Below are 112,738 nucleotides of genomic sequence, written 5' to 3' on the forward strand. Positions count from 1 at the left end.
GAGATCGCGGCCCAGACCAATCTGCTCGCGCTCAATGCCACGATAGAGGCGGCACGCGCAGGAGAATCCGGACGCGGCTTTGCCGTCGTCGCCGGCGAGGTCAAGCTGCTCGCGAGCCGCACCGCGCAGGCGACCGATGAGATCGCCGAGCGCATCGCGGCCTTCGAGAGCGAGACGCAAGGTGCTGTCGCGGCGATCGAGACCATCGCCAGCGTCATGGGCGAGGTGGCGCAGCACACGCTGGTCATCGCGGGTGCGACGAGCCAGCAGATGGTGGCGACCTCCGAGATCGCCAGCAGCGCGCAGGCGACGGCGTGCGGCACCGCCGGCGTCGCCTGCCAGATGGAGGGCGTGACCTCGACATCGCAGGCGGCGATGCTGTCGGCGAGCCAGGCGCTGTCGACCGCGGAGAACCTCGCGCGCGAAGCCCAGATCCTGCGCGGGGCCGTCGGGACATTCTTCGCCGAGATGAAGGCGGCCTGAGGCCGGTTGGGGCCTCAGTTCTTGAGGCGATAGCCGGTCCTGAAAATCCAGCCGACGATGGCGGTGCAGATGAACAGGAAGACGAGGGTCATGCCCAGGCTGATGCCGACGCCGACATCGGCGATGCCGAAGAAGCTCCAGCGGAAGCCGCTGATCAGGTAGACGACGGGGTTGAAGAGCGCGATCGTCCGCCAGATTCCCGGCAGCATGTCGATCGAGTAGAAGGAGCCGCCGAGGAAGGCGAGCGGGGTCACGACCAGCAGAGGGATGACCTGCAGCTTCTCGAAGCCATCGGCCCAGATGCCAATGATGAAGCCGAAGAGGCTGAAGGTCGCGGCCGTCAGCACCAGGAACAGCAGCATCCAGAGGGGATGCTCAATCCTGAGCGGCACGAAGAAGGTCGCCGTCAGCAGGATGATCAGGCCGAGCACGATCGATTTCGTCGCGGCTGCCCCGACATAGCCGATAACGACTTCCCACCAGGCGACAGGCGCCGAGAGCAGTTCGTAGATCGTGCCGGTGAACTTCGGGAAATAGATCGCGAAGGAGGCGTTGGCGATGCTCTGCGTCAGCAGGGTCAGCATGATCAGGCCCGGCACGATGAAGGCGCCGTAGACCACCCCGTCGATCGCCTGCATGCGCGAGCCGATCGCTGCGCCGAAGACGATGAAATAGAGCGACGTCGAAAGCACCGGCGAGACGACGCTCTGCAGCGGCGTGCGCAGCGTGCGGGCCATCTCGAATTTGTAGATCGCGCGGATCGCGTGCCAGTTGATGCCAGTCGTGCTCATCTGCGATCCTTCACCAGGCTGACGAAGATGTCCTCGAGCGAACTTTGGCTCGTCTGCAGGTCGTTGAAGCGGATGCCGGCCTCGCCGAGCGCGTGGAGCAGGGCGGTGATGCCGGTGCGCTCCGCCTTGGTGTCGTAGGTGTAGACGAGCTCCTCGCCGCCTGCGGCCAGTTCGAGACCATAGCCGGAGAGCGCTGCCGGCAGGTCTGTCAGCGGCTGCTGCAGGGTCAGGGTGAGCTGCTTGCGGCCGAGCTTGCGCATCAGCTCGACTTTGTCCTCGACCAGAATGATCTCCCCCTTGCTGATCACGCCGACGCGGTCGGCCATCTCCTCGGCCTCCTCGATGTAATGCGTGGTCAGGATGATGGTGACGCCGCTGTCGCGCAGGCGGCGCACGAGCTGCCACATGTCCTGCCGCAGTTCGACATCGACGCCGGCTGTCGGCTCGTCGAGGAAGAGGATGCGCGGTTCGTGGGCGAGCGCCTTGGCGATCATGACGCGGCGCTTCATGCCGCCCGAGAGCATGCGGATCTGGCTGTCACGCTTGTCCCAGAGCGAGAGGTCCTTCAGGAGCTGCTCGACCAGAGACGGGTCCTTGCGCTTGCCGAAAAGGCCGCGGCTGAAGGCGACGGTGGCGCGCACGGTCTCGAAGGCGTCGGTGGTCAACTCCTGCGGCACCAGACCGATGGTGGCGCGGGCGGCGCGGTAGTCGGCGACGATGTCGTGGCCATCGGCCTTCACCGCTCCCGTGTTCGGATTGACCAGCCCGCAGATGATGCTGATCAGTGTCGTCTTGCCGGCCCCGTTGGGGCCGAGCAGGGCGAAGATCTCGCCCTTATGGATGTCGAGATCGACCGACTTCAGCGCCTGGAAGCCGGAAGCATAGGTCTTGGAAAGGCCGGAAACGGAAATGATCGCTGGCATAGGCGGCATATAGGGCAGTTCCGGTGACGATGCGATGGTGGGCTGGCGCAATGCCGCGATGCGCGCCCGTCTGACAGATGGTGCTGTCAGGCCATGGCGGCAAGGTCGCGCCGCCCGGAAACGAAGATGGCCGGGACGAGCCCGGCCATGTCGATCCAGTCGATGAGCGAAGGCTCAGCGCATGAAGAACCAGAGCAGAATGATGATCGGGATCGGAACGCCGAGCAGCCAGAGAGCAATCGAACGCATTGGAGCACCCCCAAGGTGGTTGTGACGATGTATGCGGGGGAAACGCCGTTTCGCTGCCAAAAGTTCCTTACTCGCGAAGGCTCAGAACCGCCGTTATTCTTGCGATGCAATGCGAGACTCAATCGGCTCATGGCGATGATCTTGCCGCCCGTCCTGCGCTCGGATGCCAGAGTGGCTGGAAGCCATGGACGAGCGCCGCCAGGGATGCAGGCGGGGTGAGTACGGAGACGATTCCGTTCGGGCGGGGCAGGCGGGCGCCATAGCCGCCGGGATGCCACAGCAGTGCATCGCCATCGCGCAGGGCGAGCCAGCGCGTGCCGTCGGCGATCATCGCCCCGTCGGGCAGATCATCGGCAGGCAGGTGATGGACGAGTTTGTTCCGCCCCAAGCGCCGCTGCCCGTCCAGGAGCCGATCAATCTCAGGGAAGGATGGCGGGACGACCAACCCCGTTCCGCGCATGAGCGCGGTGCGATAGGCGAGAGCGTCGCCGCGGCGGCATTCCATGCAGGGCCGGTGGCCGGCGGCGAGCGCGGTGACCTCGTCGCAGAAGAACAGCTCCGTATAACCGCGCGACCAGACCTGCCTGCGCCTGCCCTTGAAAGATAGCCGGCAACAGATCCATTGCCGGCTGGCATCGATCCGGTGCGGCAAGGCGCGACTCTGCGGATCGTGGAAGCGCCCGCCACGATTGCCGAAGAGCAGGCAGCGGGCCGGGTCGGCAAAGAGGCTACCGTCAGGGGCGACGCGGTTGGGCAGCGGCGTGTCGGGTGGGGTCATGGCGGAAACCTCGGGAGTCACGGAAACCCTGCGCACCCCTGACGCGTTCCGGCAGGCGACGCGCTGCAGATCGATGAACTGGCGCTACCGATTCCCGCGCCGTGAGGGAGACGATCATGCTGACCTTCTATCATGCCCCGCAGTCACGTTCCTTCAGCATCCTGTGGCTGCTGGAGGAACTGGGTGAACCCTATGCGATGGAACTGATCGATATTCGCGGCGAGGGCGGCGCGCCGGAATCCTATCGCGCGATCCAGCCGCACAAGAAGGTGCCGGCGATCGCGCATGACGGCGTAATCGTGACGGAGCGCGCCGCGATCTCGCTTTATCTCGGCGACGCCTTTCCGCGCGCCGGGCTCGCGCCTGCGATCGGGGACCCGGCGCGCGCCTCCTATCTGACGGCGTTGGTCTACACCGATGCCGTGCTCGATCCGGTGATCGCGGCGAAGGCGCTCGACATCGTCTATCAGCCGCGCAGCGTTTCCTTCGGCTCGCTCGACGACGCCGTCGCCCATCTCGAGAAGCTGCTGGCGAACGGCCATGCCGCGGGCGGGCGCTTCACGGCGGCCGACACGCAGCTCGGGACCGCGATCCATTACGGTATGAACATTGTCGGTGCGCTGCCGAAGCGGCCGGTCTTCGAGGCCTATATGGAGCGCATGCTGGCGCGCCCGGCCCTGCAGCGGACGCTGGCGAAAGAGCAGGAGATGGCGAAGGGCGATTGAGGCCGCACGCCATGCCGTCGTGACGCCATTCGCGATTGCCTCGGAGGGTTTCCGCGATCCCGTCAGTCTTATCTTAACGTTACGTCGAGGTAAGAGCCGCAGCGTAAGGCATTTGAAGTATTTTCCGCGCCATCCAGAGGCCCGACGACAGCCGAAGCCCGAAGACTTCCTGACGGCAAAGACTTGCGGAAAAGCCCCAGCGCCGATGAATGCCTATATTCCCCTGATCCTGTTCACCGTGCTGACCAATGCTGCGGCCCAGCTCATGTTGAAGCGCGGCATGACCGGGGTGGGCACGCTCGACGTTGCCGGCGACGGCCTGATCTGGACGATCTTTCGGGTGGTCTTCAACCCGTTCGTCTTCGCGGGGCTGTGCACCTTCGTCGTCAGCATGGCCTCGCATCTCGTCGTGCTCTCGAAGGTGCAGATCTCCTACGCCTACCCCTTCCTGAGCCTCGCCTATGTCGTGGTCGCGGCTTACGCTTACTTCGTCTTCAACGAGGATCTGAGCGCGGCGCGGATCGCGGGCATCGGCTTCATCGTGCTCGGCACCATCTTCATCGCACAAAGCTGAGGGACATCATGGATTTGATCGTTCGCCTGTTCCTGCGCCTTGGCGCCCTGCTCGAGCCGAAAGCCGCGCTGACCCCCATTCCCGTGCCGGTGCGCAACCAGCGCCCGCGCCTGCCTCGTTGAGCCGGAGAGACCGCACGTGAAGCACATCATCATCGGCGGCGACGGCTTCGTCGGATCGCATCTGGCGGCAGACCTCTCGGCCATGGGCGAGGAGGTGCTGGTCGCCGACATCGCCCGGAGCAGCCACGCCCATTACGCCACCGTGCCGTTTCACAAGATCGATGTCACCGATGCGGAGAGCGTTGCCTCGATCCCGCTGGACAAGGACGACCTCGTTTACAACCTCTCGGCCAAGATGCTGTCGCCGATCGTGACCCGGGCGGAGCGGCACGATTTCTTCTGGCCGGTGAACTATCATGGCACCCAGAACATCCTGAACTGGATGGAGAAGGGCGGCGCCAGCAGGCTCGTCCACTTCACCACGGACATGATCTACGGCCATTCGGTGACGGTGCCGCAGGACGAGGACCATCCGGCCCGGCCGCTGGGCGAATATGGCGAGAGCAAGCTCGCGACCGAGACGCTGGCCCAAAGCTATCGCGACAAGGGTTTCCAGATCCCGATCTTCCGGCCGCGCCTGATCATCGGGCCTGGCCGCCTCGGCATCCTGGTCAAGCTGTTCAAGCTGATCGACCTGAACCTGCCGGTGCCGATGATCGGCTCGGGCAAGAACCCCTACCAGTTCATCTCGGTATTCGACTGCGCCAGCGCCTGCGTCGCGGCCTGGAAGGCGGGCTTCCCGAACAGCGCCTATAATCTCGGCTCCGACGATCCGCCGCCGGTCAGGAAGCTGCTCGGCGACCTGATCAGGCATGCCGGCTCGAAGTCGATCCTGCTGCCGACGCCGGCGCCACTGGTCAAGCTGGTACTGAACGCCCTCGATGCGGTCAACATGCCGATCATGGATCCCGAGCAGTATATGATTGCGGACGAGATCTGTATTCTCGATACTTCCAAGGCCAAGCGCGAACTCGGCTGGACGCCGAAGCACCGCGACGAAGACATGCTGCTCGCTGCCTATACGGAATATCGCAAAGCCAAGGACGCTGCTGTCCAGCAAAGGGATCTCGCCGCATGAGTACGCCCGCTTTCGATTACAAGGACATGGCCGCCGGCGAGACGATCGTCCGGCCGAAACTCTATAGCGTCGAAGACGCCAAGCAACTCGATGCCCAGACGGTGAAGGAACTCTTCACCAACCATATCAATCCGGGCCAGGTGCACTTCCTGAAGCTGCTCGGCTTCGACAAGATCATCGTCGACCGCGCCGAGGGTATGCACTACATCACCAGGGACGGCCGCAAGATCCTCGATTTCTTTGGCGGTTTCTGCTCGGTCGCCTTCGGCCACAACCATCCGCGCATCGTCGCGGCCCGGAAGAAATTCCAGGACGAGAACCGCCATGAGATCTGCATGGCGTTCATGTCGCAATATGCCTCGGCGCTGGCCGCCAACCTCGCCGCGATCGCGCCCGGCGATCTCGACATGGTCTTCCTCGGCTCGACCGGATCGGAGGCGATGGAGGCGGCGCTGAAGGTCGCCGAGCAGGCGCAGGGGCCGGGCAGGTCGAAGATCCTGCACGCGGCGAACTCGTTCCACGGCAAGACCAAGGGCGTGCTCTCGGTCACGGATTCGACGCTCTACCAGTCGCAATTCAAGCTGGTGGAGAACCGGGTCAAGGTGCCGTTCGGCGACATCGAGGCCGTGCGCGCTGCGCTGGAAAGCGATCCCGCCATCGGCATCGTGGTGATGGAGACCGTGCAGGGCGGCGGCGGCATCGTCGAGGCGCCGCTCGGGTTCTGGCGCGAATTGCGCGCGCTCTGCGACAAGCATGGCGTGCTCTGGGTGGCGGACGAGGTGCAGTGCGGGCTCGGGCGCACCGGCCAGTTCTTCGCCTTCGAGCGCGACGGCGTGGTGCCGGACGTGACGGCGCTCGCCAAGGCGCTCGGCGGCTCCAAGGCTGCGATTGGCGCAATGATTGCGCGCCGCGAGATCTACATGAAAGCCTATGGCAAGCCGAAGACCGCGCTGATCCATGCCCAGGCCACCTTCGGCGGCATGGGCGAGGCCTGCATCTCGGCGATCGAGGGGCTGAACGTGCTCTATGAGGAAGACCTCATGGGCAATGCACAGCGCCAGGGCGACTACCTGATCGCGCGGCTCAACGAGTTGCGGGTCAAGCATCCGAGCCTGCTCAAGGAAATCCGCGGGCGCGGCCTGATGATCGGCGTCGAGTTCCAGGACATCAGCGAGACCATGCCCTTCGGGCTCAAGCACATGGTCGCGCTGCTCGACGACAAGCTGAAGGGCTCGCTCTGCGGCTTCGTCGGGGCGCTGCTCCTGAAGGACTACGACGTGCTCGTCGCCTTCACAGAGTACAACCGCAACGTCATCCGGCTCGAGCCGCCGCTGATCGCGACGCGCGAGGATTGCGACACCTTCATCAACGCGCTGGACGATCTGCTCTCGCGCGGCATCACCCGCATCGTGACGGACTATCTGCGCAAGGTCGCGGTGTCGAAAGCCTGAGCTGGCTCCACAAACGTCCGCTTGGCAAAGGGCTGGTTCGCCGGCCCTTTTTCGTTGGCTCCAACGGCAAAGCGGCCTCCCGGGAGGATCGGGAAGCCGCTTGCGAACAGGGTCTGCGAAATTCGTTGGTGCTTGGTCGCGGCCCTGCGGGTTCCTGGCCCCGGGCCGCCTGCACCATGGTTCTCAGTAGTAACCGCAGACGCGGCGGTAGCCGACGATCTCGCCGTAGCGGTTGATGCGCTCGACCATGTCGCAGCGGCGGACGGGGCCGTAGGCGTAGTAGCCGCCATAGGCCGGGCGGGTGGCACTGGCGATGATGGCGCCCGCGGCGAGCGCGCCGACGACACCGGCTCCGACGCCCCAGCCATATCCACGGCGACCCCAGTACCCGGCTTCGGCGGAGGTCGCGGTCAAGGTGGAGGCCAGCGCGAGAGCGGCAAGGGTGGCGGTCGCGATCTTCTTGAAGCGGGTCATCGTCTCGGTCTCCCTGAATTCGTTCGGGGCGAACCATTCGCCCTCCATGCCCGTTGGTCGCGGCGGATGGCGGGGAGGTTCAAGGCGATGCGAAGATTTTTTACGGCCAGCGGATGAGGCCGGTTCAGCCGGCCGTGACGCGCCGCCAGAAGCTAGAGGAGAAGCCCGGGTCGATATGTTCCGCGAAATTGCGCCAGTGCGGGAAAGAGGCCTCGAAGGTGGCCGGCGACATGCGGGCGTCCTTGTAGGGGTTCACACGGCCTCCGGCCGCGAGCGTGACGCGGTCGAGCTCGTCGAGCAGCCTTTCCGTACACTCGCCGCGATTGGGGAAATCGAGCGTCAATGTCGCGCCGGCGATGGGAAAGGACATCATGCCGGGCGAGGGCACGTCGCCGAAGAGCTTGAGAACGGTCAGGAAGGAGGCTTCGCCGGCGGCGAGCGTCCGCCTCAGCATCTCCTCGACGGCATCGCGCGCATGGGCCATCGGTACCGCGCATTGGAACTGGCGCAGGCCGCCCGGCCCATAGGCGCGGTTCCAGTTGCGGACCCGGTCGAGCGGATAGAAGAACGGGCGATAGGCGATGCGCCTCGGCTCGGGCGAGCGTGGCTGCGCGGCGCGGTAGAGCAGGTTGAAGGCGCGCAGCGTCAGGCTGTTGATCAAAGGGACCGGCGGCCTGATCGGAAAGGGCAGGCTGCGCCGGGGGCGGCTCGGCGGCTGGTGCGAGGCCGGAGCATGGTTGGCGCGGAAGAACACGCCACGTCCGAAGCCGGAGCCGCTGGCCAGGGCATCGATCCAGGCGACGGTGTAGTCATGCGTCGCATCGGAGTCCGCGGCGATGGCGAAGAAGCGGTCGAGCCCGCCGAAATGGATGGTTTCCTGCTGCATCTCGGCGGAAGCCACCGGCATGAGCTGCAGCGTGACCTGCGTGATCAGGCCGGTGAGGCCCATGCCGCCGATGGTGGCGGCGAACAGCGCGCCATTCAGGTCGGGCGCGCAGGTCAGCCGGCGCCCGTCCGAGCGCACCAGTTCGAACGCGCGGACATGGCGGCCGAAGGTGCCGGCCCGGTGGTGGTTCTTGCCGTGGACGTCGTTGGCCATCGCGCCGCCGATGGTGACGAGGCAGGTTCCGGGTGTCACCGGGGGAAACCAGCCGGCCGGCACCACGAGCTTCAGCAAATCGTCGAGGAGGACGCCGGCCTCGCAGGTGACGAGCCCGCTGATGCGGTCGAAGGCGAGGATGCGGTCCATGCTGCGCGCCATGATCAGCCGTCCGCCATCGTTCAGGCAGGAATCGCCATAGGAGCGGCCATTGCCGTGGGCCAGGACGGATCCACGCTGTGGCGACGGGTCTGCGAGCCAATCTTCGGGGCTAAGCAATTGGCTGTCCCGCGCGGCCAATCCGCCCCAGGAGCGAATCTCCGAAGGCGCGTCGCTCACGGCAGCAGCGTCGCAGCGACCATGATCACGAGCACCGTCGCGCCGGTGACCTGGCTGCGCCAGTCACGGATCATGAAGACGAGCGGATCGTCGGGCATGAATCCTCGCCTTGCGAGGAACCAGATTCGCGCCATCTGATAGAGGATGATCGGACAGACCAGCCAGATCAGCTCCGGGTGGCGATAGAGTTCCTTGACGGCGGCGCTGTCGACATAGAGCGCCATGATCAGCGCGCAGGTGCAGCCCGAAGCCATGCCGAGCTGCGAGAGCGCCTCGATATCCTCGGCCTGATAGCCGCGCCCTGCCTTCTTCAGGCCGGACTGGTCCTGGGTGATGCGCAGTTCCGCATAGCGCTTCACCAGCGCCAGGCTGAAGAAGAGGAAGATCGAGAAGGCCAGGAGCCAGGAGGAGATGGGGACGTCGGCCGCCATGTTGCCGGCGATGATGCGCAGCGTATGCAGCGCCGCGAGGGAAAGCACATCGACCAGCAGCTTGCGCTTGAGCACGAAGAGATAGGCCAAGGCCAGCACGAGATAGGCGCCGAGCACCAGCAGGAAGAGCCGCGGCTTGGGCAGCAGCCAGGACAGTGCAAAGGATGTGGCGAGCAGGATCGGGACGGCCGCATAGGCCTGCCGCTCCGAGATTTCGCCTGCGGCCAGCGGGCGCTTGCATTTGGTCGGGTGGCGCCTGTCGGCGTCGACATCGACGATGTCGTTGAGGAGATAGATCGAGGACGCCATCAGGCTGAAGGCCATGAAGGCGACGACGCCATGACCGATCGCCGCGATGTCGAAAACGTTATGGTTGAGCAAGATCGGAACGAACACGAGTCCGTTCTTGAGCCAATGATGCGGGCGCATCGCTCTGATCATCGCAGGCAAAGACATATTCCTGTCTCTTCTTCCCTTGCGCCGTTATTGCGTCCGGGGCCCGATGATATGGTCCGGCGAGCGTCTTTCGACGGTGGGCCATTCTGGCTCCGGTCTTCCTCGCTGACAAATCCTAAGCTTGAGTGGATGCTGTGGAGCAAGGGGCGGCCATTCGGCTGCTATGATTAACAGCCGGCTGCGACCTCGCCTCGATTACCGTCGAATGGACAAGCCTTCCGGGGCGCCGCACTGCCCCGCGATGCTCGCGCGGGCGACGCCTTCACCACACCGGGAGTGTGGTTAATGATGCGAGTGCGCGTCAGAGGTCGGTGTGCGTCAGACCTTGGCCGCGCTGGCGGCGGCGTCGATGTTCGCGACGAGCTCGGCGTCGAGACCGAGCGAGGCCGCGAGGCCGGCGAGAAAGTCCTTCTCCTTCGGCGTGTCCGGATTGATGGCGATACGTGCGGCCGTGTAGATCTGCGCCGCGAGTTCAGGGCTTTCCGCTCCTTCGACCAGCGTCTCGACCGAGGCAGGGCTGGCCATTTCCTGAGCCAGCCATTCATTCGCTTCCGGGTCGAAGCCGGCCTCGCGCAGTCCGCCGAGGATCGCGGCCCGCTCGTCGGCATCGATCGACCCATCGGCCGCGGCGGCGGCGATCATGGCGCGGATGAAGACGAGGGCCGTCGCTTCGCTCGCGGCCTCCGGCTCGAAGCCGGTGCCTGACGGGGCGGGAAGAACTTCCGGGCTGCCGATATCGAGCATCGGCTTGCCGGACTGGTAGTTCTGATAGGCCTTGTAGGCGAGGCCGCCGATCAGGGCCATGCCACCGAGCCGGGCGGCGGAGCCGACGATGGCGCGGCCCGTGGAGGAGCCGAACACCAGCGCGCCAAGGCCGCCGAGCACAGCGGTCGCCATCGCAGGGTTCTTGTCGAACATCGCCTTGGCCTGGGCCAGCACGTCCTGTGTCGAGCGGCCGCCGGTGACCTGGCCCAGCGCCTCGCCGGCCTTCTGCTGCACGCCGGTCTGGCGCGCGGCGTCACCGAGCCCTTGCGTCGCCTGGGTCAGAATCTGGCCCGCCATGCCGGCGAGCCCGCCAACACCGCCGCTCTTCTGCACCTGCTCGGTGAGCCCGCCCAGAATCGAGCCGAGCGTACCCGTCTGTCCCTGGCCGCCAGGCTTGCCGGCCTGGGTGCCCGCGCTGACGAGGGCATCGAGAAGCGATTTGGCGTTGAACATCGGGAAGTCCTCTTCGCACGGTCGGGAACGATACCGGCCGCAACTAAGTACGGGATTGCCCAATCGCTAGGCTTGATCCGCGACTCTTCGATGACGCTCAAATTGGTGGCAATGCGGGAAGCCGGTTGAGGCTCGTGGTCAGTTCCGCGATGGCGTCGCGGCTACGGTATTTCGTCAAGGTGCCAGCCTGCGCAGCAACAGCGGCGCCCCGACCGCGGGGTCCTTGCGCCACTGGCCATTCTCGAAGACGAGTTCGACGCTGTGGCCTTTCCGTGCGACGAGGGCGAGCCGGCCTGCCGCATAGCGCCAGCCGACGGGGTCGAAGATCGCCAGCCCGGTATCCCCGCAGTTGCCCTCGAACGCCGCCGGAGCACGGGCCTGCGCGCCTCCGGAAGCCGGGCTCAGGACGATGCGGCAAGCTTCGCGATTGGCCTGGCGCATCACGGCGTAGCGGCCGGGCAGGCTTTCGGGCGCAGGCGCGCTGGCGGGGTCGACGACCGTCGCGCGCTGGGCCGCGGTGGCCGCCGCCTCCGCTCGGCTGACGGCGGGGCGTCGCGCGGCGCGCGGATGGCTCTTGGGATCGAGCCAGTAGTCCTTGCCGTCCGGTCCCTTGCCCTGAAGGCCGGCATCGCCGTTCTCGCGGAAGGCGATCACTGCCTTGCCGAGCGCATCGTTGAGGCGCGGCGACCCGTCGGCCCCGACGTTCCAGGAGACGATGCTGTCGAGGATCGGCAAGGCGCGACGGCAGGTCGCGGGATAGCGGAGCTGGCGGCCATGCACGGCTTCCTCCACTCCGAGCGTGATCGTGCATTTGCGCGAGGCGCCGATCTGCTCGAGATCCCAGGCGCCGACCAAGGGAGCAATTGCAGGCGGCGCCTTGTCCGCGCCGCGCGGGGCTGGCGCGGTCTGCGCCGATGCCGCTGCCTGGCAGGCGAGCAGGATGCCCGCCGCAAGCAGCTGTGATCGATGCGCTGCCGCGCCGGGCAAGGCGCTCAGGCCTTCTTCCAAGGGGTCTCGGGCACCGGGGTCAGCGGCCCCTTCCCATCGAACCAGGAGGCGAGGTTGTCGACGACGAGCTGGCCCATCGCCTCGCGGGTGTGGACCGAGGCCGAGCCGACATGGGGCAGCAACACGGCATGCTCGATCGCGATCAGCTCGGCCGGGACGCGCGGCTCGTCCTCAAAGACGTCGAGGCCGGCCGACAGGATCGTCTTGTTCTGCAGCGCCTCGATCAGCGCCTTCTCGTCGATCACGGTGCCGCGCCCGACATTGATGACGATGCCATTGGGGCCAAGGGCCTTGAGCACCTCGGCATTAATGATGTGATGGGTCGAGGCGCCGCCGGGCGCGACCGAGATCAGCGTGTCGACATCCTGGGCCATTTCGACCAGCGAGGGATAGTAGCGATAGGGCACATCGGCCTGGCGCGAGCGGCCGTGATAGACGACCGGCAAGCCGAAGGCCTCGATGCGGCTCGCCACCGCCTTGCCGATGCGGCCGAGGCCGACGATGCCGACCGTGCGCCCGCGCAACGACGACGTCAGCGGATAGGCGGCCTTCAGCCACTTGCCCTCGCGGAGATAGCGGTCGACCTGCGGCAACTGCCGGACGGTCGAGATCAGCAGGCCGAGCGCGAGGTCGGCGACCTCGTCGGTCAGGACGTCGGGCGTGTTGGTGACGACGAGGCCGCGCTTTCCGGCCTCGCCGGCATCGACATGGTCGTAGCCGACGCCGAAGCTCGAGATGACCTCGAGGTTGGGAAGCGCGTCGAACAGCGCGCCGTCGACCCGGTTATGGCCGCCACCGGCCGCGACGCCGCGCACGCGGCCGGAGATTTCGCGCAGGAAGGCCGCCTTGTCCTCGGCCTTCCACAGCTCGTGGACGGTGTACCGCGCCTTCAACTGGTCGGCGGCATAGGCCATCAGCGGGCCGGTCATCAGGATTTCGGTGGCGTTGGGCCGTGTCATGGGGGACGGTTCCGTAGGCTTCGGGTGATGGTCGGGCAGCTTGATCAGGCGAATATGAATCGATTAAATGACGGATATGACGGCTGGATGGAAGCCGCCGGCTCGCTGGGATCGATCGCCGGGCATCCCACCACGCCGCGCGCCGCGGGAAAAGCGCCGCTGGCGCATATATAATATGACTTAATCACGCGGTTTTGTGGATCGTCGCCGACGCAGCCGGGGTCAAGAAGGCGAGCGTCGTGTTCAGGCTGTCGATCACCAGCGTCGTCATCCGCGCCGCCGCGAGGTCGCCGTCACGCTGGATGATCGCGTCCAGAACGCGCTCGTGATCGACCAGAGAGGCGATGAAGAAGTCGCGATCATCGACCGATTTGAGCAGCAGGGACCATTGCACCGTGGCGGCGACAGCGCTCGCCAGACACATCAGCGTGGCGTTGTGCGAGGCGATGAAGACGGCTTCGTGGAAGGCGAGATCGGCGCGGATCGTCGCGTCGGCATAGGGCTGGTTGTCCGACATGCCGCGATAGGCGGCCTCGATGCGCGCGATGTCGGCAGGTGTTCGCCGCTGCGCCGCCAGTCCTGCGGCGGCAGGCTCGGCGAAGCGGCGCAATTCGAAGAGATCACGGATGAATTTCTCGTTTGGATCAGCCTCGAAATGCCAGGAGAGAACATCGGGATCGAGCAGGTTCCAGCTGTCGCGCGGCGCCGCCCGGGTGCCGCTTTTGGGCCTGGCTTCGACCAGGCCCTTGGCGGTGAGCACCTTCACCGCCTCGCGATAGGCGGTGCGCGAAACCGAGATGTCGGAGCGCAGATCGTCCTCGTTGGGCAGCAACTCGCCGGCCTTGACGGAGCCTGTTATGATGGCAACGGCGAGCTTCTGGGCGACCTGGCCGAAGAGGCGGTCGGGATTGAGCGTCGTTGGCCGCGAATAGTCGCGCACCCGCATCGTCTGGCGCCTCCTCCGTTGCAGCCGGCGTGGGATGGGAGCCGCTCCCCGCCTAGCGTCCGGCGCTTGACACGCCTGTCTATATCGTATGACTTTATCGCAGATGAACTCCGGCGCAAGGGACCGTCGCTCCTGAACGAGGCGCGGTTCTTAGCCAACGGCAACCTTCATCGATCGGTCGCAACAGGCCGGTATGCGATGCGACTTGGACTCCGCCGGAAGCGGCGGACCACCGGGTCCACGGGGAAACGAATTTTAGGAGAGGGCCCAGATGGCCTCAGTCCAGATTGCCGACGTGCGCAAGGCTTATGGCGCGACTCAGGTCATCCATGGTGTCGACATCGACATCGATGACGGCGAGTTCGTGATACTGGTCGGGCCGTCCGGCTGCGGGAAATCGACGCTTCTGCGCATGATCGCCGGGCTGGAGAACATCTCCGGCGGCGAGATTCGCATCGGCCCGCGCGTCGTCAACGACGTGCCGCCGAAGGAACGCGACATCGCGATGGTGTTCCAGAACTATGCGCTCTATCCGCATATGACGGTCGCCGACAACATGGCCTTCTCGATGAAGCTCAGGAAGGCGCCGAAGGCCGAGATCGACGAGCGCGTCGGCAAGGCCGCGGGCATCCTGGGTCTCGACAAGCTGCTCGACCGCTATCCGCGCCAACTCTCCGGCGGCCAGCGCCAGCGCGTCGCCATGGGCCGCGCCATCGTGCGCGATCCGCAGGTCTTCCTGTTCGACGAGCCGCTCTCCAATCTCGACGCCAAGCTGCGCGTGCAGATGCGCACCGAGATCAAGGAATTGCACCAGCGCCTCAAGACCACGACGGTCTATGTCACCCACGACCAGATCGAGGCCATGACGATGGCCGACAAGATCGTCGTGATGCATGACGGCATCGTCGAGCAGATGGGCGCACCGCTCGAGCTCTATGACCGGCCAGCCAACCTGTTCGTGGCGGCCTTCATCGGCTCACCCTCGATGAATCTGCTGAAGGGCACGATCACCGCGGCCGGCTTCGAGACCGAAGGCGGTACGCTCTGGCCGATCGGCAGCCATCCGGCCGATTCCAACGGCAAGGCCGCCGTGCTGGGCATCCGCCCCGAGCACATCAAGCTCGATCCGAACGGTCTCCAGGCCGAGGTGGTGGTGGTCGAGCCGATGGGTTCGGAGACGCAGGTGGTGGTTCGCTGCGGCGGCCAGAGCCTGACCTGCGTGTTCCGCGAGCGCATTACCGCCGGGCCCGGCGAGAACCTCGGCATCACGCCCGATATCCATGTGACACATCTCTTCGACGCCGGCACGGGGAAGAGAATCGTGACCTGAAACGGCCGGACAACCCGGTTCAAGGCGGCCGCTCAAAAGAGCCGTCGGACCATATCCAGGGAGGATGAACATGCATTTCGATCGCAGATCACTGCTCAAGGGCGGTGCCGCCCTCGGCCTGGGCGGCAGTACGAACCTGCTCGCCTATGCCAAGGCCTGGGCGCAGGCCTCGCCCTTCAAGGTCGAGCCCAACGCCAAGATCAACCTGATGCGCTGGAAGCGCTTCGTCGAGGCGGAAGACGCCGAGTTCATGAAGCTCGTCGCCGCCTTCGAGGCCGCCACGGGCGCCAAGATCACCGTCACCAACGAATCCTATGACGACCTGCAGCCGAAGGCCTCCGTGGTCGCCAATACCGGGCAGGGGCTCGACCTCGTCTGGGGCCTGTACTCGCTGCCGCATCTGTTCCCGCAGAAGTGTCTCGATCTCACCGACGTCTCGAAATATCTCGGCGAGAAGCATGGCGGCTGGTTCCCGTCGGCTGAGGCTTACGGCAAGCTCGGCAACAAGTGGATCGGCATTCCGATCGCCGCCAGCGGCGGCCTGATGAACTATCGCATCGGCGCGATGAACAAGGCCGGCTTCAAGGAATTCCCGAAGGATACCGCTGGCTTCCTCGAGCTGTGCAAGGCGCTGAAGGCGAACAACACCCCGGCAGGCATGGCCTTCGGCCACGCCTCGGGCGACGCTAACACCTGGATGCACTGGCTGCTCTGGAGCCATGGCGGCTACCTCGTCGACAAGAACGACAAGGTCATCATCAATTCGCCGGAGACCGCCAAGGCGCTCGAATACGGCAAGGCGCTCTACGACACCTTCATCCCCGGTACGGCCTCGTGGAACGATTCCTCGAACAACAAGGCCTTCCTCGCCGGCGAACTGCACACCACCGTCAACGGCATCTCGGTCTATGTCACCGCCAAGCGTGAGAAGCCCGAGATCGCGGCCGATATGGACCATGCCTATCTGCCGATCGGCCCGGTCGGCAAGCCGACCGAACTGCACCTGCCCTTCACGATGCTGGCCTTCCAGTTCACCAAGGTGCCGAACGCCTGCAAGGCCTTCATCGCCTTCATGCTGGATACGCAGCAGTACAATCCGTGGATCACGGCGGCGGGCGGCTATCTCTCGCACTTCCTTGGCGAGTACGACAAGAACCCGGTCTGGACGGCCGATCCCAAGACGACGCCCTATCGCGACGTCGCCAAGCGGACGCTGACGCCGGCGGGCCTGGGCACGCTCGGCGAAAAGGCGGCCTCGGCGATCGCGGACTTCATCGTGGTCGACATGTTCGCCAACTACGTCACCGGCCGTGACGATCTCAAGGGCGCCATCGCCGGCGCCGAGCGGCAGGCGAAGCGCATCTATCGCTGAGCCGCGACAGCTGACGGGGGCGGCCCGTTCGGACGGGTCGCCCTTCGCATCCAACGCGACACGACACCACAGTCCGGCCGCGAGGCCGGACCGATTTACCGCATCACATCGGAACCGCGATGGCCAATTCCGCATTCGAGATGCCGACCCGCCTGTCGCCCGCCAGAAGCGAGCGCACGGCTTGGCAGAAGCTCCAGGCCAGCCGCAACTGGCTCGGCTTCTGGTACATGTTGCCGGCCATGGGCATCCTGATCCTGTTCCTGGCCTATCCGCTGGGGCTTGGTGTCTGGCTGTCCTTCACCGACACCAAGATCGGCCGCGCGGGCGAGTTCATCGGGTTCGAAAACTACGAGTGGCTCTGGGATGACGGCGTGTTCTGGACCTCGGTGTTCAACACCCTGCTCTACACGAGCGTTGCCAGCGCCGCGAAATTCGTGATCGGGCTCTATCTGGCACTGCTGCTGAACAAGCATCTGCCGTTCAAGGCGTTGATCCGCGCGGCCGTGCTGATCCCCTTCATCGTGCCCACGGTGCTGTCGGCGATCGCCTTCTGGTGGATCTACGATTCGCAATTCTCGATCATCTCCTGGTCGCTGCGGCAGCTCGGCTGGATCGACCACAACATCAATTTCCTGGGCGATCCCTGGAATGCGCGCTGGTCGACGATCTTCGCCAATGTCTGGCGCGGCGTGCCCTTCATCGCGATCACGCTGCTGGCAGGCCTGCAGACGGTCTCGCCCTCGCTCTACGAGGCGGCGACACTCGACGGGGCGACGAACTGGCAGCGCTTCCGGCACATCACCTATCCGCTGCTGACGCCGATCATCGCGGTGGTGATGACTTTCTCGGTGCTCTTCACCTTCACCGATTTCCAGCTGATCTGGGCGCTGACCCGCGGCGGGCCGGTCAACGCGACGCATCTGATGGCGACGCTCTCCTATCAGCGCGCCATCATCGCCGGGCAGCTCGGCGAGGGGGCGGCGATCTCGACGGCGATGATCCCCTTCCTGCTCGCGGCGATAGGCATCGCCTGGTACGGGCTCCAGACGCGCAAATGGCAGCAGGGTGGCAGCAATGACTAGCATCGATGCCGGCCAGCGGCCGCACACCGCCGACCACAGCGAGGGCATGGCCTATCTGGAGACGCTGCCGCGGCGCGTCGTCACGACCTATATCCCGCTGGTCCTGATCCTGATCGTCCTGCTCTTCCCGTTTTACTGGATGGCGCTGACGGCGGTGAAACCCGACCATCAGCTCATCGAGATGGACAAGGTCAGCCCGTTCTGGACCTGGGAGCCGACCTTCAAGCACATTCACAAGCTGCTGTTCGAGAGCGAGTATCCGCGCTGGCTCTGGAACACGATGCTGATCGCGACCTGCGCCACCTTCATCTCGCTGGTCGCCAGCGTGCTCGCCGCCTATGCGATCGTTCGCCTGCGCTTCAAGGGCGCCGTCACGGTCGGCGCGCTGATCTTCCTGGCCTATCTCGTGCCGCCCTCGATCCTGTTCATCCCGCTCGCGACGGTGATCTACAAGGTCGGCCTGTTCGACACGCCGCTGGCGTTGATCCTGGTCTATCCGACCATCCTGATCCCATTCTCGACCTGGCTCCTGATGGGCTATTTCAAGACCATCCCCTACGAGCTGGAGGAGTGCGCGCTGATCGACGGCGCGACGCGGGCGCAGATTCTGATCAAGATCATCCTGCCGCTGGCGGTGCCTGGCCTGATCTCGGCCTTCATCTTCTCCTTCACCCTGTGCTGGAACGAGTTCATCTACGCGCTGACCTTCCTGTCCTCGACGCAGAACAAGACCGTGCCGGTGGCGATCGTGAACGAGTTCGTCGATGGCGACATCTATCGCTGGGGCTCGCTGATGGCGGGCGCGCTGGCGGGCTCGCTGCCGCTGGTCATCCTCTACGCCTTCTTCGTCGAGCACTACGTGTCGGCGATGACCGGGGCGGTGAAGGAATAACGAGCCAACAGCGCGGCAGGCCATGCTGGCAGCCGCGCCACCATCCGAGCCGAAGCAGGGGTGCCACGCAGTGCCGGGGGGGCCATTCCGGAATGTCGCTCGGATAGGCTCAGGCATGGATCCCGAGGCTGCGCTTCGCTGCCACCGGGATGACTGAGCAGAGGATAGAGCGAGCAGATGCCGACCACCCCGAAATCCATCGCCTTCATCGGGCTCGGCGCCATGGGCGCGCCGATGGCCGAGAACCTGGTCAAGCGCCAGTTCCGCGTCACCGGCTTCGACATGCGGGCCAGCGCGCGCGAGGCGCTGGTCGCAGCCGGCGGGCATGATGCAGGCAGTGCGGCGGAGGCCGCGGCCGGTGCCGAGGCGCTCGTGCTGATGGTCGTCAATGCCGCACAGGCGCGCTCCGTGCTGTTCGAGGCCGGTGCGCTCGAGGCGCTCGCGCCCGGCGCCGTCGTCATGCTGATGGCGACATGCCCCCCCGGCGAGGTCGAGGCGATCGCGGCCGAGGTCGAGAAGAGCGGCCGGCGCTTCGTCGATTCACCCGTATCGGGCGGCGTGGTCGGAGCGAGGGCGGCGACCCTGACGATCATGGTCGGCACGCCGGACGAAAGCTTCGCTCTGGCGCGGCCCGTGCTCGCGGCGATGGGCGACAAGGTCTTCCATGTCGGGCAGAAGGCCGGGCAGGGCGCCGTGGTCAAGACGGTCAACCAGCTCCTCTGCGGCGTGCACATCGCCGTCGCTGCCGAGGCGCTGTCGCTGGCCGAGAAGGCCGGGGTTGATGGCAGGCTGCTGTTCGAGATCATGGGCGGGTCTGCCGCCTCGTCCTGGATGCTGAAAGACCGCGGTCCGCGCATGCATGAGCCGGATCCGGCGGTGACGAGCGCGGTCGACATCTTCGTCAAGGATCTCGGCATCGTGCTCGATGCGGGCCGGGCCGCCCGGACGGCGCTGCCGCTGGCGGCCGCTGCGCACCAGATGTTCCTGGCGACGTCGGGCCTCGGCCATGGCGGGCGCGACGATTCGCAGGTGGTGCGGGCCTATCGTGCGCTCAACGCCAAGCCCGCGAATGATGCCTGAAGCGCCGGCCGGTCGTTCACCCGCGCGGCGGCGTCGTCGTCCCGCGGATGACGAGGGCCGGCGTCAACAGCAGGCGGCGGGGCGGGGCGCCCGGCTCGGCGATGCGGCTGATCAGGAACTCGGCGGACTTCCTGCCCATCTCGTCCTGGAAATTCCGGATCGTCGTCAGGGCCGGATACCATTGCGCCGCTTCCTGGACGTCGTCGCAGCCGACAATGGAGAAGTCCATGCCGGCCTCGCGCCCGCGATGGCGCAGCCCAAGCATCGCCCCGAAGGCGGCGAGGTCGTTCATGCAGATGGCGGCCGTCGGTGGATCGGACGCATCGAGCACCGCCTGGATGCCCTTCGAGCCGTTTTCGCGCGTGCCGTAGCCGGAATAGACCAAGCTCGGATCGAGCGCGATGCCGTAGCGGGCCAACACCTCGCAATAGCCGAGATAGCGGTTGCGACCGGTCGAGATGCCCTGATTGGCGCAGATGAAGGCAATGCGGCGATGGCCGAGGCCGATCAGGTGCTCCATCGCCAGGATCGTGCCGTGGCGGTCGTCGGAGCCGACGAAATCGAGATCGCCGCTGATCTCGCGCGAGAGCTGCACGATCGGAACGCCGGCCGCGATCAAATGCGCGAAGGTCTCGGGCGTGCTGCCGCCGGCCGCGCAGAGGATCATGCCGTCGGGCCGATATTCCTTGAGCGTGCCCAGCACGCGGTCCTGCCGTTCCAGGTCCTCGCCATAGGTGCCGAGCAGGATCGAGCGGCCGTTCGCCGTGGTGGTCTCCTCGATCGCGGCGAGGAGTTCGGCGAAATAGGGGTTGGTGATGTCGTGGAAGCCGACCCCGAGGATGTTCGTGCGGTCGGTGCGCAGGGACGCCGCGCTGCGGTTATAGCTGTAGCCCATCTCGCGGGCCATCTGCTGGACGCGGGCACGCGTCGCCTCCGCCACCAGCGGCGAACCGCGGAGCGCCAGCGACACCGTCGCGGTCGAGACGGTCAGGCGATCGGCGATGATCTGCAGCGTAACCCGGCCACGCGCACCGGGAGCTGCTGTCGGCGGCTTGACGGGAGACCCTGCTCTGACGGGGCCGCTGCTGGTCATGACGCTGTTCTCCGGCGCCGGCAACACGACCTGGCGACCGGTTTCTGGTCAGGCGTTCCGTCACATCGACACGTCATTCTCATATAAACAGGAGAAATTGAAGATGACTGCAACCAAAGAATCGGTCGGCTTCATCGGCGTGGGGCTGATGGGGCAGGGGATGGCGCGAAACCTCGTCGATAAGGGCTTCCCGCTCACCGTGATGGGGCATCGCAACCGCAAGCCGGTGGAGGAACTGGTCGCCGCCGGGGCGAAGGAAGCGAAGACCCCGAAGGAACTGGCCTCGAACGCCACGATCATCTTTCTCTGCGTGACCGGCTCGGCCCAGGTCGAGGCGGTGGTCAACGGCCCCGACGGCATCGTCGCCGGAGCAAAGCCCGGGACCGTGATCGTCGATTGCTCGACCTCGGACCCGACCGTGACCGTCCGCATTGCTGCTGAACTCGAAGGCAAAGGGCTGCATCTGGCCGATGCGCCGCTCGGCGGCACGCCGGCGCAGGCTGCGCTGGGCCAGCTTTCGGCGATGGTCGGCACGACGCCGGAGGTCTTCGCCCGGATCAAGCCGGCGATCGAGGCCTGGGCCCAGAAGGTCGTCCATCTCGGCCCGGTCGGCGACGGCCACAAGATGAAGCTCCTGAACAACTTCCTCTCGATGGGCTATGCCGCGATCTATGCGGAGGCGCTGACATTGGCGTCGAAGATCGGCATCACCCCGCAGACCTTCGATAGCGTGCTGCGCGGTAGCCGCATGGATTGCGGCTTCTACCAGACCTTCATGCAGTATGTGCTCGAGCGCGACCGTGACGCCCACAAGTTCACGCTGGTCAACGGGCTGAAGGATGTCCGCTATCTCGAAAGCGTGGCCAATGCCGCCGGCGTCCCCAACCCAATCGGCAATGCCGTGAAGAACAGCTTCGCCTCCGCCGTCGCTGCCGGCCGGGGCGACGACTATGTGCCGATGCTCTCGGACTGGGTCGCTTCGCAGAACGGCATATCGCTGGCCAAGAAGGGCTGAGCAGGCTCGCTCAGGGGCGGGCGAGCAGCCGCATGAGGCTTTCCGTAAGGCCCGTGCTGTCGATCGGCGCCGGCAGGGAGAGATCGCCGCTGCCGGGCTTGGCCGGCGGCTCGCGCAGCGCCGACAGCACGGCCTGCATGCCGGCTTCGACCGAGCAGATCACGGGCACGTCGAGATGGGGCTGGATGCGGGCTGCCAGGCCGGCCAGCCCCGCTCCGCCGAGGATGACGGCGCCGGCACCGTCCCGCTCTGCCGTCAGCCTGCAGGCCTCGGCCAGGAGGGCGATAGCGCTACCGGGATCGCGCGCGATCTCGGCGCCGGTCGGAGCAACGGTTTCGATCGCAGCGAGACGGTTTCCCAGGCCCAGCGTCGTGACGAATTCTCGCAGCATTGGCTTCCAGCGCTCTCCGCCGGTGACGATCGAGAAGCGCTCCGTCCGGGCGGCCGCCGCGAGGCAACTGGCCTCGGCCATGCCGATCACAGGGATGCGGGCCAGTTCCTTGAGAGCGAGCAGGCCGGGATCGCCGAAGCAGGCGAGATACACGGCATCGCAATCGCGGCCATGCTCGGCATAGGCCTCGATCGCAGCATGGCCGGCAATGGTGGCAGCGGTCCGGCTGGCGATGTAGCGCGCGCCGAAGCGGCCTGTGACGGGAACGAGCGTGGTGCCGGCGGGCAGATGGGGCGCCAGCACCCGTGCCATCAGGGTGGTCACGTCGGCCGTCGTGTTCGGATTGATCAACAGGATGCGCAAGGCGGTCTCGGGGAGGGGCAGCGACTGATGGCCAAGGCTTGGAATTGGCGGCAAAGGCTCGCCCGCAGGCGACGTGCCAGTCTGCTCCCTGCGGGAGCGGCAAGGCAAGACCCGGACGATCAATGGCCATCAGATCAGTGAAAGCTGCCGTTCAATGACGGTTCGCGCAGCCGAGAAGCTTGCTTGCCCATGCGGGACGGCCGCCTGTTGCTGTTCCAGAAGCAGGAGGGCAGACTCATACACCTCTCGAATGTCGGCTGGTTGCAGTACGCCATTCTGAATGAGGCAGCGCAGCAACCCGGCCATCGTCGCCGAGGAGACCAGATTGCTGGCCGCCATCGTATCGGATGTGGTCATGTGCATTGCCTCACTGAGCCGGATGCGCCGGCTCCGGCACGTCGTAGCCATCGGCGGCGTAGGAGCCGATCTTGTTGCGCAAGGTGCGGATGGCGATGCCGAGCACATTGGCGGCATGGGTGCGATTACCACCCGTTTCCCGCAGGGTTGCCAGAATCAGCTCTCTTTCGACATCGGCGACAGGCTGGCCGACAAGCTGTTCCACGACGGTCTGCTCAGGGTTGAGCTCGTGCATGGTCACGGTCCTTTCCAAGCCCCCCAAGGCCCATTGGACAATGCAAGGGGACGCCCGGATGGTTAAGAAATAGTGAATCCACTAGCAACCGAGGATCTACCGGCGCATCTGCCGGTTAAGGTCGAGACCAGAACCAGTGATAAGGCCGCTGGCCGGCCAAGCCACTGCAGCCGATGGGGCGGCGCCGCAGTGAAAAATGGTGCCCCTGGCCGGGATCGAACCAGCACTCCTTGCGGAACTCGATTTTGAGTCGAGCGCGTCTACCAATTCCGCCACAGGGGCCCCTTGCGAGCGGCCGGACTATAGCGATCGGCGGTGCCCGGTCAATCTGTCGCGGCGCAGCAAAAATGCGTCGGGCGCGGATGGACGCGCCGATGCCCTGACGCTAGAGCAGCGCCATGATCAAGCGCCTCTATGAATGGACCATGTCGTTGGCCGCGCGGCCGAGGGCGGAACTCTGGCTCGCCATCGTCGCCTTCGTGGAAAGCTCGTTCTTCCTCATCCCGGCCGATGTGCTGTTCGTGCCGATGGCGTTGGCGCGGCCGTCGCGCGCCTATCGCTTTGCGCTGGTCGCAACAGTGTTCTCGACGCTGGGGGGCATCGCCGGCTACGCGCTCGGCTACTATGCCTTCGAGGCGCTGGCGCGTCCGGTGTTGGCCTTCTACGGCAAGCTCGGCGCCTTCGAGGCGTTGCGCGCCTGCGCGGGGCCCGACACCACGCTGATCCTGCTGACGACGTCGGGGCTGGCACATCTGCCGCCGATCAAGGTCGTCACGATCCTGGCAGGCGCGGTCCATATCGGGCTGGGCTTCTTCGTCGTGTCCTGCGTGCTGGCGCGTGGCTTCCGCTTCTTCGCGCTCGCCTTCCTGCTGCGGCGCTATGGCGCGACGATCCGGCACTTCATCGAACGTCGCCTGAAAGTGATCGCGGTGGTGGCTGCTGCCGTGCTGATCCTGCTGTATTTCGGCCTCAAGCTGGTCGCAGGATCGGGCCAGCTATTCTCCTGCTGAGCGCCGGCCCGATGACACCCGTCTCGACATCCGTTTCCGCTCCCGCCACCCCGGCGCGAGCCTTGATCGCCCCTTCCCGCCTGATCCTGCTGATTGGGCTCGGCTGCCTCGCCCTGATTGCCGGAGCGTGGTTCTTCGAAATCGTCTGGGGTCTTCGACCCTGCAAGCTCTGCCTGGAGCAGCGCGTGCCGCATTATGCCGCGATCGGGCTTGCCGCCGCGGCGCTCGTCCTGGCGCGGTCGGCGCGGCTGCAATGGCTCGTTCTGCTCGCACTCGCCGGGCTGATGGCCTGGAGCACCTGGCTCGGCGTCTATCATTCCGGCGTCGAATGGGGCTGGTTCGCCGGCCCCAATGATTGCGGCGGCGCGGCCGCGCCTGCGGCAGCCGGCATGCAGGACTTTATGAAGCAGCTCCAGACGACTCGCGTCGTCGCCTGCTCGGAGGCAGCCTGGCGTTTCCTGGGCCTGTCGCTGGCGGGCTGGAACGCGCTGGCCTCGCTCGGCCTGCTGGGACTGGCTTTGATGGGCCTGTCAGGCGGCCGCTCGGGTAGGGCTGCGGCTCACGGCTCCAGCTCGGAATCCCAGTAGAGATAGTCGAGCCAGCTTTCGTGCAGGTAGTTCGGCGGGAAGAGCTTGCCGTTGCGGTGCAGGTCGTTGACCGTCGGAGCGTAGGCCTTCTGCAGCGGGAACATGTCGACGGCGGCCGGCATCTTATCGCCCTTGCGCAGGTTGCAGGGCGAGCAGGCGGCGACGACGTTCTCCCAGGTCGTCAGGCCCCCCTTGGATCGCGGGATGACGTGGTCGAAGGTCAGCTCGTCACGCGTGCCGCAATACTGGCAGGAGAAGCGGTCGCGCAGGAAAACGTTGAAACGGGTGAAGGCGGGCGTGCGCGAGGGCTTGATATAGGTCTTGAGCGAGACGACCGAGGGCAGCCTCATGTCAAAGCTAGGGCTGCGTACCACCGTGTCGTATTCGGAGACGATGTTCACGCGGTCCATGAAGACCGCCTTTATGGCGTCCTGCCAACTCCAGAGGGAGAGAGGATAATAGCTCAGGGGCCGAAAATCGGCATTGAGGACCAGCGCCGGACAACCGTCCGGTGAGGCCATCGGATGCATTACATGCGCCGTCACCCGTATCGCGCCTCCGCTCCTGCAAGCCGCACGAATCCCGTGAGGATTAGTGTAAGCGCGAGACGACAGGAATGTGAAGGGGAAGCAGCGCTAGGTGCGGCACAGGACGTGCGACACGCTGGCCAGCGTCGCGGCGTCATCCCGGACAAGCCGCGTAAGCGGCGCCGATCCGGGATCCATCATAAAGCTCTGTCGCGTCTTACGATGGATTCCGGGTCTTCGCTTCGCTGCGCCCGGAATGACGGCGCGTGTGCTCGTCTGGGGTGAGCTGTTCGCTCAGCGCGTTGGAACCGGCTTCTCGCCACGGTAATCGTAGAAACCGCGTTTGGTCTTGCGGCCGAGCCAACCGGCTTCGACATATTTCACCAGCAGCGGGCAGGGGCGGTATTTCGAATCCGCGAGACCGTCATGGAGCACCTGCATTACGGACAGGCAGGTGTCGAGGCCGATGAAGTCGGCGAGCTGGAGCGGGCCCATGGGGTGGTTGGCACCAAGCTTCATCGCGGTGTCTATCGCCTCGACGGAGCCGACGCCCTCATAAAGCGTGTAGACCGCCTCGTTGATCATCGGCAGCAGGATGCGGTTGACGATGAAGGCGGGGAAATCCTCGGAGACCGATACCGTCTTGTGCAGCTTGCCGACGAAGTCCTTTGCGAGCTCGAAGGTCTCGTCGTCGGTGGCGATGCCGCGGATCAGCTCGACGAGCTGCATCAGCGGCACGGGGTTCATGAAATGGATGCCGATGAAGCGCTCGGGACGATCAGTCGCGGCGGCAAGGCGCGTGATCGAGATCGAGGAGGTGTTGGAGGCCAGGATCGCGTCGGGCTTGATGTGCTGGCAGGCGGCCGTGAAGATCTTGCGCTTGGTCTCTTCGCTCTCGGTGGCCGCCTCGATGACGAGGTCGCAATCGGCGAGGCCTTCCAGGCCCGGGGCCGCCGTGATCTTTGCCATGGCGTCACGGCGGATTTCGTCGCCGATCGCGCCCTTGGCGACCTGGCGGGCCATGTTGCCGTCGATCGTCGCCAGCGCCGCCTTGATGCGATCCTCGGCGAGGTCGTGGAGTTTGACGTCGAACCCGGCCACCGCCGCCACATGGGCGATGCCGTTGCCCATCTGGCCCGCGCCGATGATGCCGATCGTCCTGATCGCCTGAGCCGACATGGTCTGTTCCATCTCCGGTGTCATCGCTTCGCCTTCGGAAGCGATGCGGGCCGCCTTGCGTGGCAGCCCGGTTCTTGTTGCGAGGCCGTCTCCCGCGGGATGCGGGCTATGCGCCGATCTTGTTTGCCGATCTCACTTGCCGATCTTGGCGAGTTCGGCGTCGAGCTCCGGCAGGATTGTAAAGAGATCGCCGACCAGGCCGTAATCGGCGACCTGGAAGATCGGCGCCTCCTCGTCCTTGTTGATCGCGACGATGACCTTCGAGTCCTTCATGCCTGCCAGATGCTGGATCGCGCCGGAGATGCCGACGGCGATGTAGAGATCCGGCGCCACGACCTTGCCGGTCTGGCCGACCTGCCAATCGTTCGGGGCATAGCCGGCGTCGACCGCGGCGCGCGAGGCGCCCATCGCGGCGCCGAGCTTGTCGGCGACGGGCTCGATCACCTTGCCGAAGTTTTCCGCCGAAGCCAGCGCGCGGCCGCCCGAGATGATGATCTTGGCCGAGGCCAGCTCCGGACGGTCGGACTTGGCGACCTCCTCGCCCTTGAAGCTCGACAGACCGTCATTGCCGGCCGTCGCGACGGTCTCGATCGGCGCGCTGGCGCTACCGTCGCCTGTCGCCTGGAAGGAGGCGCCGCGTACGGTGAGGACCTTCTTGGCGTCGGTCGCCTGAACGGTCTGGATGGCGTTGCCGGCATAGATCGGACGCTCGAAGGTGTCGGGCGAGACGACCTTGGTGATCTCGGAAACCTGCATCACGTCGAGCAGGGCGGCGACGCGCGGCATCACGTTCTTGCCGGTGGTGGTGCCGGGGGCGACGAGGGCGTCATAGGCGCCGGCGAGGGCGACGATCAGCGCGGCGAGCGGCTCGGCCAGGCGATGCTCGTAAGACGCGTCCTCGGCCAGCAGCACCTTCTCGATGCCGTCGAGCTTGGCGGCGGCCTCGGCCACGGCCTTGGCGTTGTGGCCGGCGACGAGGACATGGACCGGCGCGCCGAGGGCCTTGGCGGCGGTCAGGGCCTTGCGGGTCGCCTCGTTGAGGCTCTTGTTGTCGTGCTTGGCGAGAAGCAGCGTCGTCATGATCAGAGAACTCCTGCTTCGTTCTTCAGCTTCGAGACCAGCTCGGCGACCGAGCCGACCTTGACGCCGGCCGAGCGGCCGGCGGGCTCGACGGTCTTCAGCACCTTCAGGCGCGGCGCGACATCGACGCCGAGCGCCTCGGCGGTGGTCTCGTCGAGCGGCTTCTTCTTGGCCTTCATGATGTTCGGCAGCGAGGCGTAGCGCGGCTCGTTCAGGCGCAGATCGGTGGTGACGATCGCCGGCAGCTTCAGGCCGACCGTCTGCAGGCCGCCATCGACCTCGCGGGTGACGTCGATCGCGCCGTCGCCGACCACGACCTTCGAGGCGAAGGTGCCCTGCGGCCAGCCGAGCAGCGCCGCCAGCATCTGGCCGGTCTGGTTCGAGTCGTCGTCGATGGCCTGCTTGCCGAGGATGACGAGCTGCGGGCTCTCCTGCTCGACGACCTTCTTCAGGAGCTTGGCGACGGCGAGCGGCTCGACGGTGCCGTCGACCTTGACCAGGATGCCGCGGTCGGCACCCATCGCCAGGCCGGTGCGGATCGTCTCGGCCGCCTGCGCCGGGCCGATCGAGACCACGACGACCTCGCTCGCCTTGCCGGCTTCCTTCAGCCGCAGCGCCTCCTCGACGGCGATCTCGTCGAAGGGATTCATCGACATCTTGACGTTGGCCAGCTCCACGCCCGAACCATCGCCCTTCACGCGGATCTTCACGTTGTAGTCGACAACCCGCTTAACGGGCACAAGGATCTTCATCGTCTTCATCACCGTTCAGAAAAGAGGCTGTCTTGGCCGGATCCCTCGCCCCCTCTTGGGCCGCGCCGTCTCCGGCGGCAGGATCACGGCATCGCGGCTCTCGGCTGGAATGCGGAGGGACCGTAACGACGCCCGTTTGCGCTTGTCAACGCCGCCATTTGCCCATGCGCGATGCCTCAACCGCACCGCTCAGCCCCGCGCCACGCGCCCAAACAGTGCGACGCCGCGATGGATGAAGAGCGGCGTCAGCGCCGCGCCGGTCCCGAGTCCGCCGAGATGCGCCCACCAGCCGACATGGCCCTGCGGGTCCAGCAGCGCCTGGACGAGCTGGAACAGGATCCAGGCAGCGATGGCATAGAGCGCGGTGATGTGCAGCGGGATCCAATTGAAGGCGAGGCCCCAGATCCGGACGCGCGGATAGAGCATCAGATAGGCGGCGATCACGCCGGAGATCGCTCCGGAGGCGCCGATCAGCGGCTGGTCCGAGGCCGGATTCATCAGCGCATGGGCCAGCGAGCCGCCGAGCCCGCAGAGGAAGAAGAACAGCAGGAAGCGGGCATGGCCCATGGCATCCTCGACATTGTCGCCGAAGACCCAGAGAAACAGCATGTTGCCGAAGAGATGCGCCAGGCTGACATGCAGCAGGATATTGCTGAACAGCGTCACCCAGGGCGGAGCTTGCAGCAATTCGGCTGGCAGCTGCGCAGCGCCGAACAGCACGGAAGGGATTAGCCCGAAGCCGGCGGCGATCGCGATCTGGCCTTCGGCATTCTGGCGCAGCGTCACCAGCAGGTCGAGCGCGATGCAGGTCGAGACCAGCCCGTAAGTGACATAGGGCGCGCGCATGAAGCGAAGCGGGACGCCGTCATGCAGGGGAATGAACATGCGTCCCCCTAACGGTTCTGTCCGGGGACCCAGAGCACGTCGCCCTGCGTCCTGGCGTTGAGGAAGCGAGAGGCGACGAAGAGGAAGTCCGAGAGGCGGTTGATGTATTTCAGCGCCGCGTGGGAGACGATCTCACCCGGCATCTGGGCCAGTTCCGCCATTAGCCGCTCGGCGCGCCGGCTGACCGTGCGGGCGAGGTGCAGATGGGTGGCCGCCGGCGTGCCGCCCGGCAACACGAAAGAGCGCAGCGGCGCGAGATCGGCGTTCAACTGGTCGATCTCGCCCTCGATGCGGTCGACCTGGGCCTGGACGATGCGCAGCGGTTCGTAGCCGAGCGGCTTGCCGGTTTCCGGCGTCGAGAGGTCGGCGCCGAGATCGAAGAGGTCGTTGCTGATGCGAGCGAGCATGGCATCGACGTCTGCATCCTCGGTGGCGGCGTGAAGCCTTGCGATACCGATGCAGGCATTGGTCTCGTCGACCGTGCCGTAGGCGGCGACGCGCAGGTCGAATTTCGGTCGGCGCGGCCCGGCGGCCAGCCCCGTCGTGCCGTCGTCGCCCGTGCGCGTGTAGATTCGATTGAGCTTGACCATCATCGCGTTATAGCGCGGCGCGGGCCAGACGGAAGGCGTCTTCGCGCAGGGTCAGGCCGGGTCGAACGGTGCTAGCCTAGAAAGTGTAGCCGAGCCTTGCGCCGACATTGGCGGGACCGCGCGGGTTGCCACGGTCCGAGCAGCCGGTCGTGCTGAAATGCTCCAGCGTCGCGACCAGGCTCCAGCGGTCGTTGAGGCGCACGCCGAGCGCGGCGGCCTCGCGCGTGCCGGCATTGCAGCCGACATTCAAACGGTTCTCGGGGACGATCGCGCCGGTCTTGCCGTCGTTCAGGGCGCCGCCGAGGCTGGCCTCGACGAAGACCGTCTTGCTCAGGTCGACGGTCCAGGTGGCGCCGGCATAGGCGTAGCGCGTGCCGTTGAAATTCGCACTCGCGCCGAGATGGAAGCGCGGGACGAAGGCGTTGGCGAAGCGATCCGTCAGGGTGAACGGACGCGGCGTCGCGATCTCGCCGCTGAAGTTGAGCAGTCCGCTCTCACGCCCGCCGGGATTGGCGATGGCTGCGCCGACACGGGCTTCCCAGGACAGGGCGGGGGACGGTTCGGTGGCGGGAGCATAGCTCGACACTCCGGCCGGGAGACCCTGGGCCTGCGCCACCAAGGGCGAGGCTGCCAGACAACCAACGAGGAGCAGCAACGCGACGCGAACCATATGGAATTGTTCTTCTTGTCGGACAAGCGGAGGTTAAGAAAGCACAGAGAGTCGTGGCGGGAATAGGGCAAAATTGCGGCAAACGCCGCTTGGTTGTCGCCGCAAGCAATTATAAAATCATTTAAATCAATGGCTTGAGAGATTTTTGTGGATCGTCCGAGGCGCTTTCAGAGCCCCTGGGGATATTGGCTTTGCCTCAGCCGGAGCGCCACCACAGCACGCCCAGAATCACCAGGATCGCGACGAATTGCAGGATGACGCGCAGGCGCATCAGCCTCTGGGAGGTGTTGGCGCTGCCGCCGCGCAGCATGTTCGCCAGCCCGAGCAGGAGGACGACGGCAACGGCGCCGACGGCGAGCGGGACGAGTGAGCCGGAGAGTGTCATGCCTCAGCACATAAAGGGGGGCCGGCTGATTGACCAGAGACGCGGAGCCGCAGGCCCCGCGGCGCCGGATCAGCGGTAGCGGCGCTGGACGATCAGGTTTGCCGCGACAGTCAGGATGATCGTCGCCGTCATCAAGATGAAGGAGATCGCGCCGCCGAAGGGCCAGTTGTTCTGCTGGGCGAACTGGCCATAGACCAGCGGGCCCATCATCTGGAATTTCGGGCCGCCGAGCAGGACCGGCGTGGCATAGGCGTTCATCGCGAGGATGAAGGTCAGGATCGTGCCGGCGAGGATGCCGGGCAGGGCCAGCGGCCAGAGCACGCGGCGGAACATCGCGGCAGGCCCGGCGCCGAGGCTGAAGGCCGCTTCCTCGACATTGCGCGGAATGCCCTCGATCACACTCTGCAGCGTCAGCACCATGAAGGGCAGGTTGACCGCGATGATGCCGATCAGCACGGCGTTTTCGGTGAACATGATCTCGAACGGCTGGTCGATGACGCCCAGGCCCATCAGCGAGGCGTTGAGCGCCCCCTTGCTGCCGAAGGCGGTCATCCAGCCGGCGGCACGTACCGCGTTGCCGACGAAGAGCGGCAGGATCACGGAGATGATCAGCAGGTTCTTGAAGCGGCTCTGGGTGCGCGCCAGCACATAGGCCAGGGGGAAGCCCATGATCAGGCAGACGGCCGTGCAGATCACCGCGACGCGAACCGTGCGGATCAGCACGTTGAGATAATAGGCGTCGGTGAAGAACTTGACGTAGTTCTCGATCGTCAGCCCGTCGACCATGAACTGGCCGGGGATGAACTGGTTCAGCGAATAGCGGAACAGGATCGCGATCGGGCCGAGCAGCCCGATCGCGACGAAGAGCGTCGCCGGCACGACGAGCAGGCCGGCAAGGCCGGTGCGCGCGCCGGCGACGGGTTCGGGAGCGGTCGTGCTCATGGCAGGGCCTCAGCGCCATGGTCGGGCTTGTCCCGACCATCCACGTCTTGAACGCCTGCCGTGACAGGCTGTGATGCCTGGAGCGACCGGGTCCAGCCACGAGACGCGACCCATTCTCCATCCGCGTCGCAAGACGTGGATGGTCGGGACAAGCCCGACCATGACGGGAGAGAGGAAATGCTCATGACGCCAGCGCCCGATCGCAGTCGCATCAGGACTTGAAGACCTTGTCCCACCACTCCTTCATCGCCGAGTCGTTCTTGGCGAGGAAGCCGTAGTCGAGATCGCGAAGCTTCTTCTCCTCCTCCGGCGTGAAGCCGATGCGCTTCTGCAGGTCGGGCGCGACGTTGAGGCCGGTGACGGTGCCGTTATAGCCCATGTCGACAGCGAAGGCCTCCTGCGGCGCCTTCTCCAGCATCGCGTTCATATAGGCGTAGGCGTTGTCCTTGTTGGGCGCGTTCTTCTGGATAGCGAAGCCCGAGACATAGGCCGGGATGCCTTCAACGGGCGAGACCGCTTCGCAGGGGATGCCGGCATTCTGCCACTGGACGACGCGGGCCTTCCAGATCGCGCTGATGCCGATCTCCTCGTTCTTCATCGCGGCGGCGAAGGCCTCGTTGGTCGGGTAGACGCGCGCGCCGGCCTTCTTCACGGCCATCAGGATTTCCTTGGCCTTGTCGAGGTCGTTCATGTCCTTGCCGCCGGTGGCGGCCATCGAGGCGGCGATCATGATCGACTGGTACTGGATATCGATGAAGCCGATCTTGTTGCCGTGCTTGGGGTCGAGCCAGTCCTTGAAGCCGGTCGGGGCCGGGTTGATCAGCTTGGGATTGTAGATCACCACGTTGCCGGAATAGATGTGCCCGACCCCGTAGGGGTACTTCATCGCCGGCAGCAGGTTCTTGGCGTTCGGGATCTTCGAATAGTCGAGCTGCTCGATGACGCCGGCCTCGTTCATCTCGTACATGTTGGCCGCGGAGAGGCCCTGGATGTCGACCGTGCCGCGCGGCAGGCGGCGCTCGGCGACCATTTTGGCGCGACGCGGGGCGTCGCCGGCCTGGTCCTGCACCACTTCCATGCCCTTCGGCTTGAGGATCGGGTCCTCGATGTTCTTGGTCAGCAGGCGGGCATAGTCGCCGCCCCAGGTGCCGACGACGACCTTGCCGGCCGCCTGCGCGAAGGCCGGCGTGCCGAGAGTCGAAGCCAGCGCTGCGGCGCCGGCGCCCTTCAGAAGATCGCGTCTGTCGAATGTGGTCATGGTGGGAACTCCCCTGTTGGACGCCCGTCGAAACCTGGATTCAGGCTTCGCGCGGATAGACGAGCCCGGCGTCTTCGGCCCAGCCTATCGTGATGGTCTCGCCCGGCTTCGGCTCGGCGATGCCGGCCTTGTTCGGGATCTGCAGCAGCATCCTGTCGCTTCCGGAGAGGCTGACATCGATGTCGAGGATCGCGCCGAGATAGGAAGCGTGCTCGACACGAGCCTGGAAGTGGTTGTGCAGGCCTTGCGCCTCGCCGGCGACTGCGATCCGCTCCGGCCGCAAGGCCAGAGTCGCCGCCCCGGTGCCGGTCGCTGCCGCGCAAGCGATCTCGATCCCGCCCTTGGTGCGGAAGCGGCCGGGCGCCGTGATCTCGCCGTCGAGGAAAGCGCTGCGGCCGATGAAGCCGGCGACGAAGCGGTCGGCGGGCTTCTCGTAGAGTTCGCGCTGGCTGCCGATCTGCCGGACCTTGCCCTTTTCCATGACGACCAGCCGGTCTGCCATGGTGAGCGCTTCTTCCTGGTCATGCGTGACCATGATCGTGGTCAGGCCGAGCTTGCGTTGCAGGTCACGGATCTCGACGCGGACCTCCTGGCGCAGCTTGGCGTCGAGGTTGGAGAGCGGCTCGTCGAGCAGCAGCACATCCGGCTCCATGGCGAGTGCACGGGCGAGGGCGACACGCTGCTGCTGGCCGCCGGAGAGTTGGCGCGGATAGCGCTCGTCGAAGCCGGCGAGCTGCACGAGACGCAGCGCCTCGGCGACGCGCGGTGCGCGGTCGGCCGGGGAGATCTTGCGCATCTCGAGGCCGAAGGCGACGTTCTCGGCGACCGTCATGTGCGGGAACAGCGCATAGCTCTGGAAGACCAGGCCGCAATTGCGCTTCCAGGGCGGCAGGTTGGTGACGCGACGTTCGCCGATGGTGATTTTGCCGGCGCTGGGGGCGATGAAGCCCGCGACCATCCGCAGCGTCGTGGTCTTGCCGCAGCCGGAGGGGCCGAGCAGGACGAGGAACTCGCCATCGGCGATGTCGATGTTGACGTCGTCGACGACGGTCAGGTCGCCATAGGTCTTGCGGAGGTGTTCGATTGAAAGCCTTGCCATCGCGTCAGACCACCCGGCTCAGCTTGACGTAGCGGTCGGTGACGATCATCGCCACTGCGATCAGGACGATCTGGATCAGGGATGCGGCTGCCACGGTCGGATCGATCTTCCATTCGAGATATTGCAGGATAGCGATCGGCAGGGTGGTGCGGCCCGGTCCGACCAGGAACAGGCTCATCTCCAGATTGCCGAAAGAGGTGACGAAGCCGAAGAGCCCGGCCGCGACGATGCCGGGCCGGATGCTCGGCAGCGTCACCCGCCGGAAGGTTGTGAAGGGGCCGGCGCCGAGATTCTGCGCGGCTTCCTCGATGGTGCGGTCGAAGCCGGCGAGGCTCGCGGTGACCAGACGCACGACCCAGGGGATGACGACGAGCGTATGGGCTGCGATCAGGCCGCCGAGCGAGCCCATCACCGGCAGGCCAGTCGCGATCTCCGTCTCGATCTGGAAGACATAGATCGCGGTGCCCAGCACGATGCCGGGCATCACCAGCGGCATCAGCAGGAGCGTGTTGAAGACGGGCCCGAGCACGATGCGGTGGCGGACCAAAGCGAGACTGGCGGGTACGCCGACGAGCAGGCCGAGCAGGGTCGCGGTGATGCCGACCTGGAGGCTGAGCAGGAAGCCGTTGATGAAGGGCTGGTTGTTGGCCGCGGCCTTGAACCATTGCAGCGAGTAGCCCTCCGGCGGAAAGGAGGGGATTTCCTGCCGGAAGAAGGCGAGCCAGGTGACGAAGATCAGCGGCAGGAGGATGTAGAGCAAGGCGAGGCCGGCGGCGCCGTTGAGGGCGATGCGGCCGAGGCTCGGGCGGGACGCGCTCACGCCACGCCTCCGCGGCCCAGCGGTGACCAGCTTGCAGCCTGTGTTTCCCTGACGCCGCTCAACGATGCCACCCCGACCCTGGCCTTGCCCAAATCCCGACGTCCGAACTTTTGCCGGATCGCGTCCGAAGGCTGCGGATGCACCCTCGGACAGTCAATCCGATTCTTCCCTATGCCTCGCATCGCCGTTCCCTATGCGCGGCAGCGCCCCGGGAGAGGCGAGGCTCAGTTGAGCATGTTCTTGTGGAACACGCCGCCCTTCATGATGATCGGTAGCCGCGCTCCCTGGTCCTGCAGTAGGGCCAGGTCTTCGAGCGGGTTGCCGTCGATCAGGATCATATCCGCGAAGGCCCCAGCACGCAGCGTGCCAAGCTTGCCTTCCATGCGCAGGAGCTGGGCGCCGACGGTCGTCGCCGAGCGGATGATCTCGATCGGCGACAGCACCTCGCGACGCAGCAGGAACTCCCGGGACTGGTCGACCTGGAGCTGGCCGAGCAGGTCCGAGCCATAGGCGACGGGCACGCCGGCGCGCTTGCAGATCTCGAGTGAGCGCAGGCCGCCGTCGATGACGAGGTCGTTCTTGGCGAGCATGTCGCCATTCATGCCGAATTCGGCCGCACGCTCCTTCATCGCGTAATAGGCGACGAGGTTGGCGGTGAGGAACATGCCCTTCTCGGCCATCAGCCTGGCGGAGGCGTCGTCGATCAGATTGCCGTGCTCGATGGCGCGCACGCCGCAATTGGCGGCACGGGTGATCGCCTCCGGCGTATAGGCATGGGCGCAGACATAGCGGCCGAAGGCGGCGGCTTCCTCGACGGCGGTGCGGACCTCGTCGAGGCTGAACTGGAGCGAGTCGAGCGGATCGTAAGGCGAGGCGACGCCGCCCGACATCATGATCTTGATGTGGTCGGCGCCGAGCCGCATCTGCTCGCGCACCGATTTGCGCACCGAGGAGACGCCGTCGGAGACATTCATCGTATAGGCCATGGCGTTGCAGCACTGGCAGCGCGTGCCGAAATCGGTGCGCCGGCGCGGGTCGCTATGGCCGCCGGTCGGGCCGATCGCCTGGCCGGCGATGAACAGGCGGGGCGCCGCGACATGGCCGGTCTCGACGGCTTCCTTGATGCCCCAGTCGGCGCCGCCGGTGTCGCGCACCGTGGTGAAGCCGCGGTCGATCATGCCTTTCATCAGGCCAATGGCGCGCGCCGTCATCAAGGTGAGCGGCATGCTCTCCATCGAGCGGATCACGACCTCCGACAGGAAGACATGGACATGGCTGTCGATCAGGCCGGGCATCAGGGTGCGTCCGCCGCAATCGACGATGTCGGCCGTCGCGGTCCTGATCGGCTTGTCGGAAAGCTCGCGGATCTTGTCGCCTTCGATCAGCAACTCGTAGCCTGCGCGGACTTCGCCATGGTCGGGTTCGAGCAGGGCGAAGTTCTTGAACAGCAGCGTGGCCATGGCAGGCATCTCCTCCGGAACGGCGTCGCTGCGACGCCTCCGATCTCCCGATCGCTGATATATTGAAAACTTTATCCGCGCTTGTCCATCGCCCGCGGTGGCGATGCGGCGGAGGGTCGGGACCGGCGGCGCAGGCTAGCTCGTCACCGCAGCGTTCTGGGCCAGCAGGCGGCCGCGGATCGGCATGGAGAGGTTGTCGGCGAGCGCGCGGCTGATCGCCGGCAGGCCGTCGAGCAGGCTCGGCACGAAGGCCTGGGACGGCGGGGTGCGCCGGGGCAGGGCATGCAGGGCGGCGGCCATCACCAGCGGGTCGCGCTCGGCCTCGCCGTTCTGCGAAGGGTCGTGGAGCACGGTGATCAGCGAGAGTTCGTCGGCCCGCTCGGCGCGGATCGCCTGTTCGAGGCGCGGCTTGACGCGCGGCACGATCAGCGCCGGCTTGTCGAAGGAGAGCACCTCGCAGAAGGTGTTGTAGCCGCCCATCGCCACGACGCAGTGGGCGCGGTTCATCAGCAGTTCGAGACGCGGCTCGAAGCCCAGGCTCTCCAGCTTGGGGATGCGGGCGATGCGCTCGGCGAAGTCCTTGCGGCGTTCGCGCGACATGAACGGCCCGAACACGATCAGGGCCGGCAAGGCTATCGTCGGGTCGGCCTCATAGGCCGAAATGACCCAATCGATCACGCCTGCGCCATCGCCGCCGCCGCCCGGCGTCACCAGGATGAAGGGGCCCTTGGTGATGCGCGGATAGCGGTTCGGCGGCATCGGGCTTGGCACGGCGCGCTTGAGATAGCCGGTGTAGCGCACCTTGTGGGCGAAGAGATGCTGGTTCGGCAGGCCGCCGAGCGGCTGGTAGATGCCCTCCAGGCCGTAGACGAAGATGTCGTCATAGGTCTGGTCGAGCGCCTCGAGCGCGCCGCTGTGGCGCCATTCCTCGTAGAGCTTGGCGGGTTCGTCGAGCACGTCGCGCAGGCCGAGTACGATGCGCGCGCCGCGGCGACGCAGGATGTCGAGCGCCGGCACGAGCTCGCCGCGGAGCCCGACCGGCTCCTTGTCGACGATGACGACGTCGGGATCGAAGGAGAGCACGACCTGCTTGATGATGTCGGTGCGCAGGCGGATCGTATCGTTGAGGTCGAGATTGAGATGGTGCGGCCCGTAGCGGCCGTCGCTCTGCTTCTCGATGCCGGGGATGCGGACATAGTCGACGCCGTCGCCGAACTGGAAGCTCGAGATCACCGACGAACCCGAGACGATGATCACTGATATATGAGGATAGCTCGCGACCAGCGAATTGGCGATCGCGCGGCAGCGGCGGATATGGCCGAGGCCGAAGGTGTCGTGGCTGTAGATCAGGACCCGCGGCGCATGCGGGCTGCGCGGCGCACGCTCCGCGCCTGCGAGGTCGACGACATTTGATGGCATATCCGCGTCGCCCCCCGCAGATAGGTCAGACGACCTCGTAGCGAGGACGAACGCACCTGAGAATACGCAGCCCGCTTATAGCGCGTGGTCCGGTCCGATCCAAGCCCGCTGCCGTCGCCAGGGGAGAATGATTCCAATCAGGGACAGGTATAGCCGCCGGCGGCGGGCAGGCAGCGGCTGCCATTGGGTAGCACCAACGCGCCGCGGGCATCGCGTGCGACACGTTCGCCATTGGGGAGCAGGAAGCCGCCAGCGGGGTCGAGCGTCGAGCGCGAGCCGTCGGGCAGAGTTACTTCGTTGCCGACGATGATGATCCGTTTTGTCGGCGAGGCGGGCGGCGCCTGCTCGACGCGCTGCAGGCGCGAGGAGGTGCAGGCTGCGAGCGTCGCAGCGACGGCGATGGCGGAGATCAGCTTTTTCATAAGCGCTCAACGTTGCGATGCAGGGCCGGTTCCCCGGAGTGTAGCCGAGGTGAGCCGGGCGGCAAACTGGGGAGGCCTGCTTTCCGGCATTGCCGGGCCCTTCACGCGAGCTGGAACAGCGAGCGCGGATCGATCGCAATCACCGCCGGATGCCGGGTGGCGCGCGCGAGAAAGCTTTCGAGGACGCCCCAGGCGGTCGCGTCATGATCGCGATGATGCATGAGGACACCGAAGGCGTCTTCGCTGGCCGCGGAGGCCTCTCGCTTCGCCGCGAGAAGGCGGCAGGCCTCGGCGACGAGGTTCTCGGGTCGGCGACCGGTACGGCTGCCCCAGTCGATGACATCGAGATCGGTGTTGCCGAGGTGTGGGCCGCCGGCGGGGCCGAGCTTGTAGCCGCGAAAGCAGGAGAGGCCCCGGAAGCCGAGCGCCGGCAGGAGCGCGGCATGGCCGGGGTCGATCCGGTTCCAGGGCGGCACGAAGACAGGCAGCAACTCCGAGCCGAACAGGTTCTCGAGGCGGCCACGCGCCTCGCAGATTTCGGCGCTGATGGCAGCGGCGGGACGCAGCCCGCCGAACTCGGATTTCTTCGCTCCATCTGCCGCGTGGTTGCGGTGCCAGCAGCCATGCTGGCAGGGCCGGAGCGAGGGCATGTTCCGCAACGCGCTCGCAAGAGCCGGCTCCGCCAGCATCGGGATGACGGCGAGCAGAACAGGCAGGCCGAAGCGCTCGCCGAGCCCCCCAAGCCGGTCGAGTGCGGGACTCGGTTCGATCGCGTCGTCGTCGCGCAGCCAGAGCCGGATCTGCCGGTCGGCCTCGCTCCAGCGGTCCAGCTCGGCTTCGAACGGCAGCCAGAGCGCGTCGTCAGAAGCCGGGCTCATGTCCTCGGCTCGACCGTCGCGGCATGCGGGCGCGCAGCGCGATTGGCGACGGCCAGCGCCAGCCCGCGTTCCAGGATGAGCGCGGCCTTCTCAGGATTGCGCTCGATCAAGGCGAAGCGGCGCGCGGCCCGTCCCATCGAACGGCGCAAGGCCCTGTCGTCGAGCAGGTTCAGCAGCGCCGCGGCCAGCGCGGCCTCGTCGCCCTCGGGCGCGAGCAGGGCGGTCTCGCCGCTGCGCACGGTGGCGGAGACGCCGCCGCTGTCGAAGGCGACGATCGGCAGGCCGACCGCCTGCGCCTCGAGATAGACCAGCCCATAGGCCTCGCGGACGCCCGGCCAGATGAAGACGTCATGGGCGGCCATTTCGGCGACGACGCGATCATGTGGGATGGCGCCCAGCCAGCCGATCCGGCCTTGGGGCAGGCCGGCAAAGGCGCGCTCGATCTCGGCGCGCTGGCGGCCGTCGCCGATCACGGTCAAGGTCCAGGGGCGGTCGGCGACATGGCCGAGCACGCGGGCGAGCGTTAGGTAGCTGTTCTGCTTGGTGCCCTCGCGCATCATCGCGACGGTCACCAGGCGTGGCACTGTCGCGTCGCCGACCTGTCGGGGCGGTTCGTCCGGGAAGGCGATGAAGGGCGGCAGTTCGAGGAGGGCTGTGTGCGGCGATCGCCAGGGCTCCAGCCCCTGCCGGTCGCGATCGGTGAAATGGAGGTGCAGGTCAGCAGCGCTCAGGCCCGCGCGAACGATCCTTGTGTGGGCGGCCCACTCACCACTGGCGCGGCGTTCGGCGTCGCTGGCCTCGGCGACGACATACGGGATGCCGAGCTTCCCGACGATGGCCGGCCCGAGCAGATCAGGCGCCTTGTAGTAATTGTGATAGGTGAACCAGAGCTCGGGAGCAGGAGCGCCAGCGCTCCACTGTGCCAGCATAGCCTCCGCATGGCTGGCTGCCGCATCGCGATGGCGCGCCAGGCGCTCGGCATCCGCCGTCGGCATGAAGTCGCGCGCCGCCAAGACCGGCCGGACGACGTGACCGAGCCCTTCCAGGACCGCGACGAGCTGATGCGCCATGCGGCGGTCGCCGGAGATGCGACCGTCATCATAGGTATTGAGCGGCGTGTGAAAGGCGATGCGCACCGGGGTCGGGTTCAGAAAGGGCTGCCGCGCCCTCAGCGATACGGATCGGCCGCGTCGCGCAGGCCGTCGCCGAGGAAGTTGAAGGCCAGGATGATCAGGATCACCGGAACGACCGGATAGAGCAACCAGGGATAGAGCGCCACCACATTGATGTTCTGTGCCTCGTTCAGCATCACGCCCCAGCTCGTGATCGGCGGCCGGAGGCCGAGGCCGAGGAAGCTCAGCGCGGTCTCGCCGAGGATGGTCTTGGGGATGGTGATCGTCGCCGAGGCGATCAGATGGCTCATGAAGCCGGGTATCAGGTGCAACCCGATGATGCGGGCGGGCTTCGCCCCCATGAGTTGGGCCGCGACGACGTAATCCTCCTCGCGCAGCGAGAGCAGTTTCGAGCGCACGGCGCGGGCAAGCCCGGTCCAGTCCATCAGGCCGAGGATGACCGTGATGCCGAAATAGACCAGCAGCGGGCTCCAGGAGGGCGGCATGATCGAGGCCAGCGCCAGCCAGAGCGGGATATGCGGCAGCGACTGCACGATCTCGATGAGGCGCTGGACGAAGAGGTCGACCTTGCCGCCGTAATAGCCCGCGATGCCGCCGATGATGACGCCGAGCACGAAGGAGACGGCGACGCCGAGCAGGCCGATCGAGAGCGAGATGCGGCCGCCGTAGAGGATGCGCGAGAGCATGTCGCGGCCGAGCCGGTCGGAGCCCAGCAGGAAGAGCGTTCCGTCCTTGGGCGGGCAGACGAGGCGCCAACTGCCGGGGATCATCGCCCAGAAGACGTAGGTGTCGTCGCCATGGCAGAAGAAGCGCAGGGGCTGCGGCCGCGTGCGGTCGACCGTATATTCGCGCTTCAGATTCTCCATATTGAGCCGCTGGACGTAAGGGTAGACGAAGGGGCCGATGAGCCGGCCCTCATGGAAGAGATGCACTTCCTGCCGGGGCGCGCGGATGAAATCGGTGTTGCGTGTCGTGTAGTGATAGGGCGCCAGGAACTCGGCGAAGGCGGCCATGGCATAGATCACCAGGATGACCACGCCCGAGATCAACGCGAGCTTGTGGCGGCGGAACTTCCACCACATCAGCTGCCATTGCGAGGCGAGGTAGACGCGCTCCTGTTCCGGCGTCATCACCTCGACCGCCATGGGCTCGAAGGGCGCGGTCGAGGCCGTGTGTGGCAGAGCCGCGCCGTCCGGTGGCAGGGGCGATGCCGAAAGCGTCGATGTCGAAGCCTGGGTCACTTGGTCGCCGCCCCCTGCAGGCGGATGCGCGGATCGAGGATCGCGAGCGCGATATCCGAGATCAGCACGCCGATGACGGTCAGGAAGGAGAGGAACATCAGGAAGGAGCCGGCGAGATACATGTCCTGGCTCTGCAAGGCGCGGATCAGCAGCGGGCCGGTCGTCTGCAGCGAGAGCACGATCGCGACGATCTCGGCGCCGGATACGATCGAGGGCAGGATATCGCCGATGTCGGAGACGAAGAAGTTCAACGACATGCGCAGGGGATATTTCCTCAGCGCCTTGCCCGGAGGCAGGCCCTTGGCGCGGGCGGTGACGTAGTACTGCTTCTGCAACTCGTCGAGCAGGTTGGCGCGGACCGAGCGGATCATGCCCGCCGTGCCGCCGGCGCCGATGATGATCACCGGAATCCAGAGATGCTCCAGCACGGAGCGCACCTTGGCCCAGCTCCAGGGCTGATTGAGGTATTGCGGGTCGACGAGCCCACCTATCGAGGTACCGAACCAGACATTGGCAAAGTACATGAAAACCAGCGCCAGCAGGAAGTGCGGCACGGCGAGGCCGATCAGCCCGATGAAGGTCAGGCCGTAGTCGCCCCAGCTATATTGATGCGTCGCCGAATAGATGCCGATCGGGAAGGCGACGACCCAGGTGAAGATGATCGTCACGAAGGAGACGATCATGGTCAGCAGCAGCCGGTCGCCGACGACCTCCCGAACCGGGCGCTGATACTCGAATGAGTAACCCATATCGCCCTGGAGCAGGCCTGCGACCCACCAGAAATAGCGTTCCGTCACCGGCCGGTCGAAACCGTATTCCTTCTTCAGGAACTCGATGCGGGAGAGGTCGGCCTTCTCGCCTTGCGCCTGCATCTCGGCGGCGAGCGTCTCGAAATAGTCGCCTTCGGGCAGATTGATCACGGTGAAGATCAGCATGCTGGTGATCAGCAGCGTCGGGATCATCACCAGGATGCGCTTGAGAATGTATTTCAGCAGCACGGTTCAGCTCTTCGCCTTGTCCAGGCTGGCGGTCTTCAGCAGGTCGAACCAGAAGGTGTCCGGCATGTAGCGGCCAAAGAAGGCGCCGGGCTCGAAGCTGTAGAGACCCTTCTGCGGCACGTTGCGCAGATTCCGGGAGACAACGACAGGCTGCAGCGTGCCGTTGATCACGCCGATCGCGAAGAGCTGTTCGGCATTGATCTGCAGCATGCGCTGCCAGATTTCCCGGCGCTGTCCATGGGTCACGCTGGCGCGCCATTCGTTGTAGAGCACGACGAGTTCGCGGACCTCGGCCATGTCGGGCTCCTCGCCTTCGCGGCCGCCGCTTTCGAGATACTGGCCCCAGCGCGGCCAGTTGAACTGCGCCGTCGAGGTCGGCGCCAGCGCGTCAGGCTCCATGTCGGCCGAGACCAGGCCGTTGTCCATGCCGGCCCAGGCCGACATGATGGTCTGGCCGGCGATGATGCGGCGGCGGAAGACGTCGCGCTGGGTCGAGCGCGGATAGACCTTGATCCCGACTTCGTAGAGATCCTGCTTGATCAGGTCGAGGATGTCGGTCTCCTCGGTGCTCTCGCCGGCCGTCTCAATGGTGAATTCGAGCTTGCGTCCGTCCGGCAGCAGGCGGATGCCGTCGACGCCTCGCTTGGACAGGCCAGCCTCGTCGAGAAGCTTGTTGGCGAGCGCCGGGTCGTGCTGCATCCACATCCGGGCATAGTCGGCGTTGTAGAGCGGGCTTTCGGGCAAGGCGGTGTTGCCGCTTTCCTGCGCCAGGCCGAAGAAGATGACCTTGTTGATGTCGGTGCGGTTGAGCGCCACCGACAGCGCCCGGCGATAGCGCAGGTCGCGGTTGAGATCGCGCCAGACGGGGTCGATCGCGTTCATGTTGGGCATCAGCGCGAAGTAGGAACCTTCGGCCCGCTTCCACAGCCGGACATCGAAGTTCATGCGCTTCGAGGCGTCCTTCAGGAAAGTGTAGTTGTCGAAGCGCAGATAGCGCGCCTGCAGATCGGCCTCGCCGGCGGCTGCCTTGGCGGGCACGAGCGAGCTGGTGCCGACCGTTAGCGTCGTTTCGTCGACATAGGGGAGCTGTCGGCCGTTCTGGTCGATGCGGTGGAAATAGGGGTTGCGCTGGAAGGTGAACTGCTCGGCCGGCAGCGGCGTGACGTTCCGCCAGGGGTCGAGGGTCGGGAGGTCCGGATTCTCCGGCCGGTACATGCGCGAGAGCCGCTCATGTAGCGCGCCCCAGTCGCGAACGCGGGCCTGCTTGACGCGCGAATGCAGCGTCACGGGGTCGGCATGGTCGATGTGGAACTGCTTCAGATAGCCCGAGGGCATGCAGATATAGGTCGGTTGCGCGCCGGCGAGTGAAGGCAGGAAGATCGGGTTGGGCTTGGCCCAGCTGTAGCGGATCTCGGTCGGGCTCAGCACCTCGAAGAGAGGAGGCTCGCCGCCGGCCAGCAGCGCCTGGGGCGGGCCGCCCGGCGAGAGACGCCGGTTGTTGGCGACATGGACCCACCAGTAGCGGAAATCCTCCGCCGTGAACGGAGCTCCGTTCGACCAGCGATGGCCGGGGCGCAGCCGCAGCGTGAAGATTCGGCCTTCCTGGACCTCGTAGCTCTCCAGCACGTCCGGCGCGATCTCGAGGTTCTGGTCGTAGCCGACGAGCCGTGTGTAGCCGTAGAGCGTCATCATGCGGATGTCGCGCTGGTCGCCCATCAGCATCCGCATGGTGCCGCCATGGCGGCCGGGCTCGCGGTCCTCGCCGGAGACATCGACGATGCGGGGCGCCAGCGGCACGCGCTGCTCGATCGGCGGCAGGGTTCCCGCCGCGACCTGCCGCGCGAGGAAGGGGCTGTCGATCAGCTCCGTCGGCTTCGTGGAGGCGGCTGGAGCCAGCCGCGGCAGGCCGGCCGCGGCGAGTGCGGCGGAACCGAGCAGCAAGGCGCCGCGGCGTGTCGGACGATGCGCTTTCATCGAGCCACCTCCCACATCAGGCCATCTCCCGAATATCGGCGTTCGGGCGGGCCAGGACGAAATGCCCGTCGCCGAGCGCAAGGTGCGTCAGGGCCTCTCCGTCGCGATCACGCCTGAAGGCGGGCGCCCAGTGCGTGGCGTCGGAGGCCCCGCCCGGCGCGGCAAGTTTGAAGTCGAGCTTCCGGTCGAGATCGGCGTATGGCACCGAGCGCAGAAGCGCCCTGGTATAGGGATGGACCGGCCGCGAGAACAAGGCATGGCGCGGCGCGATCTCGACGATGCGGCCATTGGCCATCACCGCGATGCGGTCGGCCATGTAGTTCACCACCGCGAGGTTGTGCGAGATGAACAGGAAGGTCAGGCCGCGCTCGGCCTGGAGATCCTTGAGGAGATTGAGGATCTGGGCCTGGACGGAGACGTCGAGTGCCGAGACGGGCTCGTCGCAGATGATGAGGTCCGGATCGAGCGCGAGCGCCCGGGCGATGCCGATGCGCTGGCGCTGGCCGCCGGAGAAGGAGTGCGGATAGCGGTTGAGGAAGCGCGGATCGAGCCCGACATCCTCCATCAGCGACTTCACTCGCGCGGTCTGGTCGCCGCCGCTGCCCTTGTCGTGGATGGCGAGCGGTTCGCGCAGGATGTTCATCACGGTCATGCGCGGCGAGAGCGAGGAGACCGGGTCCTGGAAGATCATCTGGACGCGGGGCCGGAAGGCGCGCAGTTCCTCGTCCTCGAGAGCGAGCACATCGGTCTCGCGATGGCCGTCATCGAAGTGGATCGAGCCGGCATCGGGGGTAACGGCGCGCATCACGATCTTGCTGACGGTGGTCTTGCCGCAGCCGCTTTCGCCGACGAGGCCGAGGCATTCGCCACGCCTGATGTCGAAGCTGACATCGTCGACGGCGAGCACCGTATGCTGCGTGCCCTTGCCGAAGAAGCTGCGCGAGCCGGTGGTGTAGGTCTTGCGCAGTCCGCGCACGCTCAGCAACGGCTGGGCCTCGCCCTGGCGTGGCGCGGTTTCGACGGGGCGCGGCGCTGCAGGCGGCCGCGGCCTCGCTTCCCGCAGGGCGACCAGCCGCTCGCCCTCCTCCATGTCGAAATGCGGCGAGGCCTTGAGCAGGGCCTTGAGATAGGGGTGGCGCGGGCGGCGGAAGATGTCCTCGACCGGGCCGCTCTCCATGATCTCGCCGTGATAGATCACCACGACCTCGTCGGCCATGTTGGCGACGACGCCGAGGTCATGGGTGATGAGCAGGATCGCCATGCCCATCTCGGCCTGGAGATCGCGCATCAGGTCGAGCACCTGGGCCTGGATGGTGACGTCGAGCGCAGTTGTCGGCTCATCGGCGATCAGCAAGGCCGGCTGGCAGATCAGCGCCATGGCCAGCATGGCGCGCTGGCGCAGGCCGCCGGAAAGCTCGAAGGAGTATAGGCCGAAGGCGCGGGCGGGGTCCTTGAAGCCGACGCGGCCGAGCATGGTTTCGATCAGAGGGCGCGCCTGTGCCTTCGGCATCGGCCGGTGCAGCAGCAGCGCTTCCTCGATCTGGTTGCCGATGGTGTGGACCGGCGAGAGCGAGGACATCGGCTCCTGGAAGATCATGCCGATGCGCCCGCCGCGCAGCGCGCGGATCTCCTTGCCCTCGGCGGGCAGGCCGGCGATGTCGATCGACGTCTCCGGTGCGAGCGGATCGCGGAACAGGATCTCGCCGCCGGTGATGGCGCCGGCGCGCGGCAGGAGCCCCATGATCGCCTGCGAGATCACCGATTTGCCGGAGCCGGATTCGCCGACGAGCGCGACCGTCTTGCCGGCGGGCACGCGCAGGCTGACGCCCTTCACGACATCGCGAGCAAGCCCGTGGACCGTGAAGCCGATACGCAAATCGCTGATCCGCAGAATATCCATCAGCCGCCTTCGCCGGAACGCCTATCTGCCCGCCACAAGATCACAATGTCACTAGACGTGGAAAGTGCCGTCTTGCCAACGGCTTTCGACCGACCGTGTCACGGCGGCGGGGATTAGCGCGCGAGGATGACGGGCAAGCAACGGTCGGCGAAGCGGAATTCGCCCTGGCCGATGTCCCGATGTGGAGCTTGGCAGCTGCGCCAATGATGGCGGGCACGATGCGGCCGTCGGCGCCAGCCTCCATTGCGCTCGGCGCTAAGCTGACACACATATGATCGCACCAGGTCGAGAGACGGGCGCGCGGCCTGGCGCGCCGGACAGGATTGCCGTTGGAGACCAACCTCTTCCGATATGTCTGGGAGAAGAGCCGCGGCGAACAGATCATCGTCCTGCTGATCATCCTCGCCTCGATCCCGTTCACCTGGGCGTCCTTCGACGTACCGAAGCGGATCGTCAACGACGCCATACAGGGCGGGGCGTTCAAGGGCGGCAAGACCACAGCCACGCTGCTCGAGTTCACCGTGAGCCTGCCGTCCTTCCTCGGCGGGGCCAGCTTCAGGCTGTTCGAAGGTTTCCAGGTCGGCCAGCTCGGCCTTCTGCTGGGCCTCAGCGGCTATTTCCTCTTCCTGGTGCTGGTCAACGGCGCCTTCAAATATGTCATCAACGTCCGCAAGGGCATTCTCGGCGAGCGCATGCTCAGGCGCATGCGCTACGACCTGTTCAGCCAGCTCATGCGCTTCCGGCCGGAGGATATCCGCGCGGTCAAGCCGGCCGAGGTCGCCAGCATGATCAAGGACGAGGTCGAGCCGATCGGCGGCTTCGTCGGCGATGCCTTCATCCAGCCGGTCTTCCTGCTGTCGCAGGCGCTGACCGCGCTGGTCTTCATCATGGCGCAGAGCGTCTGGCTGGGCTCGATCGCGCTCCTGATCGTCCTGGCTCAGGCTATCATCATCCCGATCCTGCGCCGCGAGCAGCTACGCCTGGGGCGCGAGCGGCAGATCGCCTCGCGCCAGCTCGCGGGCCGCATCGGCGAGATCGTCGATGCCGGGCCGACCATCCAGGGCCATGGGGCTACGACCTATGTGCAGTCCGATATCGCCGGGCGGCTGGGCCGGCTCTTCGACATCCGCTACGCGCTCTACAAGCGCAAATTCGCGGTCAAGTTCCTCAACAACCTGCTCGCCCAGATCACGCCGTTCTTCTTCTACGCAATCGGCGGCTTCTTCGCTCTGCAGGGCCGGCTCGACATCGGCCAGCTCGTCGCCGTGATCGCCGCCTATCGCGACCTGCCGGCGCCGATCAAGGAGCTGATCGACTGGGACCAGCAGCGCAACGACGTCACGATCAAATACGAGCAGGTGATCGCGCAGTTCAACAATGATGAGACGGTCGAGCTGGACGAGGCCGACGGCGTCACCCGGCTGCCCGCGAAGGGCGAGATCAGGCTCGACGGCGTGCAGATGCTGGACAATCGTGGCCAGCCCCTGCTGACACCGCTGTCGGCGCGCATCCCGCGCCCCGGAATGGTCGCCGTGATCGGCCCGCATGGCGGTGCGATCGAGGTGCTCGGGCGCATCCTGGGCCGTCAGGCGATGAGCTATTCGGGCCGCGTCGTCATCGACGGCGTGCCGCTGTCGCGGATGTCGGTCGAGCGGGCGAGCCATCTGATCGGCTATGCAGGCCACGAGACCGAGATCATCGCGGGTACGATCCGCGACAACATCCTGCTGCCCCTGAAGCGCCGCCGTCCGAGCCTCAAGCCGGCCGGCAAGGTCTCCTCCAGCGAGCATAAGCGCTTCCTGGAGGCGATCCGCTCCGGCAATACGCCGCTGCCGTTCGAGGCGGACTGGACCGATTACGAAGGTGCCGGCGTGGCGGACGACGTCGCGCTCGCGGATCGTGTCAGGGCCGTTCTCGATGTGCTCGGCTGCGCGGAGGATGTCTACGAGCTCGGCCTCGACGGCAAGGTCACCGCCTCGCTGCGGCCAGAGGCCAAGGCGCAGATCGTCGACGCACGCTGGGCGGTGGCGGAAGAGCTCGCCCGGAGCAAGCTCGCGGGGCTGATCACGCCCTTCGACCCCGAGCGCTACAATGCCAATGCCAGCATCGCCGAGAACCTGATCTTTGGCGCCCGCATGGGGCCGCGCTTCGCCAACGAGACGCTGCTGTTCGAGCCCTATGCGCATGCGATCCTGAAGGCGGAATCGTTGATTGAGCCGCTGGTCGAGGTCGGCTCGCGGATTGCCGCGACCGTCGTCGAGATCTTCGCCGGGCTGCCGCAGGGCCATGCCTTGTTCGAGCGATACTCCTTTGGCTCAGGACTCGATTTCGACAGGCTCGGCGAGCTCGCGGTGCTGCTCACGAAACACGACATGCGGACTCCGCTCGATGCGACGGCCGAGCGGGACCTCGTCGCATTGGCGTTGGGCTATATCGAGCCCAAGCACCGGCTCAACCTGCTCGACGAGCGCCTGCAACGACGCATCCTGCGGGCGCGGGCGAGCTTTAAGGAGCACCTCCCGGCGGATGCCGCGGAGGACGTGCATTTCTACGACCCCGACAAGGTCATGCTCGGCGCCAGCCTGCGCGACAACCTGATGTTCGGGCGCGTCGGTCACGGCATCGCCGACGCGAACAGGAAGGTCGCGATGATCGTGCGCAAGGCGCTGGCGCGGGCGGGGCTCGACGGCGATCTCTACCGGATCGGCCTCAACACGGATTGCGGCATCCGCGGCCGCTTCCTGCCGACCAGGCTGAAGCTCGCCGTGCCGCTGGCCCAGGCCCTGATCAAGGCGCCCCAGATCGCGGTGCTGGATATGGGCTCCTTCCTGTCGACATCGAGCGAGCCTGACAAGGTCCTGGCCCGGTTGCGCGAACATTGCGCGGGCATGACACTGTTCCTTCTCGTCGGGGATGCTAGTCTCGTCGATGGCATTCCGTTGCGGATCGTCTTCAACGGCCCGTCCGGGACGATTGAAAGCGGGGACGGCGCGGATGCCGACGACGCCGCCATCGCCCCCTTGCGACGGCGCAACGGCGTCGAGCGGATGGAGGCGCGCTCATGACACTCGAAGCGGATATTTCGTCCCTGGGCCGGCTTCCCCTGTTCCGATCGCTCCCGCCGCCGCGGCTCAAACTCGTCGCGCTGATGGGCGAAAAGCTCCATTTCGATGCGGGCACGCAGATCATCGCAGAGGGCGAGACGCCTGAAGGCGTCTACGTGGTCCTGCAGGGCGAGGTCGAGATCTCGCATGAAAGTCCCGATGGGCGCGGCCCGAGGCTGCAGCTCAACTCCGGCAGCATCATCGGCGATGTGCCGCTGCTGTGCGGGCAGAGCTATGTCGGCGCGGTGACGGCCAAGAGCGACGTCAATGCGCTGCGCCTGCCCAAGGATCTGTTCTTCGAACTGCTCGAGACGATCCCGGATTTCAGTCTGGCGCTGTCGCGCGACCTGGCCTCACGGCTCTACCGTCTGGCGGACTACACGCTTCACGGGGAGAAGGTGCATTGACGAAGCAGGTGCCGGCATGAGCCTGCAGCAGACTGCAGGAGCGCGGCGTACCGGCATGGGCGCCGGCATGGAGCAGGTTTCGTCGTGGAGCCGGGATGTCCGCTTCGCGTCGGGCATGGTGCTGCTGTTCTTCGCGACGACGCATTTCCTCAACCATGCGATGGGTATCGCCGGCGTCGAGGCCATGGAGCAGGCGCAGGAGTGGCGCTATTGGCTCTGGCATTCCTTGATCGGGACGGTGGTGCTCTATGGCGCGCTGATCGTGCATCCGCTCTTCGCACTGATCCGGGTGGCGCAGCGCCGCACCTTCAAGATGCCGGCGCGCGAGATGCTGCAGATCGCGCTGGGCCTGGCGATCCCGCTCTTCCTGATCGACCACATCGTCGGGACGCGGGTGATGGGGAGCTTCTTCAATCTCGACGAAAGCTATCGCGCGGTGCTGCGCCGGCTCTGGCCGGGGCTCGCGGCGGCGCAATCGCTGCTGCTGCTGCTGGTCTGGGTCCACGGCATCATCGGCCTGCATTTCACGCTGCGCTCGCGCGACGGCTATCAGCGCTGGCGCGACCCCTTCCTGCTGCTGGCGATCCTGATCCCGATCCTGGCGTTGATCGGCTTCGCGGTCGGAGGGCGCGAGGCCGGCGGCATGGCGGTCGCGCCGGATTTTACGACCGATGCGCAGATCGTCATGTTCAACCAGAACGTGACCTGGGCGAAGGGCGTGTTCTACGGGCTCGTCGGCTGCTTCATCGGATTCGTCGGCATCCGCGAAATCCGGGTCCGGACGACCAGGCAGATCACGGTGCGCTTCGTCGGCCATGGCGTACGCAAGCTTGCTCCGGGGCTCACCGTGCTGGAGATGTTCCGGCGCTTCGGTATCCCGCACGCTGCACTCTGCGGCGGTCGGGCGCGCTGCGCCACCTGCCGCGTGCTGGTGCTGGACGGGGGTGACAAGCTGCCGCCGCCAGGCATGAACGAGGCCAAGCTGCTGCGCCGGATCGCGGCGCCCGAACGTGTCCGCCTCGCCTGCCAGATCAGGCCCCGCGACGACGTGCAGGTCCAGATCCTGCTCGCTTCGCGGCTCAAGGCGACGACGCCGGGCGAGCTCGAGCCGGATGCGAGCGTCGGCCGGCGCGGGCTGACGGTGGTCGTGGCCGACCTGCGGGCCTTCTCGGCGCTCTCCGAGCGCCAGTTGCCGCAGGAGCTCATCGGCCTGCTCAACCGCTTCTTCGACGAGATGTCACAGGCCATCACCGCCCATGGCGGCCGGATTGACGCCTTCTATGGTGACGGCTTCATGGCCGTCTTCGGGCTGTCGGACACGACCGCCAAGGGCGCGCAGGCGGCGATCTCGGCCGCCGGCGACATCGTGCGCGCGGTCGAGGCGCTCAATCGCGAGTTCGGCGCGGCGCTGCCGTTGCCGCTGCGCATCGGTATCGGCATCCATAGCGGCCAGGCGATTACGGGCGCGGTCGAGAATGACAGCATGGGTCGGCGCGAGATCACCGTCGGCGACACCGTTGCGGTTGCGGCGCAGCTCGAATTGGCGACGCGCCGGGTGCTGGCCGACATTCTGGTTTCGGAGGAGACGATCCGGATCAGTGGACGAAGCTATCGCGGCACGACAGCGCTCAAGATCACGATCCGGGGGCGGGAGAAGCCGCTCGGTGCGCTCGGCTTCGCCAGCGCGCCGGAGATCGCGGATGCGGAGCAGGAGAACGATGCCGCCCCCGCCATCCTCGACGCCAGGGTGGATGTTCCTGCTGGTATGACCGATGTCGTCGCGAGCGAGACCGTCGCGGTCGCCGTCCAAACCGTCGACCTCGCGGCGCATGAGGAGGAAGCCCCGTCGCGGGACCCCGTCCCCGTGGCCACTACGGCAGCGCCGGGACGGTCGTCGCGCAAGAACGCCGCTACCAGGAAGCCGAAAACACCCGTCGGGGACGAGCCGTAGGCATCAAGCTGGACCGAAGGCGAGGAAACGCCTGCGGTCGAAGCCTGCGGCGCGCAGGGCCTCGTTGTTGATGGTCAAAGCGAGATCGATGATCGGAGGAGCCGGGCGGGTCGCCGTCAACGCGCCGATCTGACCCTGGGCCCGGTCCAGATCGAGCGCGTAGTCGATCACCAAGATTTCGGCCCCGGCGGCGAGCGCGAGCAGTTCGGGCGGGGTCGCAGCCTGGCGCCCGAACGGCTTGAGGGAGAGCCCGAGCAGGACCAGGGCGTAAGGGCCCGCCGGCGCGATCTCGATCTCCTGCACCTTGGCGGCGCGATGGCGCAGGCGGCAGGGCGCGCCGTTCAGCGTCGTGGCGGAGAATTCCGGGATCTTCGGGTCGATCACCGTGACGGTCTCGGGACGATGCGTGAGGAAGCCGGTGATCGGCAGGCCGGCGCCGCCGATCTCGACGATATGGGCGCAGTTCCGTACGGCATGGGCCGCGAGAACCTGGCGCAGGGCGGCGGCCGGACTCGCGAGATGGGGCAGCAGGGTGCCGGCGGTCGGCGCGGCCGGGTCGCTGGCCTTTACCGGCGCGCTTGCATATGGTCCCGCCGCTTTCATACTGCTTCCCGCATTCCGATACGGCATGACACGCGACACGCCTCCCGACGCCTTCTATGACATTCTGCGCGGCGTCGCAGCCCTCACCGGCAACGGCGTCGTGGCCGATCTCGCTCGGCTGATCGCCGACGAGATGCCGCCGGAGATCTGGATCGCCTTCAACCACAAGCAGATCGCTTCGAAGCGCTGGCTGATCGATGCGCTCGCCGAGACGATGCAGCGACCGCAGGGGCCGGTCTGGGTGCTGGGCGCGTGGTATGGCGTGCTGGGCGCGATGCTGCTCGCCGACGAACGGCTGGCGATCCCGGCCGTGGTCAGTGTCGATCTCGACCCCTCCTGCGCGCCCGTAGCCGAGCGGCTGAACCGCCGCCACGTCGCGGCTGGCCGTTTCCGCGCGCTGACCACCGACATGATGGCGCTCGACTTCAGCGCGCAGGAGCCGGCTCCCGGTCTCGTCGTCAACACGAGCTGCGAGCATCTCGACGATGTGCCGGGCTGGCTCGCGACCCTGCCGCCGGGTCTGCCCCTGCTGCTGCAGTCGAACGATTACGTCCGCGAGCCCGACCATCGCAGTTGCGTCACTTCGCTCGAGGCCTTCCAGGTTCAGACAGGGCTGTCGGAGACGCTGTTCGCCGGCGCGCTGCCGACGAAGAACTATACCCGTTTCATGCTGATCGGCCGGCGATGAACGCGCGGCGTCGGCCCGACGAGTGGAATGAGGTCGCCCGCCCAACCGATGCGGCCGACCAGGCTCCTCGCATTGCGATTGCGATGAAGGGTTATCCGCGCCTGTCGGAGACGTTTATCGCGCAGGAACTTCTCGGCCTGCAACAACGCGACCTGCCCTTCGCGATCTGGTCGCTGCGCCGGCCGACCGATGTCGCCCGGCACCTGATGCACAACCAGATTGCGGCGCCGGTGAGCTACCTCCCGGAATATCTGCACGAGGAGCCGGGGCGGGTCGCCCGCGGCGTGCTGCGCGCATTGCTGCGACCCGGCTTCGCGCGGCTGATGCCGACGTTCCTGCGCGATCTCGCGCGCGACCGGACGCGCAACCGTCTGCGCCGCTTCGGCCAGGCCTGCGTGATGGCGCGCGAACTGCCGGCCGCGATCACCCATCTGCATGTGCATTACCTGCATACGCCGGCCTCGGTGATCGCCTATGCGGCCAAGCTGCGGGGCCTGAGCTGGTCCTTCTCGGCCCATGCCAAGGACATCTGGACGACGCCGGATTGGGAAAAACGCGAGAAGATCGCGGCGGCCGCCTGGGGCGTGACCTGCACGCTGGATGGGCACCGCGAGTTGCAACGCTTGTCCGACCGGGCCGACAAGGTGGCGCTCGTCTATCACGGGCTCGATCTCCAGCGCTTTCCGGCGCCGCCTAGTCGGGCCGGCCGCGATGGCAGCGACGCGGCCGACCCGGTGCTTTTCGTCACCATCGGCCGGGCGGTCGAGAAGAAGGGTTTCGACGATCTGCTGGACGCGTTGGCCAAGCTGCCTGCGGATTTGCATTGGCGGCTGACCCATATCGGCGGCGGCGAGAAGCTGAAGGCCCTGCAAGCGCAGGCGCTGGCCTTGGGCCTCGCTGGGCGCGTCACTTGGGCAGGGCCCAAGGCGCAGAGCGAGGTCGTCGCCGCGTTGCGCGAGGCCGATCTCTTCGTGCTGCCCTCGCGGCAGGCGGGCGACGGGGACCGCGACGGGCTGCCGAATGTCGTGATGGAGGCGGCGAGCCAGGCCTTGCCGATCGTCGCGACCGATTTCGCCGGCATTCCCGAATTCGTGCGCGAGGATGTCGAGGGGGTGCTGGTGCAGCCGGGCGATGTCGACGGTTTGGCGCAGGCGCTGGCCGAGCTGTCGGGTTCTCCGGAGCGACGTGCGATGCTCGGCCGGGCCGCGCATCAGCGGTTGACCGGAGCCTTCTCGGCCGATGCCGGTCTCGACAGCGTCGCCACCCTGCTACGCGCCTCGGCCGGGCTCCCGCCATGAGCACGACGGGGGCGAGCGGGACGGTCCTGATCGCGGTGACGCATCTGCTCGGCAGCGGGCATCTGGTGCGCGCGGCGCATCTCGCCCGGGCGCTGGCGGGGAGCGGCTTTGCGGTTACGCTCGCGAGCGGTGGCATGCCGTTGCGGAGCATGCAGGGCGAACCCTTCGCCTTCGTGCAGCTTCCGCCGGTCAAGACCGAGGGCGTCGATTTCCGCAATCTGCTCGACGAGGCGGGCCAGCCGATCGATGCGTCGCGCCTCATGGAGCGGCAGGCGCTGCTCACCGGGCTCGCGACCTCGCTCCGGCCGGACGTGGTCATCACCGAGCATTTCCCGTTCGGTCGGCGGCAACTGGCGAGCGAATTCCTCGGCCTGATCGCGGCGGCGCGCGACGCCAATCCGAAGGCGCTGGTGCTGTCCTCGGTGCGTGACGTGCTGGTGACGCCGCGACCGGAGCGGATCGCCGAGGCCGAACGCCGGCTGAGCGAGCTGTTCGACGCCGTCCTGGTCCATGGCGACCGCTCTTTCCTGCCGCTGGAAGCGTCCTGGCCGGTGGCGCGGGAACTCGCGGATCGGCTGCACTACACGGGCTATCTGGCGCCGCCGTCATTGCGAACGGAGCGAAGCAGCGACGAGGATGGCGAGATTCTGGTCTCGGGCGGCGGTTCCGCTGCGGCGCTGCCACTCTTCCAGCTGTGCGTCGAGGCGGCCCGTCTTCCGGCCTCCTCGCGACGCTGGCGAATTCTTGTCGGTCGTGGCGTCGCAGAGGCTGATTTCGCGGGCCTGCGACGATCGGCCTCGCCCAACGTCACCGTCGAATGGGCGCGCCCGGACTTTCCGGATCTGCTGGCCGGCTGCGCGCTGTCGATCAGCCAGGCCGGCTACAATACGGTGCTCGATCTCGTCGCCGCCGGTCGGCCGGCGATCGTCGTGCCCTTCGACGAAGGGGCGGAGACCGAGCAGGCGGTGCGCGCGGAAGCGATGGAACGGGCCGGTCTCGCGCGATGCCTGCGGCTTTCGGCTCCAGATGCCGCGACTCCGGCCGCCTTCGCCGCGACCGTCGAGGCGGCGTTGCAGACGCGGATGCCGGAGCGGCTGGACATCGATCGCGACGGCGCGGGCGCGATCGCCGGCATCGTCGGAAGGCTCCTCGCCGGGCGGGCCTAAGGAACGCAGTACGACAGCTTTCACTGCCATCCGACCCGTTGCCGGCATGTCTCTTGCGAAAGCCCGACCCGGCGCTTTGCGAATTGCCGCTGCAAGGCTTTCGCTTTAATTAGGGTGGCATTGCCTCCCTCCTCGGTCGGCGTTGGGACAACCGGGCCTTGCCCGGCCATGGTCCCACGCCCGGAGATCTGATGATGACAACGACGAATGCCGCCGGCCTGCCCGACATGAAGCTGTCGGTGCGCCAGACCTTCGGGATTGATTCGGATCTCGAGGTGCCGGCCTATTCCAAGACCGAGGCGCATGTGCCCGATCTCGACCCGGACTACCGCTTCGATCACGACACCACGATCGCGATCCTCGCCGGCTTCGCGCATAATCGCCGCGTGATGATCTCGGGCTATCACGGCACCGGCAAGTCGACCCATATCGAGCAGGTGGCCGCCCGCCTCAACTGGCCCTGCGTCCGCGTCAACCTCGACAGCCATGTCTCCCGCCTCGACCTCGTCGGCAAGGACGCGATCGTGCTGAAGGAGGGCAAGCAGATCACCGAGTTTCAGGACGGCATCCTGCCCTGGGCGCTGCAGAACAACATCGCGCTGGTCTTCGACGAGTATGATGCCGGTCGCCCGGACGTGATGTTCGTGATCCAGCGCGTGCTCGAGCAGTCCGGCAAGCTGACGCTGCTCGACCAGAAGCGCGTCATCCGCCCGCATCCCGCCTTCCGCCTGTTCGCCACCGCCAATACGGTCGGTCTCGGCGACACCTCGGGCCTCTATCACGGCACGCAGCAGATCAACCAGGGCCAGATGGACCGTTGGTCGATCGTGACGACGCTGAACTACCTGCCGCATGACAACGAGGTCGCGATCGTGCTGGCGAAGTCGAAGCACTTCCAGACCACTCCGGAGGGCAAGGACGTCATCAACAAGATGGTGCGCGTCGCCGATCTCACCCGCAACGCCTTCATGAACGGCGACCTCTCGACGGTGATGAGCCCGCGCACGGTCATCACCTGGGCCGAGAACGCCGCGATCTTCGGCGATATCGGCTTTGCCTTCCGGGTGACGTTCCTGAACAAGTGCGACGAGATGGAGCGCACGCTGGTGGCCGAATTCTTCCAGCGCTCCTTCGGCAAGGAACTGCCGGAGAGTGCGGCGAATGTCGTGCTGAGCTGACGCGTTCCCGCGATGGCTACCCTCCAGCGCGAGACCGATGTCGCGGCGACGAGGGAAGCCGTCATCGGCGGCCTCAGCGCCTTCAACGCGGCGGTCGTCGGAGCCCGCAACAGCGTGCCTCTCGCGCTCAGCCTGCGCGACGAGGCCGACGCGATCGTCGGTGGCCTGATCGGGGAGCTGAAATGGGAATGGCTCCATATCGACCTGCTCTGGATCGACGCGGTCCATCGCGGCAAGGGCCATGGCGAGGCCCTCGTCGCCATGGCTGAGGATACTGCACGGGAGTACGGTGCGCGCGGCGTCTATCTGAGTACGATGAGCCTCCAGGCGCCGGATTTCTACCCGAAGCTGGGCTATCGGCAATGCGGCCTGATGGAGGACTATCCCGTGGCCGGCCATCGGATCCACCATTTCGCGAAGGCGCTATGAGCATCTCCAACCGCAAGCCCGGAACGACCAAGGAAGCGCCGGCGGAGCCGCTGAAGCGCGCCATTTCCTCGGCGATGAAGGCGATCGCGCGCAAGCCGGAGATGGAAATCGTCTTCGCGGCCGATAAGCCCTCGCTCGTCGGCGAGCGAGCCCGCCTGCCGGAGCCGCCGCGCAAGCTGACGCGCGAGGATGTCGCGGTGCTGCGCGGGCACGCCGATTCGATGGCGCTCAGGCTCGCCTGCCATGATGCGAGCGTGCATCGCCGCGCCGCGCCGGAAGGCGATGCCGCCCGTGCCGTGTTCGACGCGGTCGAGCAGGCCCGCGTCGAATGCGTCGGCGCGCGGCGCATGGCCGGCATGGCGGGCAACATCACCGCGATGCTGGAGGACCGCTACCACCGTGGCGGGCGCTATGAGGAGATCACCGACCGAGCCGACGCGCCGCTGGAGGATGCACTCGCCCTGATGGTGCGCGAACGGCTGACCGGCCTGAAGCCGCCGAAATCGGCGCAGAAGCTGGTCGATCTCTGGCGCGAGCAGATCGAGGCCAAGGCCGGCGCCGATCTGGACCGGCTGTCCAAGGCGGTGGAGGACCAGCGTGCCTTCGCCCGCACCGTGCGCGACATGCTGGCCTCGCTCGACATGGCCGAGCAGAGCTCGCAGGGCGAGGATTCGGAGGAGGACGAGGACAATCAGGACCAGTCCTCCGACGAGCAGCAGCAACAGGAGGGCGAGGCCGAGCAGGAAAGCGCCGGCGAGCGCTCCGAGGTCGAGGTCTCGGACGATGCCACCGAGGAGTTGCAGGAGGGGGCGAGCGAGGCCTCCGATGCGCCCTCGGGCGACTGGGATGACGAGGACGAGAATTCGGACGCCGAGGAGGCGGGCGAAGCACCGCGCCCGCGCGAATCCAAGAACGATGGCCGCCCGCAGACCGATTACAAGCCCTATACCGTCAAGTTCGACGAGACGGTCACGGCCGAGGAGCTCTGCGACGCCGAGGAATTGACGCGGCTGCGCGCCTATCTCGACAAGCAGCTGGCGCATCTGCAGGGTGTCGTGGCGAGACTTGCAAATCGGCTGCAGCGCCGCCTGATGGCACAACAGAACCGCTCCTGGCAGTTCGACCTGGAGGAGGGTGCACTCGACCCCGCGCGCCTGCCGCGCATCATCATCGATCCCTACCAGCCGCTCTCCTTCCGGCAGGAATCGGACGTCAATTTCCGCGATACGGTGGTGACGCTGCTGATCGACAATTCCGGCTCGATGCGCGGCCGGCCGATCACGGTGGCCGCCACCTGCGCCGACATCCTGGCCCGGACGCTGGAGCGCTGCGGCGTCAAGGTCGAACTGCTCGGCTTCACCACGCGGGCCTGGAAGGGCGGGTTGTCGCGCGAGGCCTGGCTGCAATCGGGCAAGCCGACCAATCCCGGCCGCCTCAACGATCTCCGCCACATCATCTACAAGGCGGCGGATGCGCCCTGGCGCCGGGCGCGCAAGAATCTCGGGCTGATGATGCGCGAGGGCCTGCTCAAGGAGAACATCGACGGCGAGGCGCTGGATTGGGCCCATAAGCGCATCCTGGCCCGGCCCGAACAGCGCAAGATCCTGATGGTGATCTCGGACGGCGCGCCGGTCGACGATTCGACGCTGTCGGTCAATGCCGGCAATTATCTCGAACGGCACCTGCGCCACATCATCGCCGAGATCGAGACGCGCTCGCCGGTCGAACTGATCGCCATCGGCATCGGCCACGACGTGACCCGTTACTATCGGCGCGCTGTCACCATCGTCGATGCCGAGGAACTCGGCGGCGTGATGACGGAGAAGCTCGCGGAGCTGTTCGAGGAGGATGCCGGGCTGAACGCGAGGTCATCGAACGGGTCGCGGCGGCTGCATTGAGGGGCGGCCTGGCTCCATGCGCCTGACCCGCCGCGCGGCGCTGGCCGGCCTTGCCGGTACCGCCGTCACTCCTGCCTTGGCCGAGTCGGTGGAAACCGGCCGCATTCCGGTCGCCGTCTCGGTCCGGCCGATCACCGCCTTCGAGCCGCGCAGCCCCGACAAGGCGCGCTTCGGCAAGCTGACCTTCCGCAGCGGGCTCGTGCTGACCGGCAACCATTCGCGCTTCGGCGGGTTCTCCGGGCTCTGGCGTGGACCGAACGGCACTGATCTCGTCGCGGTTTCAGACAACGGCTTCTGGCTGACGGCGAAGGTCGCATCCCGCAACGGCCGGCTGGAGGGTCTGGAGCAGGCCGAGCTGGCGCCGGTCCTGGGAGCGTCCGGCCGGCCGCTCTACCGCTCGCGCTATTACGATACCGAAAGCCTCTGCATCGCCGAGGGCGTCGCCTATCTCGGCGTCGAGCGGACGCATGACGTGCTGCGTTTCGACTGGGCAGGCGAGGGCGTCATGGCGCGGGCGCGGGTCGTGCCGGTGCCGCGCGAGGTCAAGCGCCTGCCGAACAATCGAGGGCTGGAGGCGATCGGCGTCGTGCCGGCCGGCCAGCCGCTGGCGGGCGCGATCGTCGCGATCGCCGAACGATCCGGTTCCGACGACGAGCCGACGCAGGGCTTCATCCTGGGCGGTCGCCAGCCGGGGCTGTTCAAGGTCGTCAGGCATGACGGCTTCGACATCACCGATCTCGCCTTCCTGCCAGATGGCGACCTCTTGCTGCTGGAGCGCTGGTATCGCCCGCTGCGCGGCGTCGGCATGCGGATCCGCCGCGTGCCGGCGGCAAGCCTGAAGCCGGGCGCGCTGCTCGACGGTCCCTATCTGATCGAGGCCGATCTCGGCTACGAGATCGATAACATGGAAGGGCTTTGCGTCCATCTGGAGCAGGGCCGGACCGTCCTGACCCTGATCTCGGACGACAATTTCTCGTTCCTGCAGCGGACCGTGATTCTGGAGTTCGTGCTGGGTTGAGTGCTGGCCTTGCTCTTCTCCCGCGAGGGGAGAGCGGAAACAAAACGAAAAAAGCGGCCTTGCGGCCGCTTCATTCAATCGCGACGTACCGCCCCGCTCAGGCGGTGGCGAGCTTCTTCTCAATGTCGCGCTTCAGCGTCAGGGCGCCGGTCGAGAGATCGCCGGCCGGAGCCTTGATCAGGAAGGCGTCGAGGCCGCCGCGATGATCGACCGTGCGGAGCGCGTTGGCCGAGATGCGCAGGCGCACGGAGCGACCGAGCGCATCCGACTGCAGCGTGACATTCACGAGGTTCGGCCGGAAGACGGTCTTCGTCTTGCGGTTCGAGTGGCTGACGAGGTGGCCGGTCAGGGTGGCCTTCCCGGTCAGTTCGCAACGGCGCGCCATGGTATCGTTCCCTAAATCCAACCGGTTGGCTCAAACAAAAATGCCGACACGCGACGTGCCGGACATGAGCACCGGAAGTCAAATTGAAGTCGCGGTTCCATAGCCAAGCCTGGCGGGCGCGTCAAGGAAAAGTCATGCGAACTCCGTTCTTATCGCCGATGTGATGGCGAGAGGGCAAGCCGACTTGCTTTGGCGCTCGCCAAATCGGGCAAATGAGGTCACGATTCAGACCGATTCGCCGTGCATATCCCGATGAACGCCAAACTCCGGAGGAAGTGGATGAAGCCCGCCATCGCGTCGTCCCTGGCCGGTTTCTTCGCGCTGGGAATCGCCTCTGCTGTAAGCCTGCCGGCTTCGGCGGCCTCACTCGATGCGCGCTACGATGTTTCCCTTCTCGGATTGACGCTCGGGACTGCCAGCCTCAGCGGCGGCATCGATGGTTCCAGCTACAAGCTCGATGTCGCAGCGAAGCTGACCGGGCTGATCGGCGGATTCACCGGCGGGCGCGGCTCGGGTGCGGCCAGCGGCAGCTTCAGCGGAGCAAAGCTGTCGCCGACGAGCTTCGCGGTCAGTTCCGCCAGCTCCAGCGAGAGCCGCACGGTGCGAATGGCGCTCGACAGCAACAGCGTCGCCGCCGTCGAGATCGAGCCGCCGATCGAGTCCAAGCCCGACCGGGTGCCGCTGAATGAAGGGCACCGGCGCGGCATTGTCGATCCGCTTTCGGCCTTCCTGATGCCGGTCAACGGCAAGGGCATGGCGAACGCCTGTAACCGCACGCTCCAGATCTTCGATGGGGCTGCGCGCTACGACATCAAGCTCAGCCATGCCGGCACGCGCGAGGTGAAGCTCGAGGGCTATAGCGGCCCGGTCGCGGTCTGCCAGGTGCGCTATGTGCCGATCGCCGGCCACCGGGCCTTGCGGCCCAGCACCAAATTCATGATCGAGAACAAGGACATCAGCACCTGGCTGGCGCCGGTGGCGGGCACGAACCTGATGGTGCCGGTGCGCGTCTCGGTGAGGACGATGATCGGCACGGCCGTGCTCGAGGCGTCGAGCTTCAAGGTCGATCCGGGGATGACCGCGAGCACGGCCCGCCGGGATTGAGCGTCGGCCTGCGCCTCAGTGCGCGCTCGACTTCGAGAACAGGTTGATCACCAGGACGCCGGCGACGATCAGCGCCATGCCGATGAGCGCGGGCGCGTCGAGCTTCTGGCCGAACAGGATGCGCGCGATCACGCTGATCAGGACGATTCCGACGCCCGACCAGATCGCATAGGCGACGCCGACGGGAATCGTCCGTAAGCACAGCGACAGGAACCAGAAGGCGCTGACGAAAGCCGCGACCGTGACCAGCGAGGGCACGAGGCGCGTGAATTCGTTCGAGGCCTTCAGCGCCGAGGTGCCGATGACCTCGCTGACGATCGCCGCCGCGAGATAGAGATAGCTCACGCCGCCTTCGCGCTCGCCAGGAAGGTGCCCATCCGCTCCAGCGCGCGCTCGATGTTCGGCAGCGAGTTGGCATAGGAGAGGCGGATATAGCCCTCGCCATGGACGCCGAAATCGGGGCCGCCGATCGTGGCGACGCCAGCATCCTCCAGCAGCGCCGAGGCCAGCTTCTTGGCCTTCCAGCCGGTCTGGGAGACGTTCGGGAAGGCGTAGAACGCGCCCTTGGGCACGATGCAGGAGATGCCGGGCAGGGCGTTCAGCCCCTTGACCACGGCCTTCCGGCGCCGGTCGAACTCGGCGAGCATCGTGGCCACCGCATCCTGCGGCCCGGTGAGGGCAGCGAGGCCGGCCCATTGCGCCGGCGCGTTGACGCAGGAATGCGAGTTCACCGCGAGCTTGCGGGCGTTGTCGTAGAGCGGTTTCGGCCAGACCGACCAGCCCATGCGCCAGCCGGTCATGGCATAGGTCTTCGACCAGCCGTTCAGCAGGATCAGCCGGTCGCGGATTTCAGGGTAGGAGAGCAGGCAGACATGCTCTTCGCCGTCATAGAGCATCTGGTCGTAGATCTCGTCGGACATGATCGCGACGTCCGGGAATTTCGCCAGGCCGGCGACGAGCTTGTCGACCTCGGCCTTGGGCGTGACGCCGCCGGTCGGGTTCGCGGGCGAGTTGATGATGAGCAGTCGCGTCTTCGGCGTGATCAGCGCGAGCGTCTCTTCGGCCGAGAAGGCGAAGCCGTTCGCCTCGCGGATCGGCACCGGGATCGGCGTCGCGCCGGTATATTCGATCATCGAGCGGTAGATCGGGAAACCGGGGTCCGGGTACAGGATTTCCGCGCCGGGTTCGCCGAACATCAGGATCGCCATGAACATGGTGACCTTGCCGCCGGGCACGATCATCACGCTTTCGGGCGAGACCTCGACATTGAAACGCTTGTGCAGGTCGGCCGAGACCGCCTCGCGCAGCGGCAGGATGCCGTTCGCGGGGGTGTAGCCGTGATGGCCGTCGCGCAGGGCCTTCACGGCCGCCTCGACGATATGATCCGGCGTCGGGAAGTCCGGCTGGCCGATGCCGAGATTGATGATGTCCTTGCCCTGGCGCTGCAGCTCGGTGGCGCGCGCCAGCACGGCGAAGGCATTCTCCTCGCCGATGCGGGCGAAGGACGGGACGACATGGAGCGGCATGGCGGCGTTTCCCTGGGCGTGGTCGTTTCGGTGGAGGCCCGCTGATACCGGGCTCTTGCCTTCTCTCGGCTGCAAACTCTTGGCTCCAAAACACACCGTCACGCAAGCCCGTGCGCCGTGCCGGCCAAGGCGCGGCGGCGCATCCGGCCTGCATAAATAGTATGACTATCTCGCGTTTGGGGGCTTGCCCCGGCAGGGCCGATCGGCATGATGGCCTGATTACAATCGTTTCAAGATAACCCGCGTTTGAAGAATGACCGGCAAGCGGCCGTTAGCGCCGCGTCCGCGCGAGAGGAAGCACGAGGATGGCCAAAGCACCCGCAGGCAAGAAGCCCGTCCGCAAGATCAAGCCCGAGCAGTTGCGCTCGAAGGCCTGGTTCGACAACCCCGCCAATGCCGACATGACCGCGCTCTATATCGAGCGCACCATGAATTTCGGCCTGTCGCGCGAGGAGCTCCAATCCAGCCGGCCGATCATCGGCATCGCCCAGACCGGCTCCGACATCGCGCCCTGCAACCGCCATCACCTCGAACTCGCGCCGCGCATCCGCGACGGCATCCGCGAGATGGGCGGTGTGCCCTTCGAGTTCCCGATCCATCCGATCCAGGAAACCTGCAAGCGCCCGACCGCGTCGCTCGACCGCAACCTGCAATATCTCTCGCTCGTCGAGATCCTCTACGGCTATCCGCTCGACGGCGTCGTGCTGACCACGGGCTGCGACAAGACCACGCCGGCCCAGATCATGGCCGCCGCCACCGTCGACATTCCCGCGATCGCGCTGCCGGGCGGGCCGATGCTGAACGGCGACTTCCGCGGCGAGCGCACGGGCTCCGGCACCATCGTCTGGAAGGCGCGCCAGATGATGGCGGCCGGCGAGATCGACTATCGCGGCTTCGTCGACCTCGTCGCCTCCTCGGCGCCTTCGGCCGGCCACTGCAATACGATGGGCACGGCCTCGACCATGAACGCGCTGGCCGAGGCGATGGGCATGACCCTGCCGGGCGCCGCCGCGATCCCCGCGCCCTATCGCGACCGCTACGAGATGGCCTATCTCACCGGCAAGCGCATCGTCGAGATGGTCTGGGAGAACCTCATCCCGTCGAAGATCCTGACCCGCGAGGCCTTCGAGAACACCATCGTCATCAACTCGGCGATCGGCGGCTCGACCAATGCGCCGATCCACGTCAACGCCATCGCCAAGCATATCGGCGTTCCGCTCGACAATGAGGACTGGACGAAGATCGGCTACGACACGCCGCTGCTGGTCAACATGCAGCCGGCCGGCGAGTATCTCGGCGAGGACTACTACCGCGCCGGCGGCCTGCCGGCGGTCATCGCGGAACTGCTCGAGAAGGGCAAGCTCAAGCCGGCGATCACGGCCAACGGCCGCACCCATGAGGAGAACTGCAAGGGCTTCTTCGCGGTCAACCGCAACGTCATCAAAAGCTATGACGAGCCGATGAAGAAGGAGGCCGGGTTCCTCAATCTCTCCGGCAACCTGTTCGACTCCGCGATCATGAAGACCAGCGTGATCACGCCGGAGTTCCGCAAGCGCTATCTGGAGAACCCGAAGGACCCGATGGCCTTCGAGGGCCGCGCGATCGTCTTCGATGGGCCGGAGGACTACCACCACCGCATCGACGACCCGGCGCTCGCCATCGACGAGCACTGCATCCTGTTCATCCGCGGTGTCGGTCCGATTGGCTATCCGGGCGCGGCGGAGGTGGTGAACATGCGGCCGCCGGATTACCTGATCAAGAAGGGCGTCACGGCGCTGGCCTGCGTCGGCGACGGGCGCCAGTCCGGCACCTCGGGTTCGCCCTCGATCCTCAACGCCTCGCCGGAAGCTGCGACCGGGGGCGGGCTCGCCTTGCTCAAGACCGGCGACAAGGTCCGCATCGACCTGATGAAGCGCACCGCCAACATCCTGATCTCGGATGACGAGCTGACGCAGCGCAAGACCGAGTTCAAGGCGAATGGCGGCTACAAGTATCCCAAGAGCCAGACGCCCTGGCAGGAGATCCAGCGCAAGATCGTGGGCGAGCTCTCCGAGGGCATGGTGCTGAAGCCGGCGGTCAAGTACCAGAAAATCCACAAGAAGTTCGGCGTTCCGCGCGACAACCACTGAGGTTGCAAGGGATTCTTTCGAATCTCGACCGTCATCCCGGGCTTGCCCCGGGATCCGTCGCAGAGCGCAGTTCCCTACGATGGATCCCGGAACTCTGCTTCGTCCGGGATGACGGCGCGGGTGTGGCGGTCGGCGCTATTCCGCCCGCGCAATGGCGCCGCTCCTGCCGCGCGCGCCGAGAGGGCTGACAAAATGGCGCAAGGCGGACAGTATGGCGCCCCGCTGAAACCGGCTCGTTTGAAACGATTTAAAATGACCTTCTCCCCTCAGGTCGACGCTTTCCGGACGCTGCACGAAGCCGGCTGCCTCGTGATGCCGAACCCGTGGGACATCGGCTCGGCGCGCTGGCTGCGCGGACAGGGCTTCAAGGCGCTGGCAACGACCAGCGCCGGCTTCGCCTTCACGCAGGGGCGTGCCGACCAGGACGTGCCGCGCGACATGATGCTGGCCCATATCGCCGAGATGGTGAAGGCGGTGCCGGACCTGCCGATCAATGCCGATTTCGAGAACGGCTATGCCGATACGCCGGACGGCGTGGCGGCGAACGTCAAGCTCTGCGTCGCCACCGGCGTCGCCGGGCTTTCGATCGAGGATGCAACGGGGCGGGCCGAAGATCCGCTCTATGCGTTCGATCTCGCCGTCGCGCGGGTGCGGGCGGCGCGCAAGGCGATCGACGAGACCGGCTCCGGGGTCGTCCTGACGGCGCGGGCCGAGTGTTTCCTGACCAATCACCCGGATGCGCTGACTGAATCCGCTCGGCGCATCAAGGCTTATGCGGAAGCCGGCGCGGATGTGCTCTATGCGCCCGGCCCGAAGACGCGCGAGCAGATCGCGACCATCGTCGCGGCGGCCGGAGGCAAGCCGGTCAACGCCCTCGTCTATGGTGATTTCGGCCTTACGGTTGCCGATATCGCCGCCCTCGGGGTGCGCCGGATCTCGATCGGCGGGGCGCTTGCCCGGGCGGCCTGGGCCGCCTTCATCGAGGCGACCCGGCTGATCGCCGAGGAGGGCAGTTTCCGGGGCTTTGCCGGCAATGGCCCGTCCGCACCACTGAACCCGTTCTTCACTGAAGACCTGAAGGCGCGCTCGTGAGCGGGACGCTCCTGATCGCGCCGGCCTGGCTCGGCCTGAGCGGGCTCTGGACGCTCGACGCCAAGGGCAGGCGCAAACCCGTCGATGCCGAGGATCTCGGCCTGTCGGAGGAGCTTGGCGACCGGCTGGAGGCATGGATGGACGCCTTCGACGCGATCTATGAGGAAGAGCAGGAGGCGCGCTCGCGCTTTCCCAGTGCGGCGGAGCAGCGCGCCTGGGAAGCCGAGGGACAGGCGATCGCCGCTGCCGTCGCGGCAGAATTGGGCCCGGACTGGTCGGTCTCGACCGATCTGACGGGCTGGCAGGAGATGACCAAGCCATGACGACCCAGACGGCTGCGACCGCCAACCCCGTGCTCGAAGGCTGGACGGCGCCGCCCTTCCCGCCCGCGCGCGTGCTCGAAGGGCGCTATTGCCGTCTTGAGCCGATCGATCCGGCGCGCCATCTCGACGAGATCTGGGCCGTGAATGGCGGCCACGACCATATCTGGCAGTGGATGCCGGCCCAGCCGCCGCAGACCCGCGAGGCCTATGGCGATCTGCTTGCGACGATGGCGGCCAAGGCCGGCATCGTGCCCTTCGCGATCATCGACAAGGCCGACGGCAAGGCCAAGGGGCATCTCTGGCTGATGGAGATCCGGCCCGAGCATGGCGTCTTCGAGGTCGGCTACATCACCTATTCGCCGGTGCTGCAGAGGACACGGGTCGCAACCGAGGCGATCCATCTCTGCGGCGCCTATGGCTTCTCGCTGGGCTATCGCCGCTTCGAGTGGAAGTGCAACAACCTGAACGAGCCCTCCAAGCGCGCCGCACTGCGCTTCGGCTTCCAGTATGAGGGCCTATTCCGTCAGCATCAGGTGGTGAAGGGCCGCAACCGCGATACCGCCTGGTTCTCCATCCTCGACAGCGAATGGCCTGCCGTCGCGGCGGCCTTCGAGGCCTGGCTCGATCCGGCGAATTTCGATTCCGAGGGGCGCCAGAAGGCGCGTCTCGAGAGCTTCAGGGCCGGCAAGGGCTGAATTCCAATCCAGGACATAAGGTAGCGAGGACATCATGGCGGGACGTTTGAAGGGCAAGATCGCGGTCGTCACGGCAGCGGGGCAGGGTATCGGCCGTGCGATCGCGGAGGCCTTCGTCGCGGAAGGCGCGACGGTCTGGGCGACCGACAAGGACGTCGCGCTGCTGGAGGGAATTCCGAAGGCCAAGAAGCGCAAGCTCGACGTGCTCTCGAACAAGGCGGTCGAGAACTTCGCCGAGAAGGTCGGGACAATCGACATCCTCGTGAACGCCGCCGGCTTCGTCCATCACGGCACCGTTCTCGACACCGACGACAAGGCCTGGGACTTCTCCTTCGACCTCAACGTCACCTCGATGCACCGCACGATCAAGGCGTTCCTGCCGGGCATGCTTGCCAAGGGCTCCGGGTCGATCGTCAACATCGCCTCGGGCGCCGGCTCCGTGCGCGGCATTCCCAACCGCTATGCCTATGGCACCACGAAGGCCGCTGTCATCGGCCTGACCAAGGCGGTCGCGGCCGACTTCATCAAGAAGGGCATCCGCGCCAACGCGATCTGCCCGGGCACGATCCAGTCGCCCTCGCTCGACCAGCGCATCAAGGACCTCGCCGCGGCGACGAAGACCACGGAAGCCGCCGCGCGCCAGGCCTTCATCGACCGCCAGCCGATGGGCCGGCTCGGCACGGCCGAGGAGATCGCCTGGCTCGCGGTCTATCTCGCCTCTGACGAGGCGAGCTACACCACCGGCCAGATCCATCTCGCGGATGGCGGCTTTGCTCTCTGAGAGCCAGCAAAAAAATAGGGAGGAAGCCCAAATGCATATTCTCGTTCTCGGCGGCGCCGGCATGGCCGGCCGCAAGTTCATCGAGCGGCTGGCCAAGGACGGCCATTTGGGTGGCAAGACCATCTCCAAGGTCACGGCGCAGGACGTCGTCGCGGCGCAGGCTCCAGCCGGTGCCGCCTTCGCCTTCGAGACGGTGGTCTCGGACCTTTCCGTGCCGGGGCAGGCGGAAGCGCTGATCGCATCGCGCCCTGAGCTGATCGTCCATCTCGCGGCGGTGGTTTCCGGCGAGGCCGAGGCCGATTTCGAGAAGGGCTATCGCATCAATCTCGACGGAACCCGCTTCCTGTTCGAGGCGATCCGGCTGGCCGGGGGCTACAAGCCTCGGCTGGTCTTCACCTCTTCGGTCGCCGTTTTCGGCGCACCCTTCCACGACAAGATCGACGACGAGTTCTTCACGACGCCGCTGACGAGCTACGGCACGCAGAAGGCGATCTGCGAATTGCTGCTCTCAGACTATTCGCGCCGCGGCTTCTTCGACGGCATCAGCATTCGCTTCCCGACGATCTGCGTGCGGCCGGGCACGCCGAACAAGGCGGCCTCGGGCTTCTTCTCGAACATCATCCGCGAGCCGCTGAACGGCATCGAGGCGGTGCTTCCGGTGTCCGACCAGGTGCGCCACTGGCACGCCTCGCCGCGCTCTGCGGTCAACTTCCTGCTCCATGCCTCGACCATGGATCTCGGCCTTGTCGGGCCGCGCCGGGCGCTGACCATGCCGGGCTATTCCTGCACTGTCGCCGAGCAGATCGAGGCGCTGCGCAAGGTCGCGGGCGATGGCGTCGTCGCCCGGATCAAGCGCGTGCCGGACCCGGTGATCGACAGGATCGTCGAGGGCTGGCCACGCAATTTCGATCCGCAGCGCGCGCTGGCGCTCGGCTTCAAGGCGGAGTCTAGCTTCGACGAGATCATCCGCATCCATATCGAGGACGAGCTCGGCGGCAATTTCGTCAAGTAGGTCGGAGCTCGTCATACCCGGGCTTGACCCGAGCATCTCCGGATAGCGATTCTCGGGTCGGCGCAGAGCGCCGCCCGAGAATGACGCGCGACCTCACGCCGGGCAGGGCTCGCCCGGCGCCTCCGCCAGATCGACGGTGTCGATCTCGGGCGCGTGAGCCCAGCCGCTGGCGCCCCAGCTCTTCAGGGCCGCCCAGGTCGAGCGGTCGAGCCGGAACTGCTCGCAGGGGAACAGCCCGCCGCGCGCCGGCAGCGACTTGAGGAACGAGCCCTCGGCCCGGAAGCCGGACTTTTCCAGCACACGCCGCGAGGCTGGGTTGATGACGCGCGTATCGGCCTCGATCGCGGGGATCTCGATCAGGGTGAACAGCGAGTCGATCAAGGCCTGCACCGCTTCGGTGGCGTAGCCCTTGTTCCAGTGCGGGGTGCCGAGCCAGTAGCCGATGAAGGGCACGCCCGTCGCCTGCCTGTGCGCGCCGATCATGCCGATCAGCTCGTTGGGCTTCGACCGTGGCGTGATCGCCAACACCAGATGCTCGCCCAGCGCATTGCCCTTGCGCATGGCGAAGACGAAAGGCTCGACCGCATCCACCGGATAGGGGTGCGGAATCGATGCCGTCATCTCGGCCACGGCTTTCTCCCCGGCCTGGCGCAGAATGGCGGAAGCGTCCGCCATGCGGGGCCAGCGCAGCCAGAGACGGCGGGTCTCGAGCCGGAAGACGTCGTCGCGGGTCAGTTCGGGGAACATCGGTCTCTCCGTCGGCGCAAACGAGAAAAGGGGAGCTGGGTTTTGCCCCATCTCCCCTTTTCCTTGACCTTCGGGAAACCCGTGTAGGGTCTTTACCCTTGATCCGATCCGGTTCGATGGAACCGGCGGATCGAGGAAGTCCCTATCCGCCGTCTTATTCTGCGGCCTCTTGGGCCGGGACTACGTTGACGAAAGCTCGGCCGAGTTTCGTCGTGAAGCGGACTCGGCCCGCCGTCGTCGCAAAGAGGGTATGATCTTTGCCCATGCCGACATTGACGCCGGCATGCCAACGCGTGCCGCGCTGGCGAATAATGATGTTGCCGGACACGACCGCCTGGTCGCCGAAGCGCTTTACGCCGAGGCGCTTGCTTTCGGAGTCGCGACCGTTGCGGGACGAGCCGCCTGCCTTTTTGTGAGCCATAACGCCCTACCTCAAAACTGATGTGTTCTCTCTAACCCGAATCGGCGGCAAAAGCCAGCCGGTCCGGGCATCGAAGGCGAAGTCAGACTGACAGGAGCCGTCAGTAGTCCTCGCCGGAAGCCAGCTCGGCCTGATCGGCCTTCGCCCGGGGGGGCTTGCCGGCCAGCAATTCCTTGGCCTGGATCACCCATTCCTCGCGCGTCGCGCGGCCGCGGAGCTTGAGCTCCTCGTCCCACTTGGCAACGTCGGCCTCGGTCCAGGCGGCGATGTCGTTCCAGGAGGTGATGCCCGCGGCGCGCAGCTTCTTCTCGATGGTCGGGCCGACGCCCGAGATCAGCGAGAGGTTCGAGGCGTCGAGTGCCTCGGCGGTCGCGGCAGCCTTGGCGGCCTTCGGAGCGGTCTTGCCTTTCGCCTCGGACGAGCCGGCCTTGAGCGCGAGGGCCGAAGCGTCACCCTTCTTCATCTCCGGCTTCTTGCCGCCGGTGAGGATGTCGGTGATGCGCACGACGGTCAGTTCGGCACGGAAGCCGCGCTTGCGCTTCGAATTCTGGCGACGGCGCTTCTTGAAGGCGATGACCTTCTCGCCACGCGCCTGCTCGACGATCTCGGCCGCGACGGTGATCTCGGAGAGGGCCTTGGCGTCCAGGGTGGTCTTGTCGCCGTCGGTCAGCATCAGCACGGTCCCGAAGGCGACGGTGTCGCCAGGGTTGCCCTCGATCTTGGCGGTGGTGATGCGGTCGTTGGCGGCGACGCGGAACTGCTTTCCGCCGGTCTTGATGACTGCGAACATTTTATCCTCCATGTTCGGCCCTGCCCTGTCATGGCCTCCGAGAAGGCCTGTGCGGGACAGCTTTTTGGCAGTCGTTACGGGTACGGGTTCGCTCTTGCCGGCCCGGGCGCGCGCACTCGCGAAACCATGAGGCCAAAAGAGATCGGGCGCGGGTTTCCCCACGCCGGACGAGGCTCGATAGTCGCATGCCCCGGTCAGGTCAAGGGAAAGCGTGTGTGCGAGGCCCGAATTATGACGGGCACAAGACTTGTCTTGCCCGGGCACCGCGTGTAGTAACCAGCCCGCTTCGACCGAAGGCGACCGCGGACAGGTGGCAGAGTGGTTGAATGCACCGCACTCGAAATGCGGCATACCCGCAAGGGTATCGGGGGTTCAAATCCCTCCCTGTCCGCCACTTCCTGTTTCTCAAGCATCCTCATACTGCAACCGTCGGATTTTCGCCGCAAGGCGAGTTCCGGAGGCAGCTCTATGCCCGGTCAGCGTCGCTCGACGCGCCGGCGGCGATCAAGTGCTCGGCCGTGGCGATTGCGCGGGTCCGGCCCTCCGGCGAGACCATGGCGGCGAGCAGCGCCGGGACCCAGGGCGGAACCGGAACTTCGTCGGCCAGCCATTCGCGAACGCGCTTGACCCTGCCGTTGCAGAACAGGTCGGCAAAGCGTTCCGGACTGAGCTTGACCTCGTCCAGGCCGAACTGAAACTGCGCGCCGTCGATGTGATGGATTTTCGACTTCGGCAGTCGAAGGGGGCTGGCCATGCAAATGCTCTCCGCGGGCGCCCTCGGCACGCGCCGAAGGCGCGAATGCGGGGTCGCCATCGCCATGTGATCGATGGCGGCAGCCATAGCAGGCGCGACGATGATCGTCAGCCGTTTCCGACAGGCCCGGCGATGTACCTGCTGTGTGGCGGCTGCGATTGCCGCTTCATGCGGCCGTCAGTTTGTCGATGCCGTAGGTCGCGTTGAGGATGAGCAGCGCCACCACGGCGATCAGCATCTGGACTGTGCTGATGGCCGCGATCGACGGGTCGAACTGCGTCTGCATGTAGCTGAGCATGACAACCGGAAGCGTGTTCGCCTGCGCCGTGCCGAAGAAAAAGGACAGCGGCAGGTTGTCGAGCGAGATCAGCACCGCGAACAGGCTACCGGCGAAGATGCCCGGCCGGATCAGCGGCAGCGTCGTATGGCGCAGGGTCTGCCAGCGCGTGGCGCCCAGCACCGAGGCGGCCTCCTCGAAGTCGGGCGGCAGCGCGCGATACACCGCCAGCACCGTGCGGGTGATGTAGGGGATCGAGACGACGGTGTGGCTGATCAGCAGGGCATTGAACGAGATCCCGAGCCCGAGCGCCGACAGAAGATAGAGCAGCGAGAAGCCCAGCACGATCGCCGGCACCGAGAGCGGCGCCAGCAGCAGATTGGCCGCCATCCCCGCGAGCGCGGTTCGGGAGCGGGCGATCCAGAGCGCGGCCGGCACGCCGATCGCGATACCCAGCAGCGCCGAGCCGATCGCGATCTGCAGGGACGTGATCAGCGAGTCGATGAAGGGGCGATACTCGAAGATGCGAGCATACCAGCGCAGCGACAGGCCGGGCATCGGGAAGGCGATATAGGTCGCAGACGAGAAGGAGACCACCACCACCGCGATGATCGGCAGCAGCAGGAAGACCATGAACAGCACGACCCAGAGGCCCAGCCCCCAGGCGAGCAGGTCCGGCTTGCGGCGGCGGCGCTTCAGGCTCACATCGCTCGCTCCTTGGCTCGCTCCTTGGCTCATTCCTTGATCCTCATTCCTTGATCCCCTGGCGCTTGAGGAAGCGGCCCTGCAGAGCGACGCAGGCCATGGCGGCGACGAGCAGCACATTGCCCATGGTGGCGGCGAAGCCGACGTCCTGTGTCAGGTTGAACTGCTGGTAGATCAGCAGCGACAGCGTCTGGACCTTGCCGCCGCCGAGCAGCAGCATCGTCAGGAAGCTGCCATTGGTGATGACGAAGACCAGCGTGCAGCCGGTCGCGATGCCGTCGAGGCTGAGCGGCAGCGTGACGTTGCGAAAGGCCTGCCAGCGCCCGGCGCCCAGCACCCGCGCCGATTCCTCCAGGCGCACGTCGATGCCCTGCAGCACGGCCGTGATCGACAGCACCATGAACGGGACCATCACATGGATGAGCCCGATATAGACGATGAGAGGGTCGTTCAGGATATCGATCGGCCGGTCGATCAGGCCGAGCTCGGTGAGCCAGACATTGAGCAGGCCGCGGCGGGCCAAGAGCACGCGCCAGCCGAAGGTGCGCATGATGATCGAGGTCAGTAATGGTGCGATCAGGCAGAACAGGATCAGGCCGTTCCAACGGCCGCCATAGCGCACCATGAAGTAGGCGACGGGGTAGCCGACGATCAGCGTGCAGACCGTCGTGATCAGCGAAACCTTGAACGTGTTCAGGAAGATGCCGGAGTAATAGGCGTCGAAGAGCAGCTTCTGGTAGTAGACCCAAGGTTGCTGCGCCGCCTCGCCGAGCGTGACGCTGCGGATGAGATTGGCGGACAGCGGAACGATCAGGAAGGCGATCAGGAAGACGATGGCCGGCACGGCCCAGAGCGGGCTCGCCAACCGGAAGCGGCCGCGCTTTCTCGGTGCGTTTGTGGCTGGTGCCGCGACGGAGGCGACCGCGGTCATGCCCCGGCCTCCAGCATGATCGCGCAATCGGGATCCCAGCTCAGCTTGACCGCGCTTCCGGCGGCCGCAGGCGTGCGGTTCTGGCTGTAGACGAAGATCGGTGTGTCGCGCCCCTCGGCGTCGAGCTCATAGGTCAGGAAGGAGCCGCGGAACACCACGTCGCGGATACGGGCCGGCAGGCCCAAGCCGTCTGGCGAGTCCATCGTCAGGCGTTCCGGGCGTACGGCGAAGGCCAGGGGCTGCCCTGGCGATAGCGGCTTCGTCGCGGTGACGGTCACCTCGACCGACTCGCTTCCGCTCAGGGCGACGCGCCAGACGCCCGCCCCCTGTTCGGCCACGGCGGTGCCGGCGAAGACGTTGGCGGTTCCGAGGAAATCGGCGACGAAGCGCGTGGCCGGCTTGCCGTAGATGTCCGCAGGGGCGCCGATCTGGACGATCTGCCCCGCCGACATCACGGCGACGCGATCGCTCATGGTCAGGGCCTCTTCCTGATCATGGGTGACCAGGATCGAGGTGATGCCGAGCCGGCGCTGGATGGCGCGCAGTTCGAACTGCATGCTCTCGCGCAGGTTCTTGTCGAGGGCGCCCAACGGCTCGTCGAGCAGCAGGATCTTGGGGTCGGTCGCGAGCGCGCGGGCCAGTGCGACGCGCTGTTGCTGGCCGCCGGAAAGCTGGTGGATCTGCCGACCGCCGAACTGCTCAAGGCGCACCATGGCGAGCAGCTTGCGGGCGCGCTCGTCGCGCTCGGCGCGCGAGGTGGCGCGCATCTTGAGGCCGAAGGCGACGTTCTCGCCGACCGTCATATGAGGGAACAGGCTGTAGTTCTGGAACACCATGCCGAGGTCGCGCCGGTTCGGCGGCAGATCGGTGATGTCGCGCTCGTCGATGAAGATCGCGCCGGTGTCGGGCTGCTCGAAGCCGGCGATGGCACGCAGCGTCGTCGTCTTGCCGCAGCCCGAAGGGCCGAGCAGAGCGATCATCTCGCCGCCCGCGACCTCGAGACTAAGCGGCTTCAAAGCCTGGACCTGTCCATAGGATTTGCTGATGCCACGCAGGCCGAGCGGGACGCTGATCATGCGACGCCTTTCCTAGGGTGTGTCTCTACACATGTCGGTCGACCGAGATGGAGCCGATGATCCAGAGGACCTTGGCGGGGGTCGTGCCGGGATTGGTGAAGCTATGGGGGAGGGAGCTGTCGAAGACGAAGCTGTCGCCCTCCTTGAGATGGGATTCCTCGTCGGCGACCCGCAGGATGAACTCGCCTTCCATCACGAGCCCGGCCTTTTCGGCCTGGTAGCGCATCGGTTTGTCGCCGGAGGAACTCCCGGCGGGGATGTGCAGGATCATGAGTTGAAGATTGTGCGGCGTGCCCGCCGATAGCAGCTCCTTGCTGATATAGCCGAGCTCAAGCCGCGGCCGCTGCGTGGCGCGCCGCACGAACATGGGATCACGAGGAGCAGGCTGAGCCGTTTCCTGGAAGAAGGCGCTGGCGGGCAGGCCCAGGGCATTGCGGATGCTCGTCAGTACGCGCAGGGACGGGTTGACCAGATCTCGTTCGACCTGGCTCAGCATGCCGACCGAGACGCCTGAGCGCTCGGCCAGCTTCTGCAGCGAAATGCGGGCCTGTTGGCGGCTCTTCCGGATCATGGCGCCGACGCTGCCGCTATCGGCAACCTGTGGCGAGGCGTTGGCGATAATGGACGTGCTCACGCTCATCTTCTGTTTCAGTGGCAGATCAGGGTATTTCATTATCTTAAAAAATGAGAGATCGCAATGATCTGTATCTCGAACCTGATGGTACCGGCAGGCCAGTGCGACGCTATGCTTAAATGCTGCTCAGCGATGCCGAAATATCGATCTTTCGCCAAAATCGACGCCATACGCCTAGCGCATTCCTGATCTTGCGATATCGGGGGAATGAAATTCATTGCCAGAATTTTTAAGATCGTGAATAGTCTGGTGATCGGGGCGGAGAACCCCGACACCCGTTCAACAACGAGGGGATCGCAATCGTGACAATGCGTGGTTTCAGCAGGAGCGCCGCGTCCGTCGCGGCAGCCATCGGTATGATCGCGGGAAGTGCCGGCCTTGCGGGGCAGGCGATCGCCGCCGACCTCGTCGTCGGTGCTTTCGGTGGCGTCTGGGAGCGCAGCTTCCGGGAATGCATCGTCGACCCGTTCCAGAAGGAGACGGGAAAGAGCGTCGAGATCGTGCTCGGTTCGCCGCCGCAATGGCTGAACCAGATCGCGGCGAGCCCGAACAAGCCGCCGCTCGACATCATGATGACGACGAGCGATGCCGCCCATGACGCGATCAATCGCGGCCTGGTCGACAAGTTCACAGTCGACCGCATGCCCAACCTCGGCAAGATCGCCAAGCGCTTCACCGATGTCGGTGGCGGCTATGGCGTCGTGCACAATTACGGTTCGATGGGCCTGATCTACAACAAGGCGACCGTGAAGAACCCGCCGAAGGACTGGAAGGAGTTCATCGAGGGCACCGTCAGCGGCAAGTGGAAGAGCTCCGCGCCGAGCATCAACTACACCGGCGGCGGTTCGCCCTTCATCGTCTACCAGCTCTCGACGCTCTATGGCGGCAGCATCGACAATGTCGCTCCCGGCCTCGCCCAGGCCAAGCGCATGCTCGACAGCCGCAACCTGACCCTGTGGACCGATCCCAACCAGGTCCTAAACGACCTGAAGAGCGGCGAGATCGACATGGCCGCCTATTGGGACGGTCGCGCCTGGGCCTTCATCGACGACGGCAATTCGAGCTTTGGCTACGTCACCCCGGCGCCCGGCGCGATGGCCGGCATCACCTGGATCCAGAAGGCCAAGGGCAGCTCGGATCTCGGCTTCGACTTCGCGAACTATGCGCTTGATGCCAAGCGCCAGTCCTGCTTCGGCAGCAAGGTCCGCTACGGCACGGGCAATGTCGATGCGGTCTACGACAAGGCCGTGGCGCACGAGATCACCAAGATCGACGAGATCATCATCCCGCCCTTCACCGAGATTCCGGCGCGCCAGTCCAAGTGGCTGGAGCAATGGAACAAGGAAATCGGCCGCTGAGGCGGTCGCACCAGGCGCGCTTGCGGTCTTCGCGCCGGGAGCGTCGCCATCGCCGACAGTCTTTCAACCAGCAAGCGCAATCAGCAGCGTCGGCGGCGAGAGTGCCGTCAGGCGTGCCGGAGTAGAGCATATGGGCTACCGTGTTGGGGTCGATATCGGCGGATCCTTCACCGACTTCGCCGTGTTCGACGAGCAGGCCAAGACCCTGCGCTCTCTCAAGGTGTTCTCGCGGCCCGACCAGCCGGGCGCCGAGGTTCTCGAGGGCGTGAAGGGCCTGGCAGAGCGCTACGGCGTGCCGCCCGAGGAGATCGTCTACTTCACGCATGGCACCACGGTCGGCGTGAACACCGTCGTCCAGCGCAAGGGGCTGAAGCTCGCGCTGTTCGTCACCGAGCATTTCCGCGACGTGCTGGAACTGGCGCGGCTCAAGATTCCCAACATGTACAGCCTGCTCTCGAAGCGGCCGGCCCCGCTCGTCACCCGCGACATGGTCTTCGGCATCCCCGGACGCATGCTGGCGGATGCCTCCGTAGCGCAGCCGCTCGACGAGGCTGCAGTCGAGGCTGCGGTCAAGGGCGCCGTCGCGGCCGGCGCCGAGGGCATCGTTATCTCCTTCCTCCATGCCTATCGCGACGGCACGCAGGAAAGGCAGGCCAAGGCCGTGATCGAGCGCGTCGCGCCGGGCCTTCCCGTCTTCTGCTCAAGCGAGACCTGGCCGATCGTGCGCGAGTACGAGCGGACAGTGACGGCCGTCATCGGCGGCTATGTCCAGCCGCGCGTCTCGCATTATCTCGGCTCGCTGCAGAAGGCGCTCAAGGATGTCGGCGTTCCCGCCGATCCGCGCCTGACCAAGTCCAATGGCGGCATCATGACCGCCGAGCAGGGCAAACAGCAATGCGTGCAGATGATCCTGTCGGGCACGGCCTCGGGCGTCATCGGCGCAAGCTATGTCGCGGAGATGTGCGGCATCGAGCACTGCATGAGCCTCGATATCGGCGGCACGACGGCCGACGTCGCCCTGATCAAGGACGGCGCCCCGCAATACGGCGTCGGCGAGCGCATCGGCGACTTCCAGATCTTCATCCCCTCGGTCTCGGTCTCATCGATCGGTGAGGGCGGCGGCTCGATCGCCTGGGTCGACCGGCTCGGCGTGCTGAAGGTCGGGCCCGAGAGCGCCGGCTCTCGTCCCGGCCCGGCCTGCTACGGGCGCGGCGGCACGCGCGCCACCATCACCGACGCCTTCGTGGCGACGGGCCTCGTCGGCCATTCCGACCTCGGCTACAACGCCGTCCAGGTCGATGTCGAAAAGGCCCGTGCGGCTGTCGGCGAACTCGCCGAGAAGATCGGCCGCTCGGTCGAGGAGACCGCCGAAGCGATCATCAACATCTCGATCTCCGGCATGTATTCGGAGTGCAGCGGCCTGCTCTCGCGCTTCGGTGTCGATCCGCGCGACCTTTCTCTGCTCGCCTTCGGCGGGGCCGGGCCAATGATGGCCTGCTTCCTGGCGCGCGAGCTGAAGATGCGCGAGGTCGTCGTGCCGCCGACGCCGGGCGTCCTTTCGGCGCTCGGCGGCCTCATCGCCGATCTCAAGAACGACTTCATCCGCACGCTCTATCTGGACGTTGGCCCCGACGCGGTGCCGGTGCTGCAGCAGACCTTCGCCGAGCTGCGCAGGGCCGCCCTGTCCTGGCTGAAGGACGACCAGGGCTATGGCGGTCCGCATGAGCTGATCTACTCGGCCGAGATGCGCTATCGCGGCCAGTCCTTCGAGCTCGACGCGGCCCTCGATGCCGCGGCGATCGCGGAAGGGCGGCTCGACGCGCTGGTCGAAGCCTTCCACCTCGCGCATGAGCGCATGTACGGCCATGCCGACCGCGACGCTCCCGTCCAGCTCATCACCGCCCGCCTCGTCATCGTCGGCAAGACGGAAAAGCCCGAATTCCCGAAGAGCGAGCTCAGGCCCGGCCCGGCCAAGTCCGACCGCAGCGTCGAGGCCTTCGTCGATGGCGGCAAGCGTTCTGTGCCAGTCTATCGGCGCGCCGAGCTTCTGGCCGGCCAGAGCTTTGCCGGCCCCGCCATCGTCACGCAGGACGACTGCACCACCATCGTGCCGGGCGGCTTCAACGTCAGCGTGGATACTTTCGGCAATCTGCGGATCGTTCTGGGAGCTGCGGCATGATCATCGACAAGGCCACACTTCAGGTCCTCGCCAATCACTGCGCGGCGGCCGCCGAGAGCATGGGCTACACGCTGATGCGGACGGCCTACTCGACCTTCGTCAAGGAGACCGAGGATTTCTCCTGCCAGCTCATGAACAGCCGGGGCGCGACCGTCGCATCGCCGATGACCATGGGTGCGACCTGGTACACGGGGCTCGACTACGGCCCTGTGATCAAGATGTTCGACGATTATCGCGAGGGCGACGTCTACGGCACGAACGATCCTTATAGCGGCTATGTCGCGACCCATTCGCCCGACATGCATCTCTGGGCGCCTGTCTTCTATGGCGGCGAGCTCGTCTGCTTCGTCGGCAACCACATCCACAACACCGATGTCGGCGGCGCCGTGCCGGCCTCCCTCTCGCGCACGCTGACCGAGGTCCATCAGGAAGGCATCCGCATCCCGCCGACGCTGCTCGTCCGCGACGGTGTGATGAACGAGGAGATGATCCGCACGCTCGAGCTGAACGTGCGCGTGCCCGAGCAAAATCGCGGCGACCTCAACGCCCAGTTCGCCTGCCTCAAGGTGGGCGAGCGCAAGGTCCATGACATCATCGAGCGCTTCGGCGTCGAGGCTTTCAAGGCCGGGCTCGACCAGCTTCTGGATTATGCCGAGGAGCAGGCGCGGTCACTGGTCGAAACGATCCCCGACGGCGATTACGAATTCGCCGATTATGCCGATGAGGATGGGCCGAACGGCTATCCGGTTCGCATCAATCTGACGGTGAAGGTGCGCGGCGACACGCTGCTGTTCGATTTCACGGGCACCGATCCGCAGCTCGTCTCCTCGCTCAACATGCCGACCGGCGGTAATCCCCGGCATTCGCTGATCACCGTCGGACTGGTTTATGTCCTCTACACGCTCGACCCGACGATCATCCTGAACTCCGGCACCGTGCGGATGCTGGATGCGATCCTGCCGAGCGGCACGGTGGTGAACTGCGAGTTCCCGGCGGCGGTCGGCATGCGCAGCCTGCTCAGCAACGTCCTGCAGGCCGTCATCGTCGGCGCCTTCACGCGCGCGCTGCCGGACAAGCTGCCGGCCTCGCCCGGCAATGGCTTGAGCCTCGTCAATGTCCGCACCACCACACGCGGAGGCCGCACCATCATGGCTTCGATCGGCCCTTGCGGCGGCGGAGCCGGCGGTGACCCCTATGAGGACGGCGCCGAAGGCAGCGGCGCCAACATGTCCTTTCTCAAGAACACCCCCGTCGAGATCAGCGAGTCGGAGATTCCGATCCGCATCCACAAATATGGGCTCGTTCCGGATTCCGGCGGCGCCGGCCTGCATCGCGGCGGTTCGGCGCTGATGATGGAGTTCCAGCTCTTCGCGCCGCAATCCATGGTCACGGCCCGCAACCGTGACCGCAGCATGATCTCGGCCTGGGGCGTCGAGGGTGGTCAGCCCGGCGCGGCCTCGAGCTTTACGCGCAACCCCTATGGTCCGGCGCCGGAAGAGCTGCGCAACGCCGACATCGTGCCGCTTCAGCCGGGCGATACGCTGCGGCTGATCGGGCCCGGAGCAGGCGGCTACGGCCCGGCCCATGAGCGCCCGGTCGAGAAGGTCGTCGACGACGTGCGTTGCGGCTTCGTCAGCCCGGCCAAGGCGCGTGAAAGTTATGGCGTCGCGCTGCGAGACGACGGTTCCGTCGATGCAGCGGAGACGGCAAAGCTGCGCAAGGCCATGGCCGATGTCGCGACGACCGAGCATTTCAGCCATGGGCCGGGCCGCGTCGCTTTCGAGAGCGTCTGGACGAAGGCGCGCTATGCCCTGCTGACGCGGATTCTGCGCGAAGTGCCGGTGACCTGGCGCTTCTTCGTCAAGCACGAACTCTTCCGCGTGCTGGACGGTCGCAAGGCCGGCCGCGATGGCGGCACGGGCGAACTGCTCGCTGCCTATGGCGACCTCGCGGCGCGCTTCGAGGATCTGCCACCTGCCTCCGCTTTCGCCGATGGCGCGGCCGTGCCCGTCGCTGCGGAGTGACGGCGTAGCGCAATCGGGAAAAGCGAAGGGGCCGCATGATGAGCACCGCCAGCCTATCGGATGCCGGCAAGGCATCGACCCTGCTGTTCAGCCCCTTCAGGCTGCGCGACGTGACCTTCCCCAACCGGATCGTCATTGCGCCGATGCAGATGTACAAGGCCGCGCCTGACGGGCGCGCCACGGACTGGCATTTCCAGCACCTCGCCAAATACGCCATCGGCGGCGCCGGCACGGTCATGACCGAAGGGCTGATCATCGATCCGATCGGGCGCAACACCTATGGCGATCTCGGCCTCTGGGACGATGCGCAGGTCGCGCCGCTGCGCCGGATCGTCGACTTCCTGCATGGCGAAGGCGTTGTCGCTGCGGCCCAGCTTCACCATGCCGGGCCGAAATCCTCGCGCCAGCGACCCTGGGAGGGGCTGAACTCCCTCACCGAAGTGGAAGCCGCGCGCGGCGAGGTGCCCTGGACGCCGGTGAGCTCGACCACGACGGGTTCGGTCGCGCATTGGCGCGCACCGCGCGCGCTGAAGGTCGAGGAGATTGCGGCGCTGGTCGAGGCTTATGGTCAGGGGGCGAGGCGTGCCGACGAGGCCGGCTTCGACGTCATCGACGTGCATGCCGCCCATGGCTATCTGATCCACTCCTTTCTCTCGCCGGTCGCCAACAAACGCGAGGACGGCTATGGCGGCGACCTCGCCGGGCGCATGCGCTTCGCGCTCGAAATCGCCGAGAGCATTCGCCGCCACTGGCCCAAGGGCAAGCCGCTGTTCTTCCGGCTCTCCTGCGTCGACTGGCGCAAGGATCTCGACGACCGCAGCGATGGCTGGACGATCGAGGACAGCTGCACGCTCGCCCGCGAATTGTCGGCGCGCGGCGTCGATTTGATCGACTGTTCCTCGGGCGGCATCCGCGCCGAGAACTCGATGATGGATTACGCCAAGCAACGCCGGAAGCTGAAGCGCGGCCATCAGGTGCCCTATGCCGAGCAGATCCGCCGCGATACCGGTGTGCCGACCATGGCCGTCGGCGTCATCCTCGACGGCGCGCAGGCCGAAGCCATTCTCCAGAACGGCCAGGCCGACCTGATCGCGATCGGGCGCGAGGCGCTGACCGATCCGCATTGGGCGCTCCACGCCGCGCAGGCGCTCGGCAGCGATCCCGGCTGGGAGAAATGGCCACCTTCCTATGGCTGGTGGCTGCAGATGCGTGAGCGCATCGGCATCGAGGCCTGAAGCCGCTCGCGTCTTCTCTCATCAAGGACGGGCCTTCGAGCCCGTGAGTCCATGCTGCATCAGCCCCTCGAACGCATCGAAACCGACAGCGCGCTTCCTCCCGCGGCCGACGTCGTGATCATCGGCGGTGGCATCGCCGGCATCGCGACCGCCTATTTCCTGGCGCGAAAGGGCATCTCCACCGTCGTGCTGGAGAAGGGGATCGTCGGCGCCGAGCAATCGAGCCGCAACTGGGGCTGGTGCCGGCAGCAGGGGCGCGATTTCGCCGAGCTCGCGCTGGCCCGCCGGAGCCTCGACCTCTGGGAGAGCCTGCCCGAGGAGATCGGAGCCGATCTCGGCTTCCGCCGCACCGGCGTCGTCTTCGTCACCGACAGCCCCGCCGAACTCGCGGGCTGGGAGCGCTGGCGTGAAGGGGCGCAGCAATATCAGGTTCATAGCCGGATCCTGACGGCGGCTGAGGCGCAGGCGCGCACGCCCGGTAGCAAGAAGCGCTGGATCGGGGGCTTATATACTCCAACCGACGGTCGGGCTGAGCCATCAAGGGCCGCGCCCTTCCTCGCGCGGGCGGCGCGCCAGCACGGCGCCGTCGTGCTGGAAAACTGGGCCGCACGCCTGATCGAGACGGCGGGCGGGCGTGTCGCGGGTGTCGTCACCGAGCGCGGCACCATTCGCACCGGCACGGTGCTCTGCGCGGGCGGCGCCTGGTCTTCCCTGTTCTGCCGCCGCCACGGCATCGACCTGCCGCAGGCGGTCGTGCACGGCTCGGTCGCGCGCACGGCGGCGGGGCCCGATCTCGTGGCGGAATGCGTCGCGACGCCGGGCTTCGCGGTGCGCCGCCGCACGGATGAAGGCTACACGGTGGCGATGAGCGGGCGTGGCACGGTGCATCTGACGCCGTCGCTGATGCGCTATGGCATGAAGTTTCTGCCGATGTATCTGATGCGTCGCAAGGGCCTGAAGATCCGTCTCGGCAGGGCCTTCTTCGACGAACTCTTCAGGGGCCGGTGGAAGGCGGAGGAGGTCTCGCCCTTCGAGAAGCAGAGGATCATCGATCCGCCGGCCGACATGGAGCTGCTCGGACGGGCGATGGCCGATTTCCACACGACCTTTCCCGAGCTGGCCTCGCTGGGGGTCGCCGACAGCTGGGGCGGAGCGATCGATTCGATGCCCGACCTCATTCCGGTGATGTCGCCGGTCGAGGCGATGCCCGGTCTCTTCATCGCGACGGGCTTCAGCGGCCATGGTTTCGGCATCGGACCCGGCACGGGCGAGGCGGTGGCGGAGATGGTGACGGGCGGAACGCCCGCCGTCGATCTCAAGCCTTTCCGCTATTCCCGCCTGCATGACGGCACGCGCCTGCGTCCCGACGGCAAGTTCTGAAGAGGGAAAGGAAGGCGCCATCTCGGCTTCGGGGGACGTGATCCCGATCAGCGGCCCTGCGCGGCAAACCTTTCGCGTCGTCCTTCAACCGGTGTTTCAAGCGCTACACAGCCCTGAAAATCCTCTCCGAAGAAAGTTGATCAAATGTCCTATCTGGTATCCCTCGACCTTGTGCCCACCGGCGAGCCCCAGCACTCCAAGGCGGCCGCCGACCGGCTGATCGCGGGCGATCCTTCCTTCAAGACCTGGGCGCAGGACGTGTCCCGCGACGACAGCGTTCACACGGGAGTCTGGGAGGCTACGCCCGGAGAGACCCGCTCGATCAAGGGCGAGGCCTTCGAGTTCTGCTACATCCTCTCCGGCGTCGTCGAGTTGACGGAACAGGGAGAGCCGCCCCGCATCTTCAAGGCGGGCGACAGCTTTGTGATGAAGCCGGGCTATGTCGGCGTCTGGAAGACGATCGAGACCGTTCGGAAGATCTACGTCGTCGTGGGTTGATCGATACCGATTCTGCGGGCGCAGGCGGGTCCGGCGGCGTTTGCCTCTCGGAAACGTCTGTCGCGGCATAATGGGCATTGGCCGGCCCGAGGTGTCCCGTGGAAACGTCGCTCTATCTCCCCGTCAAGCGCTTCCTCGAGAGCCTCGGCTACAGCGTGAAGGGCGAGGTGGGGCATTGCGACCTCGTGGGCTTGCGGCCCGATGATCCGTCCGTGGTGGTGATCGGCGAGTTGAAGATGAGCTTCAACCTCGAACTGGTCCTGCAGGGCGTCGACCGCATGAGCCTCGGCGATGAAATCTGGCTGGCGGCGGCGCTTTCCGCCAAGGGCAAGGGCAGGGAAAGCGATCCGCGCTATCGCAATCTCTGCCGGCGCCTGGGCTTCGGTTTGCTGGGCGTGACGGCATCCGGGCAGGTCGAGGTGTTGGTCTCGCCTGTGACGCCAACGCCGCGCAAGGATCCCCGGCGCCGGTCCCGGCTCGTCGACGAACACAAGCGACGTCAGGGCGATCCGGTCGCGGGCGGCGGGACGCGCCGGCCGATCATGACGGCCTATCGCCAGCAGGCGCTCGCCTGCGCCGCGGCGATGACTGCGGCGCCGCAACGTCCGCGCGACCTCAAGCCGACCTGCCCCGATGCGCAGAAGATACTGCACCGGAACGTCTATGGCTGGTTCGAGCGATCCGGGCGCGGCGTCTACGCGCTGACCGAGACGGGGCGCGGCGCTCTGGCAGCATGGCAGCCGGCACTGCCAATGGCCGTTTCGGAAGCGGGCCCCGTGCTGGACGGTTAGGACAGCGTGGCCATGGCCTCCAGCCAAAGGGATATGGCGACAACCCGGCAATCGGGTATGCCGAGCGCACGCTCGCCCAGAGAACGCGCCCGCCGCTCTCCGACACCGGGCATTTCGGAGCGCGGAGGTTTCAGATCCTGGGCGGCAACGAGCCCCTGTCGAAGACCGGCACGCTCTCGATCGGTCCTTCCGGGCGCTGCCCCGTAGGGATATCCTCGGCCGCGTGTCGTACCGCTTCCTCCGATTCAGTCAGCCCGTCCTCCGTGTCGTTGGCATCGCTGCCTTCGTCGTGGATATTCGTCCGCAGGCTGACCTGATGAAGGGCGGCTGGGCCTTCCGCCTCGGCGAGGCGGCGGCCCTGTTCCTCGATCTCGAGTGCAGGGTTCTTGCGCGTGGGGTTCATGCGGGATCTCCTTGGAGCCTTCGCTTGCCTGCCAGACGCATGACGCAGCCGAGGCCTGTCGATCCTCGGTGATGTGCCGGAACCCGCTTCCCGCGCGCTCGACGTGACAACGCGCCGCGCGCCGTGAAGGTTTCCGGCACCGCGACCAGAATAGCGCATTCTTGACATCATGACAGGCGCGCCGTCATGGTGCCGACTGTTCCCAGGGGGGCCTCGCTAGGAGGCTGAGATTCCGCCGGTTCGGGCCAAGCCCGGACAACGCGGTGACCCTCCGAACCTGATCCGGCTCATACCGGCGTAGGGATGCGGGACATCGGGTGGATCGCCGCCCCTTTTCCAAACTCGCGCCAGAGGCCGGATCTCGGCCCCCGTGCAAGGCATCCCGCCTTGCGTGATGGGCCTCGCGGGAAGGCGCGGCTGGAAGTGACGGAAGCTGAGATCATCGAGGCGTTGCTCGCCTTCATCGACCGGGGCGAGGCTGATGAAGCCGCGTTCGAGCGCATAGCGCTGGCCGTCTTCGGCTATCAGTTCGCGCACAACCAGCCCTATCGCCGCTTCGCCATCCAGCGCGGGCGCACCACGCTGACCGTGCGCAACTGGCGCGACATTCCGGCCGTGCCGATCACCGCCTTCAAGGACCTGGCGCTGAGCTGCTGTCCGCCCGAGGCGGCGGAGCGGGTCTTCATGACCAGCGGCACGACGCAGGGCGTGAGAGGCAAGAGCTTCCACCCGACGCTCGCAGTCTATGATCGCTCGATGCTGGTGAATTTCCGCCAGCGCTTCATGCGAGGGCTCGACCGCATCGAGATGGGCATCCTGTTCCCCGACGAGGAGGCGATGCCGAACTCGTCGCTGGCGCATTACCTTGCCCTGGCGAAGAGCGAATGCGGCCTGCCTGCGAGCGAGTATCTGATCGGTTCGGGCGGGATCGACCTTGCCCGGACGATCGCGGCGCTGGAGCGGGCGCAGGCTTCGGGGCAGCCCTATGCACTGCTCGGGGCGAGCTGGAGCTTCGTGCATCTGCTCGACGCGCTGGCGGAGGCGGGCAAGCGCTTCGTGCTGCCGCAGGGCAGCCGCATTCTCGACACCGGCGGCTTCAAGGGCCAGTCGCGCGAGATGGGCGCGGATGCATTCTACGATGCGCTATCCGCGAGATTCGGCCTGCCGCGTAGTCTCTGCATCAACATGTACGGCATGACCGAACTCAGCACGCAGGTCTACGATGACGGCAATGCGATCTGCCCGCCGGTGAAATCGGGGCCGCACTGGATCCGCAGCCGTGTGGTCGACCCGGTGAGCGGGCGCGACCTGCCGGAGGGGGCGACCGGCGTGCTGGTGCATCACGACCTCGCCCATTTCAACTGCGTCTCGGCGATCCTGACCGAGGATGCCGGGGTCATCGTCGAGGGCGGCTTCAAGCTCTTCGGCCGGGTCGATGGCGCCGATTCCAAGGGCTGTTCGCTCGCCGTCGAGGAATTCCTCAAGGCGGCGCGAGGCTGACATCGTGATCGAGTACGCCGGGCATCTGCCGGGGCTGTCGACCGACGAGGTCGAATGGCGGCCTGTGAGCTTTTCAGCTTGGGGCGAGGCGGTCGAGGTCCGCATGCCCCTGCTGACGGAAGCGCAGAGCGTCGCGCTGGCGGCCCGTGTGCGGGAGAATGCACGCGCCTATCTCAAGACGCTGCCCACTGCGGGCATCGTCGCGACCATCGACAAGGCGGTGGCGCGGCTGCTTGATCGCGACGATCCCTGGCGGCGCAAGGCGGAAGCGGTGCTGCCGGTCGTCACCGGCTATGACCGGGAGACGGTGCGGCTGGGATTGTCGGGCTATCTGCGGACATTTCGAGCGCCGCAGCTCCAGCGCTTCCTGGCGGAGGATTTCGCCAATCCGGGCATTCTCGACGCCTTCCAGCCGGCGATGAAGGGTGGGTTCGCGCGCGCCTACGGGCCAGAACTGCTGCTGCATATCTGGGCCGGCAACGTGCCCGGCCTGCCGCTCTGGAGCCTGATTTCCGGGCTTCTCGTCAAGGCCGGCAGCGTCGGCAAGGTCGCGAGCGCCGAGCCGCTGCTGGCCGGCTGGTTCGCGCAGGTGCTCGCGGAGATCGATCCGAAGCTGGCCGAGTGCCTCGCGATCGTCTGGTGGAAGGGTGGTGATGCGGAAAGCGAGCGCGTCTGGCTGAACGAGGCGGATACGATCGTCGCCTATGGCCGCAACGATGCACTGGCCGCGATCCGGGAGCGTGTCCCGATCACGGCCCGCTTCTTAGCCCATGGCCACAAGATCGGCTTCGGCGTCGTCTCGGCGGCGGTTTTGGACTCGCGCAAGGCCGGTCCGCTGGCGCGCCTCGCTGCGCATGATGTGATGCGCTACGAGCAGCAGGGCTGCTACTCGCCGCAGATGCTCTTCGTCGAGCGCGGCGGCAAGGTCTCGCCGCGCGAGTTCGCGGAACAGGTCTCGCGGGAGTTGGCGAGTTTTGCGCGGACGCATCCGCGCCGGGCGCTGTCGGTTGCGGAGGCGGCCGGAGTCGCCGCCTGGCGCAATGCCGAGGAGATCCGCAGCTTCGACGATGCGGGCCGCGTTGTCCTGGGCGATGCCGGGGATGCGTGGGGCGTCGCCTATTTCGATGCAGCCGAGGCGCTGGCGCCGAGCGGCCTGAACCGGACGCTCAGGATCGTCGCGGTCGAGAGCCTCGATGCGGTTGCGCCGCTGGTCGCGCCATTCCGGGCATTCCTGCAGAGCGCGGCGGTTGCGGCGTCGCCCGAGGAGCTGTTCCGGATCGCCGCGCTGCTGGGGGAAGCGGGCGTGACCCGGATCTGCGCCTTCGGGCGGATGACCGCGCCGGAGGCGGGCTGGCACAATGACGGCCGCTTCAACCTCCTCGATCTGGTGACGATCACGGAGATCGAGCAATCGGCAGAACTGGCCGCCGAAGGGTTCGCTCCCAATGTCGATTGAGCCGGCAAAGGATCAGTTCGTCGCGATCGAGCAAGCGAGCTACCGCTATGGCGCGGAGCCGGCGATCGTGGACCGTGTCGACTGGGCGATCCCGCGCGGCGCCTTTCATTGCCTCGTCGGGCGCAGCGGCAGCGGCAAGACCACGCTGCTCAAGCTCGCGGCCGGTTTGCTACTGCCCGATCGGGGCTCGGTGCGGATCGCGGGCGCGGCGCTCGATGGGCCGGGTTCCAGGATCGGCTTCGTTTTCCAGCAGCCCACACTGCTCGACTGGCTGAGCGTCCTCGACAATGTCCTGCTGCCGCTTTCTTTGAAGCGTAGCCTGCGCCCCCGGGATCGCGAGAAGGCGCGCGAGCTTTTGGACTTCGTTTCGCTCGGCGCCTATGCGCAGCGGCATCCGGCGCAATTGTCCGGTGGACAGCAGAGCCGCGTCGCGGTGGCCCGCGCCCTGGTCGCGCAGCCCGACCTGCTCCTGCTCGACGAGCCTTTCGCGGCGCTCGATGCCCTGACGCGCGAGGAGTTGCAGGACGATCTGCTGGCGCTCTGCGCTCTCCACGCGACGACCGTGCTCTTCGTCACCCACGACATCACCGAAGCCGTCTATCTGGCGGACCGCGTCGCGATCATGGCTTCGGGTCGGCTGCATCATGCGCTGGCGATCGATCTGGCACGGCCGCGTCGGCGCGAGCTGCGTTACGAACAGCCCTTCAACGCACTCTGCCGGGAGCTGCGGCAGGCCATGGACGAAGCGCCATGAAGCTGCGTCTCGCCTCCGTCGTTCTTCTGTTCCTCCTGCTCGCGGGCTGGGAGGCCTGGTGCCGGCTCGGCTCCGTGCCGGCGCTGATCGTGCCGGCGCCGTCCTCGGTCTTCGCGACGCTGTGGAGCGAGATCGCGACGGGACGGCTCATGCCGCATCTGCGGATCACCGCGACGGAGATGGTGCTCGGCCTCGCGCTCGGCTGCGTCGTCGGGCTCGGCACAGGCATCATGCTGGCGGAGGCTGAATTCCTGCGGCGCCTGCTGCATCCTTACATCGTCGCCAGCCAGGTGGTGCCCAAGCTCGCGCTCGGGCCGCTCTTCATCATCTGGTTCGGCTTCGGCATGGCGCCGACCGTGGTGATCACGGCGCTGATCTGCTTCTTCCCGCTGATGGAGAACACGCTCACGGGGCTGTCGCAGGTCGATCCATCGAGGCGCGAGCTGTTCCGCATGCTCGGCGCGAGCCGCCTCCAGACGCTGCTGCGCCTGAAATTGCCGAGCGCTTTGCCGGTGATCCTCGCGGGGCTTCGCGTCGCGGTCGTGCTGGCACTGGTTGGGGCCGTCGTCGGCGAGTTCATCGGCGGCCGGGCGGGGCTCGGCGCCTCGATCATCGCGGCGCAGAGTGTGATGGATTCGAGCCTGATGTTCGCGCTCTTCATCGTGATCACGCTGCTCGGGATGGCCTTCTACCAGGCGGCGCTCCTGGCCGAGCGGCTGCTGCTGCGCCATCATCTGAAAGGATAAGTCCCATGTTCTCGACGTGTTGGTCCCGTCTCGCAAGCCTTGCCCGAAAGAGGCTCGTCATCCCGGCCGGAGCGAAGCGGAGCGCCGGGATCCATCGTAGAGCTCCGGAGGCCTCCGATGGGTCCCGGGGCAAGCCCGGGATGACGGTGAGGGTGGCAGCTGGCCTCGTGGCAAGCCTGATCGGGATGTCATCCGCCCAGGCTCAGCCACTCGACAAGATCACGGTCGCCGGCTGGAGCCAGCCCATCAGCGAGATCACCAACCTGCTGGCCGAGCCGGACAAGGGGTTCTTCAAGGCGAAGGGCATCGATCTCGGCTATGTGCCCGGTACCGGCGGCGGCTCGGCCATCCAGAACATGCTGGCGGGGCAGGCCGATATCGCCTTCACCGATCCAGCCGCGCTCTATCTCGCGCTCGACAAGGGTGAGAAGCTGGTCGCGATCTACAACATCTACCCGCAGAACGTCTTCAACGTGGTCGCGCCCAAGACCAAGGGCATCAAGGGTCCGGCCGATCTCAAGGGCAAGCGGATCGGTGTCTACTCGCTGTCGAGCGGGACGCGGCAGAACCTGCAGGTACTGCTGCATCAGGTCGGGCTGACCGAGAAGGATGCGACGATCGAGGTCACCGGCCTGCTCAACTTCGCGCCGCTGATCCAGGGTCAGGTCGACGCCACGGCTGCGACCGATACCGGGCTGTTGGTGGCCAAGTCGAAGGGGCTCGCCGATTTCGACGTGATCGAGGTCAAGGATCATCTCAACCTGCCGAGCGACATCTTCGTGGTGACGGAAGCAACCTACGAGTCCAAGAAGCCTGTTCTGAAGCGCTTCCTCGAAGCCTATCGCGACAGCGCGGCCTGGATGATCGCGAAGCCCCAGGAAGCGGCGAAGATCGCCGTGACCCGCGCCATCAACGGCCGCGACGAGGCGCTTAACCTCGAAATCATCAAGCTGCGCAACATCTCGACGGTGTCGCCGACGACCGGCGCGAAGGGGCTCGGCCATTTCGATCCGGAGTTGATGCAGAAGGGCGCGGACACCTTCCACAAGCTCGGGCTGATCGGAAAGCCGCTCGATATGGGGCAGGTGGTGAAATCGGATCTGATCCCGTGAGCGCAAACCTTCTCAAAGAAGGCGGTGTCGTTCCGGGCGGGCGAAGCGCAGACCCGGGATCCATGCCGGAACGGTTCAGGCATGGATCCCGGCTCTCCCTGCGGTCGCCCGGGATGACCTGCGCTTCTGATATGAGTTTTGATAAGCAAAAGCGGACATAGACGATGAAATTCCGCGACAGGGTGATCCTCGTCACCGGTGCGAGCCGAGGCATCGGGAAGGCGATCGCCAAGGCCTTCGCCGCCGAAGGCGGGCTGGTGATCGTGAATTACCGGCGCAGCGAGGCGGCGGCGCAGGCGGTCGTTGAGGCCTGCCGGGCGGCCGGCGGGCAGGCGCTCGCGATTGCCGCCGACGTGACCGCGCCCGGCGATGTCGAGGCGATGCTGGCGCGCATCGCCGAGGAGGCTGGCCGGCTCGACGCGGTCGTCAATAACGCGTTCGCGCCTTATGTCTTCGATCCCGACAACCGGGTGCGCTTCTGGGAAACGCCGTGGTCGGCCTATCAGGCGCAGGTCGATGGCGCGCTGAAGGCGGCCTACAATGTCTGCCAGGCAGCCTTGCCCCTGATGCGCAAGCGGGGGCGGGGCTCGATCGTCAACATCGCGACCGATCTCGTGGCGCGGCCGAGCATCGCCTATCACGACTATACGACGGCGAAGGCGGCGCTGATCGGCTTCAGCCGCAATCTTGCGACCGAGCTCGGGCCGCTCGGCATCCGGGTGAACTGCGTAGCGCCCGGGCTGGTCTGGCCGACGGATGCGAGCCGCAACACCCGTGAGGCGGTGAAGGAGGCGCTGATCGCGCAGACGCCGCTCGGGCGCATCGCGACGCCTGAGGATGTCACCGGCCCGGTGTTGTTCCTCGCCTCCGACTGGAGCGAGTTCGTCACCGGCCAGACCTTGCATGTCGATGGCGGACTGGTGATGGCCTAAGTCTGCGTTGCCTTCGCATCCCTGATCGCGCGCCAGACCTGCGCCGGTGTAGCCGGCATGTCGAGATGGGTCACGCCGAGCGGGCGCAGCGCGTCGAGCACGGCGTTCATCACGGTCTGCGGCGCGCCGATGCAGCCGGCCTGGCCCGAACCCTTGACGCCGAGCGGATTGGCTTTGGTCGGCACCTCGACCATCTGGAGATCGAAGAACGGCAAGTCGTCGGCCCGGGGCATGGCGTAGTCCATGAAGGTTGCGCTGAGGAGCTGGCCGGAATCGGGATCGTAGACCGCCTCCTCAAGCAGGGCCTGGCCGATGCCCTGGGCCAGTCCGCCATGCACCTGGCTCTCGGTCAGCAGCGGATTGACCAGCGTGCCGTAATCATCGACCGCGATGTAGCGCTCCAGCGAGATTGCGCCGGTCTCCGGGTCGATCTCGACCTCGGCGACCTGCGCGCCGTTCGGGAATGTGATGACGTCGCAGACATTGTCGCCATGGCTTTCGAGCGCGGACCCGGTGCTGTCGCGGAGATGCCGGTCGATCGCGAAGAGGTCGATCTCGCGCCTGAGGCCGTCGGAGCCGGCCTCAGCGTGAAAGCGCCCCTCGGTGAATGTGAGGTCGTCACTTCCGACCTGCAGCAACTGCGCCGCGATGGGCTTTGCCCTGGCGATCAGATCGCCGGCCGCCATGACCAGCGCCGTGCCGCCGAGATGCAGTGAGCGCGCGCCGCCATGGCCGCCGCCGCGCGGGACGCGCGCCGTGTCGGCCTGCACCAGATTGAAGGTCTCGACCGGCAGTCCGAGCCGTGCCGCCGCGACCTGGGCGAAGCTGGTCTCATGGCCCTGGCCGTTGGACTGCGTGCCGACCGCCATGTCGATGGTGCCGTCCTCGCGCATGCGCAGCCAGGCTTCCTCATTGGGCTGGCCGCGGGAGGTCTCGAGGAAGCACCCGATACCGAAGCCGCGCAGCTTGCCGCGTTTTTTCGCGGCGCGCTTGCGGGCCGGGAAGCCCACCCGGTCGGCGGCCAGCAGGACCCTGTCGAGGTTCTCGGCAAAGGTGCCGCAGTCGATCGTGATGCCGAAGGCGGAGCGATGGGGGAATTTGCGGATGAAGTTGCGCTTGCGCAGCGTCGCCGGATCGATGCGCAGCTGGCGCGCGGCGGCCTCGATCAGGCGCTCGATCAGATAGTTCGCCTCGGGCTTGCCGGCGCCGCGATAGGCGTCGATCGGGGCGGTGTTGGTGAAGACGCCGCGGACATCCATCGTCATCGCCGGGATGTCGTAGAGCCCGCCCATCGCGGCGGCGGGCGCGTTGGTCGAGCTGCCGGGGCCGAGCGAGGAGACATAGGCGCCGAGATTGGCGAGCGTCTCGACGGCCAGTGCGAGGAAGCGGCCGCGCTTGTCGAGAGCGAGCCTTGCCGTGCTGACATTGTCGCGGCTGTGGACGCCGCCGGTGAAGTCCTCGATGCGCTCGGCGCTCCAGCGCACCGGACGGCCGAGCTTGCGCGCGGCCCAGAGCGCCAGCGCATGTTCGGGATAGGTCACGTTCTTCATGCCGAAGCCGCCGCCGACATCGGGGCAGGAGACCTGGATGCGGTCGAGCGGCAGGCCGAAGACACCCTCCGCCAGCTCGCGGCGGATGGCGTGGACCGAGGCGCCGCTGATCTCGAGATGATAGACGCCTGTCGCCGTGTCGAACCGACCGACCGCGATACGTGGTTCGAGGGGCGCCGCGACGATGCGGTTGTTGACGAGGTCGCAGCTGACGACATGAGCTGCTTGGGTGAAGGCCTTCTCGACGGCGGCCGGATCGCCGCGGCGGAAGCGGAAGGCGAGATTGCCCGGCGCCTGCGGCCAGATCTGGACCGCTTCCGGCTCGGGCGCGCTGGCGAGATCGGTGACGGAAGGCAGGATGTCGTAGTCGACCGCGATCTGCTCGCAGGCCTCGCGCGCCAGCGCCAGGCTGTCGGCGACGACGAAAGCGACGGGGTCGCCGACATGGCGCACAGTGCCGTCGGCCAGCGGCAGGCGCGGCGGCACGATCAGCGGCTCAACCGTGGCGACGACGATATAGGACGGCAGCGGGCCGAGCCCGTCGAGGTCGGCGGCCGTATAGACGCCGCGCACGCCGGGCATCGCCATGGCCGCCTGCGTGTCGATCGAGCGGATGCGGGCATGGGCATGCGGGGAGCGCAGCACGGCGGCGCCGAGTTCGCCGGGGAGCGCTCGGTCGTCGAGATAGGCGCCCTGGCCGGTGAGAAAGCGCTCATCTTCGCGCCGGCGAAGCGAGCGCGGATCGTCGGTGGTTGGCAGCGGTCGTGGCGTATCCCGGGCGATCATAGCGTCAACCATCGTCAAGTCGTTCTCGCCTCGTAGCCATCGCGCGCGCCGCCGAGCCTGTTGCGATGCAAGCTGCATGCTGGCGATCCGGACAGAGTCCGCTTGGCCGCCGCAGTCAAGTCGGAGCGCACTCGCCGGGGTGGAAGCCTGCGCGTCAGTCCGTCGTTCCTGCTGCATCGTCACGGTCTCGGGTGCGTGAGCCGGCGCCGTTTCCAGCGTTCAATTCAGTCTGCTTCAGATGCAATTTGAAACAGAATTAATCTTGCATGGCATTGGAGTAATAATAGAATTGATAAATCTAGAATTTGATCAAATACATATGGATTTTGTGTCAATATTTTGATTGTGAATCATTTGGCGATCGTCATAAACAGTTCCGAATGAGGCCGGGATATTGAAATGACGAATAATTCAAATCTACTTCGGGCAACGGTTTTTCTGATTTCGACTTGTTATCCTGCGCTCGGCTATGCGCAGGCGGTTACCGAGGCGGATCGGTCCGGGACGATTTCGCTGGATCAGATCACGGTGACGGCGACGCGCGGCGAGAAGCAGGTGCTCGACGTGCCCGGCACGGTCAATGTGATCACCAGGCAGGAGCTGGACGAACGCATCACCCGCGATACGCAGGATCTGGTCCGCTATCAGCCGGGCGTCAGCGTCAACCGCCAGACCAGCGGGGTCGATCCGTTCGGCAATTATGGCGGCTTCACCATCCGCGGCGTCGGCGGCAACCGCGTGCAGATGCAGGTCGACGGTTCGCGCGTCATCGAACGCGTCACCGACGGCAACCGCGATTTCGTCGATCTGCCCTTCCTGAAGAGCGTCGAGATCGTGCGCGGTCCGGGCTCGGTGCTGTGGGGAGCGGATGCGCTGGGCGGCATCGTGGCCTATCGCACGCTCGATCCCGAAGACCTGCTGAAGGGCAAGGACAAGCCTTACGCCGTGCGGCTCAACAGCGGCTATGACAGCCTCGACCGCTCTTTCGTGAAGACGGGCATCGCGGCGTTCCAGTTCTCGCCGATGCTGGAGGGCATTTTCGGGGTCAGCCACAAGAGCGGCGAAGAGGCGAGGCTCACCAAGGCGCGTGCGGATGGCGGGCGCTGGGGCTGCCCGGTGCCGACCTCGCGATTCCTGCCTTGCGATCGGTTGAATCCGCTCGACGTCTCCGTCTGGAACGCTTTCGGCAAGCTCGTCTTCAAGCCGACGGCCGGCCACACCTTCAAGCTGACCGGCGAATACTACGACAGCGATTCGACGGTGAACCAGCTCTACAACTACAACGTCGTGAGTTCGGGCATCCGCAACGGGCCGAACATCCGCAACCAGGTCAAGAACCGCAAGCGCATCGCGCTGGAACATGAATGGCAGGCGGGGCTGAGCTTCCTCGATTCGCTGCGCTGGCAGGCGTCGTTCTCGCCGCAGGAGCGCACCTTCGTCACCAACAACTACCAGACGCTCGCCAACGGCCAGCAGCGCTACACGCGCGGCCTGCACGACTATTCCGAACAGTTCTCGCAGCTCGACATCCAGGCGAAGTCGAGCTTTGGGCTGGGCCCGAGCTTCCACCGCCTGACCTACGGCTTCCAGGGCGACATCACCAGGACCAATTATGAGCGCCGGGACGACGTCAGGAACCTCGCGACCGGCGCCACCACCACGACGATCGCCGGCGGCTTCAATTTCGCGAACGCCACGACGACGCGGGCCGACGTCTATCTTCAGGACGAGATCGAGCTGCTCTCGGGCCGATGGACCATCACGCCCGGCATCCGCTACGCGACCTATAACGTCGATCCGCGCATGGGACCCGGCTATGTCGTCGTGCCGGGCAAGGCGCCGCGCGAGATCGATTCGCAGAAGTTCATTCCGCAGGTCGGAACCATCTTCAAGCTCGACGAGACCTTTTCGCTCTATGCGCGCTACGCCGAGGGCTTCAAGATGCCCACCGCCGAGCAGCTCTACACCTCGCTGCCGTCAACGACTTTCACGCTGATCCCGAATCCGGACCTGAAGCCGGAATCCGTCCGCTCCTACGAGGCCGGCGTGCGCGGCAAGTTCGCCGATGGCTGGTTCTCGGTCGGTGTCTTCCATGCGCGCTACAAGGATTTCATCCAGTCGCTGTACCAAATCCCCGGAACCAACGATTACACCTATCGCAACGTCTCGCAGGTGAAGATCTCCGGTGTCGAGGCGTCTGCCGAATATCGCATCAACGAGCGCTGGCTCGCCAATGTCTCGCTCAGCTACCAATATGCGGACCAGCGGGTTTCGGCCGGTTCGGGGCAGACGCCCTTCGACGTCAATCCCTTCAAGGCGGTTACCGCGCTGAAGTATCTGATGCCCGAATACGGGCTGGAGGCCGAGGTGATCGGCACCTTCGCGGGCGGGGCCAACCGCGCCAGCTCGTCGACCGTGTTCAAGCAGGGCGGATACACGGTGTTCGACACCTATCTGAACTGGAAGCCGACCTCCTTCGTCACTGTGCGCGGTGGCATCGAGAACATCTTCGACAAGCGGTATTTCGCCAATCTCGTCGGCGGCACGAGCTATTCGAAGACGGCGACGATCGACGTCCAGGCCTCCAACCCACTCGAACTGCAGACGGCGCCGGGCCGCACCTTCAAGCTCGCAGCTTCTGTCGAGTTCTGAAACGAAAACCATTCCGATCGAGCGGCCGCGCCGAGCATGGCGTGGCCGTTCCGCGACGCTCCGGCCGAGACCCTGGAGCGTCGCATTCCCCTTAGCCAGGAACCTGACCATGACCGAGTCCACCCATCCGCGCGAAGCGCTTGCGCAAACGCCCGCCGAGATTTTTTCGCTGCTTCCCGCCATGGGTCGGGTGATGCTGAGCACCCGCTTCAACGGCGCCATCCATGAGCGTATGGGCGCGGTCGGTAGCGTCACCGTCAAAGACGGCAAGGCCAGCCTGTCCGGCGAATTCCACGACAGCGTCATCGACCTGTCGGTAGTGATCCGCGTTATCGCCGATCGCTCGGGCAAGATGCGCGACAAGGTCTTACCCAAGCTCGAATGCCAGGATGCCGTGGGCGAGACGGTGTTCAGCCTGATCGGCCTTGAGGGGCTGGAGCCCTTCGACAAGGCGCTGGCACCGCTCGGCGCCGGCGTCCGGCTCGAGCCCTTGACGCGTGATGCCCCCACCGGTGGAGCGGCGCAGGACGTGCCCGAGGACGATCTCGGAGCCGCGACCTTCGCCGCGATCCTCGCCAACGGCCAGCCCGTCGCGATCGACCTGCATCGTCCGGGGCTGTTCCAGCACTGGGCCGGCGCTCTGCCCGAGCCGAAGCCCTCGATGGGCTTCGTCAATGTGATGCAGGGCGATTTCCATCTGCACCTCAAGGTCGGCGCGGTCGCGGGCTGGCGTCGCGAGGTGGCGGATGGCGATCTCGCACTCCATGCGCAGGATGCCGAGGGCCAGGACAGCGGGCTGGTGCTGCGCGGCCCGGCTGCGGCCTTCGCGGGCGTGCCGGGCGTAAAGGACGGCGCGACCCGTGGCTGAGGCGGGGCAAGGCGCCGGCGTCATCCCGCATCCGCGCGCGAGCTGGCTGTGCCCCGGCACGGGGGCGGTGCTGGCGCAAGGCGAACTGATGCAGGAGATGGCTCGCAAGCGCGTGGTTCTGCTCGGCGAGAGCCATGACATCGCCGAGATCCATCGCTGGCAGCTGCATGTCACGGCCTTCCTGCACATGCTGCGGCCGGGCATGGCGGTGGGCTTCGAGATGTTCCCGCGCCGGGTCCAGGGCGTGCTCGATGCCTGGGTCGATGGCGAGCTGGACACCGCAACCTTCCTCGAACGCTCCGAGTGGCGCCAAGTCTGGGGCTTCGATCCGGAGCTCTATCTGCCGCTGTTCCACTTCTGCCGGCAGCAGCGCGTGAAGATGCTGGCGCTCAACTGCCATCGCCCGCTCGTGACCCGCGTCGGCCTGCTCGGATGGGATGCGATCCCGGTCGGGGAGCGCGACCGCGTGACGCCGGCCGCTCCGGCTACGGATGCCTATCGCGCCTATCTGGAGCGATTGACGGGGAGTCTCAGTGGGGCCGAACGGCCGGCCGACGCCGCGTCGCCTGTGAGCGACCGCTTCCTGCGCGCCCAGCAGACCTGGGATCGCGCCTTTGCCTGCGGCATCGCCGACCATCTCGCGAAGGCGCCTGACGACCTCGTCATCGGCATCATCGGACGCGGCCATCTCGAATATGGCCATGGCACGCCCTATCAGCTTCGCGATCTCGGCATCGACGATGTCGCGGTGCTGCTGCCGACTGAGCAAGACGATCATGAGCTGGCGACGCTGGCGGGTATCGCGGAGGCGATCTTCCGGCTCGACACGCCGGATCCGCCATCGCCGCGGCGCGAACGGCCTCGGCCGGCATGATGGCGGTGCTGCGCCATATCGCCCGGCTGGCGAGGCTGTGCATCCAGGGGCCGGGGGGTCTGCTGGGCGTGTTCCAGTTCCTCGTGATCGTCGGGCTCGGCCTGATCGGCGTGCGGATCAGTGTCCTGCTGATCACCTGGAACGCCGATTTCTACAACGCGATCCAGAAGCTCGACGTGCCCGCCGTGCTGCAGCAGATCCGGGTCTATTTCGGCCTGACAGCGATCTCGGTCGCGCTGCATCTGGCCTCGGCCTATCTGCGCCGGATGCTGCAGATCCGTTGGCGGCATTCACTGACCGAGGCTGCGCTCGAACGCTGGCTCTCGGGCAAGGCCTATTGGCATCTGCGCGACCGCACCGAGGCCGGGCTTGAGAATCCCGACCAGCGCATCGCCGAGGATTGCCGCATCTTCGTCGACAAGCTCACCGACGAGGCGCTCGACCTGATCACCCGCATCGTCGGCCTTATCTCCTATGTCACAATCCTTTGGTCGCTCTCGACCTTCGCGCTTACCTTCACCTTTGCAGGCTTCGACATCGAGATCCCCCACTATATGGTCTGGGCCGCGCCGATCTATGTCGCGATCGCGACCTTCGTCACGCATGGGCTGGGCGCGCCGCTCAAGAAGCTCGATTTCGAGCAGCAGCGGCGCGAGGCCGATTTCCGCTTCGCGCTGACGCGGCTGCGCGAGAATGTCGAGCCCGTGGCGTTGGCCGGCGGCGAGGCGGCCGAGCGCAGCCAATTGTCGCGACGCTTCGCAGCGCTGGCCGGCAATTGGCGGGCGCTGGCCAATCGCGAGCTGATCCTCGGCTTCTTCTCGCGGCCCTATTTCCAGACCGTGCTGACGATCCCGATCTTCCTGGCTTTGCCGGCCTATCTCGCCGGGCGCGTTACCTTCGGCGGGCTTATGCAACTGCGCTCGGCCTTCCAGAACGTCGTGACGACGCTGTCCTGGTTCATCTTCTCCTATAAGGACCTGGCGCAACTCGCCGCGACGGCGAGCCGGCTCAGCCATTTCCTCGCCGCCGCGGAAGCGGCGAGTCGGGCGGACGGAACCTTCGGGCCCGAGATCTCGGAGGGGGAGCGCTTCCGGACCAACGGTCTGACGCTGGCGACGCCGGACGGGCGGGTACTCGCACCGTTGCCCGAGCTGGAGCTGAAGCCGGGGGAGACTTGCTGGATCACGGCGCCGTCGGGTTTCGGCAAGAGCACGCTGGTCAAGGCGCTGGCCGGCCTCTGGCGCCATGGCGAGGGTTCGATCGAGCGCCCGGCCGCTTCGATCAGCTTCGCGTCACAGCAGGTCTATCTGCCGCTAGGCAGCATGGCGGCGGCGCTGGCCTATCCCGCTCTGCCCGCGGCGTTCAGCGAGGCGGACTGCAAGCGGGCACTGGAAGCGGTCGGTCTGGCGCAGCTCTGGACGGCCGATGAGCCCGAGTGGCAGCGCGTGCGCCACGGCCTGTCGGGCGGCGAGCGGCAGAGGCTCGCGCTGGCGCGGCTGCATCTGCACAGGCCGGCCTGGATCGTGCTCGACGAGGCGACCTCCGCGCTCGACGAGGCCGCTGAAAGCGAGATCCTGTTCGGGCTGCGCAAAGCGATGCCGCGGGCGACCTTCGTCCTGATCGCGCACCGGCCGCCGCAGGGCATCGGCGCCTGCCGGACCCTGCGTCTGGCCGAAGCCGATGACGAGGCTGCGGCTGAACCGGCCTCCGCTCAGCTGGTGGCGGTCAGGTAGCGCGCGAGGCCGGCCGTCGAGGAATCATGGGCGTCCGCGGGCGCCTTGCCCTCGATCACCGGGAGCAGGGCCGTCGCCAACTCCTTGCCGAGCTCGACGCCCCATTGGTCGAAGGCGTTGATGCCCCAGATCGCCGCCTCGACGAAGACGCGATGCTCATAGAGCGCGACGAGGCGGCCGAGCGTGAACGGGTCGAGCTTGCGATAGGCGATCGTCACAGAGGGGCGATTGCCGGGGAAGACCTTGTGCGGGGCGAGCGCATCGATGGCATCAGGTGCCAGGCCCTGCTTCGCGAGGTTCTCGCGGGCCTCCTCGAGCGTGCGGCCCTTCATCAGGGCCTCGCTCTGCGCCAGGCAATTGGCGAGCAGCAGGCGGTGATGCTGGGCCAATTCCGGCTCATGGCTCTCGGCCGCGACCATGAACTCGCAAGGGATCGTATCCGTGCCCTGGTGGATGAGCTGGTAGAAGGCGTGCTGGCCGTTGGTGCCGGGCTCGCCCCAGACCAGCGGGCCGGTCGGCCTCGTGACGGGCGAGCCGTCCCTGCGGACGCGCTTGCCGTTCGATTCCATGTCGAGCTGCTGGAGATAGGCCGGCAGGCGCAGCAGGCGCTGGTCGTAGGGCAGGATGGCGCGGGCCGGATAGCCGCAGAGATCGCGATGCCAGATGCCAACGAGGCCGAGCAGGACCGGCAGGTTGCGGTCCATCGGAGCGTTGCGGAAATGCTCGTCCAGAGCATGGGCGCCGGCGAGGAACTGGCGGAAATTCTCCGACCCGATCGCGATCATCACCGGCAGGCCGATCGCCGACCAGACAGAGTAGCGCCCACCGACCCAGTCCCAGAAGCCGAAGATGCGGTCGGCCGCGATGCCGAAGGCGCCGACCTTGTCGAGCGCGGTCGAGACCGCCGCGAAATGGGCGCCGACGGCCTTCTCGCCGAGCGCGCTGGCGATCCAGCGCCGCGCGGTCGCGGCATTGGTCATGGTCTCGATGGTGGTGAAGGTCTTGGAGGCGACGATCACCAGCGTGCGGGCGGGATCGAGCTTGGCCAGCGTGTCGGCGATATGGGCGCCGTCGACATTGGAGATGTAGTGCAGGCGCGGTCCGTCGTGATAGGGCGCGAGCGCCAGCGTCACCATGACCGGGCCGAGATCAGATCCGCCGATGCCGATATTGACGACGTCGGTGAAGGGCTTGCCGTCGGAAGAGGCGATCGCGCCGCTGCGCACGCCCTCGGCGAAGGTCGCGAGCCGGTCCAGCGTCGCATGGACCTCAGGCATCACATCGGCGCCGTCGGCCATGACGCGGCTGCCTGCCGGCGCGCGCAGCGCGGTGTGGAGTACGGCGCGCTTCTCGGTGGTGTTGATCGCTTCTCCCGCAAACATGGCGTTGCGCTTGCCGGCGACATCGGCGGCCTGCGCCAGCTTCAACAGCAGGCCCATCGTCTCGGAAGTGACGGCGGTTTTCGAATAGTCGAGCAGCAGGTCGTCGAGGCGGGCGGAGAAGCTGTTGAAACGGGCGGCATCCTCGGCGAAGAGGCTGCGCAGCTGACGTTCGCGCGTGGCCTCGCGATGATCGGCAAGCTGCGCCCAAATCTCGTCCTGCACGCTGAAACTCCTGTTCGTGTCACTGGGTCGGCAACGCGGCCGCTGCGGCAACCCGCGAGGCGGAAGGCCGGTTCCGGAAGGGCGGCTCGAAGGGTGGGCCGCGAGGCGACGGGAATCAACCCCGCTCAGCCCTCGGCGACGCTCAGGTCATGGACGCCATGTTTGCGGATCAGTTCGGCAATGAGGCCCGAGGCCTTTGCGTGTTCGACGAAGCGGGTGAGCCAGGCGATGGCAGCTTCGTTACCATCGCCGCTGCGGGGAACGCCGATCGCCTGCCGCACGGCCATGAAACGGCCGTCGAGGATGCGCGCGCCTGGCAGCCCGGCGAGATCCGAGGTCAGCCTGGCGCGCAGGCCGGCGAGCGCCTCGAGCTTGCGGTCGCGGAAATCGGCCAGCGTTTCGTCCATCGTGCCGGTGCGGACGAGTTCGGCCCGGTGGATGTTGCGGTCGAGCCAGAGGCCGTAGGCGGTCTTGCCGGTGACGGCGATCCGCACGCCGCGCGCATCGACCTCGCCGATGCTGGTCAGCCTGGAGCCTGCTGGCACCAGATAGGTCGCCTCGATCTCGGCATAGGCCGGCGTGAAGGCGATGGTCTCGGCACGCTGGGGTTCGGCGCCGATCAGGCCGATGTCCCATTCATCGCGCATCGCCGCATCGGCGAGCAGGGCCGGGGAGGCGTAGGGCACGTAGCGCAGCGCGACGCCGAGCGTGTCGGCGATGGCGCGCGCGATGTCGGGCGAGACGCCGGCCGGGTCGCCATCCTCGGTCCGGGCCGAGACGAGCAGGAAGTTCGAGAGGTTGATGCCGGCGCGCAGGATGCCGCCGGGCGCGAGGCGCTCGCGCAGGGACGGGGAGACAGGCCCGAGATCGCTGTCAAACCGCATGTCGTTTTCCTTCGGGGCGCACCGAGCCGTCAGCCGGCAGCGAAGGGGGCGAACAGCGCCGCGACCTCGCGATAGACGCCCTGCTTGAATGGGATGATGAGTTCGGGCGTCCTGTCGAGCCGTTCCCAGCGCCAGGCGTCGAACTCGGCCTTGTGGCCTCCGGCTGGACTTGCGATGTCGATCTCGCTGTCGGGTCCGGTCAGGCGGAAGGCGAACCATTTCTGCGCCTGGCCGCGCCAACGGCCCTTCCAGGCCTCCTTGCCGATGTCGGCGGGCAGGTCATAGGCGAGCCAGCCAGGCGCCTCGGCCAGCAGGGCGACGGAGGTGACGTTGGTCTCTTCCTGCAGTTCTCGTGTCGCGGCTTGCAGGGGCGTCTCGCCCTTGTCGATGCCGCCTTGCGGCATCTGCCATTCATGGCCTTCGGCGACATGTTCCCGGAGCGACCTGTTGGCGCGCCGGCCGACGAAGACGAAGCCCTGCGCATTGAACAGCGCGAGACCCACACAAGGGCGATAGCCTTCCGGCGGCTTCTGCATCATCTCAGCGATCCGGTCGTCTTCGGGCTGCGCAGGCCTCGCGCTGCGCTGATAGGCACGATCACGAGGTCCTTGCCTTCCAGCGATTGCGCCCAGCGCGTGATGCGCTCGATCGTGACGGGCAGGGCGCTAGCGCTGGCGACGGCGAGACCCTGGTCGCGCGCCATTGCCTCCAGAGCGGCCAATTCCTTGTCGATCGCATCGGCGCGCGCGACCGTGTCGATGACGCGATCGACCTTCAGCGCCGGGATCTGGGCGCGAATGGCGGAAGAGGCGAGCAAGCTGCGCGCGGACGAGCCGTCGTCGATCACCATCAGCCCGCGCCCGGCGAGCTCGCGCAGGATCGGGGAGAGGGCGGCGTCGTCCGAAGTCAGCCGTCCGCCGAGGAAATTGACGATGCCGACATAGCCGGTGAAACGGCCGAGCACCCAGTGCAGCCGGTCGACATTGTCGGCCGATTTCGGGCCGGTCAGCAGGGTGTGGGGGCCGGGATCGTTGTCGGGATAGTCGAAAGGCTCCATCGGGAGCTGGAGGAAGACTTCATGGCCTTCGCCGCGCGCGCGCTGGACGGTGCGCTCCAGCTCCGAGCCATAGGGCGCGAAGGCGAACGATACGGCGCCGGGCAACTTGCTGATAGCGTCCGCCGTGCCGCTCTGGCTGATGCCGAGACCGCCGACCAGGATAGCGATGCGCCCGGCGACCCTGCCCGCCGGCGGCGGGCCGGGCGGGCGGGCATAGACCTGCGCCGGCGTCGCACCATCTGGCCCGATCTTCGGCAGCAGGCCATGGCGCGTGCGCTCGACCAGACGGCTGTCCGGCGCCGTTGCAAGCTTCACCGTCGTCGGGCTGTCGGGGATGGTGATGACGATGGCGCCGGGTGCGTCGGAGCCTGGACGCACGACGGTCACGCCGGATTCGCTTTCGAGTTGCCGGGCGCTCGATTGCGCGCGGGCGACGGGCGTCGACTCGGGCTGGGCGGTGACGGGAGCCTGTGCCGGGGCGGTGCGCTTCTCGATCAGGGCGGTCGCCATCGGCTCGCCGCCATCAGGATCGCGCCGGATGGCGATGATCAGGATGACCGACGCCCAAGCCAAGCCGATCGCGCCAACGCAGGCGAACGCCAGCCAGCGCCCCCATGGCCTGCCGTGGGGCCTGGTGCGGTCCTGGCCAAGTGGCCGATTGAGCTCAGTGAGCGGCGTTCCGGCCAAGCGAAGCCGTCCTCAAGCTTGCGAAGCGGGTCCGAATCAGTCGCCCGCAAGGCGCGAGTCTGTCAGATTCCGATCGAATCAGACAGCCTCCCGCCCGCCTTGTGGCTTTTGCCTTCTCGAGAAAGCGTTTCCCGACTTTTCCAGGTTAAGCCTGGTCGTCGCACTCGGGCCGTCCGTCGGACGGGGCAAGCCGGGCGGGATGTATTCTGCCTGCTATCAGTTCGGTTTGGGCGCCTCGGCCGAGGGCGAAGCCGCCGGAGCCGCAGCATCCTTCTTGGCACCGCGAATCTGGTTCAGCGCCGCGATCAGCTGGGTGTCCTTGGTCGGGTCGTTGGGGACGTAGGAAGCCGAGCCGGACTGCTCATCCTTGCCGTCGCCCGACTTCAGATGCCCCTTCAGCGAAGCCTCGCCCTTGTTCTCGGCAAGCTTGTCCTTGAGCTCGGCCGGAATCTCCTGGACGACTTCGATGTCCGGGGTGATGCCCTTGGCCTGGATCGAGGTGCCAGACGGGGTGTAGTAGCGCGCCGTCGTCAGGCGCAGGCCGCCATTGCCGGCGAGCGGGATCACGGTCTGGACCGAGCCCTTGCCGAAGGAGCGCGTGCCCATCACGGTCGCGCGCTTGTGGTCCTGCAGGGCGCCGGCGACGATCTCGGCGGCCGAGGCGGACGAGCCGTTGATCAGCACGACGACCGGCTTGCCCTTGGTCAGGTCTCCCGTCTTGGCGTTGAAGACCTGGGTCTCCTCGGCGTTGCGGCCGCGCGTCGAGACGATCTTGCCGCGTTCGAGGAAGGCGTCGGAGACCAGCACGGACTGGTCGAGACGCCCGCCGCGGTTGTTGCGGAGGTCGATGACGTAGCCCTTGATCTTGTCGGCGCCGATATCGGCGTTGACCTTGTCGATGGCTTTGCGCAGGCCCTCATAGGTCTGTTCGCTGAAGGTGCCGATGCGGATATAGCCGATGTCGCCTTCGACACGCTCCTCGACGGCCGGAACCACGATGGTCGTACGCGTCAGGGTGAATTCGAGGGGCTCGGTCTTGCCTGGACGCTCGACCTTGAGCTTGACCTGGGTGTTGATGATGCCGCGCATCTTCTCGACCGCCTGGGTCAGGGAGAGGCCCTTCACCTCCTGGCCGTCGATCTGGCTGATGATGTCGTTGGCGAGGATGCCGGCCTTGAAGGCTGGCGTGTCGCGGATCGGCTTGGCGACCTTGAGCACGCCGTCGTCCATCGTCACCTCGATGCCGAGGCCGCCGAACTGGCCGCGCATGTCGGTGTCCATGTCGCGGAAGGACTTGGCGTCGAGATAGGACGAGTGCGGATCGAGCGAGGAGACCATGCCGTTGATCGCGGCCTCGATCAGCTTCTGCTCGTCCGGCTTTTCGACATAGTCGGTGCGGATCTTCTCGAAGATGTCACCGAAGAGGTTCAGGCTGCGATAGACCTCCGCCGAGGCCGCGACCGCGCTGGTCGAGGTCAGCAGGCGCGTCTGCGTGACCAGTCCGGTCAGCCCCGCGCCGAGGACGGCTCCGGCGAAAACGAGAGAAACCTTGCGCATCATCCGCGAACCTTTTCGCCAAGCGGTTTCGTCCACCACGGCGCCGGGTCGACCGAAACACCGTCTTTTCTGAACTCGATATAGAGAACCGGCTGTCCGGCTCCCGAACCTACGATCGTCGCAGCAGCTTCCGACGTTTCACCCATAACCGCAACCGGCTCCCCCGCGAGGACGAACTGGTTCAGCGCGACGTCGATCCGCTGCATGCCGGCTAGCAACATATAGTATCCCCCGCCGGCATTCAGGATCAAGAGTTGCCCGAATGACCGGAACGGCCCTGCATAAACCACCCAAGCGTCCGAAGGTGCCGAAACTAGGGCGCCGGGGCGGGTCTCCAGAGAAATTCCACGTGTGGTGCCACCAGCACCGTCCGAATCGCCGAATCCACGCAATTGTGATCCAGCTGCAGGCAGGGGAAGCAAGCCGCGTGCCTCGGCGAAGGCGATCTTCGGGCTGAGCCGGGCGGGATCCTTGAAAGCCAGCGCCGCCATGCGCTGGCGCTGCTCGCGGGTCTCGTTCTCCAGCGCCTGTCGGGCCTGCTCGGCGGTGCGGTTGGCGACCGAGATTTCCTTTTCCATGCGTTCGACGAAGTCGCGCAGGGTGCGGGCCTGGGCTGCCAGCTCGCCATCCTGCCCGCGCTGGGCCTCGGCGTCCTTGGTCGCGCTCGCTTCGCGGGCACGCCTGGCTTCGACCAGTGAGGCAAGCCGCTGGCGTTCGCTCGCGAGTTGCTCCATCTCGGCTGCGATCGCCTTGCGTTCGTTGCCGATGCCCTCCCTTAGCCGGACGAGCTCGGCCAGATCGGTGCCGAGGACCTCGATTTCCTGGCGCAGGTCGGGCACTACGGCGCCGAGCAGCATCGAGGCTCGTACCGCTTCCAGAATATCCTCGGGGCGCACCAGCACGGCCGGCGGCGGGCGCCGGCCAATGCGCTGGAGAGCGGCCAGCACCTCGGCGATGAGCCCGCGCCGGCCTTCAAGCGAGCGGCGGATGGCTGCCTCGCTCGACTGCAGCAGCGCGAGCCGTTGTTCGAGCGCGCTGACGCGCTGCTCGGCGCCCTGTGCCCGCGCGGTGGTGTCGAGCAGAGCCTTGTTGAGGGCGGCGCGGTCGGCGCGGATGGCGGCAATCTCGGCTTCGAGTTTCGCACGTGCCTCGGCATTGCCGGCAAGTCGTTGCTCGATCGCCTTGAGTTCGGCCTCGCGCGCCTGCTTCTCGACCAGCTTCTGCATCGCCTCGCGGGCGAGCGCATCGGGGTCCGGGGCCTGTGGTTGTGCGATGGCCGGCGCGCAGGACAGCGACAAGGCGATCAGCAGGGCGGTGCTGTGCCTGGTCGTGCCGGCTTGTGATCTGCGAATCAGATGCCGGAAAGGGCTCATGCGCGATGATAGGGGTGTCCGGCCAGGATCGTCATCGTCCGGTAGAGCTGTTCGAGCACGAGGACGCGGACCAGTTGATGCGGGATCGTCAGCGCGCCGAATGCCAGCGTCAGCCCGGCCGCGGCGCGGATCTCATCGGCGAGGCCATCGGCGCCGCCGATGACGAGGCTGGCCGATGCTGTCCCGGCATCGCGGGCGGCTGCGATACGGGCGGCGAAGGCGTCGCTGCTCTGGCTCTTGCCGCGTTCGTCGAGCGCGATCACCAGCCCGGGGGCGAGCCTTGCGGTGATCGCGGCGGCTTCGTCGCGTTTGCGCTCGTCAGGCCTGCGCCCGCGGCTTTCGGGGATTTCGATGATCTCGGGCCCGGTCAGGCCGAGGCCGCGCCCCAGCGTGACCGCTCGCTCGCGGTAACGCTCGCATAGTTCCCGCTCCGGCCCGTCCTTGAGGCGGCCGACGGCGATCAGGGCAAGGCGCATTCTTCCCGCTTCAACCAGGCTTGCAGCTTCAACCAGGCTTGCGGCTGGTCGTCAGCTGACCAGGCGCTCGTTCGGCCTGTCGGCGCCCCACATCTTCTCGAGATTGTAGAACTGGCGCACTTCCGGGCGGAAGACGTGGACGATGATGTCGCCGGTGTCGATCAGCACCCAGTCGCAGGCCGGCATGCCCTCGACCTTGGGCGCCGGCAGGCCGGAGCCCTTGATCGCCTCGATCAACGCATCGGCGATGGAAGCGACATGACGGTTCACCCGGCCGGACGCAATGATCATCGCATCCGCCAGCGAGGTCTTGCCGACCAGGTCGATGACCGTGACGTCTTCGGCTTTCATGTCTTCGAGAACGTGCAGTGCGAGGGCCACGCTGTCGGCAGAGGGGTTCTCCGACACAGCGGCATGGGGAAGCGGCTTCGGCTCGGCTTCGCCAAGGGGTGAACGGTTCAGTTCCGTATCCTCACATGTTCGACGCGCTCATGGCGCGACGATGCGAAAATACGCTGGATCAGCCCAAAATTCAATCGCGTTCGGCCTGTTCGCGCAACATCGTCGAGGAGAGCTCCGAGCGACGGCCATGCAGGAAGAGCCAGGCCGGCGGCTTCGTCCGGGCCAGCGCGGCGCCCTGGCTTTCCGAAATCCGCCAGCGCGACAGCCAGTTGGCGGCAGGCGATGCGACCGAGCTGTGGGTCGATCCGGGCCGGTCGATCACGGCGATCGGCATCATCCGGGCGATGGCGCGCCACTCGTTCCAGCGGTGGAAACTGGCGAGATTGTCCGAGCCCATGATCCAGACGAAGTTCACACCCGGGCAGCGCCGCTTCAGGGCCCGAAGCGTATCGGCGGTGTAGCGAGTGCGCAGCATCGCCTCGATGCCGGTGACATGGATGCGCGAATGGTCGGCGAGCTTGCGGCTGAAGCGGACGCGCTCGGCCAGTGAGGGCAGGGCGGTGTTGTCCTTGAGCGGATTGCCGGGCGTCACCAGCCACCAGATGCGGTCGAGCTGGAGCCGGCGCAGGGCGGTCAGGCTCGCCATGCGGTGGCCGTCATGGGCCGGGTTGAAGGTGCCGCCGAACAGGCCGATCCGCAGCCCGGGGGCATGCGGCGGCAGCCGCAGATGGTCCGTCGTCACGGGAGGAGTGCGCGTCGCCGCGGGATCATATGTCACGGTCGGGTCTGGCCGTTGCCGTGGACGCGGTACTTGAAAGAGCAGAGCTGTTCGACGCCGACTGGCCCGCGCGCATGCATGCGGCCGGTGGCGATGCCGATCTCCGCACCGAAGCCGAATTCGCCGCCATCGGCGAACTGGGTCGAGGCGTTGTGCAGCACGATGGCCGAATCGACCTCCGCCAGGAAGCGAGCGGCGGCGGCCTCGTCGGCGGTGACGATCGCGTCGGTGTGATGCGAGCCATGGCGCTCGACATGGGCGATCGCCTCGTCGAGCCCAGTCACGACCTTCACGGCGATGATCCGGTCGAGATATTCCGTCGCCCAGTCCTCTTCGCCAGCCGGCGTGACGCGCGCATCGATCGCCTGCGACTGTTCATCCCCGCGCACGGCGCAGCCGGCGTCGAGCAGTGCCGTGACGAGCGGGCGCAGATGCGTGCCCGCGCAGGCCTGGTCGACCAGCAGGGTCTCGGCCGACCCGCAGACGCCAGTACGCCGCAGCTTGGCGTTGAGGATGATCTCGCGGGCCATGGCGAGATCGGCGCCGGCATGGACATAGACATGGCAGTTGCCGTCGAGATGGGCGAAGACCGGCACGCGGGCATCGCTCTGGACGCGGGCGACAAGGCTCTTGCCGCCACGCGGCACGACGACGTCGATATTGCCGTCGAGGCCTTTCAGAATTTCGCCGACGGCGGCGCGGTCCCGCGTCGGGACGAGTTGGATCGCGTCGCCCGGCAGGCCGGCGCTCTCCAGCCCCTGGCGCAGGGCTGCGGCAATCTCGGTCGCCGTGCGGAAGCTGTCGGAGCCGGCGCGCAGGATCGCGGCATTGCCGCTCTTCAGGCAGAGCGCACCGGCATCGGCTGTAACGTTCGGGCGGCTCTCGAAGATCACCGCGATGACGCCGAGCGGCGTTGCGACGCGCTCGAAGCGCAAGCCGTTGGGCTGAGTCCAGGTGGCGAGGATCCGGCCGAGTGGGTCGGGCAGATCGGCGACGCTGGCAACCGCTCTCGCCACATCCTCGAGCCGGTCGGCGTCGAGCAGCAGCCGATCGATGAAGGCTGCATTCTGGCCGATGGCGCGGGCTTCGGTGAGGTCCTGCGCATTGGCAGCCAGGATCGAAGCCGCGCTGTCGCGCAGGCTTGCGGCCATGGCCTGCAGTGCCGCGTTGCGCTGCGCCTCGGGCGCGAGCGCGATCAGCCGCGCAGCGGCGCGGGCGCGTTGGCCCAGCGCACGCATCTGCGTAACGACGTTCAACTGCGTGGCGGCCGCGTCGTCCTCACGAACGCCGCCGCTGGTCGAGACCTTGCGGAGCGCGCTTTCGCTCGTCATTTCCACCCTGCCAAACGCCATTGCGGTGCAACCTTAGCCGACGCCGAGCGCCATGTCGTCCCGGTGGATCATCTCGGCGCGGCCGGGATAGCCCAGGATCGCCTCGATGTCGCGGGATGCCTTGCCGAGGACGAGCGCGGCCTCGTTCGCATCGTAGGCGACGAGCCCGCGCCCAAGCACGCGGCCCTCGGGATCGCGGATCAGCACGGCGTCACCCCGGGCGAACTCGCCCTCGATCCGGCTGACGCCGACTGGCAGCAGGCTGGCGCCGCCGCGCAGCGCCCGGGCCGCGCCGGCATCGACATGCAGCGAGCCGCGCGGTTCGAGCGAGCCTGCGATCCAGGTCTTGCGCGCGGTTGCGGGCGTCGAGGCGGTGAGGAACCAGGTGCAGCGCCCGCCTGTGGCAATGGAGCCGAGCGGGTTCTTCGGCCGTCCGTCCGCGATCAGCATATGCGTGCCGCCGGCAGCCGCGATCTTGCCGGCCTCGATCTTGGTGCGCATGCCGCCGCGCGAGAGTTCGGAGGCCGCGCCGCCAGCCATCGCGTCGATCTCGGGCGTGATCTTTTCGACGAGCGGAATGTGTTGCGCCTGCGGGTCGCGCGCGGGCGGGGCGGTGTAGAGGCCGTCGATGTCGGAGAACAGCACCAGCAGGTCGGCGCCGGCCATGGTGGCGACGCGGGCGGCGAGCCGGTCGTTGTCGCCATAGCGGATTTCGCTGGTCGCGACCGTGTCGTTCTCGTTGATCACGGGAATCGCGCGCAGGTCGAGGAGCCGACCGAGCGTGGCGCGCGCGTTGAGATAGCGCCGGCGCTCCTCCGTGTCGGCCAGCGTCAGCAGGATCTGGCCGGCGGTCAGCCCGTGATGGCCGAGCGCTTCCGCCCAGGTCCGCGCCAGAGCGATCTGTCCGACGGCGGCGGCGGCCTGGCTTTCCTCAAGGCGCAGCGGGCCGGAGGGCAGCCCCAGCACGGTGCGGCCGAGCGCGATCGCGCCCGAGGAGACGACGAGAACATCGGCGCCGCGCTGATGCAGTTCGGCGAGGTCCTCCGCCAGCGCCGCGAGCCACGCCTGGCGCAGGCGGCCGCGGGCGCGGTCGACGAGCAGACTGGAGCCGACCTTGACGACGATGCGGCGGAACTGGTTCAGCGAGGGCGTCTGCACGGGCGAGGACGTCTGCACGGGAAGGGAACCGGACGGGTTGGCGATCTCGAAGCCTGCCTGTTGGCGAAAAGCGCGTCATTGTAAAGCGTCTGCGCCGATTGGCCGTCGCGCGGCCCACGCATTCGCGCGACAGTTGCATTGACATTGTGGTTTCGAGCGCCCATATGGGGCACGTCGATATTTAGGCCGAACGACGTGGCCTCGTGAACGACTTGGCCGCGCGCATAAGAATGCGCTTGCTGACGACCTTCCCGCTAAAATTCGAAAAGCTGGCGCACGGGCTCCTTCGCGCGCCTCAACAATAATGCCGTGAAAGGGTTCGTCATGAGCGCCGGTACAGTCAAGTGGTTCAATTCGACCAAGGGTTTCGGTTTCATTCAGCCGGATGATGGCGGTCAGGACGTGTTCGTCCACATCAGCGCCGTCGAGCGTGCTGGCATGCGCGACCTTCGGGAAGGTCAGAAGATCTCCTATGAGCTGACGCAGGACAAGCGTTCGGGCAAGATGTCGGCCGACCAGCTCCGCGCCGAGTGAAATCAAAGCCGCGTCTGCGGGCAGTGAGATCAGGCAGGGCGACCGCGGATGTACCGGCGCCCACCATTTCCTGCCCCGGAGATGCGGCACGATGAAGGGTCGGGGACTATGCCCGGCCCTTTTTCCTTCCTCCAACCGCAGGAGAGACACATGCAGGTTCTCGTTCGCGACAACAATGTCGACCAGGCCCTCCGCGTCCTGAAGAAGAAGATGCAGCGTGAAGGTGTCTTCCGCGAGATGAAGCGCCGCTCGGCTTATGAGAAGCCGTCCGAGAAGCGCGTCCGTGAGAAGGCGGATGCCATCCGCCGCGCCCGCAAGGTCGCCCGCAAGCAAATGCAGCGCGAAGGCCTGATCGCCGCACCGAAGCCGAAGCCGCGCCCGGTGCGCGCTGGAAGCGCACCCGCGCCGCGCTGAATTCGATACCAATCGGGCGCATTTTGGATTATTGCGCCCCCGCGGGCCGAGAATGCGCTCGTGACAA

109 protein-coding genes, 2 tRNA genes and 1 riboswitch (1 of these 112 cut by a window edge) are annotated in these 112,738 nt (G+C 66.5%); of the genes, 50 read left to right on the plus strand and 61 right to left on the minus strand.

Going from position 1 to position 112,738, the window contains the following annotated elements; genetic code table 11:
* Window positions 1-483 carry the 3' portion of a methyl-accepting chemotaxis protein gene (locus tag AC1RMY_RS00560; protein ID WP_492861992.1) on the plus strand. It extends 1,200 nt beyond the left edge of the window, so only the last 483 of its 1,683 coding nucleotides appear in the window; its start codon lies off the left edge, out of view; the stop codon is at window positions 481-483.
* Window positions 484-497: 14 nt separating this feature from the next.
* Here the strand turns inward: AC1RMY_RS00560 and AC1RMY_RS00565 are convergent, their stop codons facing one another.
* The 3 genes from AC1RMY_RS00565 to AC1RMY_RS00575 form a co-directional block, all read right to left on the minus strand.
* Complete coding sequence (locus AC1RMY_RS00565; RefSeq protein WP_492863528.1) at window positions 498-1,259, minus strand: ABC transporter permease; 762 nt, start codon at window positions 1,257-1,259, stop codon at window positions 498-500.
* An 11-nt stretch (window positions 1,260-1,270) separates the two neighbouring features.
* On the minus strand, window positions 1,271-2,197 hold the full coding sequence (locus AC1RMY_RS00570; protein ID WP_492863529.1) for an ABC transporter ATP-binding protein: 927 nt from the start codon (window positions 2,195-2,197) through the stop codon (window positions 1,271-1,273).
* Between the two features lie 376 nt (window positions 2,198-2,573).
* The gene (locus AC1RMY_RS00575; RefSeq protein WP_492861993.1) at window positions 2,574-3,224 is read right to left on the minus strand and encodes a hypothetical protein; all 651 of its coding nucleotides are present in this window, start codon (window positions 3,222-3,224) and stop codon (window positions 2,574-2,576) included.
* A gap of 116 nt (window positions 3,225-3,340) precedes the next feature.
* On the opposite strand from AC1RMY_RS00575, the gene AC1RMY_RS00580 reads away from it, so the two are divergent.
* From AC1RMY_RS00580 to AC1RMY_RS00595, 4 genes are all read left to right on the plus strand, one after another.
* Window positions 3,341-3,949, plus strand: coding sequence for a glutathione S-transferase family protein (locus AC1RMY_RS00580; protein ID WP_492861994.1), 609 nt, complete (start codon window positions 3,341-3,343; stop codon window positions 3,947-3,949).
* 205 nt (window positions 3,950-4,154) lie between these two features.
* A complete protein-coding gene (locus AC1RMY_RS00585; protein WP_492861996.1) occupies window positions 4,155-4,523 on the plus strand; it encodes a DMT family transporter in 369 nt (122 codons plus the stop codon).
* Between the two features lie 138 nt (window positions 4,524-4,661).
* Window positions 4,662-5,663 (plus strand): NAD-dependent epimerase/dehydratase family protein, encoded by a 1,002-nt coding sequence (locus tag AC1RMY_RS00590; protein WP_492861997.1) that lies wholly within the window; start codon window positions 4,662-4,664, stop codon window positions 5,661-5,663.
* On the plus strand, window positions 5,660-7,114 hold the full coding sequence (locus tag AC1RMY_RS00595) for an aspartate aminotransferase family protein (protein WP_492861998.1): 1,455 nt from the start codon (window positions 5,660-5,662) through the stop codon (window positions 7,112-7,114). The genes AC1RMY_RS00590 and AC1RMY_RS00595 overlap by 4 nt, the downstream gene beginning before the upstream one ends.
* 183 nt (window positions 7,115-7,297) lie before the next feature.
* Here AC1RMY_RS00595 and AC1RMY_RS00600 read toward each other — a convergent pair whose 3' ends face one another.
* The 7 genes from AC1RMY_RS00600 to AC1RMY_RS00630 form a co-directional block, all read right to left on the minus strand.
* Window positions 7,298-7,636 carry a hypothetical protein gene (locus AC1RMY_RS00600; protein ID WP_492862000.1) on the minus strand — a complete coding sequence of 113 codons (339 nt, stop codon included), beginning with the start codon at window positions 7,634-7,636 and terminating at the stop codon, window positions 7,298-7,300.
* 76 nt (window positions 7,637-7,712) lie between these two features.
* Window positions 7,713-8,966: an FAD-binding oxidoreductase gene (locus AC1RMY_RS00605; protein WP_492862001.1), complete on the minus strand. Its 1,254-nt coding sequence runs from the start codon at window positions 8,964-8,966 to the stop codon at window positions 7,713-7,715.
* A 56-nt stretch (window positions 8,967-9,022) separates the two neighbouring features.
* Window positions 9,023-9,913: a UbiA family prenyltransferase gene (locus AC1RMY_RS00610; protein WP_492862002.1), complete on the minus strand. Its 891-nt coding sequence runs from the start codon at window positions 9,911-9,913 to the stop codon at window positions 9,023-9,025.
* A 318-nt stretch (window positions 9,914-10,231) separates the two neighbouring features.
* Window positions 10,232-11,131, minus strand: a complete 900-nt coding sequence (locus tag AC1RMY_RS00615) for a tellurite resistance TerB family protein (protein ID WP_492862003.1) — start codon at window positions 11,129-11,131, stop codon at window positions 10,232-10,234.
* Between the two features lie 174 nt (window positions 11,132-11,305).
* Entirely contained in the window at window positions 11,306-12,139 is an 834-nt protein-coding gene (locus tag AC1RMY_RS00620) for an AprI/Inh family metalloprotease inhibitor (RefSeq protein WP_492862004.1), read from the minus strand.
* On the minus strand, window positions 12,124-13,098 hold the full coding sequence (locus AC1RMY_RS00625; protein WP_492862005.1) for a 2-hydroxyacid dehydrogenase: 975 nt from the start codon (window positions 13,096-13,098) through the stop codon (window positions 12,124-12,126). Before AC1RMY_RS00625 ends, AC1RMY_RS00620 begins: the two co-directional genes overlap by 16 nt.
* Before the next feature lie 184 nt (window positions 13,099-13,282).
* Window positions 13,283-14,044: a FadR/GntR family transcriptional regulator gene (locus tag AC1RMY_RS00630; protein ID WP_492862006.1), complete on the minus strand. Its 762-nt coding sequence runs from the start codon at window positions 14,042-14,044 to the stop codon at window positions 13,283-13,285.
* A gap of 271 nt (window positions 14,045-14,315) precedes the next feature.
* On the opposite strand from AC1RMY_RS00630, the gene AC1RMY_RS00635 reads away from it, so the two are divergent.
* The 5 genes from AC1RMY_RS00635 to AC1RMY_RS00655 all read left to right on the plus strand — a co-directional run bounded on the left by AC1RMY_RS00635 (window position 14,316) and on the right by AC1RMY_RS00655 (window position 19,800).
* A complete protein-coding gene (locus tag AC1RMY_RS00635; protein WP_492862007.1) occupies window positions 14,316-15,374 on the plus strand; it encodes an ABC transporter ATP-binding protein in 1,059 nt (352 codons plus the stop codon).
* 70 nt (window positions 15,375-15,444) lie between these two features.
* Window positions 15,445-16,746: an ABC transporter substrate-binding protein gene (locus tag AC1RMY_RS00640; protein WP_492862008.1), complete on the plus strand. Its 1,302-nt coding sequence runs from the start codon at window positions 15,445-15,447 to the stop codon at window positions 16,744-16,746.
* Window positions 16,747-16,886: 140 nt separating this feature from the next.
* Window positions 16,887-17,828, plus strand: a complete 942-nt coding sequence (locus AC1RMY_RS00645) for a carbohydrate ABC transporter permease (RefSeq protein ID WP_492863530.1) — start codon at window positions 16,887-16,889, stop codon at window positions 17,826-17,828.
* A complete protein-coding gene (locus AC1RMY_RS00650) occupies window positions 17,821-18,720 on the plus strand; it encodes a carbohydrate ABC transporter permease (RefSeq protein ID WP_492862009.1) in 900 nt (299 codons plus the stop codon). Before AC1RMY_RS00645 ends, AC1RMY_RS00650 begins: the two co-directional genes overlap by 8 nt.
* Window positions 18,721-18,897: 177 nt before the next feature.
* A complete protein-coding gene (locus tag AC1RMY_RS00655) occupies window positions 18,898-19,800 on the plus strand; it encodes an NAD(P)-dependent oxidoreductase (protein ID WP_492862010.1) in 903 nt (300 codons plus the stop codon).
* A 16-nt stretch (window positions 19,801-19,816) separates the two neighbouring features.
* Here AC1RMY_RS00655 and AC1RMY_RS00660 read toward each other — a convergent pair whose 3' ends face one another.
* Window positions 19,817-20,893, minus strand: a complete 1,077-nt coding sequence (locus tag AC1RMY_RS00660) for a LacI family DNA-binding transcriptional regulator (protein ID WP_492862011.1) — start codon at window positions 20,891-20,893, stop codon at window positions 19,817-19,819.
* A gap of 97 nt (window positions 20,894-20,990) precedes the next feature.
* Here AC1RMY_RS00660 and AC1RMY_RS00665 point away from each other — a divergent pair, with 97 nt between their 5' ends.
* Window positions 20,991-21,908 (plus strand): NAD(P)-dependent oxidoreductase, encoded by a 918-nt coding sequence (locus AC1RMY_RS00665; protein WP_492862012.1) that lies wholly within the window; start codon window positions 20,991-20,993, stop codon window positions 21,906-21,908.
* 10 nt (window positions 21,909-21,918) lie between these two features.
* Here AC1RMY_RS00665 and AC1RMY_RS00670 read toward each other — a convergent pair whose 3' ends face one another.
* From AC1RMY_RS00670 to AC1RMY_RS00685, 4 genes are all read right to left on the minus strand, one after another.
* Window positions 21,919-22,662 carry an aspartate/glutamate racemase family protein gene (locus AC1RMY_RS00670; protein ID WP_492862013.1) on the minus strand — a complete coding sequence of 248 codons (744 nt, stop codon included), beginning with the start codon at window positions 22,660-22,662 and terminating at the stop codon, window positions 21,919-21,921.
* A gap of 129 nt (window positions 22,663-22,791) precedes the next feature.
* Window positions 22,792-23,019, minus strand: a complete 228-nt coding sequence (locus AC1RMY_RS00675) for a hypothetical protein (protein WP_492862014.1) — start codon at window positions 23,017-23,019, stop codon at window positions 22,792-22,794.
* A 10-nt stretch (window positions 23,020-23,029) separates the two neighbouring features.
* Window positions 23,030-23,254, minus strand: a complete 225-nt coding sequence (locus AC1RMY_RS00680) for a helix-turn-helix domain-containing protein (RefSeq protein WP_492863531.1) — start codon at window positions 23,252-23,254, stop codon at window positions 23,030-23,032.
* Between the two features lie 197 nt (window positions 23,255-23,451).
* Window positions 23,452-23,536, minus strand: a tRNA-Leu gene (locus AC1RMY_RS00685).
* A gap of 116 nt (window positions 23,537-23,652) precedes the next feature.
* On the opposite strand from AC1RMY_RS00685, the gene AC1RMY_RS00690 reads away from it, so the two are divergent.
* Together AC1RMY_RS00690 and AC1RMY_RS00695 are read left to right on the plus strand one after the other, a co-directional pair.
* Window positions 23,653-24,264 carry a YqaA family protein gene (locus tag AC1RMY_RS00690; RefSeq protein WP_492862015.1) on the plus strand — a complete coding sequence of 204 codons (612 nt, stop codon included), beginning with the start codon at window positions 23,653-23,655 and terminating at the stop codon, window positions 24,262-24,264.
* A 62-nt stretch (window positions 24,265-24,326) separates the two neighbouring features.
* Window positions 24,327-24,851 carry a disulfide bond formation protein B gene (locus tag AC1RMY_RS00695; protein WP_492862016.1) on the plus strand — a complete coding sequence of 175 codons (525 nt, stop codon included), beginning with the start codon at window positions 24,327-24,329 and terminating at the stop codon, window positions 24,849-24,851.
* Here AC1RMY_RS00695 and AC1RMY_RS00700 read toward each other — a convergent pair.
* The 21 genes from AC1RMY_RS00700 to AC1RMY_RS00800 form a co-directional block, all read right to left on the minus strand.
* On the minus strand, window positions 24,824-25,381 hold the full coding sequence (locus tag AC1RMY_RS00700; protein WP_492863532.1) for an HNH endonuclease: 558 nt from the start codon (window positions 25,379-25,381) through the stop codon (window positions 24,824-24,826). The genes AC1RMY_RS00695 and AC1RMY_RS00700 overlap by 28 nt on opposite strands.
* A 291-nt stretch (window positions 25,382-25,672) precedes the next feature.
* Window positions 25,673-26,569: a 3-hydroxybutyryl-CoA dehydrogenase gene (locus AC1RMY_RS00705; RefSeq protein WP_492862017.1), complete on the minus strand. Its 897-nt coding sequence runs from the start codon at window positions 26,567-26,569 to the stop codon at window positions 25,673-25,675.
* A gap of 120 nt (window positions 26,570-26,689) precedes the next feature.
* Window positions 26,690-27,637: an electron transfer flavoprotein subunit alpha/FixB family protein gene (locus tag AC1RMY_RS00710; protein ID WP_492862018.1), complete on the minus strand. Its 948-nt coding sequence runs from the start codon at window positions 27,635-27,637 to the stop codon at window positions 26,690-26,692.
* 2 nt (window positions 27,638-27,639) lie between these two features.
* Window positions 27,640-28,389, minus strand: a complete 750-nt coding sequence (locus AC1RMY_RS00715) for an electron transfer flavoprotein subunit beta/FixA family protein (RefSeq protein WP_492862019.1) — start codon at window positions 28,387-28,389, stop codon at window positions 27,640-27,642.
* 189 nt (window positions 28,390-28,578) lie between these two features.
* Window positions 28,579-29,274 (minus strand): rhomboid family intramembrane serine protease, encoded by a 696-nt coding sequence (locus tag AC1RMY_RS00720; RefSeq protein ID WP_492862020.1) that lies wholly within the window; start codon window positions 29,272-29,274, stop codon window positions 28,579-28,581.
* Window positions 29,275-29,282: 8 nt separating this feature from the next.
* Complete coding sequence (locus AC1RMY_RS00725) at window positions 29,283-29,864, minus strand: cob(I)yrinic acid a,c-diamide adenosyltransferase (protein ID WP_492863533.1); 582 nt, start codon at window positions 29,862-29,864, stop codon at window positions 29,283-29,285.
* A 76-nt stretch (window positions 29,865-29,940) separates the two neighbouring features.
* A complete protein-coding gene (locus AC1RMY_RS00730) occupies window positions 29,941-30,534 on the minus strand; it encodes an acyloxyacyl hydrolase (RefSeq protein WP_492862021.1) in 594 nt (197 codons plus the stop codon).
* Between the two features lie 196 nt (window positions 30,535-30,730).
* Window positions 30,731-30,919 (minus strand): twin transmembrane helix small protein, encoded by a 189-nt coding sequence (locus AC1RMY_RS00735; protein WP_492862022.1) that lies wholly within the window; start codon window positions 30,917-30,919, stop codon window positions 30,731-30,733.
* A gap of 69 nt (window positions 30,920-30,988) precedes the next feature.
* Complete coding sequence (locus AC1RMY_RS00740) at window positions 30,989-31,861, minus strand: ABC transporter permease (protein ID WP_492862023.1); 873 nt, start codon at window positions 31,859-31,861, stop codon at window positions 30,989-30,991.
* Between the two features lie 211 nt (window positions 31,862-32,072).
* Complete coding sequence (locus AC1RMY_RS00745; protein ID WP_492862024.1) at window positions 32,073-33,119, minus strand: ABC transporter substrate-binding protein; 1,047 nt, start codon at window positions 33,117-33,119, stop codon at window positions 32,073-32,075.
* A 40-nt stretch (window positions 33,120-33,159) separates the two neighbouring features.
* Window positions 33,160-34,218 (minus strand): ABC transporter ATP-binding protein, encoded by a 1,059-nt coding sequence (locus tag AC1RMY_RS00750; RefSeq protein WP_492862025.1) that lies wholly within the window; start codon window positions 34,216-34,218, stop codon window positions 33,160-33,162.
* Window positions 34,219-34,222: 4 nt separating this feature from the next.
* Window positions 34,223-35,038: an ABC transporter permease gene (locus AC1RMY_RS00755; RefSeq protein WP_492862026.1), complete on the minus strand. Its 816-nt coding sequence runs from the start codon at window positions 35,036-35,038 to the stop codon at window positions 34,223-34,225.
* Window positions 35,039-35,262: 224 nt separating this feature from the next.
* On the minus strand, window positions 35,263-36,498 hold the full coding sequence (locus AC1RMY_RS00760; RefSeq protein ID WP_492862027.1) for a metal-dependent hydrolase family protein: 1,236 nt from the start codon (window positions 36,496-36,498) through the stop codon (window positions 35,263-35,265).
* A 135-nt stretch (window positions 36,499-36,633) separates the two neighbouring features.
* Window positions 36,634-37,917, minus strand: a complete 1,284-nt coding sequence (locus AC1RMY_RS00765) for a glycosyltransferase family protein (RefSeq protein WP_492862028.1) — start codon at window positions 37,915-37,917, stop codon at window positions 36,634-36,636.
* Between the two features lie 137 nt (window positions 37,918-38,054).
* Entirely contained in the window at window positions 38,055-38,339 is a 285-nt protein-coding gene (locus AC1RMY_RS00770; RefSeq protein ID WP_492862029.1) for a hypothetical protein, read from the minus strand.
* Window positions 38,340-38,440: 101 nt separating this feature from the next.
* The gene (locus tag AC1RMY_RS00775) at window positions 38,441-39,217 is read right to left on the minus strand and encodes a polysaccharide deacetylase family protein (protein ID WP_492862030.1); all 777 of its coding nucleotides are present in this window, start codon (window positions 39,215-39,217) and stop codon (window positions 38,441-38,443) included.
* Complete coding sequence (locus AC1RMY_RS00780) at window positions 39,214-40,353, minus strand: glycosyltransferase family 4 protein (RefSeq protein WP_492862031.1); 1,140 nt, start codon at window positions 40,351-40,353, stop codon at window positions 39,214-39,216. Before AC1RMY_RS00780 ends, AC1RMY_RS00775 begins: the two co-directional genes overlap by 4 nt.
* A 32-nt stretch (window positions 40,354-40,385) precedes the next feature.
* Complete coding sequence (locus AC1RMY_RS00785) at window positions 40,386-41,591, minus strand: ABC transporter permease (RefSeq protein ID WP_492862033.1); 1,206 nt, start codon at window positions 41,589-41,591, stop codon at window positions 40,386-40,388.
* On the minus strand, window positions 41,588-42,586 hold the full coding sequence (locus AC1RMY_RS00790; RefSeq protein ID WP_492863534.1) for an ABC transporter permease: 999 nt from the start codon (window positions 42,584-42,586) through the stop codon (window positions 41,588-41,590). The genes AC1RMY_RS00785 and AC1RMY_RS00790 overlap by 4 nt, the downstream gene beginning before the upstream one ends.
* 6 nt (window positions 42,587-42,592) lie before the next feature.
* Window positions 42,593-44,563, minus strand: a complete 1,971-nt coding sequence (locus AC1RMY_RS00795) for an ABC transporter substrate-binding protein (protein WP_492862034.1) — start codon at window positions 44,561-44,563, stop codon at window positions 42,593-42,595.
* 16 nt (window positions 44,564-44,579) lie between these two features.
* Entirely contained in the window at window positions 44,580-46,463 is a 1,884-nt protein-coding gene (locus AC1RMY_RS00800; protein ID WP_492862035.1) for an ABC transporter ATP-binding protein, read from the minus strand.
* A 329-nt stretch (window positions 46,464-46,792) separates the two neighbouring features.
* Between AC1RMY_RS00800 and AC1RMY_RS00805 the strand changes: the two genes are divergently transcribed.
* Genes AC1RMY_RS00805 through AC1RMY_RS00815 form a run of 3 tightly spaced genes read left to right on the plus strand, consistent with a single transcriptional unit; the run spans window position 46,793 to window position 51,925 of the window.
* A complete protein-coding gene (locus tag AC1RMY_RS00805; RefSeq protein WP_492862036.1) occupies window positions 46,793-49,528 on the plus strand; it encodes an ABC transporter transmembrane domain-containing protein in 2,736 nt (911 codons plus the stop codon).
* Window positions 49,525-49,974: a cyclic nucleotide-binding domain-containing protein gene (locus AC1RMY_RS00810; protein ID WP_492862037.1), complete on the plus strand. Its 450-nt coding sequence runs from the start codon at window positions 49,525-49,527 to the stop codon at window positions 49,972-49,974. The genes AC1RMY_RS00805 and AC1RMY_RS00810 overlap by 4 nt, the downstream gene beginning before the upstream one ends.
* Window positions 49,975-49,990: 16 nt before the next feature.
* Window positions 49,991-51,925 carry an adenylate/guanylate cyclase domain-containing protein gene (locus tag AC1RMY_RS00815; protein WP_492862038.1) on the plus strand — a complete coding sequence of 645 codons (1,935 nt, stop codon included), beginning with the start codon at window positions 49,991-49,993 and terminating at the stop codon, window positions 51,923-51,925.
* A gap of 3 nt (window positions 51,926-51,928) precedes the next feature.
* On the opposite strand, the gene AC1RMY_RS00820 is transcribed toward AC1RMY_RS00815, so the two are convergent.
* Window positions 51,929-52,528, minus strand: a complete 600-nt coding sequence (locus AC1RMY_RS00820; protein WP_492862039.1) for a hypothetical protein — start codon at window positions 52,526-52,528, stop codon at window positions 51,929-51,931.
* A 25-nt stretch (window positions 52,529-52,553) separates the two neighbouring features.
* Here AC1RMY_RS00820 and AC1RMY_RS00825 point away from each other — a divergent pair, with 25 nt between their 5' ends.
* The 7 genes from AC1RMY_RS00825 to AC1RMY_RS00855 all read left to right on the plus strand — a co-directional run bounded on the left by AC1RMY_RS00825 (window position 52,554) and on the right by AC1RMY_RS00855 (window position 60,203).
* On the plus strand, window positions 52,554-53,216 hold the full coding sequence (locus AC1RMY_RS00825) for a class I SAM-dependent methyltransferase (protein ID WP_492862040.1): 663 nt from the start codon (window positions 52,554-52,556) through the stop codon (window positions 53,214-53,216).
* A gap of 83 nt (window positions 53,217-53,299) precedes the next feature.
* Complete coding sequence (locus AC1RMY_RS00830) at window positions 53,300-54,514, plus strand: glycosyltransferase family 4 protein (RefSeq protein WP_492863535.1); 1,215 nt, start codon at window positions 53,300-53,302, stop codon at window positions 54,512-54,514.
* Window positions 54,511-55,680 carry a glycosyltransferase family protein gene (locus tag AC1RMY_RS00835; protein ID WP_492862041.1) on the plus strand — a complete coding sequence of 390 codons (1,170 nt, stop codon included), beginning with the start codon at window positions 54,511-54,513 and terminating at the stop codon, window positions 55,678-55,680. The genes AC1RMY_RS00830 and AC1RMY_RS00835 overlap by 4 nt, the downstream gene beginning before the upstream one ends.
* Window positions 55,681-55,871: 191 nt before the next feature.
* Window positions 55,872-56,858, plus strand: a complete 987-nt coding sequence (cobS, locus tag AC1RMY_RS00840) for a cobaltochelatase subunit CobS (RefSeq protein ID WP_492862042.1) — start codon at window positions 55,872-55,874, stop codon at window positions 56,856-56,858.
* Between the two features lie 12 nt (window positions 56,859-56,870).
* On the plus strand, window positions 56,871-57,287 hold the full coding sequence (locus AC1RMY_RS00845) for a GNAT family N-acetyltransferase (protein ID WP_492862043.1): 417 nt from the start codon (window positions 56,871-56,873) through the stop codon (window positions 57,285-57,287).
* A complete protein-coding gene (gene cobT / locus AC1RMY_RS00850) occupies window positions 57,284-59,185 on the plus strand; it encodes a cobaltochelatase subunit CobT (protein ID WP_492862044.1) in 1,902 nt (633 codons plus the stop codon). The genes AC1RMY_RS00845 and cobT overlap by 4 nt, the downstream gene beginning before the upstream one ends.
* Window positions 59,186-59,201: 16 nt before the next feature.
* Window positions 59,202-60,203 (plus strand): esterase-like activity of phytase family protein, encoded by a 1,002-nt coding sequence (locus AC1RMY_RS00855; RefSeq protein ID WP_492862045.1) that lies wholly within the window; start codon window positions 59,202-59,204, stop codon window positions 60,201-60,203.
* A 97-nt stretch (window positions 60,204-60,300) separates the two neighbouring features.
* On the opposite strand, the gene rpmB is transcribed toward AC1RMY_RS00855, so the two are convergent.
* Entirely contained in the window at window positions 60,301-60,588 is a 288-nt protein-coding gene (gene rpmB / locus AC1RMY_RS00860; protein ID WP_492862046.1) for a 50S ribosomal protein L28, read from the minus strand.
* Between the two features lie 279 nt (window positions 60,589-60,867).
* On the opposite strand from rpmB, the gene AC1RMY_RS00865 reads away from it, so the two are divergent.
* Window positions 60,868-61,692 carry a DUF3108 domain-containing protein gene (locus tag AC1RMY_RS00865; RefSeq protein WP_492862047.1) on the plus strand — a complete coding sequence of 275 codons (825 nt, stop codon included), beginning with the start codon at window positions 60,868-60,870 and terminating at the stop codon, window positions 61,690-61,692.
* Between the two features lie 15 nt (window positions 61,693-61,707).
* Here the strand turns inward: AC1RMY_RS00865 and AC1RMY_RS00870 are convergent, their stop codons facing one another.
* Together AC1RMY_RS00870 and AC1RMY_RS00875 are read right to left on the minus strand one after the other, a co-directional pair.
* Window positions 61,708-62,037 carry an SMR family transporter gene (locus AC1RMY_RS00870; RefSeq protein ID WP_492862048.1) on the minus strand — a complete coding sequence of 110 codons (330 nt, stop codon included), beginning with the start codon at window positions 62,035-62,037 and terminating at the stop codon, window positions 61,708-61,710.
* Entirely contained in the window at window positions 62,034-63,218 is a 1,185-nt protein-coding gene (locus AC1RMY_RS00875; protein WP_492862049.1) for a pyridoxal phosphate-dependent aminotransferase, read from the minus strand. The genes AC1RMY_RS00870 and AC1RMY_RS00875 overlap by 4 nt, the downstream gene beginning before the upstream one ends.
* 305 nt (window positions 63,219-63,523) lie before the next feature.
* On the opposite strand from AC1RMY_RS00875, the gene AC1RMY_RS00880 reads away from it, so the two are divergent.
* The 6 genes from AC1RMY_RS00880 to denD all read left to right on the plus strand — a co-directional run bounded on the left by AC1RMY_RS00880 (window position 63,524) and on the right by denD (window position 69,250).
* Window positions 63,524-65,347 (plus strand): IlvD/Edd family dehydratase, encoded by a 1,824-nt coding sequence (locus AC1RMY_RS00880; RefSeq protein WP_492862050.1) that lies wholly within the window; start codon window positions 63,524-63,526, stop codon window positions 65,345-65,347.
* 252 nt (window positions 65,348-65,599) lie between these two features.
* The gene (locus AC1RMY_RS00885; protein ID WP_492862051.1) at window positions 65,600-66,439 is read left to right on the plus strand and encodes an isocitrate lyase/PEP mutase family protein; all 840 of its coding nucleotides are present in this window, start codon (window positions 65,600-65,602) and stop codon (window positions 66,437-66,439) included.
* A complete protein-coding gene (locus tag AC1RMY_RS00890) occupies window positions 66,436-66,762 on the plus strand; it encodes an immunity protein CdiI family protein (protein WP_492862052.1) in 327 nt (108 codons plus the stop codon). Before AC1RMY_RS00885 ends, AC1RMY_RS00890 begins: the two co-directional genes overlap by 4 nt.
* Window positions 66,759-67,457, plus strand: a complete 699-nt coding sequence (locus AC1RMY_RS00895; protein ID WP_492862053.1) for a GNAT family N-acetyltransferase — start codon at window positions 66,759-66,761, stop codon at window positions 67,455-67,457. Before AC1RMY_RS00890 ends, AC1RMY_RS00895 begins: the two co-directional genes overlap by 4 nt.
* A gap of 34 nt (window positions 67,458-67,491) precedes the next feature.
* Entirely contained in the window at window positions 67,492-68,238 is a 747-nt protein-coding gene (locus AC1RMY_RS00900) for an SDR family oxidoreductase (protein WP_492862054.1), read from the plus strand.
* Window positions 68,239-68,269: 31 nt separating this feature from the next.
* The gene (denD, locus tag AC1RMY_RS00905; protein WP_492862056.1) at window positions 68,270-69,250 is read left to right on the plus strand and encodes a D-erythronate dehydrogenase; all 981 of its coding nucleotides are present in this window, start codon (window positions 68,270-68,272) and stop codon (window positions 69,248-69,250) included.
* A gap of 93 nt (window positions 69,251-69,343) precedes the next feature.
* Here the strand turns inward: denD and AC1RMY_RS00910 are convergent, their stop codons facing one another.
* From AC1RMY_RS00910 to rplU, 3 genes are all read right to left on the minus strand, one after another.
* Window positions 69,344-69,997: a GNAT family N-acetyltransferase gene (locus tag AC1RMY_RS00910; protein ID WP_492862057.1), complete on the minus strand. Its 654-nt coding sequence runs from the start codon at window positions 69,995-69,997 to the stop codon at window positions 69,344-69,346.
* A 154-nt stretch (window positions 69,998-70,151) separates the two neighbouring features.
* Window positions 70,152-70,418, minus strand: a complete 267-nt coding sequence (rpmA, locus tag AC1RMY_RS00915; protein WP_492862058.1) for a 50S ribosomal protein L27 — start codon at window positions 70,416-70,418, stop codon at window positions 70,152-70,154.
* Window positions 70,419-70,518: 100 nt separating this feature from the next.
* Window positions 70,519-71,208 carry a 50S ribosomal protein L21 gene (gene rplU / locus AC1RMY_RS00920; RefSeq protein ID WP_492862059.1) on the minus strand — a complete coding sequence of 230 codons (690 nt, stop codon included), beginning with the start codon at window positions 71,206-71,208 and terminating at the stop codon, window positions 70,519-70,521.
* A gap of 304 nt (window positions 71,209-71,512) precedes the next feature.
* Between rplU and AC1RMY_RS00925 the strand changes: the two genes are divergently transcribed.
* A tRNA-Ser gene (locus AC1RMY_RS00925) sits at window positions 71,513-71,602 on the plus strand.
* A 72-nt stretch (window positions 71,603-71,674) separates the two neighbouring features.
* On the opposite strand, the gene AC1RMY_RS00930 is transcribed toward AC1RMY_RS00925, so the two are convergent.
* From AC1RMY_RS00930 to AC1RMY_RS00950, 5 genes are all read right to left on the minus strand, one after another.
* Window positions 71,675-72,049, minus strand: a complete 375-nt coding sequence (locus tag AC1RMY_RS00930; protein WP_492862060.1) for a hypothetical protein — start codon at window positions 72,047-72,049, stop codon at window positions 71,675-71,677.
* Between the two features lie 79 nt (window positions 72,050-72,128).
* The gene (locus tag AC1RMY_RS00935) at window positions 72,129-72,944 is read right to left on the minus strand and encodes an ABC transporter permease (protein ID WP_492862062.1); all 816 of its coding nucleotides are present in this window, start codon (window positions 72,942-72,944) and stop codon (window positions 72,129-72,131) included.
* A 43-nt stretch (window positions 72,945-72,987) separates the two neighbouring features.
* The gene (locus tag AC1RMY_RS00940) at window positions 72,988-73,875 is read right to left on the minus strand and encodes an ABC transporter permease (RefSeq protein WP_492862063.1); all 888 of its coding nucleotides are present in this window, start codon (window positions 73,873-73,875) and stop codon (window positions 72,988-72,990) included.
* Window positions 73,872-74,951 carry an ABC transporter ATP-binding protein gene (locus AC1RMY_RS00945; RefSeq protein ID WP_492862064.1) on the minus strand — a complete coding sequence of 360 codons (1,080 nt, stop codon included), beginning with the start codon at window positions 74,949-74,951 and terminating at the stop codon, window positions 73,872-73,874. Before AC1RMY_RS00945 ends, AC1RMY_RS00940 begins: the two co-directional genes overlap by 4 nt.
* Window positions 74,952-74,976: 25 nt before the next feature.
* Window positions 74,977-75,585 carry a cupin domain-containing protein gene (locus AC1RMY_RS00950; protein ID WP_492862065.1) on the minus strand — a complete coding sequence of 203 codons (609 nt, stop codon included), beginning with the start codon at window positions 75,583-75,585 and terminating at the stop codon, window positions 74,977-74,979.
* 308 nt (window positions 75,586-75,893) lie between these two features.
* Here AC1RMY_RS00950 and AC1RMY_RS00955 point away from each other — a divergent pair, with 308 nt between their 5' ends.
* The 7 genes from AC1RMY_RS00955 (at window position 75,894) to AC1RMY_RS00985 (ending at window position 85,050) form a co-directional block, all read left to right on the plus strand.
* Window positions 75,894-76,943, plus strand: a complete 1,050-nt coding sequence (locus AC1RMY_RS00955) for an extracellular solute-binding protein (protein ID WP_492863536.1) — start codon at window positions 75,894-75,896, stop codon at window positions 76,941-76,943.
* Between the two features lie 130 nt (window positions 76,944-77,073).
* Window positions 77,074-79,122 carry a hydantoinase/oxoprolinase family protein gene (locus tag AC1RMY_RS00960; protein WP_492862066.1) on the plus strand — a complete coding sequence of 683 codons (2,049 nt, stop codon included), beginning with the start codon at window positions 77,074-77,076 and terminating at the stop codon, window positions 79,120-79,122.
* The gene (locus AC1RMY_RS00965) at window positions 79,119-81,146 is read left to right on the plus strand and encodes a hydantoinase B/oxoprolinase family protein (protein ID WP_492862067.1); all 2,028 of its coding nucleotides are present in this window, start codon (window positions 79,119-79,121) and stop codon (window positions 81,144-81,146) included. Before AC1RMY_RS00960 ends, AC1RMY_RS00965 begins: the two co-directional genes overlap by 4 nt.
* A 35-nt stretch (window positions 81,147-81,181) precedes the next feature.
* A complete protein-coding gene (locus AC1RMY_RS00970) occupies window positions 81,182-82,381 on the plus strand; it encodes an NADH:flavin oxidoreductase/NADH oxidase (RefSeq protein WP_492862068.1) in 1,200 nt (399 codons plus the stop codon).
* 51 nt (window positions 82,382-82,432) lie between these two features.
* Window positions 82,433-83,761 carry an NAD(P)/FAD-dependent oxidoreductase gene (locus AC1RMY_RS00975; protein WP_492862069.1) on the plus strand — a complete coding sequence of 443 codons (1,329 nt, stop codon included), beginning with the start codon at window positions 82,433-82,435 and terminating at the stop codon, window positions 83,759-83,761.
* A gap of 144 nt (window positions 83,762-83,905) precedes the next feature.
* On the plus strand, window positions 83,906-84,259 hold the full coding sequence (locus tag AC1RMY_RS00980; RefSeq protein WP_492862070.1) for a cupin domain-containing protein: 354 nt from the start codon (window positions 83,906-83,908) through the stop codon (window positions 84,257-84,259).
* A gap of 98 nt (window positions 84,260-84,357) precedes the next feature.
* Window positions 84,358-85,050, plus strand: coding sequence for a DUF2161 domain-containing phosphodiesterase (locus AC1RMY_RS00985; RefSeq protein WP_492862071.1), 693 nt, complete (start codon window positions 84,358-84,360; stop codon window positions 85,048-85,050).
* Between the two features lie 130 nt (window positions 85,051-85,180).
* Here the strand turns inward: AC1RMY_RS00985 and AC1RMY_RS00990 are convergent, their stop codons facing one another.
* Window positions 85,181-85,453: a hypothetical protein gene (locus tag AC1RMY_RS00990; protein WP_492862072.1), complete on the minus strand. Its 273-nt coding sequence runs from the start codon at window positions 85,451-85,453 to the stop codon at window positions 85,181-85,183.
* Between the two features lie 194 nt (window positions 85,454-85,647).
* Window positions 85,648-85,776: riboswitch (TPP riboswitch) on the plus strand.
* A gap of 100 nt (window positions 85,777-85,876) precedes the next feature.
* Between AC1RMY_RS00990 and AC1RMY_RS00995 the strand changes: the two genes are divergently transcribed.
* From AC1RMY_RS00995 to AC1RMY_RS01020, 6 genes are all read left to right on the plus strand, one after another.
* Entirely contained in the window at window positions 85,877-86,953 is a 1,077-nt protein-coding gene (locus AC1RMY_RS00995) for a LuxE/PaaK family acyltransferase (RefSeq protein WP_492862073.1), read from the plus strand.
* A 4-nt stretch (window positions 86,954-86,957) separates the two neighbouring features.
* Window positions 86,958-88,409, plus strand: coding sequence for an acyl-CoA reductase (locus tag AC1RMY_RS01000; RefSeq protein WP_492862074.1), 1,452 nt, complete (start codon window positions 86,958-86,960; stop codon window positions 88,407-88,409).
* Window positions 88,399-89,163 carry an ABC transporter ATP-binding protein gene (locus AC1RMY_RS01005; RefSeq protein WP_492862075.1) on the plus strand — a complete coding sequence of 255 codons (765 nt, stop codon included), beginning with the start codon at window positions 88,399-88,401 and terminating at the stop codon, window positions 89,161-89,163. The genes AC1RMY_RS01000 and AC1RMY_RS01005 overlap by 11 nt, the downstream gene beginning before the upstream one ends.
* A complete protein-coding gene (locus AC1RMY_RS01010; RefSeq protein ID WP_492862076.1) occupies window positions 89,160-89,909 on the plus strand; it encodes an ABC transporter permease in 750 nt (249 codons plus the stop codon). Before AC1RMY_RS01005 ends, AC1RMY_RS01010 begins: the two co-directional genes overlap by 4 nt.
* Before the next feature lie 152 nt (window positions 89,910-90,061).
* Window positions 90,062-91,021 (plus strand): ABC transporter substrate-binding protein, encoded by a 960-nt coding sequence (locus tag AC1RMY_RS01015; protein ID WP_492862077.1) that lies wholly within the window; start codon window positions 90,062-90,064, stop codon window positions 91,019-91,021.
* A gap of 164 nt (window positions 91,022-91,185) precedes the next feature.
* On the plus strand, window positions 91,186-91,953 hold the full coding sequence (locus tag AC1RMY_RS01020; protein WP_492862078.1) for a 3-oxoacyl-ACP reductase: 768 nt from the start codon (window positions 91,186-91,188) through the stop codon (window positions 91,951-91,953).
* Here the strand turns inward: AC1RMY_RS01020 and AC1RMY_RS01025 are convergent.
* Window positions 91,950-94,301: a xanthine dehydrogenase family protein molybdopterin-binding subunit gene (locus AC1RMY_RS01025; RefSeq protein ID WP_492862079.1), complete on the minus strand. Its 2,352-nt coding sequence runs from the start codon at window positions 94,299-94,301 to the stop codon at window positions 91,950-91,952. The genes AC1RMY_RS01020 and AC1RMY_RS01025 overlap by 4 nt on opposite strands.
* Before the next feature lie 387 nt (window positions 94,302-94,688).
* On the opposite strand from AC1RMY_RS01025, the gene AC1RMY_RS01030 reads away from it, so the two are divergent.
* From AC1RMY_RS01030 to AC1RMY_RS01045, 4 genes are all read left to right on the plus strand, one after another.
* Window positions 94,689-96,941: a TonB-dependent hemoglobin/transferrin/lactoferrin family receptor gene (locus AC1RMY_RS01030; protein WP_492862080.1), complete on the plus strand. Its 2,253-nt coding sequence runs from the start codon at window positions 94,689-94,691 to the stop codon at window positions 96,939-96,941.
* Between the two features lie 109 nt (window positions 96,942-97,050).
* Window positions 97,051-97,809, plus strand: a complete 759-nt coding sequence (locus AC1RMY_RS01035) for a hypothetical protein (protein WP_492862081.1) — start codon at window positions 97,051-97,053, stop codon at window positions 97,807-97,809.
* Window positions 97,802-98,683: a ChaN family lipoprotein gene (locus AC1RMY_RS01040; protein WP_492862082.1), complete on the plus strand. Its 882-nt coding sequence runs from the start codon at window positions 97,802-97,804 to the stop codon at window positions 98,681-98,683. The genes AC1RMY_RS01035 and AC1RMY_RS01040 overlap by 8 nt, the downstream gene beginning before the upstream one ends.
* A gap of 5 nt (window positions 98,684-98,688) precedes the next feature.
* Window positions 98,689-100,416 (plus strand): ABC transporter ATP-binding protein/permease, encoded by a 1,728-nt coding sequence (locus tag AC1RMY_RS01045; protein WP_492862083.1) that lies wholly within the window; start codon window positions 98,689-98,691, stop codon window positions 100,414-100,416.
* On the opposite strand, the gene pgi is transcribed toward AC1RMY_RS01045, so the two are convergent.
* The 11 genes from pgi to proB form a co-directional block, all read right to left on the minus strand.
* On the minus strand, window positions 100,395-102,020 hold the full coding sequence (gene pgi / locus AC1RMY_RS01050) for a glucose-6-phosphate isomerase (protein WP_492862084.1): 1,626 nt from the start codon (window positions 102,018-102,020) through the stop codon (window positions 100,395-100,397). The two genes, AC1RMY_RS01045 and pgi, sit on opposite strands and share 22 nt — an antisense overlap.
* Window positions 102,021-102,145: 125 nt before the next feature.
* Entirely contained in the window at window positions 102,146-102,904 is a 759-nt protein-coding gene (locus tag AC1RMY_RS01055; RefSeq protein ID WP_492862085.1) for a transporter substrate-binding domain-containing protein, read from the minus strand.
* Window positions 102,905-102,933: 29 nt separating this feature from the next.
* Window positions 102,934-103,443, minus strand: a complete 510-nt coding sequence (locus AC1RMY_RS01060; protein WP_492862086.1) for an RNA pyrophosphohydrolase — start codon at window positions 103,441-103,443, stop codon at window positions 102,934-102,936.
* Window positions 103,440-104,534: a divergent polysaccharide deacetylase family protein gene (locus tag AC1RMY_RS01065; protein WP_492862087.1), complete on the minus strand. Its 1,095-nt coding sequence runs from the start codon at window positions 104,532-104,534 to the stop codon at window positions 103,440-103,442. The genes AC1RMY_RS01060 and AC1RMY_RS01065 overlap by 4 nt, the downstream gene beginning before the upstream one ends.
* A 330-nt stretch (window positions 104,535-104,864) precedes the next feature.
* Complete coding sequence (locus AC1RMY_RS01070; RefSeq protein WP_492862088.1) at window positions 104,865-106,205, minus strand: S41 family peptidase; 1,341 nt, start codon at window positions 106,203-106,205, stop codon at window positions 104,865-104,867.
* Complete coding sequence (locus AC1RMY_RS01075; RefSeq protein ID WP_492862089.1) at window positions 106,205-107,578, minus strand: murein hydrolase activator EnvC family protein; 1,374 nt, start codon at window positions 107,576-107,578, stop codon at window positions 106,205-106,207. Before AC1RMY_RS01075 ends, AC1RMY_RS01070 begins: the two co-directional genes overlap by 1 nt.
* Window positions 107,575-108,054, minus strand: coding sequence for a 23S rRNA (pseudouridine(1915)-N(3))-methyltransferase RlmH (gene rlmH, locus AC1RMY_RS01080; protein ID WP_492862090.1), 480 nt, complete (start codon window positions 108,052-108,054; stop codon window positions 107,575-107,577). Before rlmH ends, AC1RMY_RS01075 begins: the two co-directional genes overlap by 4 nt.
* Window positions 108,055-108,105: 51 nt before the next feature.
* Window positions 108,106-108,462, minus strand: coding sequence for a ribosome silencing factor (gene rsfS / locus AC1RMY_RS01085; RefSeq protein ID WP_492862091.1), 357 nt, complete (start codon window positions 108,460-108,462; stop codon window positions 108,106-108,108).
* Window positions 108,463-108,586: 124 nt separating this feature from the next.
* Window positions 108,587-109,234, minus strand: a complete 648-nt coding sequence (locus AC1RMY_RS01090) for a nicotinate-nucleotide adenylyltransferase (RefSeq protein ID WP_492862092.1) — start codon at window positions 109,232-109,234, stop codon at window positions 108,587-108,589.
* The gene (locus tag AC1RMY_RS01095; RefSeq protein WP_492863537.1) at window positions 109,231-110,472 is read right to left on the minus strand and encodes a glutamate-5-semialdehyde dehydrogenase; all 1,242 of its coding nucleotides are present in this window, start codon (window positions 110,470-110,472) and stop codon (window positions 109,231-109,233) included. Before AC1RMY_RS01095 ends, AC1RMY_RS01090 begins: the two co-directional genes overlap by 4 nt.
* A 126-nt stretch (window positions 110,473-110,598) precedes the next feature.
* The gene (gene proB, locus AC1RMY_RS01100) at window positions 110,599-111,741 is read right to left on the minus strand and encodes a glutamate 5-kinase (protein WP_492862093.1); all 1,143 of its coding nucleotides are present in this window, start codon (window positions 111,739-111,741) and stop codon (window positions 110,599-110,601) included.
* A 306-nt stretch (window positions 111,742-112,047) separates the two neighbouring features.
* Between proB and AC1RMY_RS01105 the strand changes: the two genes are divergently transcribed.
* Together AC1RMY_RS01105 and rpsU are read left to right on the plus strand one after the other, a co-directional pair.
* Window positions 112,048-112,257, plus strand: a complete 210-nt coding sequence (locus tag AC1RMY_RS01105) for a cold-shock protein (protein WP_054143126.1) — start codon at window positions 112,048-112,050, stop codon at window positions 112,255-112,257.
* A gap of 150 nt (window positions 112,258-112,407) precedes the next feature.
* Window positions 112,408-112,671: a 30S ribosomal protein S21 gene (gene rpsU, locus AC1RMY_RS01110; protein ID WP_066723523.1), complete on the plus strand. Its 264-nt coding sequence runs from the start codon at window positions 112,408-112,410 to the stop codon at window positions 112,669-112,671.
* Window positions 112,672-112,738: the final 67 nt, after the last annotated feature.

The sequence above is a fragment of the Allobosea sp. GW822-FHT03F07 genome, from assembly GCF_058801345.1.

Coding starts and splice junctions, on each gene's coding strand:
- AC1RMY_RS00690 (WP_492862015.1), top strand. CDS start 23,653: ATGATCAAGCGCCTCTATGAATGGACCATGTCGTTGGCCGCGCGGCCG.
- AC1RMY_RS00675 (WP_492862014.1), bottom strand. CDS start 23,019: ATGACCACATCCGATACGATGGCGGCCAGCAATCTGGTCTCCTCGGCG.
- AC1RMY_RS01095 (WP_492863537.1), bottom strand. CDS start 110,472: ATGCGTGCGCTGGGCCAACGCGCCCGCGCCGCTGCGCGGCTGATCGCG.
- AC1RMY_RS00735 (WP_492862022.1), bottom strand. CDS start 30,919: ATGACACTCTCCGGCTCACTCGTCCCGCTCGCCGTCGGCGCCGTTGCC.
- rplU (WP_492862059.1), bottom strand. CDS start 71,208: ATGTTCGCAGTCATCAAGACCGGCGGAAAGCAGTTCCGCGTCGCCGCC.
- AC1RMY_RS00625 (WP_492862005.1), bottom strand. CDS start 13,098: ATGACACGGCCCAACGCCACCGAAATCCTGATGACCGGCCCGCTGATG.
- AC1RMY_RS01030 (WP_492862080.1), top strand. CDS start 94,689: ATGACGAATAATTCAAATCTACTTCGGGCAACGGTTTTTCTGATTTCG.
- AC1RMY_RS00965 (WP_492862067.1), top strand. CDS start 79,119: ATGATCATCGACAAGGCCACACTTCAGGTCCTCGCCAATCACTGCGCG.
- AC1RMY_RS01025 (WP_492862079.1), bottom strand. CDS start 94,301: ATGGTTGACGCTATGATCGCCCGGGATACGCCACGACCGCTGCCAACC.
- rlmH (WP_492862090.1), bottom strand. CDS start 108,054: ATGCGCCTTGCCCTGATCGCCGTCGGCCGCCTCAAGGACGGGCCGGAG.
- AC1RMY_RS00980 (WP_492862070.1), top strand. CDS start 83,906: ATGTCCTATCTGGTATCCCTCGACCTTGTGCCCACCGGCGAGCCCCAG.
- AC1RMY_RS00635 (WP_492862007.1), top strand. CDS start 14,316: ATGGCCTCAGTCCAGATTGCCGACGTGCGCAAGGCTTATGGCGCGACT.
- AC1RMY_RS00885 (WP_492862051.1), top strand. CDS start 65,600: ATGACCTTCTCCCCTCAGGTCGACGCTTTCCGGACGCTGCACGAAGCC.
- AC1RMY_RS00880 (WP_492862050.1), top strand. CDS start 63,524: ATGGCCAAAGCACCCGCAGGCAAGAAGCCCGTCCGCAAGATCAAGCCC.
- AC1RMY_RS00765 (WP_492862028.1), bottom strand. CDS start 37,917: ATGCCATCAAATGTCGTCGACCTCGCAGGCGCGGAGCGTGCGCCGCGC.
- AC1RMY_RS00800 (WP_492862035.1), bottom strand. CDS start 46,463: ATGGATATTCTGCGGATCAGCGATTTGCGTATCGGCTTCACGGTCCAC.
- AC1RMY_RS00810 (WP_492862037.1), top strand. CDS start 49,525: ATGACACTCGAAGCGGATATTTCGTCCCTGGGCCGGCTTCCCCTGTTC.
- AC1RMY_RS01010 (WP_492862076.1), top strand. CDS start 89,160: ATGAAGCTGCGTCTCGCCTCCGTCGTTCTTCTGTTCCTCCTGCTCGCG.
- AC1RMY_RS00910 (WP_492862057.1), bottom strand. CDS start 69,997: ATGTTCCCCGAACTGACCCGCGACGACGTCTTCCGGCTCGAGACCCGC.
- AC1RMY_RS00845 (WP_492862043.1), top strand. CDS start 56,871: ATGGCTACCCTCCAGCGCGAGACCGATGTCGCGGCGACGAGGGAAGCC.
- denD (WP_492862056.1), top strand. CDS start 68,270: ATGCATATTCTCGTTCTCGGCGGCGCCGGCATGGCCGGCCGCAAGTTC.
- AC1RMY_RS01035 (WP_492862081.1), top strand. CDS start 97,051: ATGACCGAGTCCACCCATCCGCGCGAAGCGCTTGCGCAAACGCCCGCC.
- AC1RMY_RS00775 (WP_492862030.1), bottom strand. CDS start 39,217: ATGAGCCCGGCTTCTGACGACGCGCTCTGGCTGCCGTTCGAAGCCGAG.
- AC1RMY_RS00570 (WP_492863529.1), bottom strand. CDS start 2,197: ATGCCAGCGATCATTTCCGTTTCCGGCCTTTCCAAGACCTATGCTTCC.
- cobT (WP_492862044.1), top strand. CDS start 57,284: ATGAGCATCTCCAACCGCAAGCCCGGAACGACCAAGGAAGCGCCGGCG.
- AC1RMY_RS00960 (WP_492862066.1), top strand. CDS start 77,074: ATGGGCTACCGTGTTGGGGTCGATATCGGCGGATCCTTCACCGACTTC.
- AC1RMY_RS00585 (WP_492861996.1), top strand. CDS start 4,155: ATGAATGCCTATATTCCCCTGATCCTGTTCACCGTGCTGACCAATGCT.
- AC1RMY_RS00930 (WP_492862060.1), bottom strand. CDS start 72,049: ATGGCTGCCGCCATCGATCACATGGCGATGGCGACCCCGCATTCGCGC.
- AC1RMY_RS01105 (WP_054143126.1), top strand. CDS start 112,048: ATGAGCGCCGGTACAGTCAAGTGGTTCAATTCGACCAAGGGTTTCGGT.
- AC1RMY_RS00720 (WP_492862020.1), bottom strand. CDS start 29,274: ATGTTCATTCCCCTGCATGACGGCGTCCCGCTTCGCTTCATGCGCGCG.
- rpsU (WP_066723523.1), top strand. CDS start 112,408: ATGCAGGTTCTCGTTCGCGACAACAATGTCGACCAGGCCCTCCGCGTC.
- AC1RMY_RS00715 (WP_492862019.1), bottom strand. CDS start 28,389: ATGAAGATCCTTGTGCCCGTTAAGCGGGTTGTCGACTACAACGTGAAG.
- AC1RMY_RS00615 (WP_492862003.1), bottom strand. CDS start 11,131: ATGTTCAACGCCAAATCGCTTCTCGATGCCCTCGTCAGCGCGGGCACC.
- AC1RMY_RS00730 (WP_492862021.1), bottom strand. CDS start 30,534: ATGGTTCGCGTCGCGTTGCTGCTCCTCGTTGGTTGTCTGGCAGCCTCG.
- AC1RMY_RS00600 (WP_492862000.1), bottom strand. CDS start 7,636: ATGGAGGGCGAATGGTTCGCCCCGAACGAATTCAGGGAGACCGAGACG.
- AC1RMY_RS00945 (WP_492862064.1), bottom strand. CDS start 74,951: ATGATCAGCGTCCCGCTCGGCCTGCGTGGCATCAGCAAATCCTATGGA.
- AC1RMY_RS00975 (WP_492862069.1), top strand. CDS start 82,433: ATGCTGCATCAGCCCCTCGAACGCATCGAAACCGACAGCGCGCTTCCT.
- AC1RMY_RS00725 (WP_492863533.1), bottom strand. CDS start 29,864: ATGGTCAAGCTCAATCGAATCTACACGCGCACGGGCGACGACGGCACG.
- AC1RMY_RS00865 (WP_492862047.1), top strand. CDS start 60,868: ATGAAGCCCGCCATCGCGTCGTCCCTGGCCGGTTTCTTCGCGCTGGGA.
- AC1RMY_RS00895 (WP_492862053.1), top strand. CDS start 66,759: ATGACGACCCAGACGGCTGCGACCGCCAACCCCGTGCTCGAAGGCTGG.
- AC1RMY_RS00575 (WP_492861993.1), bottom strand. CDS start 3,224: ATGACCCCACCCGACACGCCGCTGCCCAACCGCGTCGCCCCTGACGGT.
- AC1RMY_RS00940 (WP_492862063.1), bottom strand. CDS start 73,875: ATGACCGCGGTCGCCTCCGTCGCGGCACCAGCCACAAACGCACCGAGA.
- AC1RMY_RS00770 (WP_492862029.1), bottom strand. CDS start 38,339: ATGAAAAAGCTGATCTCCGCCATCGCCGTCGCTGCGACGCTCGCAGCC.
- rpmA (WP_492862058.1), bottom strand. CDS start 70,418: ATGGCTCACAAAAAGGCAGGCGGCTCGTCCCGCAACGGTCGCGACTCC.
- AC1RMY_RS00815 (WP_492862038.1), top strand. CDS start 49,991: ATGAGCCTGCAGCAGACTGCAGGAGCGCGGCGTACCGGCATGGGCGCC.
- AC1RMY_RS00700 (WP_492863532.1), bottom strand. CDS start 25,381: ATGCATCCGATGGCCTCACCGGACGGTTGTCCGGCGCTGGTCCTCAAT.
- AC1RMY_RS00580 (WP_492861994.1), top strand. CDS start 3,341: ATGCTGACCTTCTATCATGCCCCGCAGTCACGTTCCTTCAGCATCCTG.
- AC1RMY_RS00595 (WP_492861998.1), top strand. CDS start 5,660: ATGAGTACGCCCGCTTTCGATTACAAGGACATGGCCGCCGGCGAGACG.
- AC1RMY_RS00795 (WP_492862034.1), bottom strand. CDS start 44,563: ATGAAAGCGCATCGTCCGACACGCCGCGGCGCCTTGCTGCTCGGTTCC.
- AC1RMY_RS00710 (WP_492862018.1), bottom strand. CDS start 27,637: ATGACGACGCTGCTTCTCGCCAAGCACGACAACAAGAGCCTCAACGAG.
- AC1RMY_RS01055 (WP_492862085.1), bottom strand. CDS start 102,904: ATGCGGTTTGACAGCGATCTCGGGCCTGTCTCCCCGTCCCTGCGCGAG.
- AC1RMY_RS00660 (WP_492862011.1), bottom strand. CDS start 20,893: ATGACCAGCAGCGGCCCCGTCAGAGCAGGGTCTCCCGTCAAGCCGCCG.
- AC1RMY_RS01070 (WP_492862088.1), bottom strand. CDS start 106,205: ATGCGCAAGGTTTCTCTCGTTTTCGCCGGAGCCGTCCTCGGCGCGGGG.
- rpmB (WP_492862046.1), bottom strand. CDS start 60,588: ATGGCGCGCCGTTGCGAACTGACCGGGAAGGCCACCCTGACCGGCCAC.
- AC1RMY_RS00970 (WP_492862068.1), top strand. CDS start 81,182: ATGATGAGCACCGCCAGCCTATCGGATGCCGGCAAGGCATCGACCCTG.
- AC1RMY_RS00855 (WP_492862045.1), top strand. CDS start 59,202: ATGCGCCTGACCCGCCGCGCGGCGCTGGCCGGCCTTGCCGGTACCGCC.
- AC1RMY_RS00650 (WP_492862009.1), top strand. CDS start 17,821: ATGACTAGCATCGATGCCGGCCAGCGGCCGCACACCGCCGACCACAGC.
- AC1RMY_RS00990 (WP_492862072.1), bottom strand. CDS start 85,453: ATGAACCCCACGCGCAAGAACCCTGCACTCGAGATCGAGGAACAGGGC.
- AC1RMY_RS00875 (WP_492862049.1), bottom strand. CDS start 63,218: ATGCCGCTCCATGTCGTCCCGTCCTTCGCCCGCATCGGCGAGGAGAAT.
- AC1RMY_RS00645 (WP_492863530.1), top strand. CDS start 16,887: ATGCCGACCCGCCTGTCGCCCGCCAGAAGCGAGCGCACGGCTTGGCAG.
- cobS (WP_492862042.1), top strand. CDS start 55,872: ATGATGACAACGACGAATGCCGCCGGCCTGCCCGACATGAAGCTGTCG.
- AC1RMY_RS00835 (WP_492862041.1), top strand. CDS start 54,511: ATGAGCACGACGGGGGCGAGCGGGACGGTCCTGATCGCGGTGACGCAT.
- AC1RMY_RS01075 (WP_492862089.1), bottom strand. CDS start 107,578: ATGAGCCCTTTCCGGCATCTGATTCGCAGATCACAAGCCGGCACGACC.
- AC1RMY_RS01060 (WP_492862086.1), bottom strand. CDS start 103,443: ATGATGCAGAAGCCGCCGGAAGGCTATCGCCCTTGTGTGGGTCTCGCG.
- AC1RMY_RS00705 (WP_492862017.1), bottom strand. CDS start 26,569: ATGGAACAGACCATGTCGGCTCAGGCGATCAGGACGATCGGCATCATC.
- AC1RMY_RS00610 (WP_492862002.1), bottom strand. CDS start 9,913: ATGTCTTTGCCTGCGATGATCAGAGCGATGCGCCCGCATCATTGGCTC.
- AC1RMY_RS00640 (WP_492862008.1), top strand. CDS start 15,445: ATGCATTTCGATCGCAGATCACTGCTCAAGGGCGGTGCCGCCCTCGGC.
- AC1RMY_RS00740 (WP_492862023.1), bottom strand. CDS start 31,861: ATGAGCACGACCGCTCCCGAACCCGTCGCCGGCGCGCGCACCGGCCTT.
- AC1RMY_RS00655 (WP_492862010.1), top strand. CDS start 18,898: ATGCCGACCACCCCGAAATCCATCGCCTTCATCGGGCTCGGCGCCATG.
- AC1RMY_RS00630 (WP_492862006.1), bottom strand. CDS start 14,044: ATGCGGGTGCGCGACTATTCGCGGCCAACGACGCTCAATCCCGACCGC.
- AC1RMY_RS00680 (WP_492863531.1), bottom strand. CDS start 23,254: ATGCACGAGCTCAACCCTGAGCAGACCGTCGTGGAACAGCTTGTCGGC.
- AC1RMY_RS00955 (WP_492863536.1), top strand. CDS start 75,894: ATGCGTGGTTTCAGCAGGAGCGCCGCGTCCGTCGCGGCAGCCATCGGT.
- AC1RMY_RS00760 (WP_492862027.1), bottom strand. CDS start 36,498: ATGGCCACGCTGCTGTTCAAGAACTTCGCCCTGCTCGAACCCGACCAT.
- AC1RMY_RS00830 (WP_492863535.1), top strand. CDS start 53,300: ATGAAGGGTTATCCGCGCCTGTCGGAGACGTTTATCGCGCAGGAACTT.
- AC1RMY_RS00825 (WP_492862040.1), top strand. CDS start 52,554: ATGACACGCGACACGCCTCCCGACGCCTTCTATGACATTCTGCGCGGC.
- AC1RMY_RS01020 (WP_492862078.1), top strand. CDS start 91,186: ATGAAATTCCGCGACAGGGTGATCCTCGTCACCGGTGCGAGCCGAGGC.
- AC1RMY_RS00820 (WP_492862039.1), bottom strand. CDS start 52,528: ATGAAAGCGGCGGGACCATATGCAAGCGCGCCGGTAAAGGCCAGCGAC.
- AC1RMY_RS00900 (WP_492862054.1), top strand. CDS start 67,492: ATGGCGGGACGTTTGAAGGGCAAGATCGCGGTCGTCACGGCAGCGGGG.
- AC1RMY_RS01005 (WP_492862075.1), top strand. CDS start 88,399: ATGTCGATTGAGCCGGCAAAGGATCAGTTCGTCGCGATCGAGCAAGCG.
- AC1RMY_RS00750 (WP_492862025.1), bottom strand. CDS start 34,218: ATGGCAAGGCTTTCAATCGAACACCTCCGCAAGACCTATGGCGACCTG.
- AC1RMY_RS00745 (WP_492862024.1), bottom strand. CDS start 33,119: ATGACCACATTCGACAGACGCGATCTTCTGAAGGGCGCCGGCGCCGCA.